Origin of the sequence: Nocardioides panacihumi, from assembly GCF_039530925.1 — a bacterium.
Taxonomy (GTDB): domain Bacteria; phylum Actinomycetota; class Actinomycetes; order Propionibacteriales; family Nocardioidaceae; genus Nocardioides; species Nocardioides panacihumi.
The window spans coordinates 181520-295822 of the sequence record NZ_BAAAPB010000003.1 but is presented as its reverse complement, the minus strand read 5'-3'; the positions used below and the strand labels follow the sequence as shown (position 1 = coordinate 295822).

General features: G+C 71.4%; 104 protein-coding genes, 2 tRNA genes and 1 pseudogene (1 of these 107 running past the window's edge). 39 read left to right on the top strand and 68 right to left on the bottom strand.

Annotation, left to right across the window (positions count from 1 at the left end):
* Both ABD205_RS16025 and ABD205_RS16020 read left to right on the top strand, forming a co-directional pair.
* Window positions 1–27, top strand: the 3' end of a protein-coding gene (locus tag ABD205_RS16025; protein ID WP_344046426.1) for a glycoside hydrolase family 15 protein. It extends 1860 nt beyond the left edge of the window; 27 of the gene's 1887 nt are visible here — the last part of the coding sequence; its start codon lies beyond the left edge, outside the window; its stop codon occupies window positions 25–27.
* On the top strand, window positions 24–539 hold the full coding sequence (locus tag ABD205_RS16020) for a hypothetical protein (RefSeq protein WP_344046424.1): 516 nt from the start codon (window positions 24–26) through the stop codon (window positions 537–539). The genes ABD205_RS16025 and ABD205_RS16020 overlap by 4 nt, the downstream gene beginning before the upstream one ends.
* A gap of 14 nt (window positions 540–553) precedes the next feature.
* Here the strand turns inward: ABD205_RS16020 and ABD205_RS16015 are convergent, their stop codons facing one another.
* Entirely contained in the window at window positions 554–2149 is a 1596-nt protein-coding gene (locus ABD205_RS16015) for an MFS transporter (protein WP_344046422.1), read from the bottom strand.
* 255 nt (window positions 2150–2404) lie between these two features.
* On the opposite strand from ABD205_RS16015, the gene ABD205_RS16010 reads away from it, so the two are divergent.
* Entirely contained in the window at window positions 2405–4015 is a 1611-nt protein-coding gene (locus tag ABD205_RS16010) for a M28 family peptidase (RefSeq protein WP_344046420.1), read from the top strand.
* A gap of 164 nt (window positions 4016–4179) precedes the next feature.
* Here ABD205_RS16010 and ABD205_RS16005 read toward each other — a convergent pair.
* From ABD205_RS16005 to ABD205_RS15960, 10 genes are all read right to left on the bottom strand, one after another.
* Window positions 4180–4253, bottom strand: a tRNA-Ile gene (locus ABD205_RS16005).
* Window positions 4254–4406: 153 nt separating this feature from the next.
* Window positions 4407–4479 (bottom strand) — tRNA-Asn (locus ABD205_RS16000).
* An 82-nt stretch (window positions 4480–4561) separates the two neighbouring features.
* Window positions 4562–5008, bottom strand: a complete 447-nt coding sequence (locus ABD205_RS15995) for a hypothetical protein (RefSeq protein ID WP_344046418.1) — start codon at window positions 5006–5008, stop codon at window positions 4562–4564.
* Between the two features lie 20 nt (window positions 5009–5028).
* Entirely contained in the window at window positions 5029–6915 is a 1887-nt protein-coding gene (gene dnaG / locus ABD205_RS15990; protein ID WP_344046417.1) for a DNA primase, read from the bottom strand.
* A gap of 56 nt (window positions 6916–6971) precedes the next feature.
* Window positions 6972–7886: a 2-hydroxyacid dehydrogenase gene (locus tag ABD205_RS15985; protein WP_344046416.1), complete on the bottom strand. Its 915-nt coding sequence runs from the start codon at window positions 7884–7886 to the stop codon at window positions 6972–6974.
* Entirely contained in the window at window positions 7879–9123 is a 1245-nt protein-coding gene (locus ABD205_RS15980) for a deoxyguanosinetriphosphate triphosphohydrolase (protein WP_344046415.1), read from the bottom strand. Before ABD205_RS15980 ends, ABD205_RS15985 begins: the two co-directional genes overlap by 8 nt.
* A gap of 138 nt (window positions 9124–9261) precedes the next feature.
* Window positions 9262–10053: a VldE C-terminal domain-containing protein gene (locus ABD205_RS15975; RefSeq protein WP_344046414.1), complete on the bottom strand. Its 792-nt coding sequence runs from the start codon at window positions 10051–10053 to the stop codon at window positions 9262–9264.
* 271 nt (window positions 10054–10324) lie between these two features.
* Window positions 10325–11446, bottom strand: a complete 1122-nt coding sequence (dusB, locus tag ABD205_RS15970; RefSeq protein ID WP_344046413.1) for a tRNA dihydrouridine synthase DusB — start codon at window positions 11444–11446, stop codon at window positions 10325–10327.
* A 57-nt stretch (window positions 11447–11503) separates the two neighbouring features.
* Window positions 11504–12160: a hypothetical protein gene (locus ABD205_RS15965; protein ID WP_344046412.1), complete on the bottom strand. Its 657-nt coding sequence runs from the start codon at window positions 12158–12160 to the stop codon at window positions 11504–11506.
* Between the two features lies 1 nt (window position 12161).
* Entirely contained in the window at window positions 12162–13559 is a 1398-nt protein-coding gene (locus tag ABD205_RS15960; protein ID WP_344046411.1) for a glycine--tRNA ligase, read from the bottom strand.
* A gap of 129 nt (window positions 13560–13688) precedes the next feature.
* On the opposite strand from ABD205_RS15960, the gene ABD205_RS15955 reads away from it, so the two are divergent.
* The 5 genes from ABD205_RS15955 to ABD205_RS15935 all read left to right on the top strand — a co-directional run bounded on the left by ABD205_RS15955 (window position 13689) and on the right by ABD205_RS15935 (window position 17128).
* A complete protein-coding gene (locus ABD205_RS15955; protein WP_344046410.1) occupies window positions 13689–14639 on the top strand; it encodes a metal ABC transporter substrate-binding protein in 951 nt (316 codons plus the stop codon).
* Window positions 14630–15445 carry a metal ABC transporter ATP-binding protein gene (locus tag ABD205_RS15950; protein WP_344046409.1) on the top strand — a complete coding sequence of 272 codons (816 nt, stop codon included), beginning with the start codon at window positions 14630–14632 and terminating at the stop codon, window positions 15443–15445. The genes ABD205_RS15955 and ABD205_RS15950 overlap by 10 nt, the downstream gene beginning before the upstream one ends.
* The gene (locus ABD205_RS15945; protein WP_344046408.1) at window positions 15442–16470 is read left to right on the top strand and encodes a metal ABC transporter permease; all 1029 of its coding nucleotides are present in this window, start codon (window positions 15442–15444) and stop codon (window positions 16468–16470) included. Before ABD205_RS15950 ends, ABD205_RS15945 begins: the two co-directional genes overlap by 4 nt.
* Window positions 16457–16855 carry a Fur family transcriptional regulator gene (locus tag ABD205_RS15940; protein ID WP_344046407.1) on the top strand — a complete coding sequence of 133 codons (399 nt, stop codon included), beginning with the start codon at window positions 16457–16459 and terminating at the stop codon, window positions 16853–16855. Before ABD205_RS15945 ends, ABD205_RS15940 begins: the two co-directional genes overlap by 14 nt.
* A gap of 111 nt (window positions 16856–16966) precedes the next feature.
* Window positions 16967–17128, top strand: coding sequence for a hypothetical protein (locus ABD205_RS15935; RefSeq protein WP_344046406.1), 162 nt, complete (start codon window positions 16967–16969; stop codon window positions 17126–17128).
* A 145-nt stretch (window positions 17129–17273) separates the two neighbouring features.
* On the opposite strand, the gene ABD205_RS15930 is transcribed toward ABD205_RS15935, so the two are convergent.
* From ABD205_RS15930 to recO, 3 genes are read right to left on the bottom strand one after another with little or no spacing between them, the layout of a single operon-like run.
* Window positions 17274–18077 carry an isoprenyl transferase gene (locus tag ABD205_RS15930; protein WP_344046405.1) on the bottom strand — a complete coding sequence of 268 codons (804 nt, stop codon included), beginning with the start codon at window positions 18075–18077 and terminating at the stop codon, window positions 17274–17276.
* A 26-nt stretch (window positions 18078–18103) separates the two neighbouring features.
* A complete protein-coding gene (locus tag ABD205_RS15925) occupies window positions 18104–19390 on the bottom strand; it encodes a YibE/F family protein (RefSeq protein ID WP_344046404.1) in 1287 nt (428 codons plus the stop codon).
* 2 nt (window positions 19391–19392) lie between these two features.
* Entirely contained in the window at window positions 19393–20148 is a 756-nt protein-coding gene (gene recO / locus ABD205_RS15920) for a DNA repair protein RecO (RefSeq protein WP_344046403.1), read from the bottom strand.
* A 17-nt stretch (window positions 20149–20165) separates the two neighbouring features.
* Between recO and ABD205_RS15915 the strand changes: the two genes are divergently transcribed.
* Complete coding sequence (locus tag ABD205_RS15915; RefSeq protein ID WP_344046402.1) at window positions 20166–20981, top strand: hypothetical protein; 816 nt, start codon at window positions 20166–20168, stop codon at window positions 20979–20981.
* A 4-nt stretch (window positions 20982–20985) separates the two neighbouring features.
* On the opposite strand, the gene ABD205_RS15910 is transcribed toward ABD205_RS15915, so the two are convergent.
* The 3 genes from ABD205_RS15910 to leuA all read right to left on the bottom strand — a co-directional run bounded on the left by ABD205_RS15910 (window position 20986) and on the right by leuA (window position 24830).
* A complete protein-coding gene (locus ABD205_RS15910; RefSeq protein ID WP_344046401.1) occupies window positions 20986–21630 on the bottom strand; it encodes a LuxR C-terminal-related transcriptional regulator in 645 nt (214 codons plus the stop codon).
* Entirely contained in the window at window positions 21627–22997 is a 1371-nt protein-coding gene (locus ABD205_RS15905) for a sensor histidine kinase (protein WP_344046400.1), read from the bottom strand. The genes ABD205_RS15910 and ABD205_RS15905 overlap by 4 nt, the downstream gene beginning before the upstream one ends.
* A gap of 84 nt (window positions 22998–23081) precedes the next feature.
* Window positions 23082–24830, bottom strand: a complete 1749-nt coding sequence (gene leuA, locus ABD205_RS15900; protein WP_344046399.1) for a 2-isopropylmalate synthase — start codon at window positions 24828–24830, stop codon at window positions 23082–23084.
* A gap of 226 nt (window positions 24831–25056) precedes the next feature.
* Between leuA and ABD205_RS15895 the strand changes: the two genes are divergently transcribed.
* The 5 genes from ABD205_RS15895 to ABD205_RS15875 all read left to right on the top strand — a co-directional run bounded on the left by ABD205_RS15895 (window position 25057) and on the right by ABD205_RS15875 (window position 29321).
* A complete protein-coding gene (locus tag ABD205_RS15895; RefSeq protein WP_344046398.1) occupies window positions 25057–25455 on the top strand; it encodes a pyridoxamine 5'-phosphate oxidase family protein in 399 nt (132 codons plus the stop codon).
* Window positions 25456–25552: 97 nt separating this feature from the next.
* Window positions 25553–26425 carry a sigma-70 family RNA polymerase sigma factor gene (locus tag ABD205_RS15890; RefSeq protein WP_344046397.1) on the top strand — a complete coding sequence of 291 codons (873 nt, stop codon included), beginning with the start codon at window positions 25553–25555 and terminating at the stop codon, window positions 26423–26425.
* A 56-nt stretch (window positions 26426–26481) separates the two neighbouring features.
* Window positions 26482–27282, top strand: coding sequence for a septum formation family protein (locus tag ABD205_RS15885; RefSeq protein WP_344046396.1), 801 nt, complete (start codon window positions 26482–26484; stop codon window positions 27280–27282).
* Entirely contained in the window at window positions 27282–28154 is an 873-nt protein-coding gene (locus tag ABD205_RS15880) for a septum formation family protein (protein WP_344046394.1), read from the top strand. Before ABD205_RS15885 ends, ABD205_RS15880 begins: the two co-directional genes overlap by 1 nt.
* 9 nt (window positions 28155–28163) lie before the next feature.
* Window positions 28164–29321: an acyl-CoA dehydrogenase family protein gene (locus ABD205_RS15875; protein ID WP_344046392.1), complete on the top strand. Its 1158-nt coding sequence runs from the start codon at window positions 28164–28166 to the stop codon at window positions 29319–29321.
* Here ABD205_RS15875 and era read toward each other — a convergent pair whose 3' ends face one another.
* Genes era through ABD205_RS15855 form a run of 4 tightly spaced genes read right to left on the bottom strand, consistent with a single transcriptional unit; the run spans window position 29322 to window position 33729 of the window.
* Complete coding sequence (gene era / locus ABD205_RS15870) at window positions 29322–30254, bottom strand: GTPase Era (protein WP_344046390.1); 933 nt, start codon at window positions 30252–30254, stop codon at window positions 29322–29324.
* A complete protein-coding gene (locus tag ABD205_RS15865; protein ID WP_344046388.1) occupies window positions 30251–31024 on the bottom strand; it encodes a siderophore-interacting protein in 774 nt (257 codons plus the stop codon). The genes era and ABD205_RS15865 overlap by 4 nt, the downstream gene beginning before the upstream one ends.
* Before the next feature lie 24 nt (window positions 31025–31048).
* On the bottom strand, window positions 31049–32356 hold the full coding sequence (locus ABD205_RS15860; protein WP_344046386.1) for a class I SAM-dependent methyltransferase: 1308 nt from the start codon (window positions 32354–32356) through the stop codon (window positions 31049–31051).
* On the bottom strand, window positions 32353–33729 hold the full coding sequence (locus ABD205_RS15855; protein WP_344046384.1) for an FAD-binding oxidoreductase: 1377 nt from the start codon (window positions 33727–33729) through the stop codon (window positions 32353–32355). The genes ABD205_RS15860 and ABD205_RS15855 overlap by 4 nt, the downstream gene beginning before the upstream one ends.
* Before the next feature lie 125 nt (window positions 33730–33854).
* Here ABD205_RS15855 and ABD205_RS15850 point away from each other — a divergent pair, with 125 nt between their 5' ends.
* Window positions 33855–34106, top strand: coding sequence for a hypothetical protein (locus ABD205_RS15850; protein WP_344046382.1), 252 nt, complete (start codon window positions 33855–33857; stop codon window positions 34104–34106).
* 16 nt (window positions 34107–34122) lie between these two features.
* Here ABD205_RS15850 and ABD205_RS15845 read toward each other — a convergent pair whose 3' ends face one another.
* From ABD205_RS15845 to ABD205_RS15820, 6 genes are all read right to left on the bottom strand, one after another.
* On the bottom strand, window positions 34123–34422 hold the full coding sequence (locus tag ABD205_RS15845) for a chorismate mutase (RefSeq protein WP_425573059.1): 300 nt from the start codon (window positions 34420–34422) through the stop codon (window positions 34123–34125).
* 62 nt (window positions 34423–34484) lie between these two features.
* Entirely contained in the window at window positions 34485–34835 is a 351-nt protein-coding gene (locus ABD205_RS15840; RefSeq protein ID WP_344046378.1) for a cytidine deaminase, read from the bottom strand.
* Between the two features lie 18 nt (window positions 34836–34853).
* Window positions 34854–36137, bottom strand: a complete 1284-nt coding sequence (locus ABD205_RS15835; protein WP_344046376.1) for a hemolysin family protein — start codon at window positions 36135–36137, stop codon at window positions 34854–34856.
* Between the two features lie 17 nt (window positions 36138–36154).
* Window positions 36155–36619, bottom strand: coding sequence for an rRNA maturation RNase YbeY (ybeY, locus tag ABD205_RS15830; RefSeq protein ID WP_344046374.1), 465 nt, complete (start codon window positions 36617–36619; stop codon window positions 36155–36157).
* A complete protein-coding gene (locus ABD205_RS15825) occupies window positions 36616–37551 on the bottom strand; it encodes a PhoH family protein (protein WP_344046454.1) in 936 nt (311 codons plus the stop codon). The genes ybeY and ABD205_RS15825 overlap by 4 nt, the downstream gene beginning before the upstream one ends.
* Window positions 37552–37709: 158 nt before the next feature.
* The gene (locus ABD205_RS15820; RefSeq protein WP_344046372.1) at window positions 37710–38054 is read right to left on the bottom strand and encodes an HIT domain-containing protein; all 345 of its coding nucleotides are present in this window, start codon (window positions 38052–38054) and stop codon (window positions 37710–37712) included.
* 26 nt (window positions 38055–38080) lie between these two features.
* Between ABD205_RS15820 and ABD205_RS15815 the strand changes: the two genes are divergently transcribed.
* The 5 genes from ABD205_RS15815 to ABD205_RS15795 all read left to right on the top strand — a co-directional run bounded on the left by ABD205_RS15815 (window position 38081) and on the right by ABD205_RS15795 (window position 42314).
* On the top strand, window positions 38081–38638 hold the full coding sequence (locus ABD205_RS15815) for a Gmad2 immunoglobulin-like domain-containing protein (RefSeq protein ID WP_344046370.1): 558 nt from the start codon (window positions 38081–38083) through the stop codon (window positions 38636–38638).
* The gene (locus ABD205_RS15810; RefSeq protein ID WP_344046368.1) at window positions 38635–39681 is read left to right on the top strand and encodes a winged helix DNA-binding domain-containing protein; all 1047 of its coding nucleotides are present in this window, start codon (window positions 38635–38637) and stop codon (window positions 39679–39681) included. The genes ABD205_RS15815 and ABD205_RS15810 overlap by 4 nt, the downstream gene beginning before the upstream one ends.
* A 193-nt stretch (window positions 39682–39874) precedes the next feature.
* Window positions 39875–40645, top strand: a complete 771-nt coding sequence (locus tag ABD205_RS15805) for a thioesterase family protein (RefSeq protein WP_344046366.1) — start codon at window positions 39875–39877, stop codon at window positions 40643–40645.
* Window positions 40646–40749: 104 nt separating this feature from the next.
* Window positions 40750–41160, top strand: coding sequence for a YciI family protein (locus ABD205_RS15800; RefSeq protein WP_344046364.1), 411 nt, complete (start codon window positions 40750–40752; stop codon window positions 41158–41160).
* Window positions 41161–41168: 8 nt separating this feature from the next.
* Window positions 41169–42314: an RNA polymerase sigma factor gene (locus tag ABD205_RS15795; protein WP_344046452.1), complete on the top strand. Its 1146-nt coding sequence runs from the start codon at window positions 41169–41171 to the stop codon at window positions 42312–42314.
* A 231-nt stretch (window positions 42315–42545) separates the two neighbouring features.
* On the opposite strand, the gene ABD205_RS15790 is transcribed toward ABD205_RS15795, so the two are convergent.
* The 3 genes from ABD205_RS15790 to hrcA are packed head-to-tail and all read right to left on the bottom strand — an operon-like array spanning window position 42546 to window position 45506.
* Complete coding sequence (locus tag ABD205_RS15790; RefSeq protein ID WP_344046362.1) at window positions 42546–43286, bottom strand: 16S rRNA (uracil(1498)-N(3))-methyltransferase; 741 nt, start codon at window positions 43284–43286, stop codon at window positions 42546–42548.
* Between the two features lie 10 nt (window positions 43287–43296).
* Window positions 43297–44454 (bottom strand): molecular chaperone DnaJ, encoded by a 1158-nt coding sequence (gene dnaJ / locus ABD205_RS15785; RefSeq protein ID WP_344046360.1) that lies wholly within the window; start codon window positions 44452–44454, stop codon window positions 43297–43299.
* 32 nt (window positions 44455–44486) lie between these two features.
* On the bottom strand, window positions 44487–45506 hold the full coding sequence (gene hrcA / locus ABD205_RS15780; RefSeq protein WP_344046358.1) for a heat-inducible transcriptional repressor HrcA: 1020 nt from the start codon (window positions 45504–45506) through the stop codon (window positions 44487–44489).
* Between the two features lie 122 nt (window positions 45507–45628).
* Here hrcA and ABD205_RS15775 point away from each other — a divergent pair, with 122 nt between their 5' ends.
* Together ABD205_RS15775 and ABD205_RS15770 are read left to right on the top strand one after the other, a co-directional pair.
* Complete coding sequence (locus tag ABD205_RS15775; protein WP_344046356.1) at window positions 45629–46492, top strand: MBL fold metallo-hydrolase; 864 nt, start codon at window positions 45629–45631, stop codon at window positions 46490–46492.
* A 61-nt stretch (window positions 46493–46553) separates the two neighbouring features.
* Window positions 46554–47429 (top strand): DUF3097 domain-containing protein, encoded by an 876-nt coding sequence (locus ABD205_RS15770; RefSeq protein ID WP_344046354.1) that lies wholly within the window; start codon window positions 46554–46556, stop codon window positions 47427–47429.
* On the opposite strand, the gene ABD205_RS15765 is transcribed toward ABD205_RS15770, so the two are convergent.
* The 9 genes from ABD205_RS15765 to ABD205_RS15725 all read right to left on the bottom strand — a co-directional run bounded on the left by ABD205_RS15765 (window position 47426) and on the right by ABD205_RS15725 (window position 60046).
* Entirely contained in the window at window positions 47426–47626 is a 201-nt protein-coding gene (locus ABD205_RS15765) for a PspC domain-containing protein (RefSeq protein ID WP_344046352.1), read from the bottom strand. The genes ABD205_RS15770 and ABD205_RS15765 overlap by 4 nt on opposite strands.
* Window positions 47627–47717: 91 nt before the next feature.
* Window positions 47718–48944, bottom strand: coding sequence for a radical SAM family heme chaperone HemW (hemW, locus tag ABD205_RS15760; protein ID WP_344046350.1), 1227 nt, complete (start codon window positions 48942–48944; stop codon window positions 47718–47720).
* 24 nt (window positions 48945–48968) lie between these two features.
* Window positions 48969–50663 carry a serine hydrolase domain-containing protein gene (locus ABD205_RS15755; protein ID WP_344046348.1) on the bottom strand — a complete coding sequence of 565 codons (1695 nt, stop codon included), beginning with the start codon at window positions 50661–50663 and terminating at the stop codon, window positions 48969–48971.
* 20 nt (window positions 50664–50683) lie between these two features.
* On the bottom strand, window positions 50684–54166 hold the full coding sequence (locus tag ABD205_RS15750; RefSeq protein WP_344046346.1) for an error-prone DNA polymerase: 3483 nt from the start codon (window positions 54164–54166) through the stop codon (window positions 50684–50686).
* Window positions 54167–54178: 12 nt separating this feature from the next.
* Window positions 54179–55729 carry a DNA polymerase Y family protein gene (locus ABD205_RS15745; protein WP_344046344.1) on the bottom strand — a complete coding sequence of 517 codons (1551 nt, stop codon included), beginning with the start codon at window positions 55727–55729 and terminating at the stop codon, window positions 54179–54181.
* Window positions 55726–56427 carry a hypothetical protein gene (locus tag ABD205_RS15740; protein ID WP_344046343.1) on the bottom strand — a complete coding sequence of 234 codons (702 nt, stop codon included), beginning with the start codon at window positions 56425–56427 and terminating at the stop codon, window positions 55726–55728. The genes ABD205_RS15745 and ABD205_RS15740 overlap by 4 nt, the downstream gene beginning before the upstream one ends.
* 161 nt (window positions 56428–56588) lie before the next feature.
* Window positions 56589–58433: an AMP-dependent synthetase/ligase gene (locus ABD205_RS15735; RefSeq protein ID WP_344046341.1), complete on the bottom strand. Its 1845-nt coding sequence runs from the start codon at window positions 58431–58433 to the stop codon at window positions 56589–56591.
* Between the two features lie 40 nt (window positions 58434–58473).
* Window positions 58474–59139 carry an MOSC domain-containing protein gene (locus tag ABD205_RS15730; RefSeq protein WP_344046339.1) on the bottom strand — a complete coding sequence of 222 codons (666 nt, stop codon included), beginning with the start codon at window positions 59137–59139 and terminating at the stop codon, window positions 58474–58476.
* A gap of 19 nt (window positions 59140–59158) precedes the next feature.
* Window positions 59159–60046 (bottom strand): aminoglycoside phosphotransferase family protein, encoded by an 888-nt coding sequence (locus ABD205_RS15725; RefSeq protein WP_344046337.1) that lies wholly within the window; start codon window positions 60044–60046, stop codon window positions 59159–59161.
* Window positions 60047–60132: 86 nt separating this feature from the next.
* Between ABD205_RS15725 and ABD205_RS15720 the strand changes: the two genes are divergently transcribed.
* Complete coding sequence (locus ABD205_RS15720) at window positions 60133–60639, top strand: cupin domain-containing protein (RefSeq protein ID WP_344046335.1); 507 nt, start codon at window positions 60133–60135, stop codon at window positions 60637–60639.
* A gap of 12 nt (window positions 60640–60651) precedes the next feature.
* Here the strand turns inward: ABD205_RS15720 and ABD205_RS15715 are convergent, their stop codons facing one another.
* From ABD205_RS15715 to ABD205_RS15705, 3 genes are read right to left on the bottom strand one after another with little or no spacing between them, the layout of a single operon-like run.
* Window positions 60652–61152 carry a GNAT family N-acetyltransferase gene (locus ABD205_RS15715; RefSeq protein ID WP_344046333.1) on the bottom strand — a complete coding sequence of 167 codons (501 nt, stop codon included), beginning with the start codon at window positions 61150–61152 and terminating at the stop codon, window positions 60652–60654.
* On the bottom strand, window positions 61149–63008 hold the full coding sequence (lepA, locus tag ABD205_RS15710) for a translation elongation factor 4 (RefSeq protein ID WP_344046331.1): 1860 nt from the start codon (window positions 63006–63008) through the stop codon (window positions 61149–61151). The genes ABD205_RS15715 and lepA overlap by 4 nt, the downstream gene beginning before the upstream one ends.
* Before the next feature lie 20 nt (window positions 63009–63028).
* Complete coding sequence (locus ABD205_RS15705) at window positions 63029–64018, bottom strand: glycoside hydrolase family 25 domain-containing protein (RefSeq protein ID WP_344046329.1); 990 nt, start codon at window positions 64016–64018, stop codon at window positions 63029–63031.
* Window positions 64019–64121: 103 nt separating this feature from the next.
* Between ABD205_RS15705 and ABD205_RS15700 the strand changes: the two genes are divergently transcribed.
* Window positions 64122–65075 carry a phosphotransferase family protein gene (locus ABD205_RS15700; protein ID WP_344046327.1) on the top strand — a complete coding sequence of 318 codons (954 nt, stop codon included), beginning with the start codon at window positions 64122–64124 and terminating at the stop codon, window positions 65073–65075.
* A 153-nt stretch (window positions 65076–65228) separates the two neighbouring features.
* On the top strand, window positions 65229–65489 hold the full coding sequence (gene rpsT, locus ABD205_RS15695; protein ID WP_344046325.1) for a 30S ribosomal protein S20: 261 nt from the start codon (window positions 65229–65231) through the stop codon (window positions 65487–65489).
* Between the two features lie 116 nt (window positions 65490–65605).
* Here rpsT and holA read toward each other — a convergent pair whose 3' ends face one another.
* From holA to ABD205_RS15675, 4 genes are all read right to left on the bottom strand, one after another.
* Complete coding sequence (gene holA / locus ABD205_RS15690) at window positions 65606–66571, bottom strand: DNA polymerase III subunit delta (RefSeq protein ID WP_344046323.1); 966 nt, start codon at window positions 66569–66571, stop codon at window positions 65606–65608.
* Between the two features lie 36 nt (window positions 66572–66607).
* Window positions 66608–68905, bottom strand: coding sequence for a ComEC/Rec2 family competence protein (locus tag ABD205_RS15685; RefSeq protein WP_344046321.1), 2298 nt, complete (start codon window positions 68903–68905; stop codon window positions 66608–66610).
* Complete coding sequence (locus ABD205_RS15680; RefSeq protein WP_344046319.1) at window positions 68905–69840, bottom strand: ComEA family DNA-binding protein; 936 nt, start codon at window positions 69838–69840, stop codon at window positions 68905–68907. Before ABD205_RS15680 ends, ABD205_RS15685 begins: the two co-directional genes overlap by 1 nt.
* A gap of 101 nt (window positions 69841–69941) precedes the next feature.
* A complete protein-coding gene (locus ABD205_RS15675) occupies window positions 69942–70802 on the bottom strand; it encodes a DegV family protein (protein ID WP_344046317.1) in 861 nt (286 codons plus the stop codon).
* Window positions 70803–70866: 64 nt separating this feature from the next.
* Here ABD205_RS15675 and ABD205_RS15670 point away from each other — a divergent pair.
* Window positions 70867–71997 (top strand): annotated as a pseudogene (locus tag ABD205_RS15670) (AAA family ATPase); the annotation flags it as partial.
* A 330-nt stretch (window positions 71998–72327) separates the two neighbouring features.
* Here ABD205_RS15670 and leuS read toward each other — a convergent pair.
* Window positions 72328–74820 (bottom strand): leucine--tRNA ligase, encoded by a 2493-nt coding sequence (leuS, locus tag ABD205_RS15665; RefSeq protein ID WP_344046315.1) that lies wholly within the window; start codon window positions 74818–74820, stop codon window positions 72328–72330.
* Between the two features lie 437 nt (window positions 74821–75257).
* Here leuS and trxA point away from each other — a divergent pair, with 437 nt between their 5' ends.
* Both trxA and ABD205_RS15655 read left to right on the top strand, forming a co-directional pair.
* Window positions 75258–75620: a thioredoxin gene (gene trxA / locus ABD205_RS15660; protein WP_344046313.1), complete on the top strand. Its 363-nt coding sequence runs from the start codon at window positions 75258–75260 to the stop codon at window positions 75618–75620.
* A gap of 41 nt (window positions 75621–75661) precedes the next feature.
* The gene (locus ABD205_RS15655; RefSeq protein WP_344046311.1) at window positions 75662–77197 is read left to right on the top strand and encodes an SDR family NAD(P)-dependent oxidoreductase; all 1536 of its coding nucleotides are present in this window, start codon (window positions 75662–75664) and stop codon (window positions 77195–77197) included.
* Between the two features lie 102 nt (window positions 77198–77299).
* Here the strand turns inward: ABD205_RS15655 and katG are convergent, their stop codons facing one another.
* The 5 genes from katG to ABD205_RS15630 all read right to left on the bottom strand — a co-directional run bounded on the left by katG (window position 77300) and on the right by ABD205_RS15630 (window position 83175).
* A complete protein-coding gene (katG, locus tag ABD205_RS15650; RefSeq protein WP_344046309.1) occupies window positions 77300–79546 on the bottom strand; it encodes a catalase/peroxidase HPI in 2247 nt (748 codons plus the stop codon).
* Window positions 79543–79971 (bottom strand): Fur family transcriptional regulator, encoded by a 429-nt coding sequence (locus tag ABD205_RS15645; protein ID WP_425573062.1) that lies wholly within the window; start codon window positions 79969–79971, stop codon window positions 79543–79545. The genes katG and ABD205_RS15645 overlap by 4 nt, the downstream gene beginning before the upstream one ends.
* A gap of 78 nt (window positions 79972–80049) precedes the next feature.
* Entirely contained in the window at window positions 80050–81531 is a 1482-nt protein-coding gene (locus ABD205_RS15640) for a lytic murein transglycosylase (protein ID WP_344046305.1), read from the bottom strand.
* A 128-nt stretch (window positions 81532–81659) separates the two neighbouring features.
* Entirely contained in the window at window positions 81660–82700 is a 1041-nt protein-coding gene (locus tag ABD205_RS15635) for a succinylglutamate desuccinylase/aspartoacylase family protein (RefSeq protein ID WP_344046303.1), read from the bottom strand.
* Entirely contained in the window at window positions 82690–83175 is a 486-nt protein-coding gene (locus ABD205_RS15630; protein WP_344046301.1) for an ATP-dependent zinc protease family protein, read from the bottom strand. Before ABD205_RS15630 ends, ABD205_RS15635 begins: the two co-directional genes overlap by 11 nt.
* A 26-nt stretch (window positions 83176–83201) precedes the next feature.
* Between ABD205_RS15630 and rimK the strand changes: the two genes are divergently transcribed.
* Both rimK and ABD205_RS15615 read left to right on the top strand, forming a co-directional pair.
* Window positions 83202–84392, top strand: a complete 1191-nt coding sequence (gene rimK / locus ABD205_RS15625; protein ID WP_425573058.1) for a 30S ribosomal protein S6--L-glutamate ligase — start codon at window positions 83202–83204, stop codon at window positions 84390–84392.
* A 14-nt stretch (window positions 84393–84406) separates the two neighbouring features.
* A complete protein-coding gene (locus ABD205_RS15615) occupies window positions 84407–85081 on the top strand; it encodes a CPBP family glutamic-type intramembrane protease (protein ID WP_344046299.1) in 675 nt (224 codons plus the stop codon).
* On the opposite strand, the gene ABD205_RS15610 is transcribed toward ABD205_RS15615, so the two are convergent.
* The 5 genes from ABD205_RS15610 to ABD205_RS15590 all read right to left on the bottom strand — a co-directional run bounded on the left by ABD205_RS15610 (window position 85082) and on the right by ABD205_RS15590 (window position 88787).
* The gene (locus ABD205_RS15610) at window positions 85082–85978 is read right to left on the bottom strand and encodes an NAD(P)H-binding protein (protein ID WP_344046297.1); all 897 of its coding nucleotides are present in this window, start codon (window positions 85976–85978) and stop codon (window positions 85082–85084) included.
* Entirely contained in the window at window positions 85975–87261 is a 1287-nt protein-coding gene (locus ABD205_RS15605) for an NAD(P)/FAD-dependent oxidoreductase (RefSeq protein WP_344046295.1), read from the bottom strand. Before ABD205_RS15605 ends, ABD205_RS15610 begins: the two co-directional genes overlap by 4 nt.
* A gap of 29 nt (window positions 87262–87290) precedes the next feature.
* Window positions 87291–87689 (bottom strand): thioesterase family protein, encoded by a 399-nt coding sequence (locus tag ABD205_RS15600; protein WP_344046294.1) that lies wholly within the window; start codon window positions 87687–87689, stop codon window positions 87291–87293.
* Window positions 87690–87740: 51 nt separating this feature from the next.
* Window positions 87741–88115, bottom strand: a complete 375-nt coding sequence (locus ABD205_RS15595; protein WP_344046293.1) for a PLDc N-terminal domain-containing protein — start codon at window positions 88113–88115, stop codon at window positions 87741–87743.
* Between the two features lie 93 nt (window positions 88116–88208).
* On the bottom strand, window positions 88209–88787 hold the full coding sequence (locus tag ABD205_RS15590; RefSeq protein ID WP_344046292.1) for a hypothetical protein: 579 nt from the start codon (window positions 88785–88787) through the stop codon (window positions 88209–88211).
* A gap of 236 nt (window positions 88788–89023) precedes the next feature.
* Between ABD205_RS15590 and ABD205_RS15585 the strand changes: the two genes are divergently transcribed.
* On the top strand, window positions 89024–89440 hold the full coding sequence (locus tag ABD205_RS15585; protein ID WP_425573057.1) for an HU family DNA-binding protein: 417 nt from the start codon (window positions 89024–89026) through the stop codon (window positions 89438–89440).
* A 45-nt stretch (window positions 89441–89485) separates the two neighbouring features.
* Here the strand turns inward: ABD205_RS15585 and ABD205_RS15580 are convergent, their stop codons facing one another.
* Window positions 89486–89866: a VOC family protein gene (locus ABD205_RS15580; RefSeq protein ID WP_344046288.1), complete on the bottom strand. Its 381-nt coding sequence runs from the start codon at window positions 89864–89866 to the stop codon at window positions 89486–89488.
* 103 nt (window positions 89867–89969) lie between these two features.
* Here ABD205_RS15580 and ABD205_RS15575 point away from each other — a divergent pair, with 103 nt between their 5' ends.
* Entirely contained in the window at window positions 89970–91973 is a 2004-nt protein-coding gene (locus tag ABD205_RS15575; RefSeq protein WP_344046286.1) for an Ig-like domain-containing protein, read from the top strand.
* Window positions 91974–92147: 174 nt separating this feature from the next.
* Here ABD205_RS15575 and ABD205_RS15570 read toward each other — a convergent pair whose 3' ends face one another.
* From ABD205_RS15570 to ABD205_RS15545, 6 genes are all read right to left on the bottom strand, one after another.
* The gene (locus ABD205_RS15570; RefSeq protein ID WP_344046284.1) at window positions 92148–92420 is read right to left on the bottom strand and encodes a hypothetical protein; all 273 of its coding nucleotides are present in this window, start codon (window positions 92418–92420) and stop codon (window positions 92148–92150) included.
* A gap of 94 nt (window positions 92421–92514) precedes the next feature.
* On the bottom strand, window positions 92515–92967 hold the full coding sequence (locus ABD205_RS15565) for a hypothetical protein (protein WP_344046282.1): 453 nt from the start codon (window positions 92965–92967) through the stop codon (window positions 92515–92517).
* A gap of 136 nt (window positions 92968–93103) precedes the next feature.
* Entirely contained in the window at window positions 93104–93484 is a 381-nt protein-coding gene (locus ABD205_RS15560) for a hypothetical protein (RefSeq protein ID WP_344046280.1), read from the bottom strand.
* A gap of 72 nt (window positions 93485–93556) precedes the next feature.
* On the bottom strand, window positions 93557–100435 hold the full coding sequence (locus tag ABD205_RS15555) for a N,N-dimethylformamidase beta subunit family domain-containing protein (protein ID WP_344046279.1): 6879 nt from the start codon (window positions 100433–100435) through the stop codon (window positions 93557–93559).
* 212 nt (window positions 100436–100647) lie between these two features.
* Window positions 100648–101196 carry a GNAT family N-acetyltransferase gene (locus tag ABD205_RS15550; RefSeq protein WP_344046277.1) on the bottom strand — a complete coding sequence of 183 codons (549 nt, stop codon included), beginning with the start codon at window positions 101194–101196 and terminating at the stop codon, window positions 100648–100650.
* Window positions 101197–101233: 37 nt separating this feature from the next.
* The gene (locus tag ABD205_RS15545) at window positions 101234–103126 is read right to left on the bottom strand and encodes a sialidase family protein (RefSeq protein WP_344046274.1); all 1893 of its coding nucleotides are present in this window, start codon (window positions 103124–103126) and stop codon (window positions 101234–101236) included.
* Between the two features lie 184 nt (window positions 103127–103310).
* On the opposite strand from ABD205_RS15545, the gene ABD205_RS15540 reads away from it, so the two are divergent.
* From ABD205_RS15540 to ABD205_RS15530, 3 genes are read left to right on the top strand one after another with little or no spacing between them, the layout of a single operon-like run.
* Window positions 103311–103973, top strand: a complete 663-nt coding sequence (locus ABD205_RS15540; protein ID WP_344046272.1) for a TetR/AcrR family transcriptional regulator — start codon at window positions 103311–103313, stop codon at window positions 103971–103973.
* Window positions 103970–105550, top strand: coding sequence for an MDR family MFS transporter (locus tag ABD205_RS15535; RefSeq protein WP_344046270.1), 1581 nt, complete (start codon window positions 103970–103972; stop codon window positions 105548–105550). Before ABD205_RS15540 ends, ABD205_RS15535 begins: the two co-directional genes overlap by 4 nt.
* Window positions 105551–105564: 14 nt before the next feature.
* A complete protein-coding gene (locus ABD205_RS15530) occupies window positions 105565–106377 on the top strand; it encodes a phosphatase PAP2 family protein (protein ID WP_344046268.1) in 813 nt (270 codons plus the stop codon).
* Here ABD205_RS15530 and gad read toward each other — a convergent pair.
* The 4 genes from gad to ABD205_RS15510 all read right to left on the bottom strand — a co-directional run bounded on the left by gad (window position 106355) and on the right by ABD205_RS15510 (window position 111428).
* Entirely contained in the window at window positions 106355–107725 is a 1371-nt protein-coding gene (gad, locus tag ABD205_RS15525; RefSeq protein ID WP_344046266.1) for a glutamate decarboxylase, read from the bottom strand. The two genes, ABD205_RS15530 and gad, sit on opposite strands and share 23 nt — an antisense overlap.
* A gap of 62 nt (window positions 107726–107787) precedes the next feature.
* On the bottom strand, window positions 107788–109176 hold the full coding sequence (locus tag ABD205_RS15520; RefSeq protein ID WP_344046264.1) for a sensor histidine kinase: 1389 nt from the start codon (window positions 109174–109176) through the stop codon (window positions 107788–107790).
* Window positions 109177–110829 (bottom strand): FAD-dependent oxidoreductase, encoded by a 1653-nt coding sequence (locus tag ABD205_RS15515; RefSeq protein WP_344046262.1) that lies wholly within the window; start codon window positions 110827–110829, stop codon window positions 109177–109179.
* A gap of 95 nt (window positions 110830–110924) precedes the next feature.
* Window positions 110925–111428, bottom strand: a complete 504-nt coding sequence (locus tag ABD205_RS15510; protein WP_344046260.1) for a MarR family winged helix-turn-helix transcriptional regulator — start codon at window positions 111426–111428, stop codon at window positions 110925–110927.
* A gap of 121 nt (window positions 111429–111549) precedes the next feature.
* Between ABD205_RS15510 and ABD205_RS15505 the strand changes: the two genes are divergently transcribed.
* The 4 genes from ABD205_RS15505 (at window position 111550) to ABD205_RS15490 (ending at window position 114230) form a co-directional block, all read left to right on the top strand.
* Window positions 111550–112059 carry a VOC family protein gene (locus ABD205_RS15505; protein ID WP_344046258.1) on the top strand — a complete coding sequence of 170 codons (510 nt, stop codon included), beginning with the start codon at window positions 111550–111552 and terminating at the stop codon, window positions 112057–112059.
* Window positions 112056–112715, top strand: coding sequence for an alpha/beta hydrolase (locus ABD205_RS15500; protein WP_344046257.1), 660 nt, complete (start codon window positions 112056–112058; stop codon window positions 112713–112715). Before ABD205_RS15505 ends, ABD205_RS15500 begins: the two co-directional genes overlap by 4 nt.
* Complete coding sequence (locus ABD205_RS15495; RefSeq protein ID WP_344046256.1) at window positions 112712–113515, top strand: 2-keto-4-pentenoate hydratase; 804 nt, start codon at window positions 112712–112714, stop codon at window positions 113513–113515. The genes ABD205_RS15500 and ABD205_RS15495 overlap by 4 nt, the downstream gene beginning before the upstream one ends.
* Before the next feature lie 76 nt (window positions 113516–113591).
* Window positions 113592–114230: a YceI family protein gene (locus ABD205_RS15490; protein WP_344046254.1), complete on the top strand. Its 639-nt coding sequence runs from the start codon at window positions 113592–113594 to the stop codon at window positions 114228–114230.
* The last annotated feature ends 73 nt before the right edge of the window (window positions 114231–114303 follow it).

Below are 114303 nucleotides of genomic sequence, written 5' to 3'. Positions count from 1 at the left end.
GTCACCAGCGTCGCGGCGATCAGATGACGACGCACGATGGATCCGCGCAGTCCGAGCCGCGCCGCGACCCCCTCGGTCTGGTGACGGGCGGCGAAGGGGCGATCACGGGCACCGTCGTGTGCGCGGCCGCCATCGCGTACGGCGCCGGGCACGTCAAGTCGACCGCCGAGCTCTGCTTCGCGATCGTCGGCACCGTCGCCGTGTACTGGCTGGCACACGTGCACGCAGTGACGCTGGGCAGCTCCCTGACCCACCGGCATCATCCGATCGCCGCGTTCCGGCACGCCCTCGTCGAGACAGTGCCGATCCTGGGCGCGTCGATCGTGCCGCTGCTGGTCCTGATCGTCGGCAGGCTCGCGGGCGCCGAGATGCGCACCGCCGCGTGGATCGCGCTCGGCGCGACGATCGCGCTGCTGACGATCTACAGCTACCTGGCGGGTGTGCGAGGCGGGCTGGACACCAGCGGCCGGATCGCCAGCGCGGCCGCCGGGGCCGCCCTCGGGATCCTCGTCGCGCTGCTCAAGGTCGCCCTGCACTGACCGGCCCCGTGGCCTCAGCCGAGGACGTCCTCGACCCCCGACCGGCGTTCGAGCTCGGGCAGACGCACCATGCGGAAGGAGAGACCCAGCCCGATCAGTGCGCTGACGATGGGGACCCCGAGCCCGATCTGCAGGGCGAGAGGCCGGACGTCGGTGTTGATCCGGATGATCTCGTCGCGGACGTCCGCCGGCTGACCGGCCAGCTGCTCGTTGAGCTGCGTGTTGCTCATGACCTCGGCGTCGTCCTCCAGCGCTTGGGCGACCTGGTCCTTGCTGCCGGACGGGAGGACGTCGCTCGCCTGTGCCTGCGCGGTGAAGGCGGCCGACAGGGACGCCAGCATCACGGCACCCGCGAACGCGAGCCCGAACGACAGGCCGAAGGAGCCCGCGGCCGAGTTGACGGCCGACGCCTCACTGACGCGCTCCTCGGAGATCGGGGCCAGCGTGTAGTTGTTCAGCTGGGACACCAGCAGCCCGAGGCCGGCGCCGGTCACGGCCAGTGGCAGGGCGAGCGCCCAGCCGGAGTCGGCATGCGGCACGACGAGCACGACGGCGAGCAGGCCGAGGGCCAGGAGCAGGAAGCCGATGCGGATGATGCCGCTCGCCCGGCGATGGGCGGCCCGCTTCCCCGCCAGCGCGGACAGCGCGAACATGCTCAGCGAGAGCGGCGCCAGCGAGATGCCGGCCTCGAGGGCGTTGTACTCGAGGACCATCTGGAAGTAGATGGGCAGCACGATCATGGCGCCGCCGAGGGCGATCTGCTGCAGCATCTGGCTGGAGATGCCGAGCCGGAAGTAGAGCGACCGGAAGAGTGTGGGGTCGACGAGCGTGGGGCGCCCGGCGCGGTGCCGTCGTACCAACCAGTAGACGAGGGAGCCGAGGCCGACGACTCCCACGGCGATCAACGCGCCGACCGCGGTGCCGCCCTCCTGCCACACCAGGACGCCGAGGACGAGCCCGCCCATGCCGAGGACCGACAGCACCGCTCCGACGACGTCCACCTGCCGTGGCCCGCTGTAGGGGACGTCCTTGACGAGGCCGGCGCCGCTGAGGACCACGGCGATGATGACGGCCTCCCCTAGGAAGGCGACCCGCCAGGACAACAGCGTGGTCAGGAAGCCGCCCACCAGCGGACCGACGGCGGCGGCGATCGCCGCCGACGCGCCGACCAACGCGTAGACGCGCTTCTGGTCGGCGCCCTCGAAGTTGCCGTGGATGAGCGACTGCATGCCCGGCAGCAGGAGCGAGGCGCCGATGCCGCCGACGATCGCCCAGAAGATGATGATGGCCAGCAGGTCCTGCGCGAGCGTCATGGCGATGGCGCCGATCCCGTAGCCGCACAGTCCCAGGATGTAGGCGCGCTTGCGCCCGATCAGGTCCGCGACCTTGCCACCGATGAGGATGAACGACGCGGAGACCAGGGCCTCCAGCGCGATCGCCGACTGCACGCCGCTGACGGTGGCGTCGAGGTCTCGTACGACCGCCGAGATCGACACGTTCATCAGCGAGGTGTCGACGACGAGCACGAACATCGCCATCGACAGCAGCAGCGCCAGCCGACGGTTGAAGTCTTCGCTCGGTACGGGCTCGCCGGCCGTCGCATCGGACATGCGCGCTTCCTCCCCGTACGCCGCCTGTTGGCTTCCAGACTAGGAATCGGAGCCCTGCCCGACACCACCCGCGAACGGGTGGCTCGCGCAACCGGGCCGGCTGCGATCGTCTGGTCAGGAATCCGCCGCCAGCAGTAACGTCGGAAGGCTCGTCGACGACGACGCCGGCGGGTCCTCCGTCAGAAGGGAACGTCACGAATGAACCCACAACACGGACGACGTCGAGGTTGGACGATCGCGGTCGCCAGTGCGGCAGTGCTGGCAACGGCTGCTGCCCTTCCCGCGGTCGCATCGAGCGCGACACCCACCGCTCCGACCCCCGACGCCAACCCGGCGGCCTGTGCCCACCGGGTCAACAACACGCCCCAGAAGCTCGTCGACTGCGTCACCAAGGCCGATCTCTGGGCCCACATGGTCAAGTTCCAGCAGATCGCGGACGCCAACCCCGGCGCCGACGGCCACCCGTCGCGCAACTCGGGTGAGCCCGGCTACAAGGCCTCGGCCGACTACGTCGCCAACGTCATGCGAGCTGCGGGCTACGACGTCACGTTGCAGGAGTACAAGTTCCACTACTTCAGCTTCATCGGTGACCCCGTGCTCCGAGAGACCCTGCCGACACCGCACTCCTTCGGGCTCGGCACCGACTTCAACCCCGGTCCGGTCGCAGGGACGACGACGGCCAAGCTGCAGCCGGCCGGCGGGATCGTGGTGCCCGCGACGCCTGCGCCGAGCTCGGCCAGCGGGTGCGCAGCGTCCGACTTCGCCGGGTTCGGAGTCGGCAACATCGCCCTGATCCAGCGCGGGACGTGCACCTTCGCGCAGAAGGTGGCCAACGCACAGGCCGCCGGCGCCTCGGCGGCGATCATCTTCAACGAGGGCAACCCCGGCCGCACCAGCCTGTTCAGCGGCTCGCTCGCCGGGACCGAGCACATCCCGGTCATCTTCACGTCGTACGCCGTGGGCACCCAGCTGCTCGGACAGTACGTCCCCGGGACCGGTCCGACCCTGAACATCGACGTCAAGGCCATCGACGACCCGAACCGCTCCGACTGGAACGTCATCGCCGACTCCAAGGGTGGCGACCCGAACAACATCCTGGTCGTCGACGCCCACCTGGACGCCATCTACGGCGCTGGGATGCTCGACAACGCGTCGGGCTCGGCGACGATCCTCGACATCGCCCAGCAGCTGAAGAACACCAACACCCGCAACAAGCTGCGCTTCATCTGGTTCGGCGGTGAGGAGCTGGGGCTGCTCGGCTCGGAGTACTACGTCGAGACCCTGCCGGCGGACGAGCTCGCGAAGATCAAGTTCGACCTGGATGCTGACGTGACGGCCACGCCGAACTACGTGGCGGGCGTCCTCGACCCGAAGGACGGGGTCAACCTGTTCAGCCGCGACCCCGGCACGCCGATGCCGCCCAGCATCTGGGCTCCGTCCGCGATCGGGCGCGACCACGGGATCGACTACCTGAACTCGATCGGGCAGAACCACATCTTGTTCTCGGCGGATGGAACCGACGCATTCATGTTCCAGCAGGCCGGGATCCCTGCGAGTGGGGTGCTCACCGGTCAGGACTGCTGCAAGCTGGCCTCGGACGTCGCACTCTTCGGCGGCTACGAGGGCAACTTCGAGGGCACGGTGCCTGGGGACGACGGAGGCTGCGTGGACAACCCCTTCCGTTGGTGCGACAACCTCAGCAACAACGACCCTGAGGTGCTGACCTGGATGTCGAAGACCTTCGCCAACATGGTCGGCCACATGGCCTACGACACCCAGGTGTTCGACTCCTCGAAGAAGAACGGGGGTCATCTCAAGAACGGGGCACGGCCGAAGGTCGCAACTCCGCGCGGCCCGGTCAGCTGACCACGCCCGTCGGCGGGCGCCTCTTCCGGGTGCGGAAGGGGCGCTCTGCCGCCGCGTCGGCCACCGCTGCTCAGCCACGCTCATCTCCCGCATCACTCGGGAGTGCCACCCATCAGCCGAAGCCCGGATGTCACCCCTCAGGCGGAGCAACACAACGCACTGTGTAGGGCGGGTGGGGCTCGAACCCACGACCCAAGGATTATGAGTCCTCTGCTCTGACCGACTGAGCTACCGCCCCTCGCGCGGTGACCTTACCGGCCGACACACCCAGTCCCCGCGCACCCCACCCGAGACGTCATACGCATTGGCTACCCAGGCAGCCAGCTCGTATGACGTCCGGCGATGCAGAAGGGCCGCCGACCTGTTCAGACAGGTCAACGGCCCTTGATTGCTCCCCCGGTTGGACTCGAACCAACAACCCTGCGATTAACAGTCGCATGCTCTGCCAGTTGAGCTACAGGGGATCGCTTGGCAGCGGGCGAAACCTTAGCAAGTCGCGCCCGAGCCGACGAAATCGGCCTCGCGATCAGTGGCGTTCACGGCCGTTCACGCGTCGCCAAGATCGTCGCGGGCCGAGGCGAGCGCCGCCCGGACCAGCGCGACGACCGCGGGGTCGTCGGGGTCGGCCAGAGCGTCGTACTCGACGAACCACGTCACGTCCCGGTTGCCCCCACCCGCCCGGCGGGCGACGACCCGCGCGCTTCCGAGCGGCAGCGGCACGGCTCGCTGCAGCACGACGCTCGCGGTCACGCGCTCGCGGACGAGCTGGAGCAGCCGGACGGGACTGTCGACCGCGAGCCGGTGCACGGCGCCCGCGCCGACCTCGCTCACGGTCAGGACGCTCGAGTCCTGATCCCACGACGCGGCCTCGACCTGCTCCCACGGCAGCCGGCGGTCGGCGACGTACAGCGCCTCGCGGGTGCCGGCGACGACGCCCTCGCCGCCGATCAGCGGGGCGCTGGCGAGGACGCGCTCGCCGGTCGCGACCGACACGCTCGATCTCCTGAAGATGCTCACGACGAGACGATCCGGTCACGCAGCGCGCGGCGCTGCTGCTCGAGACGGTTGAGCTCGTTGAAGGCGGAGAGGTAGCCCTCGGGATCGGCCGCCGGGTCGCTGCGCTGCAGCCGGCTGTGGACGTCGGCGATCTGCCGGATGATGGTCGCCTCGCGCAGCCGCACGATGTGCTCGAGGACGTAGGCCGGGTCGGCCTCCTTCGCCCGGATCGGCTCCACCGCCAGGGCGCTGACCACCTGCCCGAGCCGCGGGTCCGTCGCCCGGGCCCGGACTGTCGACACCCACTGCGGGTCGGACGCCCCGTCGACAGGGCCGCCGGCAGCGGCGACGAGCTCCCACACGGCGCGGTAGACCGGGTGCGTGAAGTCGGCCGGACCGACCTCGGCCGTGGTGCGGCCGATCGCGATCGGGTGCTGCAGGACGAGCTTGAGCGTCTCGCGCTCGACCGCGAAGCGCGGGTCGCGCAGGTCGGGCAGTCGCTGCGCCGGTACGGCGGGCTGCTCCTGGGTCTGCTGGCGTCGATCCGTCGGCGGCGCCTGGCCACGGGCCCCTCGCCCCTGGTCCCTGCTCTGCGCCCTCCGCACCTCTGCGAGCGCATGCTCCATGTCGACGCCGACCATGCCGGCGAGCTCGCGCGCGAACGCGTCGGCCTTCGACCGGTCCCGGATCGACGAGACCAGCGCCGAGCCCTCGCGCAGCGCGTCGATGCGTCCGTCGGCGCGGTCGAGGTCGTAGCGGGCGAGCACGTTGCCGAGCACGAACCGATAGAGCGGCTGCCGTCCGGCGACGAGCTCGCGCACAGCCTCGTCACCCTGCTTGATCCGCAGGTCGCAGGGGTCGAGACCGTCGGGCGCCACCGCGACGTAGGTCTGTGAGACGAACTCCTGGTCGCCCTCGAACACCTTCATCGCCGCGGCCTGGCCGGCCTTGTCGCCGTCGAAGGTGAAGACCACCTCGCCCGAGGATCCCTTGAAGTCGGCCATGAACCGCCGCACGACCTTGCCGTGGTCGGTCGTGAAGGCGGTGCCACAGGTGGCGACCGCTGTCGTGATGCCGGCCAGGTGACAGGCCATCACGTCCGTGTAGCCCTCGACGACGACCGCCTGCCCGGTCTGCCGCATGCCGACCCGGGCGAGGTCGATGCCGTAGAGCACCTGGTTCTTCTTGTAGATCGGCGTCTCGGACGTGTTGACGTACTTCCCCGACATCCGGTCGTCCTCGAACAGCTTGCGCGCCCCGAACCCGATGGCATCGCCCCCGGGCTCGCGGATCGGCCACACCAGCCGGCCCTGGAACACGTCCCAGCGGTTCTGCCGCGACAGGCCGGCGACGACGATCTCCTCCTCGGTGAAGCCGCGGCCGCGCAGGTGCTGGAACAGCGCGTTCCCGGAGCGCGGCGCGAAGCCGAGACCGAAGGTCTCCGCGGCCGCCTGGTCGAAGCTGCGCTCGGCGAGGAACTGGCGGGCCGGCAGGGCGTCGGGCGTGAGGAGCTGCTCGGCGAAGAACTCCTGGGCGACCTTGTGCGCCTCGACCAGCTTGCCACGGGACGGTCCGCGCCGCTCCGGCGTGGCGTCGCCGTCCTCGCGCAGCAGCTGGACGCCGAACTTCTCGGCCAGGCGCTCGACGGTCTCGCCGAAGCTGAGCGCGTCGATCTTCATCATGAAGTCGATGACGTCGCCACCCTCGCCGCAGCCGAAGCAGTGGTAGTAGCCCCGGGCGGGCGTGACGTTGAACGACGGCGACTTCTCGTCGTGGAACGGGCACAGGCCCTTCAGCGAGCCGCTCCCGGCGTTGCGGAGCGTGACGAACTGGCTGACGACGTCCTCGATCCGGGCCTTCTCGCGCACCTCGGTGATGCTCTTCTCGAGGATGCGTCCGGCCACGGCCCGATCCTACGGTCAGGAGGTACGCCGGCGGGCGGGTCCTCCACACACGGGGGTCAGTACTCGCCCGTCATCACGTTCGCGAGCGCCTCCCCCGCGGCGAAACGCTCCAGCTGCTCCCGCACCAGCCGGTGCGCACGCGGCCACATCGCGCTGCTCGCGCCGCCGACGTGCGGGCTGACGAGCACGTTCGGCGCCGTCCACAGCGGATGCTCGGCCGGCAGCGGCTCGGGGTCGGTGACGTCGAGCGCGGCCCGGATCCGGCCGGTCCCCAGCGCCGCCACCAGGTCGTCGGTGACGACGACCGCGCCGCGGGCGACGTTGACCAGCAGCGCGCCATCCCTCATCCGGTCGAGGAAGGTCGTGTCGACGAGCCCCCGGGTCTCGGCGGTCAGCGGCACGATGAGGACGACCACCTCGGCCGTCGGGAGCAGCTCGGGCAGCTCCGCGATCGCGTGCACCCCGTCCCGGGCGTGGCGGGCGACCGGCACGACCTCGCACTCGAAGGGGCGCAGCCGCGCTGCGATGGCCGAGCCGACGGAGCCGTACCCGACGAGGAGGACGCGCTTGTCCGCCAGCGACTGCTCGAAGCCCCCGCGCCACTCGTGGTCGCCCTGCTGGCGCACGAAGCGCGGCAGCCCGCGCAGGCTGGCGAGGATCAGCGCCAGGGTCAGCTCGGCGGTCGAGGTGTCGTGGATGCCGCGTCCGTTGCACAGCGTGACGCCGGACGGCACGTGACCGCGCACGTTGTCGACACCGGCGGACAGGGTCTGGATCACCTGCAGCGACGTCATCTGCGGCAAGGCGTCCGCGATGCGGGGGCCCATGTCGTAGGGCGGCACGTAGAACGCGACGTCGGAGACGCTGTCGGGCACGTGCCTCATCGGGTTGACGACCTCGTACCGCAGCCCGGACGGCACCTCCGCCAGCTCCGAGGGGTCGAAGGGCAACCACACAAGAGGCTCAGACACCGGACTCCCCCGTCAGTCGTGCGTGCCACGCCACCGCCGTGACATCGGTGAGCGAGGCGACCTGGTCAATCACGACGCGCAGCCGCCCGGCGTCGTCGGGGGCTGCCCTCCAGTCGTCGGCGAACAGCCGGTCGAGCGCGTCCGCCCCGCGGTCGACGAGGACGGCGACCAGCTCGGCCAGCAGCTCCCGCTGGCGCTCGAGCAGCAGCCGCCGGTCGTCGGACCGCATGACGTAGTGGACGGCGATCGCCTTGAGGACGGCGATCTCCCGCAGCGTCTGCTCCGGCACGACGAGGTCGGCCCGGTAGCGGGCGAACGCGCCGGGCGCACCCGAAGCCGCCTGCACATCGCCGCAGAAGCGCCCGATCAGGTCGCTCGTGAGGTTCTTGAGTGCCGCCAGGCTCCGCCTGCTGCCGTCGTACGACGCCTCAGGCCAGCTGCCGACGGCCCGCAGCCCGCTCAGCGTGGCGGAGAGCTCGTCGTCCGATGCGCCCGGGAGGTACCACTCACGGACGATCTCCCACACCGGCTCGGCGTCGAGCCGGGTCAGGTCGACGCGACCGGCGACGACGCCGTCCTCGACGTCGTGCACCGAGTAGGCGACGTCGTCGGCGAGGTCCATGATCTGCGCCTCGACGCACTTGCGATGGCCCGTCTCCGGCGAGCGCAGCCAGGTGAAGACGGGCAGGTCGTCCTCGTAGACGCCGAACTTCGCACTCCCCCCGAGGGTCGAGGGTGCCTCCGAGCGCCGCCAGGGGTACTTCGTGCAGGCGTCGAGGGTGGCGCGGGTGAGGTTCAGGCCCACGGACTCGCCGGCGGCGTCGAACGTCTTCGCCTCGAGGCGGGTGAGCAGGCGCAGCGTCTGCGCGTTGCCCTCGAAGCCGCCGCACGGCTCGGCGAGGGTGGCCAGGACGGCCTCGCCGTTGTGCCCGAACGGCGGGTGTCCCAGGTCGTGGGCCAGCGCCGCCGTCTCAGCGATGTCGGGCTGGCTGCCCAGCGCCCGGGAGAGGTCGCGGGCGACCTGGGCGACCTCGAGGCTGTGGGTCAGCCGGTTGCGGACGAAGTCGTCCGACTGCGGACCGACCACCTGCGTCTTGGCCGCCAGCCGGCGGCTCGACGCCGCGTGGACCACGCGCGCACGGTCGCGCTCGAACGGGGTCCGCTCCGGTGCGTCGACACGCTTGGGCAGCTCGGCGACGATGCGCTCACGGTCGGCGTCGTCGTACAGGCTGTCCACACCGGAACCCTAGCGAGCCGGAGGGGCGCTGAGCGTCGCGCAGGGTGTGCGGCCGCAAGGCGGAGGGCCGAAGGCGGCCTTGGCAGCGAAGCGGCCGGCGAGGCCCGACAACGCAGCGGACGCTCCGCTGCGCGACGCTCAGTTCGTGCCGATGTGGACGTGGTCCATGTGATTCGCGGTCGCCGACCCGTGGTCGCCGTAGTCACGCCAGCCCTCGGAGGAACGGACCGGCGTCCAGATGCGGTCGTACCAGATGAGGTCGTAGAGATCGAGCTCGCCGGCGTGGCTCTGCGCCCAGGCAGCGATCTCGTCGCCGAGCGCCTTGTCGCCGTACACCATGACGTCGATCGCGTTGCCGGTGTTGTGCTCGGAGCGCGCCGCCCAGCCGCCGTACTCGGTGACCTGCGGGAACGCGTGGCACACCGACCGGTAGACCTTGATGGTCTGCGGCTTGAGACCGCTCTCGACGCTCATGTCCGGGCACGGCTCGTTGGAGAGGCCCGCGGGCTCCGGGGGCTTCGGCGCCGGCTTCGTGGCGGCGAGGTAGCCCTGGGTCACCCAGGCGACGGCGCCGTCGACGACGACCTCGACGCGACCGTCGAGCTCACGCCCGGTGGCGAGCACCTTGGTGCCCGGCTTGGCCTCGCCCGACTTGCCGGCGTGCTTGCCGGGGACCTTCCACAGGTCCAGGGCCGTGGTCGTGTAGCGCGTCTTCCCGGTGCGTGCCTGGACGGCCTGGCGGCGGCTCAGCGAGCGCGACACCGTGGTGCTGCGGTCGTCGAGTCGCACCGCGGCGCTCGGGACGGGCGCGGCCACCACATTGCTCACGTCGGCGGCCGCGGCAGCCTGGTCGTTGGTCGCGCCGCCCCCGGAGGTCAGTCCGGCGGTGACGACCGCCGCGGTGGCCATCACGGCCACCGGCGCAGCCACCAGAGCGGCACGAGACGGCTTGAATATGGGTTTGATGAGTGGTTTGCGAGAGGGCTTCGGTGCGAAACCGCGGGCATCGGTGTCCCGCTTGTGGCGGCCTTGAGCCACAGCGCTGATCCTTAGCTTCGACGACAGGTCACACGGCTCGTCCAGTCCCCACGACAGACGAAACGCGGCCTCCACTGAAGCACACCGGTGGTGGCCGCCCCGCATCGGGGACAGTAGAGCACCTCGTGGCGCTCGTCACCCCGGGCGGCGAAATCTGGGGAGATCAGCCGCCGGAGACGGTGTCCTCGGCGATGACGCAGCCGATGCCGTCGGTGTCGTCGAGCCACCCCTCGGGCAGCACGACCTTGTCGCGCGGCGACCCCTGTCGGCCGCGAGGAGCGCCGAGCTCGGAGACCGGGAAGGCCTCGTCGGGGTCGAGGTCCGCGAGCAGCTCGTCGAGGTCGGCGAGCGTCTTGACCAGCCCGAGGTCGCGCCGCATGGCGCCGCCCGCGGAGAAGCCCTTGAGATACCAGCTGACGTGCTTGCGGAACTCCTTGCAGCCGCGCTCCTCGCCCATGTGCTGGCAGAGCAGCTCGGCGTGGCGCCGCATCATCGTGGCGACCTCGCCGAGCGTCGGCAGCGTTGCGACGGTCTCACCGGCGAACGCCGCGGCCAGGTCCCGGAACAGCCACGGGCGGCCGAGGCAGCCCCGACCGACGACGACGCCGTCGACGCCGGTCTGCTCCACCATGCGCAGGGCGTCGGCGGCCTCCCAGATGTCGCCGTTGCCGAGCACCGGGATGCTCGTGACGCTCGCCTTGAGCTCGGCGATGGCGTCCCAGTCGGCCACACCGGAGTAGGCCTGCGACACCGTGCGGCCGTGCAGCGCGATCGCGGCGGCGCCGCTCTCCTCGGCGATCCGCCCGGCGTCGAGGTAGGTCAGGTGGTCGGCGTCGATGCCCTTGCGGGTCTTCATGGTCACCGGGATGCCGTACGGCTCGGCGGCCGCGACCGCGTGCCGCAGGATCTCACCGAGCAGGTTGCGCTTCCAGGGCAGCGCTCCCCCGCCGCCCTTGCGGGTGACCTTGGGGACCGGACAGCCGAAGTTGAGGTCGATGTGGGCGACGCCGTACTCCGCGCACAGGATCTCGGTCGCCTTGCCGACGTACACGGGGTCGGTGCCGTACAGCTGCACCGACCGCACCGTCTCGAGCTCGTCGAAGACCAGCATGTCCTTGGTGTGCTGGTCGCCCTCGACGAGGCCGCGCGACGTGATCATCTCGCAGACGTAGAGGCCGGCGCCCTGCTCGGCGCAGAGGCGGCGGTACGCCGCGTTGGTGATGCCCGCCATCGGCGCGAGCACCACGGGCGTGGCGATCTCGAGGGTGCCGAGCCGGAGCGTCATGTCACCCATTGTCCGACGCGCCCCGGCACCGGACCCAATCCTTGCCCGGCGCCGCCCTCAGGAGGCCGACTTCCACACGATGGGCGCGAAGTCCTGGGTCGGCCGGAAGGCCGCGCCGACCAGCTGGCCGCGGCCGGGCACCAGGTAGACCACGCAGACCGGCACGCTCCTGCCTGCGGGGAACGGCTTCGGCAGCACACTGGGATGGCACGGCTTGAAGGTCTCCTTGAAGACCGCCGGCTCGACCAGCGCGTTCGCCGCGCTCTCGCCGTAGAGCGGGACCGCGGCGCCGCCGAGGTCGCTCGTGCCGAGGTTGGTGACGTGGGCGTGCACGAAGTACGGGGCGTAGGTCTTCGTCGTCGCGTCGACCCGCCAGTCGCGGAAGCTCTTCACGAACGTCGTGCGCTCGATCCTGTCGACCTTGATCCGCACGGTGCCGACCTGACCCTGCCTCGGCTCCCAGGACACGGTCGCGTCCGACCCGAGGGCGACGGTGGTGCCCGGCTCGGTGAGCACGGTGCCGGTCGGCGCGCCGGAGGGGTACGCCGTGGTGGCCGACGTACTCGGCGTCCGGCCGGCTGCCGACGCCGACGGGCCGCCGGAGCCACCCGAGGCGTCGGAGCCACCCGAGCCGCCCGAGCAGCCCGACAGCACCGCCACGGCGAGCAACGCCGACACGACGAGCGTCGGGCCCGTCCCCCCGCGGCGCGTCACGTCAGCAGCCCAGAAGCCGTTCGGCGAGGTACGCCGGCACGCGGTCGAGCGAGACGCGCTCCTGCGACATCGTGTCCCGCTCGCGGATCGTGACCGCCTGGTCGTCCAGGGTCTCGAAGTCGACCGTGACGCAGAACGGCGTGCCGATCTCGTCCTGACGGCGATAGCGGCGGCCGATCGCGCCGGCGTCGTCGAAGTCGACGTTCCAGCTCTTGCGCAGCTCCGCCGCGAGACCGCGCGCCTTCGGCGAGAGGGCCTCGTTGCGGCTCAGCGGCAGGACGGCGACCTTGACCGGGGCGAGCCGCGGGTCGAGCTTGAGCACGACGCGCTTGTCGACACCGCCCTTGGTGTTGGGCGCCTCGTCCTCGGTGTAGGCGTCGACCAGGAACGTCATGAGGCTGCGGGAGAGGCCCGCGGCCGGCTCGATGACGTACGGCGTGTAGCGCTCGTTCGCCGCCTGGTCGAAGTAGCTCAGGTCGGTGCCGGAGTGCTTCGAGTGCGTGGTGAGGTCGAAGTCGGTGCGGTTGGCGACGCCCTCGAGCTCGCCCCACTCCGAGCCCGGGAAGTTGAACCGGTACTCGATGTCGACCGTGCGGGTGGAGTAGTGCGACAGCTTCTCCTGCGCGTGCTCGTAGAGGCGCAGGTTGTCCGGGTCGATGCCGAGGTCGGTGTACCAGGCCATCCGGGTGTCGATCCAGTACTGGTGCCACTCCTTGTCCTCGCCCGGCTTGACGAAGAACTCCATCTCCATCTGCTCGAACTCGCGGGTGCGGAAGATGAAGTTGCCCGGCGTGATCTCGTTGCGGAACGACTTGCCGATCTGGGCGATGCCGAACGGGGGCTTCATCCGCTGGCTGGTGACGACGTTGTTGAAGTTGATGAAGATGCCCTGCGCCGTCTCGGGGCGCAGGTAGTGCAGGCCGGACTCGTCCTCGATGACGCCGAGGTAGGTCTTGAGCAGGCCGGAGAAGTTGCGCGGCTCGGTCCACTGGCCGCGCGTGCCGCAGTTGCTGCAGGCGATGTCCGACATGGGGACGTCGTCGGGGTCGGCGATGGACTTCTTCTCGGCGTACGCCTCCTGCAGGTGGTCGGCGCGGAAGCGGTGGTGGCAGCTCAAGCACTCCACCAGCGGGTCGGTGAACGTCGCGACGTGGCCCGACGCCTCCCAGGTCTGACGGGGCAGGATCACACTCGAGTCGAGGCCGACGACGTCGTCGCGGCTGATGACCATCGAGCGCCACCACTGGCGCTTGATGTTCTCCTTGAGCTCGACACCCAGCGGGCCGTAGTCCCACGCGCTCCTGGTGCCTCCGTAGATCTCACCGCACGGGTAGACGAATCCCCGACGCTTCGCGAGGGAGACGACGTTGTCGACGGTCGATGCGGGCGGCTTGGCCACGTGGTCCTGCTTCCTGGTACGGCGGCTCGGTGAGCGATCAGCCTATCGAGTGGCACGGGCACGGTGTGCTTCGCGTGGCCACAGCCGGAAGATTGACAACCGTTCTCAATGCGAGTGAGAATCATTGTCATGTTCCGGATCGTCGCCGTCGTCGCCGCGACGCTCGCGCTGACCGGCTGCGCTGCGTTCTCCGAGACGGCGCCGACGCCCGACGACGGACACATCGACGTCGTGACAGCGTTCTACCCGTTGCAGTTCGTCGCCGAGCGAGTCGGCGGCGACCTCGTCAGGATCAGCGACCTGACCCGCCCCGGTCAGGAGCCGCACGACCTCGAGCTCTCGCCCAAGCAGACGGGGGAGGCCGCGTTGGCCGACCTCGTCGTCTACGAGAAGGGCCTGCAGGCCTCGGTCGACGCCGCCGTGAAGCAGTCCGCCGCTCGCAAGGTCGACGCGGCGGCTGTCGCCGGTCTCGAGCCGATGAGCCACGCGGGCCACGACGACACCGCTCACCACAGCGGCGAGACCGCCGACGAGGAGGCCGGGCAGGCGCACGACCACGGAGACCTCGACCCGCACTTCTGGCAGGACCCGCTCAAGCTCGCGAAGGTAGCGGACGCAGTGGCTGCTCAGCTGTCGACGATCGACCCCGCCCACGCGTCGACGTACCGCTCCAACGCGGCGGCGCTCGACGCCGAGCTGACGGCCCTCGACCACGAGTACGCCGCCGGCCTGGCGCACTGCGAACGCGACACGATCGTCGTCTCGCACGACGCGTTCGGCTACCTGGCCCGCTACGGGCTGTACGTCGAGCCGATCGCCGGCCTCTCCCCCGGCGCCGAGCCCACGCCGGCCGACCTGGGGCGGCTGCACGACCTCATCGAGTCCGACGGCATCACCACGGTCTTCGGGGAGAGGCTCGCGCCGGCGGAGCTCTCCCGGACGCTGGCCACCGACATGGGCGTGCGGACCGCGGTGCTCGACCCCATCGAGGGCCTGACCGACCAGACCTCGAACGATGACTACCTGTCCTTGATGCGCGCCAACCTGAAGGCGCTGGAAGAGGCGAACGCATGTCACTGAGCCCGCTCCCGGCCGCCCCGCCCACCGCGCCGCCCATCACGCTCACCGGCGGCGTCGTCGCCATCGGCGGGCGACCCGTCCTGCGCGGCATCAACCTGAACGTCGAGTCGGGCGAGTTCGTCGCCCTGATGGGTGCGAACGGGTCGGGCAAGTCGACCCTGGTGCGCGCACTGACGGGCCTGCGGCCGCTGGCCGGCGGCCACCTGGAGCTGTTCGGCACGCCGTTCGACGCGTTCGACGCGTGGCACCGGATCGGCTTCGTCCCGCAGCGCGTCGGCGCCACCTCCGGCGTCCCTGCGAACGTGTGGGAGGTCGTCGCATCCGGCCGGCTGACGCACCGGCGGCTGTTCCGTCCGCTGAGCCGGGCCGACCGTGCCGCGATCGACGACGCGCTGGAGGTCGTGGGGCTCGCGCACAAGGGCCATGAGGGTGTCGCGACGCTGTCCGGCGGCCAGCAGCAACGTGTTCTGATCGCGCGTGCCCTCGCCGCGGAGCCGGAGCTCTTCTTCCTCGACGAGCCGACCGCCGGCGTCGACCTGCCGAACCAGCACGCGCTGGCCGACGCGCTCGCGCAGCTCAAGGCCCGAGGGGCGACGATCGTGCTGGTCGCGCACGAGCTCGGCCCCCTCGAGTCGCTCGTCGACCGCGCCGTGGTGATGGGCGACGGTCGCGTCGCGTACGACGGGCCCCCGCTCGCGCACGCCGACGTGCATGCGCCGCACCACCGGTCGGCGTACGACCTCCACGCCGACCACGCACCGCACGTCGCCTCCCCCCTCGAGGCCGACGAGGAGACCCATCGATGACCCCCGCGGACCTCTTCGGCCTGCCGTTCATGCAGCGGGCTCTCATCGCCGCCGTCTTCACGGGCCTCGCCGCCCCCGCGGTCGGCACCTACCTCGTGCAGCGCCGGCTCGCCCTCATGGGCGACGGCCTCGGCCACGTGGCCGTCACCGGCGTCGCGCTCGGCCTGCTCACCGGCGCCTCACCGACCTGGACGGCGGTCGTCGTCGCGGTCCTGGGCGCGACCCTGATCGAGATCATCCGCGAGCGCGGCCACGCGAACGGCGACGTCGCGCTCGCGCTGCTCTTCTACGGCGGTCTCGCCGGCGGCGTCCTGCTGACCGGCATCAGCGGCGAGTCGGCGACACACCTGCAGGAGTATCTGTTCGGCTCGATCACGACGATCGGCATCAGCGACGTCGTGGTGACCATGGTGCTCGCGGCAGTCGTGATCACCGTCGGGGTCGGGCTCTCCCCGCAGCTCTTCGCGGTCGCCCAGGACCAGGAGTTCGCGAAGGTCTCCGGTCTCAACGTGCGCGCCTACAACCTGCTCGTCGCCGTCCTGGCGGCGGTGAGCGTGACCGTCGCGATGCGCACCGTCGGGCTCCTGCTCGTCAGCGCGCTGATGGTGGTGCCGGTCGCGACCAGCCAGCAGGTCTCCCGCTCGTTCCGCACGACGCTGCTGGGCGCGATGGCGCTCGGCACGTTCGCATCGCTCGGCGGGCTGGTGATCTCGGCGTTCGCCTCCTTCAAGGCGACCGTCGCGCCGGGTCCCACGATCGTGCTGCTGGCTCTCGCCTGCTTCGCGGTCACCTGGCCGATCGGGTCCCTGCTCCGCCACCGGCGCCGCCTCGCGGCCCCCTTCCCCGTCGAGGCGGAGGCGCCGGCCGAGCACGAGACGTGCGAGATGACGCACGACCACGAGCACGGGCCGCACTGCGGCCACCTGGCCGTCGAGCACGGCGACCATGTCGACTACGTCCACGACGGCCACCGGCACGCGGTGCACGTCGACCAGACGGGAGCGCCCCACTATGACGAGCACTGACGCCTCCGGGCTCCGCCCCACCAAGCAGCGACTGGCCGTCGCCTCCGCGCTGGGCGCCACGGAAGGCTTCCACTCGGCCCAGGAGATCCACGAGATCCTGGCGCGGCGCGGCGACTCGGTCGGTCTGGCCACCGTGTACCGCACCCTGCAGAAGCTCGCCGACTCCGGCGAGGTCGACATGATGCGCACCGAGGACGGCGAGGCGATCTACCGGCGCTGCTCCGACAGCCACCACCACCACCTGGTGTGCCGCTCGTGCGGTCGCACCGTGGAGGTCGAGGGGCCTGCTGTCGAACGCTGGACCAACGCGATCGCGGCGGAGCACGGCTACGCCGACGTCTCCCACACGCTGGAGATCTTCGGCACCTGCCCTTCGTGCCGCTGACCCTCATCCGCCGAGACGTCAATCCCCACGGCCCGAGACGTCGATCGGCGCTGACGGACCGACGTGCCTTCCACCCTGGATCGACGTCTCGACGGCACCTATGCTCGGACCATGGTGTCCGCCGTCAGCAGTGATCACGAGCCGGAGCGCTTCAAGCACCTCCCGCCGCCGATCCCGCGCGAGCGGCTCGTGGCCGATCGAGGCACCGACGCCCACGAGGAGTGGGACGACGCCTTCCGCGAGATGACCTGGTTCGTGACGTTCGTCGGCTGAAGCGGTCCCGCGCCGTGGGGATCGACCCCTCGAGCCGTGGGGATCGACCCCTCGAGCCGTGGGGATTGACCTCTCGGGCCGTGGGGATCGACCCCTCGGGCCGTGGGGATTGACCTCTCGGGCCGTGGGGATTGACCTCTCGCGGTCAGGGGCGGTTGGGGAGGGCGCCGCCGTAGCGCCGGTCACGGCGGGCGTACGTCTCGCAGGCGGCCCACAGGTGGCGGCGGTCGACGTCGGGCCAGAGCACGTCGGTGAACACGAACTCGGAGTACGCCGCCTGCCACAGCATGAAGTTCGAGAGGCGCTGCTCCCCCGACGTACGCCAGATGAGGTCCGCGTCGGGCAGCTCGGGCACGTAGAGGTAGCGCGCGAAGACCTTCTCGTCGACCTTGTCCGGGTTGAGCCGCCCGGCGGCGACGTCCTGTGCGATACGTCGGCTCGCGTCGGCCAGCTCGGAGCGGCCGCCGTAGTTGACGCACATGGTGAGCGTGCAGACGTCGTTGTCCTTCGTCAGCTCCTCGGCGATCTGCAGCTCCTTGATCACCGACCGCCACAGCCGCGGCGCGCGACCGGCCCAGCGGACCCGCACGCCGAGCTCGTGCATCTCGTCGCGGCGCCGCCGGATGACGTCGCGGTTGAAGCCCATGAGGAACCGGACCTCGTCGGCCGAGCGGGTCCAGTTCTCGGTCGAGAAGGCGTAGGCGCTGATCGCCTTCACCCCGATCTCGATCGCGCCCTCGACGACGTCGAAGAGCGAGGACTCCCCCGCCTCGTGGCCCTTGGTCCGCGGCAGGCCGCGATCCTTCGCCCAACGCCCGTTGCCGTCCATGATCACCGCGACGTGCTCGGGGACGAGCTCTGCGGGGATCGGCGGCGGAGTCGCACCGGACGGGTGCGGGGTGGGTCGGCGGATCTCCCTCGTCGAGGCCTGGCGGGCGGCACGCTTCACGAGAGGAGCCTAGGCCGCCCGGGGCGTCAGACGATCCAGGAGTCCTCTCCATGCCCGTCGTACGCCGTCCGCGGGCCGCTCACCATCAGCGCGGCCAGCGCCGTCGTGATGGGCATGGCGAGCACCAGGCCGATCCCTCCGGTGAGCGAGCGGACCACCTCCTCGGCGATCTCCTCCGTGCCGAGCAGGTCGAGCAGGGGCCGGTCGTAGAGCTGGACGGCCAGCAGCAGCGCGAGCGACGTGCCGACGTAGGCGAACGCCAGCGTGTAGATGGTCGATGCGACATGGTCGCGACCGATCCGCATCGCGCTGCGGACGAGCTCGGCACGTCCCATGTCCGGCGCGGCCGCCCGCAGCTCCCAGACGGCCGAGGCCTGGGTGATCGTGACGTCGTTGAGCGCGCCGAGGCCGGCGATGACGACCGACGCGACGAGCACCCGCTGCAGGCTGAGCCCGGGCACCTGCGCGATGAGCACACCGCCGCCCTCGTCGACGACACCGGTCAGATGGGTGTCGCCCACGGCGTACCAGGCCACGAGCGCCGTCAGCGCGATGCCGGCGAGGGTGCCGCCGAGGGCCACGCTGGTCCGCAGCGAGACGCCGTGGGTGGTGTACAGGACGACGTACATGATCGCCACTGCGGCGACCACCGCCACCGCGACGACCGGATGGCCGCTGAGCATCGCGGGCAGCAGGAACCAGCCGACGACCGCAGCGGCGACACCGAGCCCGATCAGCGCCATCAACCCGCGCAGCCGCGCCACGAGCAGCACCGCGATCGCGAAGACGGCGCCGAGCAGCCAGAGAGGTGTGTTGCGCTCGATGCTGAAGTAGCTGTAGGTGGCGGGCTGCCCGTTCGCCCCGGGGATGCGGAGCAGCTCGAGGGAGTCGCCGGGCGACAGACCCGCCTCCGAGACCTCCGGCGGCACCTCGACGGTGACCGCCTTGCCCCGATCAGGGCCGTCCGCCACCTTCGCGGCGACGTGACCACACCCGGCGGAGCCGCTGGCGCCGACCTGCGCGCATCGCCCCTCGACCTTCGTGGCGGTCGCGGGGACGTACGTCGCCCCCTGGGCCGTGAACGCCATCGAGCCCTGGAGCTTGTCCACCCGGCCGGAGTCCGGCCACCAGTGCACGATGCCGACGAGCGTGGCCGCCGCAACGGCGACCAGGAGCGCCGTCAGCGCGATCCGCGGACCGCGCCCGACAGCGACGTCCGGCGCCGGCCCGTGGCCGTGGCCGTGCCCGTGCCCGTGCGCCGGTGCGTGCTCGTCCCGTCCGCGGGCGTGCCCGCCCGCATGCTTGCCCGCCACCGTCAGCGCTCGACGTATTCCAGCGACCGGAGCCCGCGCTCCAGATGCCACGCGAGATACGCCGCCACCAGGCCGCTCGCCTCGCGCAGGTGACGCGGCTCCGCGGCCTCGACGACCGGCCAGTCGCCCGCCAGCAGTGCGCCGAGCACGGTCAGCGTCTCAGCCGCCGGCGATGCTGAGCCGGGCACTCGGCACGTCGCGCAGAGCACGCCGCCGAGCGAAGGGTTGAACCACCGGTGCGAGGCGCCCGGAGAGGGCCCCGCAGAGGTCGGCAGAGTGCCGCAGCGGGCGCACGCGTCGAAGCTCGGCGCATAGCCGGCGACCGACATCGAGCGGAGCAGGTAGGAGTCGAGCACCTGCGACGGGCTGCGATCCCCCGACGCGAGCACGCGCAGCCCACCCACCAGCAGCAGGAACTGCTGCAGCGACGGCTCACGCTCCTCGGCGACGAGCCGGTCGGCCGTCTCCAGCATCACCGTGCCGGCCGTGTAGCGCTCGTAGTCCCCGCCGATGCCGGCGTGGAACGGCGTCAGCGTCTCCGCCTGGGTGATGTGGTCGAGCGAGCGTCCGTCTGACAGCTGGAGGTCCACGTGCATGAACGGCTCGAGCCGGGATCCGAACCTCGACGTCGTGCGACGCACCCCCCGAGCGACCGCGCGCACGCGCCCGTGCTGACGTGTCAGCAGGGTGATGATGCGATCGGCCTCGCCCAACTTGTGGGTACGCAACACGATCGCCTCGTCGCGGTAGAGAGGCACTCCCCTATTCTGCGTCAATGACCCCAGGTGCGTGGGAAGGCTCGCAGCCGATCCGCCCGACCCGTGAACGAGCGGCGCGGGAGGAGCTGCGACGGATCGAAGGCCGGCGCGGCACGATCGTCGACTGGTTCCTGCTCGTGCTCGCCGCGGTCGCCGTCGGCCTCCCGCTGTGGTTCCTCTACGGTCCGCAGCCGCCGTACTCGGGCTCCGGAGCCGATTGGCACGAGGCGCTGCTGATCGTCGACCTCGTCGTGTGCGTCGTCTTCTTCGCCGGGATCTGCTTCCGATGGCTCCGGTTCCGGACCGGGCGCATCTACCTGCGCCGACACTGGTGGGAGATCCCTGCGCTCATCCCGTTCATCATCCCGGAGATCGACGGCCGGACCTGGCTGATGTGGGCGCTGCTGGCCGCGCGCGCCGCGCGGCTGGCCGACCGCACCGACAACATCTTCGGCGACCGCTTCACCGTCGCTCTCATCCAGCACTTCTCCGACCCGATCATCGACGCGATCAAGCGCCCGCTCACGGTCGCGGTGCTCGCCGAGGTCAACGACGTGCTCAAGAAGGGCACGTACGCCGCCAACATCCGGCGCGCGGTCGCGGAGAACCGGCCCCAGCTCGAGGCGATGATCCTCGAGCTCGTGAAGGAGGACCGAGCTACCGGCCGGCTGAGGTTCGTGCCGTTCCACGACGACCTCGTCCGGTCCACCACCGACACCGTCCTGCGCATCGTCGAGCGCGCGCTCGACGACCCACGCACCGACGAGCTCGTCAGCGACATCATCGCCACCTCGGTCAGCCAGATCCAGCTGGAGGTGCGCGAGCGCCGCTGACCGCTCAACCGGCGCGCAGGAAGCGCAGCACCGCCGCGACCCGGCGATGCGACTCGGTGTCGTCGGGATAGAGGCCGAGCTTGGCGAAGATCCGCTGGGTGTGCTTCTCCACAGCCGCGGACGTGACGGTCAGGGCCTCGGCGATGGCGGCGTTGGACCGGCCCTCGGCCATCAGTGCGAGCACCTCCCGCTCACGCGGGCTGAGCGCCGCGACCGGGTCGCGCCGGCGCGCGAGCATCTGCTTGACGACCAGCGGGTCGAGGACGGTCCCGCCGTCGGCCACGGTGTCCAGTCCCGCGAGGAACTCGGCGACGTCGCCGACGCGGTCCTTGAGCAGGTAGCCGACGCCGCCCTCGCCGTCGCCGAGCAGCTCCTCGGCGTAGGACAGCTCGACGTACTGCGAGAGCACCATCAGGCGGGCCGCGGGCATCCGGCGACGTACGTCGACCGCCGCGCGCAGCCCCTCGTCGGTGTGGCTCGGCGGCATCCGTACGTCGACGACGCCGAGCTCGGGCCGATGCGCGAGCATGGCCTCGACGAACCCCGGACCGTCCCCGACGGCCGCGACGACCTCGTGACCCGCCTCGGCCAGGAGCAGCTGCAGGCCCTCGCGCAGAAGCACGGAGTCGTCCGCGACGACCACCCTCACGGCCGGTCCAGCGTGGAGGCGACGAGTGGCAGTGTGGCGACGACGAGCGTCGGGCCGCCCTCGGGCGAGTCGAGGCTGAAGGTGCCGTCGGCCGCGTCGAGACGTTGGCGCAGACCGGCGAGCCCGAGCCCCTTGGCCAGGTGCGCGCCGCCCGTGCCGTCGTCGGCGACCGCCACATGGAGCCGGTCGCCGACCGGGACGACGGTCACCGTCGCCGTGCGGGCGCCGCTGTGCTTGGCCACGTTGGTGAGCGCCTCGGCGACGACGAAGTAGGCGGCGGTCTCGACGTGCGGAGGAAGCCCGTCGGGGATGTCGAGGTTGGCGTGCACCGGCACGGGCGACTGCACGAGCATCTCCTCGATCGCCGCCCGCAGACCGCGGTCGACGAGCAGCGGAGGGGCGACGCCGCGGGAGAGTGCCCGTAGCTCGGACACCGTCGCCCGGGCCTGCTCGAGCGCGCCGTCGATCAGCACGGCCGCTGCCTCGGGGTCCTCGCCGATGCGGTGCCGGGCGCGCCCGAGGTCCATGGTCAGCCGCACCAGCCGTTGCTGAGGACCGTCGTGGATGTCGCGCTCGAGACGGCGCATCGAGGTCGCCTCCGCAGCCCGGGCGGCGGCGCGACCGCTCTCGACGCGCACGACCTGCTGCTGCAGCTCGGCGCGCGAGCAGAGCAGCGCGCCTGCCAGCCGGCCGTGCAGGAGGGCGACCCCGCGGAGCGCGAGCGGCAGGGTCAGCGCGAGGACGGCCCCTGCGGCCAGGTTGACCCAGCTCTCGGCCGTCCTGGTGTCGCCGATCCCGAGCACCCACGCCAGGCCGTGCTCGTCGGGGCTCTCGGGGATGAACCGCTGCCAGAACCAGTAGGTCAGCCCGCCGACCGCCCCCGCCCACCAGGCGACGGCGACCGAGAACGCGAGCGTCCCGGTCACGAGCCCGACCAACGACCAGAGCACGTCGAGCCACGACTGCGGGTCGCGCAGCGGAGTCAGGGAGCGCCGCCAGAAGCCGCTGCCCGCCGGCGGCCGCACGTAGGCCGGCGTCGGCGCAGCCCACCGCATCATGCCCCGCAGCCGCAGGCGCTCGAAGAACGCGTGCCCGCGGGCGACGTACACCGTCAACGGGAGGATCAGGACGCCTCCGACGACCACGGCCAGACCGACGGAGAGCGCGAGACCCGTCACCACGAGGACGAAGAACGTCAGCGTGATCGGGAACGCGCTCACCGCGTACACGGTGTCCAGCCCGACCCGGGTCGGCCAGGCCACCCGGCAGGGATCGGCAGGACGCGCTTCGGCCACCGGGACATCTTCGCGCAGTCCTGGCCCGTCGGTGTCCAGGCCGGCCGCATCCCAGATCGTCGTCTCGTTCATGGGCACAACGCTAGGAAGCGGAAGGCCCGACCACGATCCTGCCCGCTGGCGGGTTCGTGGTCGGGCCAGCCCGACATGTGCGTGTCAGTCGACGATCGCCTGGCCGCGGTTGACCGCGGAGATGACGGCCTTGAGCGATGCCGTGACGATGTTCGCGTCGATGCCGACGCCCCAGAAGATCTCCGACCCGACCGAGCACTCGACGTACGCCGCCGCGACGGCGTCGCCGCCCGCCGACAGCGCGTGCTCGGCGTAGTCGAGCACGCGGACGTCCCAGTCGTGGCCGAGCCCGTTGATCGCGTCGACGAAGGCCGCGATGGGGCCGTTGCCGGTGCCCTCGAGGGTGCGCAGCTCGCCGTCGACGTACACGTTGACGGTGAGGGCGTCCTTCTCCCCGGCCGCCGACGAGGTGTGCACCGAGTTCAGCTTCAGCGGCGACTCCTGGTCGAGGAACTCGGCGCGGAAGATCTTCCAGATCGTCTCCGGGCTGACCTCGCCCCCCTCGGCGTCGGTGTGCTGCTGGATCACGCGGCTGAACTCGATCTGCGCGCGCCGCGGCAGGTCCAGCTTGTGCTCGGACTTGAGGACGTACGCCACGCCGCCCTTGCCGGACTGGCTGTTGACGCGGATGACCGCCTCGTAGGTGCGCCCGACGTCCTTCGGGTCGATCGGCAGGTACGGCGCCTCCCACGGGAGCTCGCCGACCGGCACACCCCGGTCCGCCGCGATCCGGTCGAGGTCCTCCAGACCCTTCTTGATGGCGTCCTGGTGGGAGCCGGAGAAGGCGGTGTAGACCAGGTCGCCGGCGTAGGGGTGACGCGGGTGGACCGGCAGGTTGGTGGCGTACTCGACCGTGCGCCGGATCTCGTCGATGTCGCTGAAGTCGATCATCGGGTCGATGCCCTGGCTGAAGAGGTTCATGCCCAGCGTGACCAGGTCGACGTTGCCGGTGCGCTCGCCATGGCCGAACAGGCACCCCTCGACGCGGTCCGCGCCGGCCATCAGGGCCAGCTCGGTCGCCGCCACGGCCGTGCCCCGGTCGTTGTGCGGGTGCAGGCTGATCGCGCTGACGTCGCGCCGGGTCAGGTGGCGGCCGAAGTACTCGATCTGGTCGGCGTAGGTGTTCGGCGTCGACATCTCGACGGTCGCCGGCAGGTTGAGGATGATCTCGCGCCCGGGCTCGGGCTGCCAGACGTCGGACACGCGCTCGCAGACCTCGAGTGCGAAGTCGGTGTCGGTCTGGGTGAAGATCTCGGGGCTGTACTGGTAGCCGAAGTCGCCGGTGCCGACGATGTCGCCGAGGTACTGCTCGGCGTACTTCATCACCATCTCGGTGCCGCGCGTCGCGATCCCGATGCACTCACCGGGCGTCACGTTGAAGACCACACGGCGGAACAGCTCCGCCGTCGCGTTGTACAGGTGGATGTTCGCGCGCGGCGCGCCGACCAGCGATTCGGCCGTCCGGGCGATCAGGTCGTCGCGTGCCTGCGTCAGGACCGAGATCTGTACGTCGTCCGGGATCCGGTCCTCCACGATCAGCTGCCGGACGAAGTCGAAGTCGGTCTGGCTCGCGCTGGGGAAGCCGACCTCGATCTCCTTGTAGCCCATCCGCACGAGCAGCTCGAACATCTGCAGCTTGCGACCGGGCGTCATCGGGTCGATCAGCGCCTGGTTGCCGTCGCGCAGGTCGGTGGAGAGCCAGCGGGGGGCGTGGGCGATCTTCTTCGTCGGCCAGGTGCGGTCGGGGACGTCGACGGGCACGAACGCGCGGTAGCGCTCGAACGGCATGCCGGACGGCTTCTGCTGGTTGCTGGTGTTGCTCAGGCTGGTCATGGCTTCGCTCGGATCCTTCTGCTGCGGGTGGGCGCCGGGCGCGCTGAGAACTCCGCAGCGAGGGGGTCCGGCGTCAGGCCCCGCTGCGGCAGCTAAGGAGGAGGCTGCGCATCATGATGCGACTCACGATACCTCACCTGGTGACGGCGGTGAGGCCGTGCTGGTTGACTTGAGACGGGCCGGCACCGCCGGACCGTTGCAGGGGTCGCTGGCGGAAGGGACTGTGATGGCGGAGCTGGTTGAGCTCGGACAGGACGAGAGCTGGGAGCTGGTGGGCCGGCAGCCGATCTGCCGGATCGCCTGGGCCTCGGGACACGGGCCCTTCGTGCTGCCGGTGAACCACGTCGTGCACGGTCGCTCGATGTGGATCCGCACGTCGGCCTACTCGACGCTGGTGCGCGAGGTCGACGACACGCGCGTCGCGATCCTCGTCGACGACATCGACCTCGACACCCGCCTGGGGTGGAGCGTGCAGCTGCGCGGTGTCGCGCACGTCCACTGGCACATCGCCGAGGTGCCCGAGGACGTTCGCACGCTGCACACGTGGGCGTCCGGCCCGCGGCCGCTGTGGATCGAGCTGACCCCCGACGAGGTCAACGGACGCCGCCTGGTCTCCGGCGACTGACGGGACGCGCCGCCCGGGTGAGGGCTCGGCGCGACCCGACGACGCTGCTAGGTTCGTGAAGGACCTGCACCACCACCACTCGGGATGGAGGCTGGAGATGGCAGCTACCGCACGCGCCACGGTGCCCACGACGACAGCACCTGTCGGACACCGGTTCGCGCCCCGGCCTCGCAGCGTCGGACCGGACGGCGACCTCGCGATGTCGCGGGAGGAGCGGGCCGAGACCACGGAGGGGCTGCTCGCCATGGCCGAGCACGCCGACGACGAGGCACACCGCCAGCGGCTGCTCGAGGAGGTCATCCTGCTCAACCGCGGCGTCGCTGACGCGGTGGCCTCGCGCTACCGCCGGCGGGGTGTCCCGATCGAGGACCTGCAGCAGGCGGCGTACGAGGGACTGGTCAAGGCCGTCAACCGCTGGGACTCCTCCCACGGCCGGTCGCTGCTCACCTACGCCGTGCCGACGATCCGCGGGGAGCTGCAGCGGCACTTCCGCGACCACGGCTGGACCGTCCGCCCGCCGCGCCGCGTCCAGGAGCTGCAGTGGCAGGTGGCCACCTGCATCGCGGAGCTGACGCAGGAGCTCGGCCACGAGCCGAGCGAGACCGAGGTGCAGGACCGGCTCGGCATCACGAACGCGGAGTACGCCGACGCGATGACCGCGTTCGGCTGCTACCAGCCCACCTCCTTGGACCAGCCGGTCGGTCACGAGGCGGCCGCGACGCTCGGCGAGCTGCTCCCCGCCCCGGCCGGCGGTGAGGCCGGCGTGGACGAGCTCGCCGCCGCGGACGCCCGCGCCACGCTGGGTCCGGCGGTCAGGTCCCTTCCTTTCCGCGACCGCCGGATCCTCTACCTCCGCTTCTTCGAGGAGCAGACCCAGGAGCAGATCGGCGAGGAGCTGGGCGTCACCCAGATGCAGGTGTCGCGGCTCCTCGCCCGCATCCTGCGCGACCTGCGCTGCGCCATCATGTGACCTTCCCGCGCCGCTGAGGCGGCCCTCGCTGGGGTGGACGGCTAGCATCGATCGCCGTGCGCCCCGCCCTGTTTCTCCTCTCCCTGCTGCTCCCGCTGACGCTCGTCGCGGCCTGCGGCGGGAAGAACGTCCCGGCAGGCGCCGATCCCGCCCAGGTGGACTCGGCCAAGGTGCCCGCGGTCGGCGCCTGCCGGAACCTGCGCCGGACCGACATGGCGGACCCGACCAACGCCGGCAAGCTGGTGCCGTGCACCGAGCCGCACAACGCCGAGACGTTCGCGGCCGGCAAGCTGCCGGCTCGGTTCCAGCACGCCGACTACCACGACGCCGGACTCGACCAGTGGGCGTACAGCACGTGCGGCCAGGCCCTGACCCAGCACCTCGGCGCCACCGACAGCGTCGTCATGCGCGCCATCCTGAGCTGGGTGTGGTTCCGACCCTCGGAGAAGGCCTGGAGCAAGGGCGCCCGTTGGTATCGCTGCGACGTGCTCGGCGGCGGAGCGGGGTCGCGGCGCTACCTGGACCTGCCCACCACGACCCAGGGGCTGATGGCCGAGAAGCCCGACGACCACTGGATGACCTGCGCGCGCGGCACCGACCCCGACCACGGCGCCAAGCTGCCCTGCTCGAAGCAGCACAACTGGCGCGCCGTCACGGTCATCAAGGTCGGCGAGCCCGGTGACACCTATCCCGGGGACGCCGCCGTGGCCAAGAAGAGCAAGGACTTCTGCTCGTCCTCGGTGGCTGCCTGGCTCGGCTACCCGGCGGACTACGACTACGCGTACACCTGGTTCCACGAGGCCGAGTGGAAAGCCGGCAACCGTCGGTCCGTGTGCTGGGCGAAGACGACCCAGTGATGAGCCCCGAGCTCCGTCCGACGATGCGCCCGACGATCCGCCCCGTGATGCTCCTCCTCGGCGCCCTCGCGTCCGTCGTCCTGCTGGCCGCCGGCTGCACCTCCGGCGGCGACCAGCCACGCGCCGGCTCGACGTCGACGCCCGCAGCGGCCGCGACCGCGACGCCCCCGCCGCGTGCGACCGCCGCTCCGGCACCCCAGGACCGGACGTGCCACCGGCTCACCTACGCCCAGGCGCTCGCCCCCACCACCACCGACGCGCCGGTCACCTGCCGGTCCTCGCACACCTCCCAGACGTACGCCGTCGGCCGGCTCGCCACCGAGGTCGGTGGCCACCTGGTGGCCGTGGACTCGCCCCGGCTGCAGCGTCAGGTCAGCACCACCTGCCCGCAGCGGCTCGCGGGCTTCCTCGGCGCCTCGCCCGAGCGGCTCCGCCTCTCCATGCTGCGCGCCGTGTGGTTCACGCCCACCGTCGACGCCTCCGACCAGGGCGCCGACTGGTTCCGCTGCGACGTCATCGCGGTCGCCGCCGCCAAGCAGCTCGCGCCACTGGCCGGCAACCTCAAGGGCGCGCTCCGCGGGACCGGCGACACGTACGCCATGTGCGGCACCGCCGAGCCCGGCACGAAGGGCTTCCGGCGTGTGCTGTGCCGTGAGAAGCACTCCTGGCGGGCGCTGCGCACGGTCGCCCTGGCCGGGAGGTCGTACCCCGGGGAGACTGCCGCCAAGGCCGCCGGGCAGAAGGTGTGCCAGGAGGCGGGACGCAACGTCGCCGCGGACGCGCTCGACTACAAGTGGGGCTACGAGTGGCCCACCGCCCAGCAGTGGGCAGCGGGCCAGAACTACGGGATCTGCTGGGCACCTGCCTCGTAGTGTGGCGCCATGCGCCGTACCGTCTTCAACGAGGACCACGAGTCGTTCCGCACGACCCTGCGTGCCTTCATCGCTGCCGAGGTCGTGCCCCACTACCCGGAGTGGTTCGAGGCAGGCCTGGTGCCGCGCGAGTTCTACTTCAAGCTCGCCGAGCTGGGCCTCTTCGGCATCGAGGTCCCCGAGGAGTACGGCGGGGCAGGCATCGACTCCTTCAAGTACGCCGCCGTCCAGTACGAGGAGACCGCCCGCGCCGGGGTGAGCTTCGGCGGGTCGGGCGTGCACGTCGCGCTCTGCCTGCCCTACCTGCTCAAGCTCGGCACCCCGCAGCAGCTCGAGCGCTGGATGCCCGGCTTCGTGTCGGGCGAGACCATGTTCGCCATCGCCATGACCGAGCCCGGCACCGGCTCCGACCTCGCGGGCATGCGGACGACGGCACGGCGCTCCGAGGACGGCAGCCACTACGTGCTCAACGGCGCCAAGACGTTCATCACCGGCGGCTACCTCGCCGACCGGGTGATCGTCTGCGCGCGCACCTCACCGCCCCTGGAGAGCGACCGGCGCCACGGCATCTCGCTCTTCGTCGTCGACACCGGGTTGCCGGGCTATGCCGTCGGCCGCAAGCTCGACAAGCTCGGCCTGGGCACCTCCGACACCGCCGAGCTGTCGTTCACCGATGTGGTCGTGCCCGCCGAGGAGCTGCTCGGCGAGGAGGACGAGGGGTTCTCCTACCTCGGCCAGAACCTCCCGCAGGAGCGGCTCGGCATCGCCTACGGCGCCTACGCGCAGGCCGCGGCGGCCGTGCGCTTCGCGCAGGACTACACCGAGCAGCGCGTCGTGTTCGGCAAGGAGGTCGCGTCTTTCCAAAACACCAAGTTCGAGCTGGCAGCGTGCAAGGCCAAGGTTGACGCGGCCCAGGCCGTCGCCGACCGCGCGCTCGAGGCGCTCGACGCCGGCGAGCTGACGGCCGCCGAGGCGGCGTCGGCGAAGCTGTTCTGCACCGAGATCGCCTCCGAGGTGATCGACCGGTGCCTGCAGCTGCACGGCGGCTACGGCTACATGAACGAGTACCCGATCGCCCGGCTGTACGCCGACAGTCGGGTGAACCGCATCTACGGCGGGACCAGCGAGGTGATGAAGACGATCATCGCCAAGGCGATGGGGCTCTGATCAGAAGCCCAGCTTGCGCAGCTGCCGCGGGTCGCGCTGCCAGTCCTTCGCGATCTTGACGTGCAGGTCGAGGTAGACCGGCACGCCGAGCAGCTCGGTGATCTGGAGCCGGGCGCGCTTGCCGACGTCCTTGAGCCGCGAGCCCTTGTGACCGATGACGATGCCCTTCTGAGAGTCGCGCTCGACGTACAGGTTGGCGTGGATGTCCATCAGGGGCCTGTCCTCGGTGCGACCCTCGCGCAGACCCATCTCCTCCACGACCACCGCGATGGAGTGCGGGAGCTCGTCGCGTACGCCGTCCAGGGCCGCCTCGCGGATCAGCTCGGCCACCAGGATCTCGTCGGGGCTGTCCGTCAGGTCACCCTCCGGGTAGAGCGGCGGCCCTTCCGGGAGCAGCCTGAGCAGCAGGTCGGCGAGCAGGTCGATCTGGTCGCCGGCCTTGCTGGAGACCGGGACGACCTCGGCCCACTCGATGCCGAGGTCGGCGCCGAGCGCGGTGATGTCGAGCAGGTGCTCGGCGATCCGCTCCGGGCTGGCGAGGTCGGTCTTGGTGGCGACGGCGACCCGCTTGATGCCCTTCTTGAGCTTCGCGAGGTTGCCGGCGATGTGGCGGTCGCCGGGCCCGATCTTCTCGTTGGCGGGGAAGCAGATCGCGACGACGTCCACCTCGGTCCAGGTCGCCTCGACCAGGTCGTTCAGGCGCTCGCCGAGCAGGGTGCGGGGCCGGTGCAGACCGGGAGTGTCGACGAGGATCAGCTGACCGTCGGAGCGGTGCACGATGCCCCTGACGACGGTGCGCGTGGTCTGCGGCTTGTCGGAGGTGATCGCCACCTTGGTGCCGACCAGCGCGTTGGTCAGGGTCGACTTCCCGGCGTTCGGCCTGCCGACGAACGAGACGAACCCGCTCCTGAACGTGTCTGCTTCCGGGCTCATCGCTCCGCCGCCTCGTCGTAGTTCTGCCAGATCTGCTCGTCGCTGAGCCCTGCGGCCTTGCCGGCACGGTAGACCGGACCAGGATCGACCGCCCGCGGCTGGCGGCCGGTGCTCGCCCGCCAGTACCCCATCACGTCGTAGGCGTGACTCGACAGCTGCCGCTCGCGCATCAGGTGCTTGCGGATCGCCCGCATCTGCGACGACTCGCCCGCCATCCAGAAGTAGCCCTCACCCTCCGGCCACTCGAGCGCCTCCACGGTGGCCGCCAGCCCCTCGCCGCTGCCGGCGATCCAGGTGACGTCGGCCGAGTCGGGCAGGTAGCCGGTGAGCTCGTCCAGGTCGGGCACCTCGGCCCAGATGCGGGTGGGCAGGCGTGTCTCCGAGGCGATCCGCGCCATCGCCGGCAGCGCCGTGAGGTCTCCGACGAGCATCAGCCACTGCGCGTCCGGCGGCTGCTCGAAGGAGCCCTTCGGCTCGGTGATCGTGACGGTCTCCCCCACGATCTCCTCGCGCGCGGCCCACTCGGTCACCAGCCCGGTCTCGTGGACCACGATGTCGAGGGTCAGCCGGACGGCCTCCTCGCGTGGCACCACGGACCGGACGGTGTAGTAGCGCGACTGGAACTGACCGGGCACCACCAGACCGACCCACTCGTCCGGGATCCCGGTCGAGGCGAACGCCACGACGTCGAGCACGACCCTCACCAGGTGCGGGGAGAGCTGTTCGCGGCTGATCACCTCCGCGGCGTACTGCTCGGCCCTGACACTCACCCCGCCAGGCTATCGACCGGCGCGTCAGACCCCGAAGTCGTGGCGCAGCGGGTAGTCGGAGACGCCCTTCAGGGTCTTGGTGGCCAGTACGTGGTGCAGCTGGATCATGTTCCGCTCGAAGCCGAGCCGCGAGCCCGCCATGTAGAGCCCCCACACCTTGGCGGTGCCGATGCCGACCTCCGCCACGCACTCGTCCCAGTGCTCGACCAGGTTCTTGTTCCAGCCGGTGAGCGTCTTGGCGTAGTGCAGCCGGAAGTTCTCGTGGTGCTGCACCTCGAGACCCTGGTTCTCGACCGCGGTCACGATGGTGCCCGAGCCGATGAGCTCGCCGTCGGGGAAGACGTAGCGGTCGATGAACGCGCCGGCCTTGGCGTTGTGGAGGTTGTCGTTGCGGGTGATGCAGTGGTTGAGCATCCGGCCCTGCGGCTTGAGCCTGTCGCGGATGAAGCCGAAGTACGCCGGGTAGTTCTTCACCCCGATGTGCTCGGTGAGACCGATCGAGCTGATGGCGTCGAACTCGGACTCGGGGACGTCGCGGTAGTCGGAGAAGCGCACCTCGGCGAGGTCGTCGAGGCCCTGGCGCTTGATCTCCTCGCCCGCCCAGTTGGCCTGCTCGCGCGAGAGCGTCACACCCAGCGCCTTGACGCCGTAGTGCTTCGCCGCGTGGCGCACCATGCCGCCCCAGCCGCAGCCGAGGTCCAGCAGGCGCTGGCCCGGCTTGAGGTCGAGCTTGCGGCAGATGAGGTCGTACTTGTTCGCCTGTGCCTCCTCGAGGGTGGCGTCCTCGGTCGGGAAGACCGCGCAGGTGTAGGTCATCGACGGACCGAGGACGTGCTCGTAGAACGCGTTGGACACGTCGTAGTGGTGGTGGATCGCGTCGGCGTCGCGCTCCTGCGAGTGGCGTGCCCACCTCAACGCGCTGCCCACGTTGGTGCGCAGTCCCTCGATCGTGTGCCTCCAGGCCGGCAGGTGCTCCTGGGGCGGCGGCTTCGGGGGGTTGAAGTTCGAGATGCCGAGGTTGCGGACCAGCCCGACGATGTCGGCGATCGACGGGCGCGCGAAGTCGGTCTTGTCCAGGATCAGCGAGAGCAGCGGATAGGGGTCGCCCTCGTGGGTGCCGTGCATCGCGAGGTCACCGCTGACGTAGGCACGGGCGAGGCCGAGGTCGCCGGGCGCGGTCAGGATGTACTGCAGGCCGCGCTGGTTGAGGACCTCGAGGCCGTACGGCGAGTCCAGGTCGCCCGCCTCGCTGCCGTCGAAGGCGGTGAGCCGGACGGGCAGCCCACCCTCGAAGAATCCACTGATCGTTCCTGCGATGTTCTGTTGGGTCACCGCTTCTTCACCGCCTTGTCGTAGAGGCTCGTGAGCCTGTCATCGGGGTCGTACTTCGCCTTCACGGCCGCGAGGTGCGGCCCGTCGTACAGCTCGTCGAAGGTCTCCGGGTCGTAGAAGGCCTCCGAGTAGAGGGACTTGTGGCCGCCGAGCTCGTGCACCTTGGCCTCGATGGCACGGTTCTTGGGGCCGTTCACGGCGTCGGGCCCGACGTGGACCGTGCCCCAGAACCCGGCGTTGACGTAGACCTGGTCGGGCTCGAGGGGGTACGTCGGCCACTTCTGCCGCGCCGCCAGCGGGCACAGCCACACCGGGCGCATGCCGACCTCGTCGTCGAACCAGTCGAGGAACGCCGGCAGCGCCTCGACCGGCACCTCGATGTCCTGCACCACCCGCTCGCGCAGCGGCCGCCCGGCACGCCGGTCGAGCCGGTCCGCGATGTCGAAGCGGCGGTCCAGGCCGAGCAGCTTCATGTACACGTCGCTGCGCCGGAGCCGACGCGGCCACAGCCGGCGGACGAGGGGGTGCTGGGCCCCGAAGGCGCCCGAGCACCAGAACCAGTCGGTGTCCCAGCGCCACAGGTAGTCGTAGATCGTCAGGAGGTCGGTCGTCCGCTGCTGGACCGACCGGTAGTAGACCTGCTGGCCCGTGTAGTCGCTCGGGGTCTCGCCGGCCGTCGCATCCGTCCAGGTCGCCAGTGTCAGGTAGTACTCCCCCGGCGCGAACGCGACCCCGTCGAGGCCGTCGACACGGGTGCCGTCGTGCTCCCGCGCCGTCGCGATCTCCGCGATCGCCTTCGCGAGCTCCGCGGGGTCGTCGAAGCGGAGGTGGCGCAGCTGGACGAAGCTCGGCACCTTCTCGAGCCTGATCCTGAGCCGGGTCGCATAGCCGAGGCTGCCGTAGGAGTTGGGGAAGGTCTCGAACAGATCGTCGCCCGGCTTGGTCGTGACCACCTCGCCGGCGCCGGTGAAGACGTCCATCTCGACGACGGACTCGTGCGGAAGCCCGTTACGGAAGCTGGTCGACTCGATGCCGAGTCCCGTGACGGCCCCGCCGAGGGTGATCGTGCGCAGCTGCGGGACGACGTACGGCATGAGGCCGTGCGGCAGCGTCGCGTCGACGAGGTCCTCGTAGGTGCACATGCCCTGCACGTCGGCCGTCTGCGCGGCGGCGTCGACCTCGATGACGCCGTCGAGCCCGCTGACGTCCAGGCCGGGCGCCGTCGACGCGGCGCGGGCGCGGAACAGGTTCGTGGTCCGCTTGGCGAGCCGCACGGGGGCTCCCGGGGGGATCGCGGCGTACGACGCGCGCAGCCTCGCCACTGCCTCCTCGTGCTGCCGCCAGGCAGTGGACTGGGTGGGGCCGGTCGTCACGTCGGTCAACTTACTCCCATTTGATTTCGTCCGAGTCCCGGGTGGGCCGTCGGTTCTGTGCGCGTGGGTCGTCTCATCTATCCTCGTGCGCGCCCCCCACCACCCCCGCGGAGCGAGGAGAACCCGTGTCGAGCGCTGCCGAGCGTGACGCGATCGCGACCCTGGCCGAGAAGGCCTGGCCCTACTTCGAGAACAACCAGGTCAAGTGGCGCAGCAAGCCTGTGACCCAGGCACGCCTCGCCCTGGCCATCGAGGCCCTGGTGCAGCACATGCGCGCCAAGAAGTCGGACATCGCGACGATGACCGGACTGACGGCCTACCGCGAGGAGGACGGCATCCACATCACTGTGGAGCTGGGGCACCTCCCGCTGGAGTAGCGCGCCCACCCCTGGTTCACGCCTCCCGGGCGAAGGTCTCGTGGTTGCGGATCACCTCAGCGATGATCACGGCGAGGAACTTCTCGGCGAACACCGGGTCGAGGCCGCTCTCCTCGGAGAGCCGGCGCAACCGCTCGATCTGGACCGCCTCGCGCTCCGGGTCGGCGGGCGCGAAGCCGGCCCGGGCCTTGAGCCGGCCGACCTCCTCGGTGCACTTGAAGCGCTCGGCGAGCAGGTGGACCAGGGCAGCGTCCAGGTTGTCGATGCTGGACCGTAGCCGCAGCAGCTCCTCCTGAGGGTCTTCGACCGCACTCACGCCTGCCATCCAAGCACGCCGGCGCGGGGCGTCCGCACGTCGCTCAGGACCCGGACAGCGCCTCAGCTGAGCGTGGTCGTGGCGATGGTCCCGCGGGCGTCCCCGGCGTGCACGGGCACCCCCGGGCCCCCGAAGTCGCGGACCACGGCCAGGTCGGCGTCGCTGACCGACCCGTCGCCCAGCACGACGACGGCGTCCAGGCCTGTCGAGCCCGAGGAGACGGCCATCGCGACACACACGCCGACGGCCGAGACGGCGAGGCTCGGCAGGGTGACGGTCGCCGCGGCGTACGTGCGGCCGTCCCGGTCACGCACTGCGGCGCCCTGCGCGGCACCCGTGCGGGCGCGGGTCGCGCGGGCCAGCGTGACGAGCTTGCTGTCCTCGGCACTCAGCTCGGCGGCGGGCTCACTCATCGGGCTCACTCATCGGGCTCACTCATCGGTCTGGGGCTCCTTCTCGAGTCGTTCGATCAGCACGGTTCCGATCCGGTTGCGACGCCCGGCGGTCTCCTCCGCGGTGAAGCGCAGCCCGTAGGCCTCGACGACCGACCCCGGGATCGGCACGAGGCCCAGGTGCTTGGCCATCAGGCCGCGGACCGAGTCGACGTCCTCCTCGTCGACGTCGACGCCGACGAGCTCGTCGAGGTCGTCCACCTGGAAGCGCGCGGGCACCCGGACGACGCCCGCGTCGAGGATCTGCGGCGAGTCGTCGCCGGAGTCGTACTCGTCGGTGATCTCACCGACGATCTCCTCGAGGATGTCCTCGATGGTGATGAGGCCGGCGGTGCCGCCGTACTCGTCGACGACGATGGCGAGGTGCTGCCGGCGCGCCTGCATCTCCTTGAGGAGCTCGTCGACGGGCTTCGACTCCGGCACCCAGAACGGCGGCCGCATCATCTCGTCGACGCGCTGGGTGAACTCGACGTCCGGCGCCTCGAAGTCGCGGCGCACGATGTCCTTGAGGTAGGCGATGCCGACCACCACGTCGAGGTTGTCGTCGACCACGGGCATCCGCGAGAAGCCGCTGCGCAGGAACAACGACATGGTCTGGCGCAGGTTCTTGTGGCGCTCGATGTAGATCACGTCGCCTCGCGGCACCATCACCGCACGGGCGGTGGTGTCGCCGAGCTCGAAGACGGAGTGGATCATCCGGCGCTCGTCGCCCTCGATCACCGACGACGCCTCGGCCAGGTCGACCAGCTCGCGCAGCTCGGTCTCGGTGTTGAACGGGCCCTCGCGGAAGCCCTTGCCGGGGGTGAGCGCGTTGCCGACGAGGATGAGGAGCCGCGGCAGCGGGCCGAGCACGCTCGTGATCGCGGTGACGGGGCCGGCCGCGAGCAGGGCGACCCGCTCGTTGTGCTGGCGGCCGAGCGTGCGCGGCGCGACGCCGATCGCGACGAAGGACACCACGAGCATGACGGCCAGCGCGGTGAGCACGGTGGGCCACCAGGCGCCGCCGTACAGGTCGGACAGCTCGAGCGTGACGATCACCGTCGCCGCGACCTCGCACAGCAGGCGGATCAGCAGGACGGTGTTGAGGTAGCGCGGCGGGTCGGCGAGCAGCGTCACCAGTCGCTTGGCGCCGGCCTTGCGCTCCTCGGCGAGCTCCTCGGCGCGAGCCGGCGAGAACGCGCCGAGCGCCGCATCTGCGGCCGAGAACAGGCCGGCGAGGGCGACCAGGAGGGCGGCCGCGACGAGCAGCCAGAAACCGGACATGTCGGGAGGGCGGCCGGCTACCGAGGAGCCTGGGCCTGCGAGCCCCACTCGCGGAGGATCTCCGCCTGGAGATCGAACATCTCCTTGTGCTCCTCCGGCTCCGCGTGGTCGTAGCCGAGCAGGTGCAGGATGCCGTGGGTGGTGAGCAGCTCGACCTCGGCGAGGGTGCCGTGGCCGGCCGTGGCGCCCTGCTTCTCGGCGATCGCCGGCGCGACCATCAGGTCGCCGAGGACGCCCTCCTCGGGCTCCTCGTCGAGCAGACCGGGACGCAGCTCGTCCATCGGGAAGGCGAGCACGTCGGTCGGCCCCTCCTTGCCCATCCACTGCTCGTTGAGCTCGGCGATGGTCGCCTCGTCGACGAGCTTGATGCACAGCTCTGCCTGCGGGTGGACGCGCATCCTGTCCATCACGAACCGTGCGAGCTTCGCCAGATGGTCGACGTCCAGGTCGGCGTCGGACTCGTTGAGGATCTCGATGCTCACTGATGCCTCTCCGGGCCGGGCTGCTGGGCGTCGAACTCGTCGTACGCCGCGACGATCTTGCCGACCAGTCGGTGCCGTACGACGTCGTGGCTGGTCAGCCGGTTGAAGCTGATGTCCTCGACCTCGTCCAGGATGCCCTCGACGACCCGCAGGCCGGACCGCGTGCCCCCGGGCAGGTCGACCTGGGTGATGTCGCCGGTGACGACGATCCGGGAGCCGAACCCGAGCCGGGTGAGGAACATCTTCATCTGCTCGGGCGTGGTGTTCTGCGCCTCGTCGAGGATGATGAAGGAGTCGTTGAGCGTGCGACCGCGCATGTAGGCCAGCGGCGCGATCTCGATCGTGCCCGACGCCATCAGCTTCGGGATCAGGTCGGGGTCGAGCATGTCGTGCAGCGCGTCGTAGAGCGGCCGCATGTAGGGGTCGATCTTCTCCGTGAGCGTGCCCGGCAGGAAGCCGAGCCGCTCGCCGGACTCGACCGCGGGGCGGGTCAGGATGATCCGGTTGACCTGCTTGGACTGCAGCGACTGGACGGCCTTCGCCACGGCCAGGTAGGTCTTGCCGGTGCCCGCAGGGCCGATGCCGAACGTGATGGTGTGCTTGTCGATCGCATCCACGTACCGCTTCTGGTTGAGCGTCTTGGGCCGGATCGAGCGGCCGCGCGTGCTCAGGATGTTCAGCGAGAGGACGTCGGCCGGCCGCTCCTCGGTCTCGGCGCGGAGCATGCCGATGATCCGCTCGACGGCCTCGGGCGAGAGGCCCTGACCGGTGCGGATAAGGGTGACCATCTCCTCGAGCAGTCGCTCGATGAGGGCGATCTCACCCGGCTCGCCGTGCAGGGTGATCCGGTTGCCGCGCACGTGCACGTCGGCGTCGAAGTGGGACTCGATCACCCCCAGGTGCTCATCGGCAGGTCCGAGGACACTCACCATGTCCACGCTGTTGGGGACCACAACGGTGTGCTTGGTGGTCAGCTGCTGCTGCGGAGTCTCAGTCACGTGAGCTTTCTGGTCGACGGCTGGGGGCCATGTAGGGCCTCCATGCTACGCGTGAAGAACGCCTGGGCACACCGCACTTGTTCCGGCGTCTCTCAGACCGGCAGGGCGGTGATGCCGCCCGCCAGCAGGTGCAGGTGGGTGTGGAAGATCGTCTGGCCGGCCTCGGCGCCGGTGTTGAAGAGCAGGTTGTAGGCGCCGTACCCCTCGCGCTCGGCGATGACGGCCGCCGACGCGACCAGCTCGCCGACGATGGTCGGGTCGGCGGTGGCCGACGCGGCGGCGTTCGGCTGGTGGTCGCGCGGGGCGATCAGGACGTGCAGCGGCGCCTTCGGCGAGATGTCGCGGAAGGCGACGAGACGGTCGTCCCGATGGACGACGTCACCGGGGACCTCGCCCGCGATGATCTTGCAAAACAGGCAGTTCGCGTCCGTACCCACGCGCACGATGGTGTCACACTGGTCCCATGCGAAACAGCCCCGTGCTCGGGAACAGCACCCTGCTCCGCCGTACGTCCGTCCTCGCCGCGGCCGCGCTGACGACGCTCGCCCTCGCGGGCTGCGCGAGCAGCAGCGGGAACGACTCCGTCGCCCAGGACCCGGCCACGGAGACGACGACCAGCTCGGCGCCGACCACGACCGCGCCGGTGGAGCCCACCGAGACCCCCAGCACGTCGAGCTCGACGCCGACGCAGACGGCCACGCCCGTGTCGGCGGACACCCTGATCACGCTGGACACGCCGACGGACGGCACCACCGTCTCGGGCTCGTTCGACGCCAAGGGCACGGCCAACTCCCCCGAGGCCAACGTGCCGTGGCGGATCCTCGACGCCGGCGGCCAGAAGGTGCTCCACGGGCACTTCACCGCCGAGGGCTGGATGGACAAGCTCTACCCGTACGCCGGGACGGTCGACGTCTCGAAGCTCGCGCCCGGCTCCTACACGTTCGAGGTCAGCGTCGACGACCCCTCCGGCGGCGAGGGCAAGGCGCCCCAGAAGGTCGATCGCTCGATCACGGTGCAGTGAGGCTGACCCGGCGCCGCCTCAACCGGACGCTGCTGCTCCGCCAGCAGCTCCTCGAGCGCGGCACCGGATCGCCGTCGGCGCTCGTCAGGCACCTCGTCGGGCTGCAGGCGCAGGAGCCGTTGCCGCCGTACCTCTCGCTCGCGGCTCGGCTCGAGGACCTCGACCCGCGCGAGGTCTCGCGTGCGCTCGAGGAACGCACCCTCGTGCGGATCGTGTGCCTGCGCGGCACGATCCACCTCGTCGAGCCCGCCGACGCCGTCACGCTCCGGCCGTGGACGGACCCCGTCCGCGAGCGCGAGCTGAAGGCGTCGCAGGTCGTGCGGCCGGCCGCGGGGCTCGACCGCGAGAGGTTCCTCGCGGCGCTGGCGGACGTGCTCGCCGACGGCCCACTCCCCCAGCCGGCGATCTCGGCCCGGCTCGCGGAGCGCTACCCCGACGTCACGCCGGCGGCGCTCGGTCAGCTCGCGCGGATCCTGGCGCCGCTCGCCCAGCTGCCGCCGCGCGGCTGCTGGAACGCCTCGGGCGGCGTCGTCTACGACTACGTCGACCGCTGGACCGGCCTGCCGCTCGCGGAGCCGGACGTGCCGGCGATCGTCCGCCGCTACCTCGCGGCGTTCGGACCGGCCACAGCCGCCGACGTGACGGCGTGGTCGGGTGTGACCCGGCTCGGTCCGGTGCTGACCGGGATGGCCGACCTCGTGCGGCACGAGGACGCGGACGGCCGGGTGCTCTTCGACGTGCCGGACGGGTCGTTCGCCGACGAGGACACGCCGGCGCCGGTGCGGCTGCTCGGCACGTATGACAACGTCTGGCTCTCCCACGCGACCCGCGACCGGGTGACCGACCCTGAGAAGCGGCGCGCGTGGATGGGGGCGAACGGCGGCGTGGGCAACGTGCTCCTCGTCGACGGCTGGCTCGAGGGGATCTGGCGGGTCGAGGACGGCCGGGTCCGGGTCGTGGACCTGCTGCGCCCCTTGAGTCCGAGCGAGCAGGCCGGGCTCGACGAGGAGATCGCCCGCGTCGAGGCGCTGCTCGGTCGGTGATGCGACGGGCGACCTGGTGCGGCGCCTGGTTGCCCTGAGTCACCCCGAGCCGCCCCGAGCCGCCCCGAGCCGCCCCGAGCCGCCCCGAACTATCACCGTGACAGTTCGAGCGGTCGGTGACAGTTCCGATGTGTCACCCGTGCCCCCAAGTGTCACGGTGACACTTTGCGGGGCGCGCCGGTTAGCCTCTCGCGTGCCCTACTTCATTCGCACCGGCGCGACCGCGTTCACTCCGACGGAGCACGTCGAAGGTGCCTGGACGACCGAGGAACAGCACGTCGCGCCCGCTCTCGGGCTGATGACCCACCTCGTCGAGGCAGACCACCGGCGCCGCCGTACCGGGGACGAGCTGGCGATCTCGCGGCTGTCGTTCGACATCCTCGGGGTGCTCCCGATGGACGAGGTGCAGGTCGAGGTCAGGCTGGTCCGCCCAGGTCGCACGATCGAGCTCGTCGAGGCGGTGCTCACCCACGGCGGTCGTCCCGCGGTCGTGCTCCGCGCCTGGCTGCTCGCGAGCCTCGACACGAGCGGCCTCGCCGGCACTGACCTGCCGCCGCTGCCCGGGCCGGACGCGATGCCGGAGTGGGACCCCACGCAGGTCTGGCCGGGCGGCTTCATCGCGTCCGCGCACGTACGCCGCGACGAGGCCACCCCGGGTCGCGCTCGTTACTGGGTCCGCACCGACGTACCGCTGCTCGACGAACCCACCGGTCCGCTCGCGAGCGCGGCCGGGCTCTTCGACATCGCGAACGGGATGACCGTCCGCGCCGACCCGGCCGAGGTCGCCTTCCCCAACGTCGATCTCACCGCACATCTCGTCCGAGCGCCGCGTCCCGGTTGGCTCGGTTTCGACACGAACGTCACGTTCGGACCGGACGGGCACGGGCTGACCAGCAGCACGATCCACGACGAGCACGGCCCCGTCGGGACCGTCGCGCAGACGCTCACCGTCAGGCCCTCGTGATCCACGCAGGGCTTCGGCCGCGATGATGTCGAGAACGAGCGATCCGCTCCGTCCCGGGGTTGAGCGCGACCAGAATGGGTCGCACCAGCGCGAGGAGTAACACCATGGCCAAGTACCTGCTGCTCAAGCACTACAGCGGCGCACCGGCTCCGCTCAACAACGTGCCGATGAGCCGGTGGACGCCGGAGGAGATCTCCGACCACGTGAAGTTCATGCAGGACCTCGCCGCCCGGCTCGAGGGCACCGGCGAGTTCGTCGACGCCCAGGCGCTCGCCCCGGAGGGCTCGTGGGTCAGGTACGACGGCGAGGGCCGTCCGCCGGTCACCGACGGGCCCTTCGCCGAGACCAAGGACCTGATCGCCGGCTGGATGGTCGTCGACGTCGACGCCCACGAGCGTGCGCTCGAGGTTGCCGCCGAGCTCTCGGCCGCTCCGGGCGCCGGTGGGGAGCCGATCCACGAGTGGATCGAGGTCCGCCCCTTCATGACCGAGCTCCCGCCGACCATCACGGAGTGATCCCCGCGATGGACGAGGCCCTGCTCCGCAGCCTCGCTCCCGGCGTGCTCGGGATCCTCGTCCGCCGCGGAGCAGACTTCGCGGCGGCCGAGGACGCCGTGCAGGACGCGCTGGTCGAAGCGGTCCGCGTGTGGCAGGCCGATCCGCCGCGCGACCCGAAGGGCTGGCTCGTCACGGTGGCGTGGCGCCGGTTCCTGGACGCGACCCGGGCGGACACGGCACGCCGCCGGCGGGAGGGCCTCGTCGACGAGGAGCCCGCAGCCGGGCCCGTGCCCGACACGGACGACTCGCTCCAGCTCTACTTCCTCTGCGCCCACCCGTCGCTGACCCCGTCGTCCGCGGTCGCCCTCACCTTGCGAGCCGTCGGCGGGCTGACCACGCGACAGATCGCGCAGGCCTACCTCGTGCCCGAGGCGACCATGGCGCAACGCATCAGCCGCGCCAAGCGCACCGTGTCCGACGTACGGTTCGACCAGCCCGGCGACGTCGCGACGGTGCTGCGGGTCCTCTACCTGGTCTTCAACGAGGGTTACTCCGGCGACGTCGACCTCGCCGCGGAGGCGATCCGGCTCACGCGGCAGCTGGCGACCTCGATCACGCATCCGGAGGTGGCCGGGCTGCTTGCCCTCATGCTGCTCACGGATGCGCGGCGCGCCGCCCGGACCGCGCCCGACGGCAGCCTGGTCCCGCTCGCTGAGCAGGACCGCAGCCGGTGGGACACCCGGCAGATCGCCGAAGGCGTCCACCTGCTGCAGACCGCTCTGGCCCGCGACCGGGTGGGCGAGTTCCAGGCGCAGGCCGCCATCGCGGCCCTGCACGCCGACGCGGCCCGGGCCGAGGAGACGGACTGGGTGCAGATCGTCGAGTGGTACGACGAGCTCGTCCGTCTGACCGACAACCCGGTCGTCCGGCTCAACCGGGCGGTCGCGGTAGGCGAGGCCGAGGGTGCGCGCGCCGGGCTGGCGGCCCTCGCCGAGCTCGAGGACTCGCTGCCCCGCCACACGGCGGTGGCGGCGTACCTCCACGAGCGCGACGGCGACCTGGGGACCGCCGCGCGCCTGTACGCCGACGCCGCGCACCAGGCGCCGAACCTGGCCGAGCGCGACCATCTGACGCGCCAGGCCGCGCGGCTCAACGCCGAACTGTCACGGTGACAGTTGGAGCTGTCGGTCACACGTACGAACTGTCACCCACGCCGCAAAGTGTCACGGTGACAGTTGGAGCTGTCGGTGACACGTACGAACTGTCACCCACGCCGCAAAGTGTCACGGTGACAGTTGGAGCTGTCGGTGACACGTACGAACTGTCACCCACGCCGCAAAGTGTCACGGTGACAGTTTGGAAGTGTCACGGTGACAGTTCGGGGAGGGAAGGCGTGCGGGCGGTCAGACCCAGCGCGACGTGCGCGCCAGCAGCGCGGACACGGCCGCCAGCCCGGCGGTGGAGGTCCGCAGCACCTCGGTGCCCAGCCGCACCGTCACGGCCCCGGCGGACTCGAACGCGGCCACCTCCTCGGCTGACAGGCCACCCTCGGGGCCCACGACGACCACGATCTCGCCCTCGGCCGGCAGGGCGACAGCCGAGAGCGGGGCGCCGGCCTCCTCGTGGAGCACGACGGCCACGGGTGCGGCCACGATGCGCGTCAGCACGTCGGCGGTCGACGCCAGCGGGGCCACCTCGGGGAACCAGGAGCGGCGCGCCTGCTTGGCGGCCTCACGAGCGGTGGCACGCCACTTGGCGAGGGACTTCTCCGCGCGCTCGCCCTTCCAGACGGCGACGGAGCGCGACGCGGCCCAAGGCACGACCGTGGAGACGCCGATCTCGGTGAGCACCTCGACCGCGAGCTCGCCCCGGTCGCCCTTCGGGAGGGCCTGCACGACCGTGAATGCCGGCGCTGGTTCGGGGGCCGAGGACACCGACACGACCGTCACCGTGAAGACGCGCTTGCCCGTCGACGCGACCGAGCCCACGACCGACAGCCCGGCCCCGTCGGTGAGCACGACCGACTCGCCGACGCGCAGGCGGCGTACGGCGACCGCATGGTGCGCCTCGTCCCCCTCCACCGTCACCGACGAGCCCGCGACGATGTCGGCGAGGGTCGGCACCAGATGGACCGGGAGGGACATCAGCGTGCTCTCAGTGGCCGTTGAACGCGTTGCGCAGGCGGCCGAAGACGCCCTTCGACGCGGCGCGCAGCTGACCCGACGGATGCGTCTCGCCGCGCAGGCCGGCCAGCTGCTCGAGCAGCTCCTGCTGTGCCGGGTCGAGCGAGGTGGGCGTCTCGACGATCACCGTGACGATGAGGTCGCCGCGGCCGCCGCGCAGGCCCGGGACGCCGTACGCACGGATGGTCTGGTCGGTGCCCGACTGCGTGCCCGGCTTGACCTCCAGCTCGAACGACGTGACCAGGTCGGACGACGACGTCTCGGAGACGAGGTCGGCCTCGAGGGTCGGCAGGGTGAGCGTGGTGCCGAGCGCGGCGGCGGTCATCGGGACCGTCACGGTGCAGTGCAGGTCGTTGCCCTGCCGGTTGAAGACCGGGTGGCGGGCGACCTGGATCTCGACGTACAGGTCGCCGGCGGGGCCGCCGCCGGGGCCGACCTCGCCCTGGCCGGCGAGCTGCACGCGGGTGCCGTCGTCGACGCCCGCCGGGATCTTGACGGTCAACGTACGACGGGTGCGGACCCGACCGTCGCCGCTGCACTCGCGGCAGGGCTCGGGGATGATCGTGCCGAAGCCGCGGCAGGCCGCGCAGGGGCGCAGCGTGCGGATCTCGCCGAGGAACGAGCGCTGCACGTGCGCGACCTCGCCGGCACCGCCGCAGGTCTCGCACGTGATCGGCTTCGACCCGGGGGCCGCGCCGTCGCCGTGACACGTCTCGCAGGTGACGGCGGTGTCGACCTTCAGCTCGCGGGTGACGCCGAACGCCGCCTCGGCCAGGTCGACCTCGAGCCGGATCAGGGCGTCCTGCCCGCGGCGCACCCGCGGGCGCGGCCCGCGACCGGCCGCGGCACCGCCCTGGCCGCCGAAGAAGGCGTCCATGATGTCGGTGAAGGAGAAGCCGGCTCCGGCGCCGAACCCTCCGCTGAACGGGTCCCCACCCCGGTCGTAGGCCGCCCGCTTCTGCGGGTCCGAGAGGATCTCGTAAGCGTGCGAGACCTCCTTGAACCTGTCCTGGGCGACCGGGTCCGGGTTGACGTCGGGGTGGTACTCCCGAGCCAGCTTCCGGTAGGCCTTCTTGATGGTCGCGTCGTCGGCGTCGCGGTCGACGCCGAGGAGCTCATAGGGATCCAACGTGTTTCTCTTCCTTGCTGTCCGGGCGGCGCTCAGGCCTCGTCGAGGATGCGCGAGACATACCGCGCCACCGCTCGCACGGCCGCCATCGTGCCGGGGTAGTCCATCCGGGTCGGGCCCACGACGCCGAGCGTCGCCAGAGCCGAGTCGCCCGGGCCGTAGCCGGTCGTCACGACGCTGGTCGACGAGAGCTGCTCGTAGGGTCCCTCGGCGCCGATCCGCACCGTCACCAGGCCGCCGGCGGTGGCCTCGCCGATCAGCTTGAGCAGCACGACGTGCTCCTCCAGCGCCTCGAGAAGCGGCCTCACCGAGGTCTCGAAGCTGTCGCCGTACCGCGCCAGGTTGGAGGCGCCGGCGACCGCGATCCGCTCGTCCGAGCGGTGGTCCGACATCGCCTCGACGAGGGTGTCGACCACCACCGCCGCCGCGCCCTCGTGCGGGGCGACCTGGGCCGGCAGCGCCCGGAGGGCCGTCGCGGCGTCCGCGATCACCTCGCCGGTGGCCGCGCGGTTGACCCTCGCGCGCAGGTCGCCGAGGGAGTCCTCGTCGACCGCCGCGGGCAGCTCCACCAGACGCTGCTCGACCCGGCCCGTCGAGAGGATGAGGACGACGAGGAGCCGCCTGGGGGTGAGGGCGACCAGCTCGACGTGGCGCACCGTCGAGCGGGCGAGCGTCGGATACTGCACGACCGCCACCTGGCGGGTCAGCTGCGAGAGCAGGCGTACGGAGCGCTGCACGACGTCGTCGAGGTCGACCGCGCCGTCCAGGAAGCTGGCGATCGCGCGCCGCTCCGCCTGGCTCATCGGCTTGACCGTGCTGAGCTTGTCGACGAAGAGCCGGTAGCCCTTGTCGGTCGGCACCCGGCCCGCACTCGTGTGCGGCTGGGCGATGTAGCCCTCCTCCTCGAGGACGGCCATGTCGTTGCGCACGGTCGCGGGCGAGACACCCAGCCCGTGCCGCTCCACCAGCGCCTTGGAGCCGACGGGCTCCTCGGTGGACACGTAGTCCTCGACGATCGCTCGGAGCACCGCCAGCCTGCGGTCGTTCTGCATGCGGCACCTCCTGCCGACGTACGGTGCCGATGCCTTGGCACTCACCCGTTTGGAGTGCCAATCGTACAAGGGCGGTCGAGGATCGCCGGCCTCGCGACACTCCTTGCCCCTACGCTGCTGCGGTGACCGACACCGGCTTCCAGGAGATCGCGGACCGCGTCTGGCTCGCACGCTACGAGTGGTGGGACGTCAACGTGACGCTCATCGGCGGCTCGGCAGGGCTGGTCGTGGTCGACACCCACGCCTCCGCAGCAGCCGCCCGCCAGGTCGTCGAGGACGTACGCCGCCTCGGCGTCGGCGGCGTGACACGGATCGTCAACACCCACGAGCACTTCGACCACACCTTCGGCAACGCCGAGCTGCGGGCGGCGTACGGCGTCGTGCCGATCCACGCCACGGAGGTGGCCGCGGTCAACACGATCGCCTCGGGCGAGCGAGCGAAGGCGCGCTACGGCGCAGACCCGTCCGACCCGAGGGCCGCGGAGATCATCGCCACCGAGATCGTGCCCGCCGACACGACGTTCGCGAGCGTCGCGGCCATCGACCTCGGCGACCGGCTCGTCGAGCTCGCCCACCCGGGCCGCGGGCACACCGCCGGCGACCTCGTCGTGCGGGTGCCGGACGCCGACGTGGTGCTCGCGGGCGACCTGCTGGAGGAGTCGGGGCCACCGGTCTACGGCGAGGACTCCTATCCCCTGGAGTGGGCGCTCACGATCGACGTCGTGCTCGGCATGCTCACCACGTCCTCCGTCGTGGTGCCCGGTCACGGGCTGCCGGTCGACCGGTCGTGGGTGGAGCAGCAGCGCAACGACCTGGCCTGGGTGACCTCGAACATCCGCGAGCTCGCGGGCCGCGGCGTGCCCGTCCAGGAGGCGGCCGGAGCCACCGAGTGGCCGTGGCCGACGGACGACTGGCGCTTCGACGGAGCGATCGCCCGCGGATACTCCCAGCTCCCGCGAGCCGCCCGGGGCCTCCCGCTGGCGTAGCCCCGGCCCGGCCCCGCGTGTTGCTGCTGGGACGGGGGTGGCTCCTGGGACAATTCGTAGCATGGCTGACCGCTACGGCTCCGACGTCCTCTCCACCGACTGGCGCGCCCCCAAGCGCGGCCGCGCCGTGGAGGCGCCGGCGGAGATCGGCGCCGTCGTGGAGGCCGTCGCGATCGACGGGGCGGGCACCGACTGGGTCGGCGAGATCGTCGCGGTCGAGCGAGACCTCGGCACGGTGACCCTGGAGGACCGGCGCAACCGCCGCCGGACCTTCCCGCTCGGGGCCGGCTTCCTGCTCGACGGGCGCCCGGTGATCCTGACCGCACCGGTGCGCGCGGCCGCGCCGACCGGCCCGCAGCGCACGGCGTCGGGGTCGATCGCGGTGCCGAACGCCCCGGCCCGCGTCGCCCGGGCGAGCCGCATCTTCGTCGAGGGGCGCCACGACGCGGAGCTGGTCGAGAAGGTGTGGGGCGACGACCTGCGCATCGAGGGCGTGGTCGTGGAGTTCCTCGGCGGCGTCGACGACCTCGCCGACCACCTCGTCGACTTCAAGCCCGGGCCGCAGCGCCGGGTCGGCGTGCTCGTCGACCACCTGGTGAAGGGATCGAAGGAGTCGCGGATCGCCGACGCGATCGTGCGCTCCCCCGCCGGGAAGCACGTGCGGATCGTCGGCCACCCGTTCATCGACGTCTGGCAGGCGGTCAAGCCCGACCGGCTCGGGCTGAGCACGTGGCCGACCATCCCGCGCAGCATCGAGTGGAAGAAGGGCGTCTGCCAGCACCTCGGCTGGCCGCACCGCGACCAGGCGGACATCGCCCGCGCGTGGCAGCACATCCTGTCGAAGGTCAGGTCCTACGACGACCTCGAGCCCGAGCTGCTCGGTCGGGTCGAGGAGCTCATCGACTGGGTCACGGCCGAGGCGCCCGTCGCGGGCTAGTACGTGCGCCGATCCTCGTTCGGCATGATGATCCAGAGCAGGATGTAGGCCAGCACCTGCGGGCCGGGCAGGAGGATCGACAGCACGGCGATCACCCGGACCAGTGTCGGGTCCCAGCCGAAGCGGTAGGCGATGCCGGCGCAGACTCCGGCGATCACGCGGCCGTTGCGGGGGCGGTAGAGGGTCGTTGCGCTCATGCCTACGACGGTAGGCCCGTCGGCCGCCCAGCTCCATCGGGATCCACCCCGGTCCGCCCCTGGGTCGGAACCCGGGGAGGACCCCACAGCCTCAGGGCAGCAGCTCCCGCACGACCCCGTCGGCGAGCAGCCGACCCTGCGGTGTGAGGACGAGCCGGTCACCGCTCACGGTGACCAGACCCCTCTGCGCCAGGTCGGGTACGGCGGCGCGACCCGCGTCGTCGATCACCTCGAGCGGCAGCCCCGTGTCGAGCCGCAGCTCGAGGAGGACCCTCTCCACGTGGCGGTCCTCGTCGCTCAGCACCTCACGGGCGTGTGCGGGGCTCACTCCGGCGGCGATCCGGTCGGCGTACGCGACCGGGTGCTTGACGTTCCACCAGCGCACGCCGCCGACGTGGCTGTGCGCGCCCGGCCCGACGCCCCACCAGTCGGCGCCGGTCCAGTAGAGCAGGTTGTGGCGGCACCGGCTGGCCTCGTCGCGGGCCCAGTTCGAGACCTCGTACCACTCCAGCCCCGCCTTGCGGACCCGCTCGTCGACGAGGACGTACTTGTCCGCCAGGTCGTCCTCGTCCGGCATCGGCAGCTCGCCGCGCCGGACCCGGCGGGCCAGCGCGGTGCCCTCCTCGACGATGAGCGAGTACGCCGACAGGTGGTCGGGCTCGCAGGCGAGCGCCGCCTCGACACTGGTCTCCCAGTCGGCGATCGACTCCCCCGGCGTGCCGTAGATCAGGTCGAGGCTGACCTGCTCGAACCCGGCCTCCCGGGCCCAGCGCACGACGTCCGGCACCCGGCGCGGGTCGTGGGTGCGGTCCAGCGTCGCCAGCACGTGCGGCACCGCGCTCTGCATGCCGAACGAGAGCCGGTTGACGCCACCCTCCCGCAGCACGCGCAGCGAGTCCGGGGTGACGCTGTCGGGGTTCGCCTCGGTCGTCACCTCGACGTCGGCGGTCAGCCCGAACTCGTCACTGATCGCCGCCACGATCCGGGTGAGGTCGCCCGCGTCGAGCAGCGTCGGCGTGCCGCCGCCGAAGAAGACCGTCTCGACGGGGACGTCGCGCGTCCCCAGCACGCGACGCGCCTGCCTGATCTCGGCGATCGCGGCGTCGGCGTACGTCTGGCGGCTCGCGCCGGGATGTCCGCCGACCGGTCCCAGCTCCAGGGCCGTGTAGGTGTTGAAGTCGCAGTAGCCGCAGCGGACCGTGCAGAACGGCACGTGCACGTAGAAGCCGAGCGGCCGCGCGCCGAGTCCGTCGAGCGCCGACCCCGGCAGGCGCCCGTCGGTCGGGACGGGGTCACCGTCGGGCAGCGCGGAAGGCATGTCTCCAGTATCCGGCGCGCTCGGTCAGCGGCTGAATCGGTGCGCGAGCCGGGCGTGCTCGGCGGTCGGGCAGGCGGTGAGGGCGAGCGCCGGTGCCGGGTCTGCACGGGTGACCTCGAGCCGCCACCACATCGTCCCCGCACGTACGACGAACGTCGCGGTGCTCTCCCCGTCGCCGGCGAGCACGCCGGCGATCCGTGCCGGGCCACCCAGGGCCTGTGCGGCGGCGAGCGCCCGCCCGAACGTGCCGCCGGCGCCGCCGGTCGGAGCCTGACCCGACACCGCACGCGCCGCGACCGATGCCAGCGCCTCGGGCGGGTCCGGGACGGCAGTGAGCTTGAGCGACTGCACTGCCGGCTCGGGCGTGGGCGCGACCTTGATCTCGACGTCGTAGCGACCTCGCTCGGCCGGCACCGACCACGACGCCTGACCCAGGCCCTCGGCGTACGGCTCCTCCGCGGGACCGCTCGGCGCCCCCACCAGGGCGCGCGCGGCCGACAGCTGCTCGAGCCGCTCGGCCTCGGGCACGTCGAGCTCGACGTTGAAGGTGAACAGGTCGTCGTTGAACGGGTCGCCGCTCGTGCGGAGCTTCGCGGACACCGCCTCGACGACCTCCCGGCTGGCGGTGGGCGAGGCGGCAGCCGTGCGCTCACCCGCCACCAGCGCCCGGAGCGCGTCGCGGCAGACGTCGACAGGAGCGGCGTAGGTGCCGTTCGCGAGGGCGATGACGCCGAGGCCGGTCTCGGGGTGCCAGCGCATGTGCGACCCGTAGCCGGGATAGCCGCCGGAGTGCTGCACGACGTCGCCGTGGTCGCTGTGGTGTTCCACGAACAGCCCGAAGCCATAGCCCGCGGCACTCGCGGCGAGGGCGGCGCCGCCCACCGGCACGTCGACGGAGAGGGCGCCGGAGACGCCGATCAGGCGCTGCAGCTGCTGCATCTCGCGACGGCTGGCGGAGGACAGCGGGTGCATGAGGTCGGGTCGCCGGAACGCGTCGGTGAAGCCGCCGACCCACCGCGCCAGGTCGGTCAGTGAGCTGTGCAGGCCGCCCATCGCCGAGAACGTCCCGGGCAGCACGGCCGGCTCCACGGCCCAGTCCTCGCCGCGCCGGTGGTGGCCGACGACGAGGGCGGGGCCGACGTCGCGGACGTCGTACCGCGTGGCGGTCATGGCGAGCGGGCCGGTGAGCTCGTCCAGCACGAACCGGCGGTAGCCGCCCTCGCCACCGGTCAGCGCGTCGATGGCCCGGCCGAGGAGGGCGTAGCCGAGGTTGCTGTACTCGAACCGGGTCCCGGGCACCGCGCCGACGGTGAAGCCACCCGAGAGGAACTCGCCGAGCTCCGCGTAGGTCTGGGGCTCGTTGCGGTCGCCCCACGGGTCGTCGGTGAGGAGCCCGCCGCTCATGGTGAGCAGGTGGCGGATCGTGAGGTCCGGCAGGTCGACCTCGGGAACGTACGCCGCCACGGGGTCGTCGAGCCGGAGCGCGCCCCGGTCCCGGAGCAGGAGGACGGCGCTAGCGGTGAACGACTTCGTCATCGACGCGATCCGGTGCACGCTGTCGGCGGTCGGCAGGGTCTGCTCCCCCGTGCCGATGGAGCCGATCCCGCGCGAGTGCAGGATCTCGCCGTCCCGGACGACGGCGTAGACCAACCCCGGCGACCGTTCCTTCGCCAGCTCGGCGGCGAACAGGTCATCGACGGTGCTGGGGTCGAGGGTCACGGGCACATCCTGCCGCGCGCTCAGCGGAAGTCGCGCGACCGGTGCCGCGACTGCAGCGCCTGCTCGGCGCTCGGAGCGACGTCACCGAGAGGCGCGAGCCGGTCGGCGGCGAGGTTCGTGACACCGTCGCTGCGCTCGAGGATGCCGCGGATGAGCATCGCCGAGGACGAGACGGCGATCTTGCGATGCCGGCGCCACAACCCCTCGGTGCAGATGACGTTGAGCATCCCGGTCTCGTCCTCGAGGTTGAGGAACGTGACGCCACCGGCCGTGCCGGGGCGCTGACGGTGGGTGACCAGGCCGGCGACGGTGACCCGGCGACCGCTCTCGACACCGGCCAGGTCGGCGATGGATCGCACCCCGCTGCCCGACAGCTGGGAACGCAGGTGGGCGAACGGGTGGCCGTCGGGCGTCATCCCGGTCGCCCACAGGTCGGCAAGGGTCAGCTCGACCTCGTCCAGCTCCGGCAGGGTCGGCGCCTCGACCACCGGCGCCGTGCCGCGCAGCTGGTCGGCCGACTCGGTCCAGCCGGCCGACCAGAGCGCCTCGCGCCGGCTCAGTCCCTGGGAGATGTCCTGGGCAGCGCCGGCGGTGGCCAGCGCCTCCAGCTGCTCGCTGGTCAGCCCGGCCCGCCGGGACAGGTCGGCGAGGTCGACGAACGGCCGCTCACTCCGAGCGGCGACGATCCGCTCGGCGGTCTCGGTCCCGATGCCGCGGACCGAGTCGAGCCCCAGGCGAACGGCGAAGGCCCCGTCACGCCGGTGCTGGGGAGTCGGGTCGGGTGTGCCCGGCACCCAGCGCGTCGGCTCGGGGTGGTCACGGAGGCAGTCGTCGCGAGTCTCGCCGAGTCTGCGCTGGTGCACCCGGTCCCTGGGACCGTCATCCCCAACGCTCGGGTGCACAAGCGCCGACTCGGCGAGAGCCTCGAGGTCGGCGGTCGCGCCGGAGCGGAGCAGGTCCGGACGGCGTACCTCCACCCCATGGCGGCGGGCGTCCTGCACCAGCGACTGCGGCGAGTAGAAGCCCATCGGCTGCGCCCTCAGCAGCCCGGCGAGGAACGCGCCGGGATAGTGCAGCTTGAACCACGAGCTGGCGTAGACGAGCTTCGCGAAGGACAGCGCGTGGGACTCGGCGAAGCCGAAGCTGGCGAACGAGAGGATCTGGACGTACGTCGCGTGCGCGACGTCGTCGCTCATCCCCTTCTCGCGCATGCCGTCGAGCAGCTGCGCCTTGAGCGACTCGATCCGCTCGACACCCCGCTTGGAGCCCATCGCCCGGCGCAGCAGGTCGGCGTCGTCGGCGGAGAAGTCGCCGAGCACACGACCCATCTCCATCAGCTGCTCCTGGAAGAGCGGGACGCCCTTGGTCCGCTCGAGGACGGGGATCAGCAGCGGATGTGCGTACTCGACCGGCTCGCGACCGGTGGCGCGTCGCACGTAGGGATGCACCGCGCCGCCCTGGATCGGGCCCGGCCTGATGAGCGCGATCTCGATGGCGAGGTCGTAGAAGCTGCGCGGCTGCAGCCGCGGCAGAGTGCCGATCTGGGCACGGCTCTCCACCTGGAAGACGCCGATCGAGTCGGCGCGACAGAGCATGTCGTAGACGGCCGGCTCCTCCTTGGGGATCGTCGCCAGCTCCCAGCGCTCGCCCAGGTGCTCGGCGGCGATCCGCATCAGGTGGTCGAGGGCGGCGAGCATCCCGAGCCCGAGCAGGTCGAACTTCACCAGCCCCATGAACTCGCAGGAGTCCTTGTCCCACTGCAGCACCGTCCGACGGTCCATCCGACCACGTTCGATGGGGCACACCTCGCCGATCGGGCGCTCGGTCAGGATCATCCCGCCGGAGTGGATGCCGAGGTGGCGCGGTGCCCCGTGGAACTGCTGCGCCAGGGCGAGGACCGGCTCGGGGATGCCGGCGTCCTCAGGAGCCTCGACGCTCGTCCAGCTCGACACGTGCTTGGACCAGGCGTCCTGCTGCCCCGGCGAGTGGCCGAGCGCCTTGGCGGCGTCGCGGATCGCCATCTTCGGCCGGTAGCCGATCACGTTGGCGACCTGGGCGGCGTTGTGCCGGCCGTAGGTCTCGTAGACCCACTGGATCACCTCCTCGCGCCTGTCCGAGTCGAAGTCGACGTCGATGTCGGGCTCCTCCTCACGGTGCTCGGAGATGAACCGCTCGAACGGCAGCCGGTAGAAGACCGGGTCGATCGCGGTGATCCCCAGCGCGTAGCAGATGGCGCTGGCGGCCGCGCTCCCACGGCCCTGGCAGAGGATCCCCTGGCTGCGCGCGAACGCCACGATGTCGTGGACGATCGCGAAGTAGCCGGGGAAGTTCTTGCGGATCACCACCTCCAGCTCGTGGTCCACCCGGTCACGGGCGCGCGCGACGAACGCCGGGTCGGCGGCGTACGCCGCGGCGTACCGCTCGGCGAAGCCCTCCTCGACCAGGTGCCGCAGCCAGCTCGCCGCGTCGTGACCTGCGGGGATCCCGCGACTGGGCAGCTCCGGCTTGGCGGTGCGCAGGTCGAACGCGCACTCGTCGGCGAGCGTGACCGACCGTGCGACCGCGCCGGGGTAGCGGGCGAACCTGGCCGCCATCTCGTCCCCGGCGCACAGGTGGGCGGCCCCGGCGGGCAGCCAGCCGGCCATCTCCGACAGCGACCGCCGGGCGCGGACCGCGGCCATCGCATCGGCCAGCCGGTGCCGCTCGGGCGTGGCGTAGTGGACGTTGTTGGTGGCCACCGTCGGGAGACCGGCGTCTGCGGCGAGCCGGGCGAGCAGGTCGTTGTGGCGCGAGTCGAGCGGCAGCCCGTGGTCGGTGAGCTCGACGGCGACGTTGTCCCTCCCGAAGCGGCCGACGAGACCCGCCAGGGCGTCGGCGGCCGCACGCGGGCTCTCGGCCGTTCCTCGGGCCAGCGCTTGGCGAACGGCACCCTTGCGGCAGCCGGTGAGCACCAGCCAGTCGCTGTCCCCCGGTCCGCCGGACCGCTCCGCGAGCTCGTCGAGGTCGTAGACGGGGCGCCCCTTCTCGTCGCCTCGCAGCTGGGCATCGGTGATCGCCGCGGCCAGCCGGTGGTAGCCGGCCACCCCGCGGGCCAGCACCAGCAGGTGGCTGCCCTCCGGGTCGGCGACGCCGAGCTGTGGGCCGCTGAGGCCGAGGGAGAGCTCGGCACCGTAGATCGTCCGCGGTGCGGACGGCTGCAGCCGCGCGGCCTCGGCGAACAGGGGCGCCCCGTAGAATCCGTCGTGGTCGGTGATCGCGAGCCCGTGCAGGCCGAGCCGGATCGCCTCGACGACCAGCTCGGCCGGCCCGCTCGCTCCGTCGAGGAAGCTGAAGCTCGAGTGGCAGTGCAGCTCGGCGTACGGCGTCCCCGGCTCCGCCGGCGGCGCGACGTCACTCGCCGTGAGTCGACGCTTGCGCGAGACGGGCGCCTCGTCGCGGCCGCCCTTGCCCGACAGCCGTCGCTCGAGGTCCTTCCAGGGGATGGCGGGGTTGTTCCAGCCCATCAGTCGGCCCTGCTAGTCATACGCCGCCTCCGTGACCCATCCGGCGAGCGCGTCGTCGAAGGTGACCAGCCAGGCCCTGCCGTCGGCGGCGACGAGCTGGAACCGCGCCACCCGACGACCGCCACCGGGCTCCCACCACAGCTCCTCGACCGGCCAGGGGCCGGCCCAGGCGGCGACCGGCAGCCAGCCCTCCTCGCCACCCGGGCGGAACCGCGCCGGCGGGGAGCTCACCGTGCCGCGCCGGCCGACCACCACCGGACGTCCGGCCGGGTCGACGACGGCGGCGGGGCACGGCTTCGCCAGCACCCGGGCCGGGTACGGCGGCGGGATGCTGCCCGGCCACGGCAGCTCGCGCGGCCGCAACGACGTGGCGCGCGTCCCCCACGGCACCATCGCCTGCCGCTCGGCGGGCGATCGGCCACCCTGCAGGACCGGTGCGACGACCGCCTCCGGTCCGAGCATCCCCTGCACCCGGGCGATGCCGCGCTCCACCCGACCGTCGGTGCCACCCCAGAGCCCGTCGGCGTGCACCGACTCGGCGACGACGCCTTCGGGCACCAGCCGGACCCGGGTCACCGGCGATCCGATCCGGCCGGCCTTGAGGGACCCGACGAGCTGCCAGTGGAGCCGGTCGACGAGGTCGGCGGAGGTGAACCAGCGCGGATGCAGCCACCGCCGCTCGGACGCGACCACGTGATCGGCGGAGACCTGGATGAGCACGTCGGTGCAGACCAGCTGCCGCTGCCCCAGCTGCTCGACGAACCGCTCGGCGGTGCGCCGGGTGCTGAAGCAGACCGCCTCGGCGTCGGCCAGCGGCGGCTCGAAGTCGACGTGGACCGCCAGCTCCGGCGGCGGCGTACGTGTGTCGAGCGGCCTCGCGCCGCCGCCGTGCAGCACCCGGTGCACCCAGGCGGCCCGCTGCCCGAGCCGGGAGGCGACGCTCGCCGACGGGAGCCCGGCCAGGTCACCGAGGCTGGTGAGCCCGAGCCGCCGCAGGAGGCTGACCGTCTCCGGCTCGTCGAGCGCCTCGACCGGCAGCGGACGCAGGAACGACCCTGACTCCCCCTCCGGCACGACGACGCTCTCCTGCACCGGCGCGCTGCGAGCCGCCTGCTCGGCGGTGAACAGCTCGTCGGCGATCCCGACCCGCACGTCGCGGATCCCGAGCCCGACCACGCACTCGGCGAGCACGGCGCCGGCCTCGGTCTCGCCGCCGTAGAACCGGCCGGGCGACCGCAGCGCGACCAGGCCCGGTCGCAGCGGCGCCACCCCGGGCCGCAGCGCTTCCAGCGCCTCCAGCACCTCCTCGAAGGCGCGCGCGTCGCGATCGGGCTCGGCGTCGAGCACGAGCAGCTCCGGACAGCGGGCCTGCGCGTCGCGGCGTCGCATCCCCCGGCGCACCCCGAACTCCCGCGCCGCCGCGTTGACCGCCTCGGCCCTGTTGGCGGCGAAGACCGCCGACGGGAGACGGCTCGGCAGGTCGCGGCTGCGCAGCGCCGCCACGACCGGCCAGTCGGGACACCAGACGACCAGGACGCGGCCCGTGCTCCTGGGCGTCGTCATCCGACGTCCCTGATCTCGGCGACCCGCTCGCTCCCGACGGCTCGCAGCGCGAGGTCGGCGTCGGGGAACCACAGGTCGGTACGCCGCGGCGGGGCCGTGCCGCGCTGGACGGCGACCGTCACGTGCCGGGCACGCAGGTGCCCATCGCCGCGGCCGGCGCCCGACCAGCGGGGCGTCTCCACGGCGAGCCGTACGTCGGCCCGCGGCCACGGCCCCAACGAGACGAGCGCCGCCTCACGGGTGCGCAGACGTGCCGCCAGCTTGCCGGCGTGGGCCTCGCCGACGCGTCCGGGCGGCCGCACCACGACGATCGTGACCACGTCGACCAGCGCGGCGACCGCCTCGAGCCAGAGCTCTCCGGGGTCGGGGACCAGCACCGTCCTGTCGAGCCGGACGCCCAGCGAGGCGGCCGCCTCCGCCCCGAAGTCGGACATCCCGACCACGGCGCCCCATCCGCCGACCGCCGAGGGGCCGGCCAACAGCGCGAGGGCGAGCCCCGCTCCGCCGTACTCAGGCGCGACCTCGTAGGTGCCGCCCGCCCGCAGCTGCACGATCCCCGCCAGCGCGGGGTGCGTGTCGAGCGCCCGAGCTGCCTCTCCGGGGCGCCCCTGCAGTCGGCTGATCCGCTCCCGCAGCCGGTCTATCTCGGCGTGCTTGTCGGGTCGGTCAGCCGATCTCAGCAGGGTTGGTGATGCCACACCCCATCGTCGAACATTTGTTCGAACAACGCAAGGTCGGAGTACCCGGTTAACCGGGTACTCGTGACCTCACCCAGGGAACTCCGGAACTTCCGGGGTGTCATGAACCCCCGGAAGTTCCGGAGTACCCGGTTAACCGGTGACTCCGCCCGCCGGTCAGATCACTCGTAGAACGCCTTGAGGCGCTCCTGCTCGTTGGTCTCGACCACGTTGCGCTTCACCTTCATGGACGGGGTCAGCTCGCCCGACTCGATGGTGAGGTCGCGCTCGAGGATCTCCCACTTCTTGATGCTCTCCCACCGGTTGAGCTTGGTGTTGAGCTCGTCGACGTAGCCCTTGACCATCTCATGGGCGGCCTCGGACGTGACGATGTCGACGTACGACCGACCCTCGAGACCGTGTTCGTCGGCCCAGGCGACGATCGCCTCGGGATCCAATGCGACCAGCGCGACGGCGAAGTTCCGCTCCGCGCCGAAGACCAGGAACTGGCTCGCGTAGGGGCAGATCGCCTTGAACTTCGCCTCGATCTGGGCGGGCGAGACGTACTTGCCGCCCGAGGTCTTGAAGACGTCCTTGATCCGTCCGGTGATCGTGAGGTAGCCGTCACCGTCGATCGAGCCCTTGTCGCCCGTGTGCAGCCAACCGTCCTCGGTCAGCACCTGCTCGGTGGCCTCCGGGTTGTTGTGGTAGCCGGCCATGACGTGCGGGCCGCGGATGAGGACCTCGTCGTTCTCGCCGATCCTGACCTCGCTGCCGGGGAGCGCGGGGCCGACGGTGCCGATCTTGTTCAGCTCGGGGTGGTTGACCGTGGCGCCCGCGGAGTTCTCGGTCATGCCGTAGCCCTCGAGGATGAGGATGCCGGCGGCGTTGAACCACGACGCGATGTCGGGGTTGAGCGCAGCGGAGCCCGAGATGAAGAAGCGCACCCGGCCGCCGAAGCGGGTCCTGATCTTGCGGAAGACCAGGATGTCGAAGAGCGTGTGCTGCAGCTGGAGGCCGATCGGGATCTCCTGCCCGGCCGCCACCAGTGCGTCGTACCTCTTGCCGACGGCGAAGGCGCGGTCGAAGAGCTTCTTCCGCGCGCCACCCTCGGACTCGACCATGGTGACGATCCGCGAGTGGGCCTTCTCGAAGATGCGCGGCGCGGCGCCCATGAAGGTCGGCCGCACGATGCCCAGGTTGTCGACGATCTTGTCGACCCGGCCGTCGATGGCCGTCGGGAAGCCGATCGCGAGCTGCGTCGAGAGCAGCACCTTGCCGAAGACGTGGCTCATCGGCAGCCAGAGGAACTGCAGGTCGTCCTCGTGCAGGATGTCCTGCGCCTTGATCGCGGAGCCCTCGTAGACCCACGAGCGGTGCAGCAGCCGCACGCCCTTGGGACGGCCGGTGGTCCCAGACGTGTAGACGAGCGTCGCCAGCTGGTCCGGCGCGATCCCCTTGGCCACCTGCTCGATCAGCCCGTTGTGCTCGGCGAGGAAGACCTCGCCGATCTCCTCGAGGTGCGCGAGCGTGATGACGTGGTCGTCTCCGAACTTGTGCGATACGGGTGAGCCGTCGAACGTGACGATCTTCACCAGGTCCGGCAGGTCCGCGTCGGCGAGCTTGGCGAGCTGGGTGTCGTCCTCGGCGAAGACGACGCGGCACTGCGAGTCGTTCAGGATGTACGCCGTGTCCTCGGCGTTCGTCGACGGGTAGACGGTCGTCGTGGCGCCGCCCGCGCACATCACCGCGAGGTCGGCCAGGATCCACTCGTAGCGCGTGCTCGAGGCGATGCCGACCCTCTGCTCGGGCTCGATCCCGAGACTGATCAGGCCGGCGGCCAGCTTGGTGACGCGCTCACCGACCTCTCGCCAGTCCACGGAGTGCCAGTGGTCCTCGCCGTCCTCGGTGTGCGGGAAGAGGAAGGCCTCACCCTCCGGCGTCGCGGCGACCCGCTCGAGGAACTGCACCGCCACGTTCGGCGGCATGTGGTCCAGGAACGAGATGTCGGTCGTGGGCGCTGTCATGTCGGAAACGATCCCCTTCGGATTGTGGGTCGCACGAACCCTAGACCGCCGTCCTACCCGGCGGTAGCCCTTCCGTGATCCGGGCCGCCTTCACCCGCACCTGCTCGACCAGGCCGTCGATGCACAGCAGCTGCGGCAGCAGGGAGTGGTCGAGGTTGATCGCGCGGAACATCGTGGACACCGTCACACCGTGGCCCTGCCGGTGGACCGTCTCGATCTCGTCACCCGCGGCGATCTCGCCCTGCCGCAGGACGCGGAGGTAGGGCCCGGGCCGGCACTCGGCCATGAACCGCTTCACCCACTGCCGGTCGTCGAAGCCCGACTCCCCCATCCAGCCCTTGAAGTCGTTGCACGGGGTGCGCACGTACGCGATCTCGAAGATGGCGGTGCCGATGCGCCAGTGGTCGCCGATCTCGGCCTCGTTGACGTCGATGCCCTCGGTGGTGAGGTTCTCGCCGAACTGGCCGTCGCGGATCTCACGGCCCAGCTCGCGCTCCCAGCGGTCGAGGTCCTCGCGAGCGAACGCGTAGACCGCCTGGTCGGCGCCGCCGTGGTGCAACGTGTCGGACACGACGTCGCCGACCAGCCCCATCCGGTGCGCCCGGACCGGCCCGGTCACGGGCCGCTTGTCGATGGAGGTGTAGCCGAGCCCGGCCCACTCCTTGTCCTTCGGGCGGCCGACGTTGACGGAGCGCAGCACGGGCATGGCCGACATCCTCGCATCGTCAGCCCTGGACCGCCTTGGCAATCGTCAGCATCGTCGTGACCCAGTCCCGATCCGGTGCCCCGTTCTCCACGAGCTCGTCCTTGACGTTGACCAGCATCCGCACCACGACCCAGTCACGCGCCCGGTCCTCGTCGAGCCCGGCCGCGTCGACCAGCGCGAAGAAGCGGTCGCGGATCCCCTGGCGCACCCGCCCCGCGAGCTCGTCGAAGCGGTTCCACAACATCGGCGCGAGCTCGAAGTGCGGATCGCCGGACAGCGGCTTCGGGTCGATGGCCAGCCAGTCCTCGCGCCCGGCGGCGAGGACGTTCTCGAAGTGCAGGTCCGTGTGGACCAGGGTGCCGTCGGTCGCCGGGTCCGCCGCGAAGGAGCGCGCGAGCGCGCGGGCCTGATCGACGAGGCGGTGCGGCACCGGCGCGCTCCTTCCGAGCGCAGCGAGCTCGTCGGCCCACCTGGACGCCTGCGCGGACAAGGTCAGCATCTGCGGAGGAGCCGGCACGTGGAGCCTCCCGTAGAGGCCGCCGACGATCTCGCAGGCCCGCAGGTCCCACACGTCGGTCAGGTCCTCGGGCTGCAGCCGCTCCAGCAGCATCGCCCACCGGTGTGGATCGGCGCGGAGCAGCCGTACGGCGCCGCGGCCGCCCCACCGTTGCAGGGCGAGCGCCTCGTGCTCAGCCTCCGGGTGTGGCCAGCCGACCTTGAGCACGGCCGCGTCGCCCGTGGCGGTGCGCACCGGCACCACCAGGGCCGTGTTGCCGTGCGTCGCCTCGCCGTCGGCGCTGAGCTCCCACTCCTCCAACAGGTCGCGTACGACAGCCGGCAGGCCGTCGATCCAGGCGGCCCAGTCGGCCCCGCGGTCGGCGTACGCCTGCAGGCCGGGCGGGATCACGCCCAGAAGACTAGGTCGTGGGAGGTGACTCCCGTCGCGGCGCGTCGGTCGTTGACGCCGCCGCAGCCCCGGTCGAGGCTGGCCGCATGTCGTTCCCGCCGTTCCTGCCCTACCCAGCTGACCGCTACGACGGCACCGAAGGTGAAGCGTCCGCGACGCTGCGCCGGGCCGACGCCGAGCCCGACCTCGTCTACCCCAACGGCGTCCGGGTCGACTACCTCGCGACCGGGGCGTCGACCGACGGCGACTACGGCCTCTATCGGTGGACGTTCGGGCCCGAGGAGACCGGCCCTGGGCCACACTTCCATCGCGCGGTCGCGGAGTCGTTCTACGTCCTCACCGGACAGGTCAGGATCTACGACGGCCGGGAGTGGGTCATCGCCGGCTCAGGCGACTTCGTGCACGTCCCGCCCGGCGGGCTGCACGGCTTCCGCAACGTGCCCGGCGAGCCGGCGTCGATGCTGCTGCACTTCACCCCCGGCGCCCCGCGCGAGGGCTACTTCGAGGGTCTGCTGGCGTTGCGGGACGGGTTCGAGCCGAGCGAGGAGGAGCTCGACGAGTTCTACCGTCAGCACGACAACTACTGGCGCTGACGGCCACAGGCGCTAGGTCGTCCTGATCCAGTGGTCCGGTGGCACGTGCGGCTTGCCGGGGACCGGCTCGGTCGTCTCCGTCCAGGCCTCGCCCCACGCCGCCGAGGCCACGGCGCGCCAGAAGGTCGTCGCGGCCGCGTTGTCGTGCTGGAACGGGATCTCCCACGGACCTCGGTGCCGCCCGATCACGTCGCGCGCGAACCGGCGTCCGAGCCCGTCGCGCCGGGCCGCCGGCACCACGAAGAAGGCCTGCATGGTGCGGGACGTGGTGTCGAGACCACGCACGAGGGCGAAGCCGACAGGCGCGTCCTCCCCGGTGTTGGGGTGGGGTGCCCAGGCGAGGTAGCCGCAGCGGTCGGGGGACGGGTACTCGTCGAGCCACTCGTGGCGGTAGCGCCCGTCGGCGTACGGGAAGCCGTGGACGACGGACGCGAGGTCGTGGCGGAAGTCCTGCCACAGCCAGGCCACGACCGGCCACTGGTCGTCCGCGACCGGGCGGACGCTGAAGGTCACTTCTTGGCGGCCTTGTCGCCGGCCGGCTGCGAGGTGGACAGGGCGGCGACGAACGCCTCCTGGGGGACCTCGACGCGGCCGACCATCTTCATCCGCTTCTTGCCCTCCTTCTGCTTCTCCAGCAGCTTGCGCTTACGGGTGATGTCACCGCCGTAGCACTTGGCGAGCACGTCCTTGCGGATCGCACGGATGGTCTCCCGGGCGATCACCCGGGCGCCGATGGCGGCCTGGATCGGCACCTCGAACTGCTGGCGCGGGATGAGGTCCTTGAGCTTGCCGGCCATCATCACGCCGTAGCTGTAGGCCGCGTCGCGGTGGATGATCGCCGAGAACGCGTCGACCGGCTCACCCTGCAGCAGGATGTCGACCTTGACCAGGTCGGCGGCCTGCTCGCCGGAGCGCTCGTAGTTGAGGGACGCATAGCCCTTGGTCTTGGACTTGAGCTGGTCGAAGAAGTCGAAGGCGATCTCGCCCATCGGCAGCGTGTAGCGCATCTCGACACGGTCCTCGGAGAGGTAGTCCATGCCGAGCAGCGTGCCGCGCTTGGTCTGGCACAGCTCCATGATCGTCCCGATGTAGTCGCTCGGGCTGAGGATCGTCGCGTTGACGACAGGCTCCCTGACCTCTGCGATCTTGCCCTCGGGATACTCGCTCGGGTTGGTCACGGTGAGCTCGGAGCCGTCGTCCATGACGACCTCGTAGACCACGTTCGGCGCGGTCGAGATCAGGTCGAGGTTGAACTCCCGCTCCAGCCGGTCGCGAGTGATCTCCATGTGGAGCAGGCCGAGGAAGCCGCAGCGGAACCCGAAGCCCAGGGCACCGGAGGTCTCGGGCTCGAACGTGAGCGAGGCGTCGTTGAGCTGCAGTCGCTCGAGGGCGTCGCGCAGATCGGGGTACTGGTCGCCGTCGATCGGGTAGAGACCCGCGTAGACCATGGGGTTGGGATGCTTGTAGCGACCGAGCGGCTCGACAGCGCCACGGTGCTGACTGGTCACGGTGTCACCGACGCGGGACTGACGCACGTCCTTCACGCCCGTGATCAGGTAGCCGACCTCGCCGACGCCCAGGTCGCCGGCCTTGACCGGCTCGGGGCTGATCACGCCGACCTCGAGCATCTCGTGCACGACCCCGGTCGACATCATCTTGATCCTGTCGCGGTGGCTGAGCTTGCCGTCGACCACCCGGACGTAGGTGACCACGCCGCGGTAGGTGTCGTAGACCGAGTCGAAGATCAGGGCGCGGGCCGGCGCGTCCGGGTCACCCACCGGCGGCGGGGTCTGCTTGACGATCTCGTTGAGCAGGGCCTCGACGCCGAGGCCGGTCTTGGCGCTGACGAGCAGCACGTCCTCCGGCTCGCACCCGACGAGGTTGGCCAGCTCGAGGGCGTACTTCTCGGGGTTGGCGCTGGGCAGGTCGATCTTGTTGAGCACCGGGATGATGTGCAGGTCGGCGCCCATCGCCAGGTAGAGGTTGGCGAGCGTCTGCGCCTCGATGCCCTGGGCGGCGTCGACCAGCAGGATCGCCGCCTCGCAGGCCTCCAGCGAGCGCGAGACCTCGTAGGTGAAGTCGACGTGCCCGGGGGTGTCGATCATGTTGAGGACGAACGTGCGGCCCTCGTCCTCCCCCGCACTCGCGGTCCAGGGCATCCGGACCGCCTGGCTCTTGATCGTGATGCCGCGCTCGCGCTCGATGTCCATCCGGTCGAGGTACTGGGCGCGTGCCGCCCGCTCGTCGACGACCCCGGTGAGCTGGAGCATGCGGTCAGCGAGGGTCGACTTGCCATGGTCGATGTGCGCGATGATGCAGAAGTTGCGGATGATCGCGGGATCGGTGGCGCCGGGCGTGGGAGCGGTCATGATGGGCTCATTGTCGCGTGTCAGTACTGGTGGAACCAAAGGGACAGGTACGTCGACCCGCCGGGGCAGGTCACGTCACGGTCGCGGGAGCCGTCGCGGCGAGCGTCGACCCACTGCGTGAGCACGGCGGTGCCGCCCTGGAACATCTGGTCCGGCCCACACCTGCGCAGCGCCTCGGCCCGTGACGTCTCGCCGGCCGCACGCCACTCCGGCAGGCTGAGCCGGAGGTCGCCGACGACGCGCTGCCAGAGCGTGGCGGTCGAGTAGACACCGACGGTCAGGCCCTGGTCGGCGTACGCCGTGACCGCGCCGCGCACGACCGCGGCGTTCGCCTCGACGTCCGGTGGCCAGTCGAAGCCGGTGACCGGCTCGACATCGAGCCAGACGGCGGGCACCGAGAGCCCGGCCGACTGCATCGTCCGGATGTTGAAGAGCGCCTGCTGGTAGCCGATGTTGGCAAGCCGGCCGAGCCTGCTGCGCGGTTCGAACGGTCCCTGGTCGCCGAACTCGGCGAACTGACGCTTCTCCGGGTAGCTGACGACCGAGTAGGCGCCGGCCATCAGGTGCCGCTGCCGGATCCAGGCGACCTGGTCGGCCAGGCAGGGGTTCGGGTAGAAGCCGGGCCCGTTCGTCAGCCCGAGCACGACGAAGCGGGCCGAGCCGAGCGGCATCGGCGCACCCTCCGAACGCTTCTTCGGGATGCCCATCCCCTTCGGGCACTGCGGCCAGCTGACGTCGGCACCCTCGACCGGACCCAGGGCGTCCGGCGTCGGCAGGTCCGGGATCGTGATGGTGGGGGCGACCGCTGTCGACGGGGCAGTCGACGGGGCTGTCGACGGGGTGCTCGGCGGGGTCGTCGCGGAGGTGGGCGACGGTGCGACGGGACTCGCCGCGGGCGTTCGAGGGGAGACGGTCGGTCCCGGGTCCGGGTCAGCGGTCGTCGTACGACTCCCGCACGCGCCGAGCGAGACCGCTGCGCAGACGGCCAGCGCCGCGACCACCGCCCTCACAACGCCCCCTGCCGTGTCTGTGCCGTTAACCGCCGGGATCGCTCGATCCTCCCAGATGCCGCCCGACGACGCCGGTCCCGTCGTTTGCACCGAGGTCGCCCACGTGTCCGAAGATGTCGGGGTGACCCAGGCGCATCCCACGACCATCCCGCACGGCCGCACCGCGCGGCGCCTCGACTGGGTGCACCTGCCGCCCATGGTGCGCCGCGTGGTCGAGACGCGGCTCGGCTCGCGGGTCGTGGAGGCGGAGTCGCAGGACTCCGGCTTCACGCCGGGATTCGCGTCCGTGCTGACCTGCGCCGACGGCTCGCGCCACTTCGTCAAGGCGGCCTCGGTGAAGGCGCAGAGGATGTTCGCCGACTCCTACCGGCTGGAGGCACGCAAGCTGAGGTCGCTGCCGCCGTCGGTGAGGGCCCCCCGGCTGCAGTGGGTCCTCGACGAGGACGACTGGGTCGTGATCGGCATCGAGTTCGTCGCCGGCCGGGCACCGCACCGGCCGTGGACGCCCGACGACCTGGCCGCCGCGAGCGCGATGCTCGTCGACACGGCGCACGCGCTGACGCCGCCTCCCGGCATGGGGCTGGACAGCTTCGCCGACGAGTTCGCCGGCTTCCCGGCGTACTGGGAGGACCTGGGGAACGTCGCCCACGCCGAGGATGCCGCCGCGCTGGCCGCGCGCTACGACGAGGTGACCCGTGGCAACACACTCGTGCACACCGACGTGCGCGACGACAACCTGCTGATCACCGACGACGGCCACGTCTATCTGTGCGACTGGAACTGGCCGGTCGTCGGAGCCGCCTGGATCGACTCGCTGCTGCTCCTCATCGGACCCCGAGGTGACGGACTCGACGTCGACGCGCACATCGCCGCGCACCCGCTGCTGTCGGCCGTGGACCCCGAGGCGATCGACATCGTGCTGGCCCTGGTCACCGGCTACTTCCTGAGGTCGGCCCGCGAACCCTCGCCGACGACCTCGCCGTGGATGCGCGAGGGGCAGCGGTGGCAGGGTGAGGTCTGCTGGACGTGGCTCGCCGAGCGCCGGGGCTGGATCTAGCGTCGGCCCTGCACGGCTCGGATTTGAGGCGTCTCCTCCGCCGCTGGTAACCTTCATAGCTGCGTGTTCGAGGCCCCTCCCCTCTCATCCCACGAGTGGCCGGGAGAGCGCGCCCGAACCGAATTCACTGACGCGAAGGACAGCTAGCCCGATATGGCGAACATCAAGTCGCAGATCAAGCGCAACAAGCAGAACGAGAAGGCGCACGAGCGCAACAAGGCCGTCAAGACCGGTCTGAAGAGCGCGGTCCGCAAGTTCCGCGAGGCCGCCGAGGCCGGTGACAAGGAGGCCGCGACCGTGGCCGGCCGCGACGCCGCCCGCAAGCTCGACAAGGCTGTCTCGAAGGGTGTCATCCACAAGAACCAGGCCGCCAACCGCAAGTCGGCGATGGCCAAGAAGGCTGCCACGCTCTGACGCTTCGTCGAGTTGGCGCCTGCACCGAGTCGGCGTTAAGTCGCACGAAATCCACAGCACCCCGCGGCGTCGGCTGCGGGGTGCTGTGGATTTCGTGCGACTTAACGCCGACTCGGCTACGACCGTAGGCCCGTGATCGTCAGCACCAGCCGCTCCAGCGTGTACGCCGGGTCGCTGGCCGCTCCCTTGAGGTCGGCGTCGGCCCGCGCGACCGCGCGGATGGCCTCGCCGAGGGACTCCCCGTCCCATCCCCTGGCCACGGCCGGCAGCTTCTTGAGCTGGTAGGGGTTGATGTTCTTCCGGTTGCCGCCGACGTAGTTGGCCAGCGTGCGCAGCTGACCGGCCACACTGCTGAGCAGGTAGACCGGGCTCGTGCCCGAGTCGAGCGCCCAGCGCACGCCCTCCATCGCCTGGAGTCGGCGACCGGCGAGCATCGCATCGGCGATCTCGAAGTTCTTCACCTCGGCGCGGCCGCCGAAGTACTGCGCCACCTCGGCCTCACCGATGGTGGCGCCCGGGAAGTCGCTGACCAGCTGGTCGACGGCGGACGCCAGCATCCGCAGGTCCTCGCCGACCGCCTGCACGAGGGCCCCGGCGGCCTCGCCGTCGATCCTGGCGCCGCGCGCCCCGCCCTCGGCGACGACGAACTTCGGCAGGTCCCACGGCTTGACCGGCTCCGACTTCACCTCGGTGACAGCCGGCAGCTTGCGCAACTTGGCGAGCAGCCCGCTGCCCTTCGGTCCGCCGCCGTGCACGAGCACCAGGGCGACGTCCTCGACGGGCGCCTGTGCGTAGCCGACCAGTCCGTCGACGGACCCGTCCGGCAGGTTCTCCAAGGCACGGACGACGACACACCGCACGCTGGAGAACAGCGACGGCGCTGCCATCTCGCCGAGCGTCGCGAGGCTCAGGTCGGCCGCAAGGGCGTCGCCGAGCTCGGCGTCCGCGTCGTGGGCCTTCACGGCCGCCTTGACCGCCGTCACGGTGCGCTCGCCGAGGAACTCCTCCTTGCCCGTCACCAGGATGACCCTGCCGAGCACATCCGCCGCTGTCGGGCCCCGCCCGCCTCGCTGTCCGCTCATCGAGGGCAACCTTGTCACACGCCGGGGACAGTCGGCTCAATGCGTGACCACCTGGGGCTCACCCCCGCGCGCGACGACCGCGACCGAGCCGTCCTGGTCGGTGCGGTAGAGGTCGACGCCCGCCTTCGCCAGCGGGTCGAGGGTCCGGCGGGAGGGGTGGCCGTAGTCGTTGTCCGCTCCGACCGACGCGATCGCGACGGCCGCCTCGAGCGACACCAGCCAGCCCTCGTCCTGGTAGCGGCTGCCGTGGTGCGGGATCTTGAGCACGTCCACGTGCAACCCGCGCAGCTGCCGGGCCAGCACCACCTGGCCCTCGGGCTCGACGTCGCCGGTGAGCAGCAGCCGCAGCCCGTGCGTCTCGACGAGCAGCACCACGCTCGCCTCGTTGGCCGTCGACCCGTCGCCGGGCCCCTTCACCGGCGAGTCGGGCAGGGGCCAGAGCACCTGCACGGTCACGTCTCCGAGCCGCCGGGTCGAGCCGTACGCCGCTCGGCTCACCGTGACGCCCGCCCCGGCGGCAGCCTCCGTCACCTCCCTCACCCCGAACGGCGGGTCCGCCAGTCGCGTCGTCTCGATCGCTCCGATCCGTCGGCCGGCGATCACGCCCGCGATCCCATCGACATGGTCGGCGTGGTAGTGGGTCAACACCAGGAGCGGCACGGACCTGATGCCCAGCCCGTCCAGGCACCGGCGCGAGGCTTCGGGGTCCGGACCGGCGTCGACGACGATCGCCGACCCCGGCCCCGCGCGGACGGCCAGCGCGTCGCCCTGACCGACGTCGCAGACCACCAGCACCCAGCCGGGCGGCGGCCACCCCGGCGACGGGAGCCGCACGGTCACGACGACGACGAGCACCAGCGCCGACCCGAGAGCGAGCCAACGGTGCCTCACCAGACGCGGGCCGAGCAGGGCCACCACGATCGTCCCGACGGTCAGCGCGAGGAGGGCCAGAGCACCGGTGCCCCACGCGATCCCTGCGACGGGCAGGGCCGCACCTCGGTGAGCGACGAGGACGATCCAGGCCACACACCACGAGGCCATCAAGCCGGCGCCGCGGCCGAGCGGGTCCCACACCAGGCCGAGAAGCCCGCCGGCGAGCCCGAGCACCGTCGCGGGGCCGACGGCCGGTTCGGCGAGCACGTTCGCCCCGACGGCCGCCAGGCTCACCTGCCCGGAGATCGCGGCCACGAGCGGCGTGCAGGCGAGCTGGGCGGCCATGGGCACGGCGAACGCCTCGGCGAGCCGGCGTGGCAGCCAGCGCGCCAACGCGTCGCGCCACGGCGGCCCGAGCAGCAGGATGCCTGCGGTCGCGAGCACGGAGAGCGCGAAGCCCGTCGAGGTCGCCAGCGCCGGGTCGAGAAGCATCAGGCCGAGCACTGCGGCGCCGAGACCGCGCAGCGCGCGTTGCCGCCCGTTCGAACCCATCGCGACCAGGCCGATCGTGCCCATCGCAGCCGCCCTGACGACGCTCGGCTCGGTCCTGGCGAGCAGCACGAAGCCGACGATGCCGAACGCTCCGGCGGCGTACAGCCAGCGACCGCGGACCCCGCACCACCTCGCCAGCACCAGCAGGAATCCGACGACCAGGGTCAGGTTGGTGCCCGAGACGGCGAGCAGATGGGTGAGTCCGGTGGTCCGGAACTCCTGCGCGAGTGCGTCGGGCACCTCGGCGTCGTCGCCGTCGACCAGTGCCGGCACCAAGGATCTCTGCTCCAGCGGGCGGCCGGCCACCGCGTGGCGGATCGACGCGCGGACGGCGGCAGCGCCCCGCCACCAGATGCTGGGCCGCCTCTCCACGTGCACCGGGCCACGAGGCGTCATCACGGCCGACTCCCCCGGGTCGTCCGCAGGCCCCAACCTGCCTGCGACGCGCACCGAGGCCCCGAGCGGGAGACGCCGCCACTCCTGGCCCCCGAGCACGAGCACCGGCGCGCGGAGGCTGACGACCGTCCCTCCCACATCGACCGACCGGACATCGAGCCGCACCATCACCGTGACCCCGAACCTGCCCGGCACGATCTGCGGGTCGGACGCGACGGTCCCCGCCGCCTCTACGGCGGCCCGCCGGCCGGCCAGCGCCGCCAGCGGGCCGTCCGACACCTGATGTTGGCGGAGGAGGCCGAGGAGCGCGACCGTGGCGAGCACGACCGCTGCCGCAACCACGGTCAGGCGCCGGCCGCGGCGGAGCCGGACGACCAGGACAGCCAGCACCGCCGCCGCGGCCGTTGCGCATCCGGCACCCGCCCACGGGTCGTGGGTGGCCAACGGGGCCAGCAGGCCGCCCGCCCACGCCGCGGCGCCGATGACGGGAAGCCGGAGGTCGGGCCGCTGCACTAGACCGTCACGTGTGGGGCGATCCTGCTGAGCGTCGCCTCGCCGATGCGGTCCACGTCGAGAAGCTCGTCGACCGACCCGAAGCCGCCGTGCTGGGTGCGGTAGTCGAGGATCGCCTGCGCCGTCACGGGCCCGACGCCGGGCAGGGTGTCGAGCTCGTCGAGGGTGGCCGTGTTGAGGTCGACCAGGACGTCGGGTCCCCCTGGCGTGGCCCCCGCCGCTTCCGACGGCGCTCCGGCCGCCGCCCCCGAGGCAGCGCGTCCCCCCGGAGCACCGACGAGGATCTGCTCCCCGTCAACGAGCACCCGAGCGCGGTTGAGGCTGCTCAGGTCTGCGCCGGGGCGCGCGCCGCCGGCCGCCGCGATGGCATCCACGACCCGTGAGCCCGTGGGAAGGTCGAGCACGCCGGGGTGCCGCACCTTTCCGGCGATGTCCACCGTCACGGTCGCGGAGCCGCCCGTGGCGCTGGCCGCACCCGCCCCCGCGGTGGCGGTCGGCCCGGCGGGGGTCGACGGAGCGCTGCTCACCGCGACCAGGGGCGCGGCGGACGCTGCGGCCACCGATGTCACCTTCGGGTCGCCTCGGAGCACCCACCAGCACGTCACGGCGAGCGCCGCTGCGACCAGCAGCGCGACCACGGTCAGGTGCCAGGGCCCGACTCCGCCCCCGCCGTGCAGCGCCTCGGGCACCGCCGCGGCCACGCGCTGACGCAACAGGCTCTGCGGCGAGGCACGGCGGCGCGCCGCGTGCCGACCCGGCACCGGCACCAGCGGAGGACCCGGATCGCCGACCACGGGCGGCGGCACCTCGAGGAGGGGTGCCGTCTCCCACCACTGCTCGTCCTCGACGGCCGACGCGACGTCGGGGTCGAGCTCGGCGCGAAGCAGATCGAGTCGTCGGGCGACGGCCTCACGGTGGTCCGGTCGGTTACGCATGCCGCGACGCTAGGGACGGGAGCCGACGCCGCCGATCCAGGTGCGGATGGCCTGTGGACGACGCGGTCGCGCTGCTGATCTGGGGACGCTGAGCGGCCCGCTCAGAGCGCCGGCGAGACGCAGACGGCGATCATCCCCGGCCCCACGTGGGCACCGAGAGCCGCACCGAGCTCGCCGACTCGCACCGCGCCAGCGAGGCGTTCGGCGAGACGCTCGGCCACGCGCTCGGCGAGACGCTCGGCCCGCTCTGCGTTGCGCAGGTGCGCGACCACCACCTCCACGCGGGGCACGTCGGCGACCGCTTCGAGGGCGAGCTCCTCGAGACGCGCGAGCGCTCGGGCCGACGTACGGACCCGCTCGTGCGCGACCACGCGGCCACCCTCGATCGTCAGCAACGGCTTGACGGCGAGAGCCGAGCCGAGGACGGCGGCGGCCGCTCCGATGCGGCCTCCGCGGCGCAGGTACTCGAGCGTGTCCACGTAGAAGTACGACGTCGTCGCCGCCGCCCGCGCCCGCGCGCGTTCGCCAGCCTCAGCGGCGGAGGCCCCGCCGGCGATCGCGTCGGCGGCCGCCAGCGCGGCGAACCCCAGGCAGGGCCCCACGGCGCGCGTGTCCACCACGACGACGGGCACAGGCGCGTGCCGTGCAGCGAGCTGCGCGGACTCGAGGGTCCCGCTCATCTCGCCGGACAGGTGGACGGCGAGGATCTCATCGGCGCCCTCGTCGGCGAGCCGCTGGTACAGCGAGGCGAGCGCCGCCGGAGCCGGCCTCGACGTGCTCACGGCTGTCCTCGAGGCCAGTGCGGTGGCGATCTCCTCCGGGCTGGTGCCCGGCTCGCCCTCCTCCATCTCGTCGTCGCCGATCACGACCCTCAACGGCACCACGACGATGCCGTGGGCCTCGGCGACGTCGACAGGAAGCATCGCGCTGGAGTCGGTGACGACCACGACGCGCTGCCCCATGGCGGCGACACTACCGGCCGCCAACCCCGGGCGGGGACCCTGCGCTTCGCCCTAGGGTGTCGCCATGCCGCGCCCAGCCTCTGCCAGCTTCACGGCCTACACGCCTGCGGTCGCGCCGGACGTCGACGGCGAGGACCGCTTCGAGATCGCGGACGTCGGGCGCTACGGCCGCTCGCTCGTCCGGCGGTTCGTCACCCAGGCCCGCGCGGCCGACCGGCCCACCCTCCGCTCGATCATCGGGGACCATCTCGGCGTGCCGGCAGACCAGCTGCCGGTCGTCGAGGAGTCGTGGGCGCCGTACGAGCATGTCAACGTGCAGGCGGCGCTCGACAGCTGGCTCGCGGAACCGGCCCGCAGCCACGAGCTCGTCGGCCTGACCGCCTACCGACACCGCGGGCCGTTCGGACTCTCCGACCTGCTCAACGCCGACCCGTTCGACTTTCACGGCGTTCGGCCCGGGAACGTCACCAGGGTCAGCCTGCCGAGCGGACCCGGGGGCGCGACCCGCGAGTGTCTGCGAGCGGCCGTCGTCCTGGTCACCGAGGGCGAGGAGCGACTCGTGCTGCTCGTGCGCGGTGCCGACCCGGAGAGCGGCCAGGAGGGCGTCGGACTCGAGGTCGTCGCGACCGGGGAGCGGACAGCTCGCGAGGCGGCCGACCGGCTGCGTGAGCTCGCGATCGAGCTCAACGTCTACCGGGGCCAGGTGGTGTCCTTCGGGCGCAGCATGTTCGGCGAGCGAAACTCGCTGCTCCGGTTCCACGAGCGCCCTCACCTGTCGGACGCGGACCTCATCCTGCCCGAGACCACGTTCGCCGACCTGCGCCGCCAGGTCGTCGGCGTCGCCCGCAACAGCGAGCGGTTGCGGGCGGCCGGCCAGCATCTCAAGCGCGGTCTGCTGCTCTACGGGCCTCCTGGCGTCGGCAAGACCCACACGGTCCGCTACCTGATGGGCGAGCTGACCGACACCACCATCGTCCAGCTCACCGGTGAGACGCTCATGGGCATCCGGGACGCATGCTCGATCGCCCGCACGCTGCAACCCGCGATGATCGTCGTCGAGGACGTCGACCTCATCGCGCAGGAGCGGGATCACTACGCGGGTGAGGGCTCGCTGCTGTTCACCCTCCTCAACGAGATGGACGGCCTTGACGACGACGCCGACGTCGTCTTCCTCCTGACGACGAACAGAGCCGACCTGCTCGAGCCGGCTCTCGCGTCACGGCCGGGCAGGGTGGATCAGGCCGTTCACATCGACCTTCCCGACCGAGAGTCGCGTCGCCGTCTCGTCGAGCTCTACCGAGGGCGCCTCGACATCGACCTGACTCGGCTCGACGAGGTCCTCGACGCCACCGACGGGGTCACAGCCTCGTTCCTCAAGGAGCTGCTGCGCCGCGCAGCGGTCATCGCCGCCGATCGGACCGAGACCGACCTCCGTGTCACCGCCGACGACCTCGACGCCGCCGTCGCCGACCTGCTCGACACCCGCAACCAGATGACGCGCGTGGTGCTCGGGTTCCGCGGGGGTTCAGACGACGATGTTGACCAGCTTGGGCGCCCGCACGATGACCTTGCGCACCTGCCGTCCGTCGATGGCGCGTACGACGGCCTCGTCAGCCAGCGCCAGTGCCTCGAGGTCGGTCTCGCTGATCGACGGCGGGACCTCCAGTCGGCCCTTCACCTTGCCGGCGATCTGGACGACGGCGGTGACGGTGTCCTCGACCAGCAGCGCCTGGTCGACGGCGGGCCAGCCGGCGCGCGCCACGGTGGGCTCGTGGCCCAGCCGCTCCCACATCTCCTCCGCGGTGTAGGGCGCGACCAGGGACAGCAGGATGGCGACGGCCTCGGCGGCCTCGCGCACCGCAGGGTCCTCGGCGCCGCAGCCCGAGTCGATCGCCTTGCGGGTCGCGTTGACGAGCTCCATGGTCCGGGCCACCACGACGTTGAACCGGTAGCTCTCCATCAGGTGCTCGACCTCGTGCAGCGTCTTGTGCGTCACCCGCCGCAGCGCGACGTCTCCGTCTTCGACGGGCACGCCCGGCGCCGACCTCACGTCACCGGAGAGGCGCCACGCACGCTGCAGGAACCGCACCGAGCCGCTGGGCGACACGTCGGCCCAGTCGATGTTGTCCTCCGGCGGGGAGGCGAAGACCAGCGTCAGGCGTACCGCGTCGACGCCGAAGCGGTCGATCTGCTCGCCCAGGTTCACGCCGTTGCCGAGGGACTTCGACATCTTCTTGCCCTGGTTGATGACGACGCCCTGGCCCATGAGCCTGGTGAAGGGCTCCTCGAAGTCCACCATGCCCATGTCGTGCAGGACGTAGGTGAAGAACCGTGCGTACAGCAGGTGCAGCACGGCGTGCTCCATGCCGCCGACGTACTGGTCGACCGGGCCCCACTCGCGCACGGCCTCGACGTCGAACGGACCGCCCTCGTAGCTCGGCGAGCAGTAGCGCAGGAAGTACCACGAGGAGTCGACGAACGTGTCCATCGTGTCGCTGTCACGCTTCGCCGGACCGCCGCACTGCGGGCAGTCGACGTTGACCCACTCCTCCACCGCGGCCAGCGGCGAGACGCCCTTCGGCTTCAGGTCCGCGCCCCGGATGTTGTCGGGCAGGCGCACCGGCAGCTGGTCCTCGGGGACCGGCACCTCGCCGCACGCCGCGCAGTGGATGATCGGGATCGGCGCGCCCCAGAACCGCTGCCGCGAGAGCAGCCAGTCACGCAACCTGAAGTTCACCGTGCCGGTGCCGCGGCCGTCCGCCTCGAGCCGGGCGATGATCGCCGCGATGCCCGACGACTTGTCGGCCAGACCCTCCAGCGCCGGACTGTTCACGTACGCGCCGTCACCGGTCGTGGCGACGTAGGTCTCCTCGGGGTTGTCGGCGCTGGGCACGTCGATGACCCGCCGCACCGGCAGCCCGAACTCCCGGGCGAAGTCGATGTCGCGCTGGTCGTGGGCAGGCACGGCCATGATCGCGCCGGTGCCGTAGTCGGCCAGCACGTAGTCGGCCGCCCAGACCGGCACCTGCTCGCCGGTGACCGGGTTGGTCGCCGTGACGCCCAGGTCCACGCCGGTCTTGGGCCGGTCGGTGGCGAGACGGTCGATGTCGGAGGCCTTGCGCACGTCCTCGACGTACGCAGCCAGGGCGTCCGCCTGCCCGGGCGCGACGATCTCGGACGCCAGCGCGGCATCGGCCGCGACGACCATGAAGGTGGCGCCGTACAGCGTGTCCGGCCGGGTCGTGAAGACGGTGACCGTCCGGACCTCACCGGACGCCAGCGTGATGTCGAAGTCGACGTGGGCGCCCTCGGAGCGACCGATCCAGTTGCGCTGTGAGTGGATGACACGCTCGGGCCAGCTGCCCTCGAGGGTGTCCAGGCCGTCCAGCAGGCGCTGCGCGAAGTCGGTGATCTTGAAGTACCACTGGGTCAGCTCCTTCTTGGTCACCACCGCACCGCAGCGCTCGCAGGTGCCGTCGGCCAGCACCTGCTCGTTGGCCAGCACCGTCTGGTCGTTGGGGCACCAGTTGACCGGGGAGTTCTTGCGGTAGGCCAGGCCGCGCTCGCGGAACTTCAGGAAGAGCCACTGCGTCCAGCGGTAGTACTCCGGGTCGGAGGTGTGCAGGCGGCGCGACCAGTCGAAGGAGACGGCGTACTTCTTGAACGAGTGGAACTGCGTCTCGATGTTGGCGTAGGTGTAGGTCGCCGGGTGCTCGTCGTTGCGGATCGCCGCGTTCTCGGCGGGCAGGCCGAACGAGTCCCAGCCCATCGGGTTGAGCACGTCGTAGCCGCGGTGCCACCAGTAGCGCGCGATGACGTCGTGCAGCGCCATGACCTCGGCGTGGCCCATGTGCAGGTCGCCGGACGGGTAGGGGAACATCGTCAGCGCGTAACGCTTGTCGGCTCCCTCACGTACGCCGGCCCGGAACTGGTCGAGCTGCTCCCACACCGGCTGCCACTTGCCCTGCAGCGCGTCGGCGTCGTAGACGATCTCGTCCTGGGTCTGTTCCTGCGTCATCTTCGTTTCTCTCGCTCGTCAGATCCGGCTGGGTCGAATCCCACTGTCTTGAACCCTTTTCGGCATGAAAAAACCCCTCACACAGGGAGGGGTTGCCGCGCTGCGCGGGGCCCCGGTCGGGGCCCGGCTCGGTCAGCGCGGCTGACCAAGAAGCAGGATCGTGGTCCGCACGGTCACAGGGTACTCCACCGGCCTGCCCGGCAGCGGGTCGCGATGCCGGATGGGATCGCTCCCGTCGGGGCCGGTCCTCGACGCGCCGACCCCGTGACCCCTGTTTGATCGGCACCCCGCGCCATGTCAGACTGTCCCCGCCCGCCGGCCCGGGTGGCATCACGGCGGAGCGAAGACCCCCCCATTTCGCTCCGCTGCGCTCCCAGGTCGGCGGTGCCTTCTTCGTGCACGGGAATGTGGCGCGGCGCGTCGCCGTTGGGACCGACATGGCCACCACGGAACTCAATGCCGCCACGTTCGAGCAGACCATCGTCGACAACGACATCGTCCTGGTCGACTTCTGGGCGTCCTGGTGCGGCCCGTGCCGCCAGTTCGCGCCCGTCTACGACGCCGCCTCTGAGACCTACCCCGACATCGTGTTCGGCAAGGTCGACACCGAGGCCGAGCAGGCCCTGGCCGGCGCCGCGCGGATCACGTCGATCCCGACCCTGATGGCCTTCAAGAAGGGCCACCTGGTGTTCTCCCAGCCGGGCGCCCTCCCGAAGGAGGCGCTCGCCCAGGTGATCGACGCCGTTGTCGAGCTCGACGTCGACGCCGCGCTCGCGGCAGCGGAGCAGCAGGACGCCTGACGCTTACGGTTCCGGGGCGGTTCACGCTTAGGGTGACCGCCGTGGAACCGACCGCAGCACCCCTGGCGACAGCGCCTCCCGCGGGCATCGACCCCGACAAGCTCGCGATCACCCTCGAGGTCCTCGGCCAGCTCCACGAGCTCCCGCCCGACCACGCCGACATCCAGACGGTCAAGCGTGCGACGTCGTACATGTGGAAGCTGCTGAAGAAGTCCCGCCGGGCCGAGATCCGCCTCGAGAAGCAGGCGCACGACCAGGCGATCATCGAGCTCACGGCGACCGGCTCGCCGGTGCGGATCGATGACGAGACCGCCGGCATCCCCCTGGTGTCCAACGCGCCGGGCGCGTTCGCCGGGGAGCTCGTGACGGCGCGGGGCTGCTACATCTGCAAGCAGGACTTCACGCTCGTGGACGCGTTCTACCACTGGCTGTGCCCCGCCTGCGCGGCACTCAGCCACGTCAAGCGCGACCAGCGCACCGACCTCTCCGGGAAGCGCGCGCTGCTCACCGGAGGCCGCGCGAAGATCGGGATGTACATCGCGCTGCGCCTCCTGCGCGACGGCGCCCACCTGACCATCACGACGCGGTTCCCCAAGGACGCCGTGCGCCGTTTCGCGGCGATGGAGGACAGCGTCGACTGGCTGCACCGGCTCAAGGTCGTGGGCATCGACCTGCGTGACCCCACGCAGGTCATCGCACTGACCGACGACGTCGCCGCCGATGGCCCGCTCGACATCATCGTCAACAACGCCTGCCAGACCGTACGCCGCCTGCCGGGCGCCTACTCGCACCTCATCGAGGGCGAGAGCGCCCCGCTCCCCGAGCCCGGTTTCTACGGGCACCGCGAGCTGCCGGAGATGGTCACGTTCGACCGGATCTCCGAGGCGCACCCGGCCGCGATCGCCGGCGCGCTCACCGCGCATCCGGTCGCACACCACGACGGCGAGTCGAACGCCTCAGCTCTCGCGGCCCACAACGCGGCGACGATGACAGCGCTCGCCCTCAAGGCCGGAGGCGCCTCGCTGCAGGCGCACCTCGCCGGGACCGCGGTGGACGCCGGTGGCCTGATCCCCGACGTGCAGACCAACAACTCCTGGACCCAGGTCGTCGACGAGGTCGACCCACTGGAGCTGCTCGAGGTGCAGTTCTGCAACTCGATCGCACCCTTCCTGATCGTCTCCCGGCTCCGGCCGGCCATGCGGGCCGCCGTCGCGCGCGGCGCCCGCCGGGCGTACGTGGTCAACGTCTCCGCGATGGAGGGCCAGTTCAGCCGTCGGTACAAGGGTGCCGGCCACCCGCACACGAACATGGCGAAGGCGGCGCTCAACATGCTCACGCGCACGTCGGCCGGTGAGATGTTCGAGACCGACAACATCTTGATGACGGCCGTCGACACGGGATGGATCACCGACGAGCGACCCCACCACGAGAAGCTGCGCATCGCCGCCGAGGGCTGGCACGCGCCGCTGGACCTGGTCGACGGCGCGGCGCGCGTCTACGACCCGATCGTGCGCGGCGAGGCCGGCGAGGACCTGTTCGGCTGCTTCCTCAAGGACTACGCCCCGTCCCCCTGGTGAGGCCGAGTCGGCGCATCCTCGCACCAAAATCCACAGCACCCCGCGGCGTCGCCGCGGGGTGCTGTGGATTTTGGTGCGAGGATGCGCCGACTCGGTCTCAGGTCAGACCAGGTCGAAGCGATCGTTGTCCATGACCTTCGTCCATGCGGCGACGAAGTCGTTGACGAACTTGGTGGTCGCATCGTCGCTCGCATAGACCTCGGCGAGCGCCCGCAGCTGCGAGTTCGAGCCGAAGACCAGGTCGTTCGCGGTCGCCGTCCACTTGAGCTCGCCGCTGCTCGCGTCACGGATCTCGTAGACGTGCTCGGCGTCCGACGCCTTCCACTCCGTGCCAGCTGCGAGCAGGTTCACGAAGAAGTCGTTCGTGAGCACACCGGAACGGTCGGTGAGGACACCGTGATCGGCGACCGTGGTGCCGAGCGCCCGCAGGCCACCGACGAGGACGGTCATCTCGGGGGCGGACAGGTCGAGCATGTAGGCGCGCTCGACGAGCAGCGTCTCGGGCGGCAGCTTCTCGCCGGGCCGGACGTAGTTGCGGAAGCCGTCGGCCCGAGGCTCGAGCACCCGGAACGAGTCGGTGTCGGTCTGCTCCTCGGTCGCGTCGGTGCGGCCCGGGTGGAACGGCACGGTCACCTCGACGCCCGCGTCCTTCGCCGCCTTCTCGACCGCGGCGGCGCCGCCGAGGACGATGAGGTCGGCCAGCGAGATCTTCTTGGCCCCGGCGTTGAACCCGGCCCGGATCTCCTCCAGCTTCTCGAGCACCGTGGCGAGCTCGGCCGGCTGGTTGACCTCCCAGCTGCGCTGCGGCTCGAGCCGGATCCGTGCGCCGTTCGCACCGCCGCGCTTGTCGGTGGAGCGGAAGGTGGCGGCCGACGCCCACGCGGTCGTCACGAGCTGCGGGACGCTGAGGCCCGAGTCGAGCAACGTCGCCTTCAGACCGGCGACGTCCTCGTCGGACACCAGCTCGTGGTCGACGGCGGGCACCGGGTCCTGCCACAGCTGGGCCTCGGGGACCCACGGGCCGAGGTAGCGGGTCACCGGTCCCATGTCACGGTGGAGCAGCTTGTACCAGGCCTTGGCGAACGCCTCGGCGAACTGCTCGGGGTGCTCCAGGAAGCGGCGCGAGATCTTCTCGTACGTCGGGTCGAACCGCAGCGCGAGGTCCGACGTCAGCATCGTCGGCTTGCGCTTCGGCGAGTCCGCCGCCGGGCCGGGGATCAGGTCCTCGGCATCCTTGGCGACCCACTGGTGTGCACCGGCCGGGCTCTTGCTCAGCTCCCACTCGTAGCCGAACAGGATCTCGAAGAACTCGTTGTCCCACCGGGTCGGGTGGTAGGTCCAGGTGACCTCCAGCCCCGAGGTGATCGCGTCGGCGCCCTTGCCCGTGCCGTACGTCGACTTCCAACCGAGACCCTGAGCCTCGAGCGGTGCGGCCTCCGGCTCGGGTCCGACGTTGTCCGCCGGGCCGGCGCCGTGGGTCTTGCCGAACGTGTGACCGCCGGCGATCAGCGCGACGGTCTCCTCGTCGTCCATCGCCATCCGCTTGAACGTGTCGCGGATGTCGCGTGCCGACGCGAGCGGGTCGGGGTTGCCGTTCGGGCCCTCGGGGTTGACGTAGATCAGACCCATCTGGACCGCGCCGAGCGGGTCCGCGAGCTCGCGCTCGCCGCTGTAGCGCTCGTCGCCGAGCCAGGTGTCCTCGGAACCCCAGAAGATCTCCTCCGGCTCCCAGATGTCCTCGCGGCCGAAGGCGAAGCCGAAGGTCTGGAAGCCCATGTCCTCGAGCGCGACGTTGCCGGCGAGGACGAGCAGGTCGGCCCAGGAGATCTTCTGGCCGTACTTCTTCTTCACGGGCCACAGCAGACGGCGCGCCTTGTCGAGGCTGACGTTGTCCGGCCAGCTGTTGAGCGGGGCGAAGCGCTGGGCGCCGTCACCGGCGCCGCCACGACCGTCGTGGATGCGGTAGGTGCCCGCGGCGTGCCAGCTCAGCCGGATCATCAGGCCGCCGTAGTGGCCGAAGTCCGCCGGCCACCAGTCCTGCGAGTTGTTCAGCACCTCGACGACGTCGCGCTTGACCGACTCGACGTCGAGCTTCGCGAACTCCGCCGCGTAGTCGAAGTCGGCGCCGAGCGGGCTGCGTGCCGGGTTGTTGGCGTGGAGGACGGAGAGGTCGAGCTGGTTCGGCCACCAGTCCTTGTTCGTGTGGGGACGACCGCCGGTCTTGGGGGTCGGCGAGTCGATGACCGGGTTCTCGCTCTCGCCGCCCTGGCTCGTCGCGCCGTCATGCATGACGGGGCAGCCGCCCTCGGCCTTGCGGTCGGCGCCCTGCGGGCTCTCGTTCTCAGTCATGTGCTTCCTTCCAGGGGCGATAACTCAGGAACTCGTGTGGAGCAGTCGGGGCACAGGCCCCAATAGATGACCTCGGCCTCGTCGATCACGAACCCGTGGTCGTTCGAGGCGGTCAGACAGGGTGCCGCGCCATGGGCGCAGTCGACGTCGGCGATCGCGCCGCAGGAGCGGCAGACCACGTGGTGGTGGTTGTCGCCCACGCGGGACTCGTAGCGCGCGACGGAACCCGACGGCTGGATGCGACGCACCAGCCCCTTCGCGGTGAGCGTGTGCAACGAGTCGTAGACGGCCTGGTGGGACACATCGGGCAGGTCGGCGCGCACCTTGCCGATGATCGAGTCGGTATCCGCATGCGCCAGTGTGTTGACGGCACCGAGCACGGCGATCCGCGGACGGGTCACCCGGAGCCCGACGCCCCTCAGCATCTGCTCGAGGTCGGTCAGTGGCACCTCGCCACTCTTGTCCGTTTTCTTGAACAAGTCAAGAATATTGCCCGGCGCGTGTCAGGGTGTCGACGAGGCAGCGGCGCTCGGCGTGGCATCGCTCGACGGCGCCTCAGTCGACGGCGCCTCGCTCGGAGTGGCTGCGGCGGTCGCCAGCGGCCCGAGACCGTCGATCGTCTGCGGGAGCGCGGTCACCAGGTCGTCGACGGCCGCGTCGGCCTCGGTCGCGGTCTTCCCGTCCAGCGCCTTCGCGCAGGTCGCGATCGCCTGGTCGTGGGCTGCCGTGGTGGCCTGCGGATAGGCCTTCTCGATCTTGTCGGTGCACAGCTTGGTGAGCTCGTCGGCCGTGGCGGCCGCGGCCGGCGTCGGCGTGCCGTCCCCAGGGCTCGGCGGATCGGTGGCGGGCGGGTCGGTGGCGGGCGGGTCGGTGGCGGGCGGGTCGGTGGCCGGCGGATCGGACGCGGGCGGTTCGGTGGCCGGCGGCTGGGCCGGCAGCTCCGGCTGACCGGTCGCGGAGTCGGTCGGGTCGCCGGCGCCGTGATGACCGGCCGGGTTGCCCGGGTCCTTGGTCTGCGCCGGCTGCGTGCCGGCGCCGGGGACCGCGGCGGCGCCGTGTCCACGGCCCTTCGTGCCACCGGTGGCGGCGGGCTCGGTGACCAGCACGTCGCCGGTCGCTGTCCCGACCGAGAACGCGCGAGTGGCGAGGAACCCTGAGGTGGCGAAGCCGGCGGCTCCGAAACCCACGCCGGTGCGGTACTGCGCCGCGACGCGCATCACCGTCGCGACGTACGACGGCGAGTGGTTGTAGCGCAGCAGCGCGGCCTGCTGCCCGGCGCCCGTCGCGAGGTCCTCCGGACCGGAGCAGAGGTACACCCCGGCCGCGAGTGCGGCGTCGTTGATGTCCTGCGGGTCGCGCTGGCCGTCGCCGTCCGCGTCCACGCCGACGGTCGCCCAGGTGGAGGGCAGGAACTGCATGGGCCCGACCGCGTGGTCGAAGCGGGTGTCGCCGTCGAGGCGACCGCCGTCGGTGTCGGTCACGAGCATCGTCCCGGCGAGCCCGGTGAGCGAGGGGCCGACGATCGCGGGCGTCGCCCGTCCGTCCGCGGAGAGCTGGCTGCCGCCGTGGGTGCCGTGGCCCGACTCGACCAGGCCGATGCCCGCGATCAGGCTCCAGTCGAGGTGGCACGCGGGATCGGCGGTGTTCATGACGGTCGCCGCTCGCTGGTAGGCAGCCAGGGCGACCGGCGGGATGGCGGTCGTCGAGACCGCCGGTGCGGCGACCACGGCGGTCCCGGGGGTCGCCGGGGCGACGCCCCAGACGCTCGCCGGGGCCTGCGTCCCGGGCGGCACGACGAGGGCCGCGTCAGGCAGTGTCGGGGTCGTCGGCGTCTGGCTCGGGGCGGTGGTGCTGCTGGTCGCGCCGACGATGGTGGCCAGGTCGGGCTGCGGCGTACGGACGACATCCACGGTCCACACCACGGACAGTGCCGCAAGCGGCACGAGCGTGATGGCCTTCGGCAGATTGCCGAGCCGCGGCGTCATCCTGAGACCACTCCCCTGTTCTGGCGCCGCCCAGGGAGTAAAGGGCGACACCGCATCATCCCTCCTTGGGAGGGTGCCCGGAACCTCTTGTCATGAATCCTTCACCAATCCTGGGTGAAGGTAAAGGGTCAGTGTGCGCGGAGACGCTGTCGGCGGGACGTGAGGAGCCGGTCGTCGGCCACCTGCCCCGGCTGGTCCTCGTCCACGGCCGCGATGTGGATGACGGCGTCGCCGGTGTTGACCAGCGGCGCCCGGTTCACGCCGATGACGATCCCGGGCCGGTCGGCGTGCACGAGCCGCACCCGGCGGCCCAGGGTGTCGCTGATCCCGCCGAGGCGCCGACCCTCCTCGACGAGGTCGCCGAGCTGGACGTCGGTCTGGAGGATGCCGCTCCCCCGGGCGCGGACCCAGCCGCTCGCCCGCGAGACCAGGGTCGCGGCCGCGCCGCCGGCCTCCTCCTCGTCGGCGTCCTCCTCCTCGGGCAGCATGCCGAGCGCGTTGAGCACCCGCAGGACCCCTGCGACGCCGGTGCCGATCGACTCGTCGTCGAACCGGAGCGCCTCGCCTGCCTCGTAGACGAGCACCCGCGCACCGGCAGACCGCGCGGCCTGGCGCAGCGACCCGTCGCGCAGCGAGGCGTGCAGGGCGACCGGGGCGCCGAAGGCGAGGGCCATCCGGCGGGTCTCGGGGTCATCGAGGTCGGCCCTGACCTGGGGCAGGTTGGCGCGCCGGTCGGCGGCCGTGTGCAGGTCGATGCCGAGCTCGCACTTGGCGACCACCTCGGTCATGAACAGGTGGGCGATCCGGGACGCCAGCGAGCCGCGCGTCGAGCCCGGGAAGGAGCGGTTCAGGTCACGCCTGTCGGGCAGGTAGCGATCCCCGGTCATGAAGCCGAGCACGTTCACGACCGGTACGGCGACGACGGTGCCGCGCAGCGTCTTCGCCGACACCTGCCCGAGGACGCGCCGGATCACCTCGACACCGACCACCTCGTCGCCGTGGATGGCCGCGTTCACCCAGACGACCGGGCCGGGCTCGCGCCCGTGCACCACCTGCACCGGGATGCTGACGTCACCGCCGGTGACCAGGCGGGTCAGCGGCAGCTCCACCGACCTGCTGGCTCCGGCACGCACCCGTACGCCGCCGATGGCGAACGACTCACGCGCCATCGGCGCGCCTCCGGTTCGACCGTCGCACGGCCCGCCCCGGGCGACCGCCGCAGTAGGAGGTCGAGACGTCGACGACGTAGCCCTGCTCGAGGACCTCGCGTCCGATCAGCAGGCGGAAGCCCATCTCGTCGCGGCGCGTGAGGGTCACCTCGGCGGGCACCACGCGGTCCAGCAGCCGTAGGTCGAGCCTCACGACGACGCGGTGCTGGGAGTGCCCCGACGAGCTCCGGACCGTACGCCGGTCGAGCACCGGCACCTCGACCACGACCGCGTCCTCGGCGCTGCGCTGCCACGGGTGCACCTCGAAGCGGGCCCACCACTCGCCGTCTCGCTCGAACTCCTCGAGGGCGAAGGCGTGCAGCGACGACGTACGCGCGCCGGTGTCGATCTTGGCCTTCATCCACTCGACGCCGACACCCGGAAGGCCGACCCACTCACGCCAGCCGACCACACTGGTTAGATGAGTGCCGGACACGTCCCCTATCCAAGCAGGGTCCCACCTTGAAGCTGGCCATCCTCTCGCGCGCGCCGCGTGCGTACAGCACCCAACGGCTCCGCCAGGCCGCCACGGAGAGGGGGCACGACGTCAAGGTGCTCGACACGCTCCGCTTCGCGATCGACCTGTCCGACCACGAGCCGGACCTGCAGTTCCGCGGCAGGCGGCTCTCCCTCTACGACGCCGTGGTGCCGCGGATCGGGAACTCGATCACCTACTACGGCACCGCCGTGGTGCGGCAGTTCGAGCAGATGGACGTCTACACGCCCAACACCGCCAGCGGCATCTCCAACTCCCGCGACAAGCTGCGCGCCATGCAGATCCTGTCGCGGCACGGGATCCCCATGCCGCCGACGACGTTCGTGCGCGACCGAGCCGACGTCATCCCGGCGATCGAGCGCGTCGGAGGTGCGCCGGTCGTCATCAAGCTGCTCGAGGGCACGCAGGGGATCGGAGTGATCCTGGCGCCCCAGATCAAGGTCGCGGAGGCGATCATCGAGACGTTGCAGTCGACCCGCCAGAACGTGTTGATCCAGCGGTTCGTCAAGGAGTCGAAGGGTCGCGACATCCGCGCCCTGGTCGTCGGTGACCGGGTGGTCGCCGCGATGCGGCGCACGGCCAGGGGCGACGAGTTCCGCTCCAACGTGCACCGCGGCGGGTCGGTCGAGAGGGTCGAGCTCGACGCCGACTTCGAGCGCATCGCCGTACGAGCCGCCCAGATCATGGGACTGAAGGTCGCCGGCGTCGACCTGCTCGAGGGGGACGAGGGTCCGCTGGTGATGGAGGTCAACTCCTCCCCCGGACTCGAAGGGATCGAGACCGCCACCAAGCTCGACGTGGCCGGCGCGATCGTCGACTACATCGACAACCAGGTCGCGTTCCCGCAGATCGACGTGCGCGAGCGGCTCGCGGTCTCGACCGGGTACGGCGTCGCGGAGCTCGTCGTCCACGGCGATGCCGACCTCGTCGGCCGCAGCCTGGGCGACTCGGGCCTGCGCGAGCGGGACGTCGCCGTGCTGACACTGCACCGCGGCTCCGTGGTCATCCCCAACCCGTCGTTCCGCCAGGTGCTCGAGGCCGAGGACCGGCTGCTCTGCTGGGGACGACTCGAGGAGATGCGCTCGATGATCCCCGAGCGGCCGAAGCGCCGGCCGCGGGTGAAGAAGCTGCCCAAGCACCCCCTGCCGGAGGAGTGAGCAGCATCCTGTCGTTGCTGAGGCGGTCACTGCTCGACGTCGTGCCCCGGGACCATCGGGAGGCGCCGGCCGTCCTGCGACGGCGGCAGCTCGTCACCGCAGGGTTCGCAGTCCTCGGCGCGCTCGTGCTCGGCGTCTCGTTGCGGATCGAGCCCGGGAACGGCTGGTTCTACCCCGCGACGGTCGCGCTGGCCGCGGTGTGGGTGATCGGCTCGTTCGCCTCGGGCCGGCTGCACCTCGGCTGGATCGGCGGCGGGAGCGGCGTCGTACGCCCCGTGCTGGCGCCGGTGCTCGTGGGGCTCCTCCTCGCCGGGCTGTTCGTCGTGGGCGCGCTCGTCGTGCGGCAGGTGCCGTACCTCGGCGACCGCGTCGCCGGCGTCCTCGGCTACACCGACGAGGGCTCGCGGACCGTCCTCCTGCTCATCGCCGGACTCAACGGCGTCGCCGAGGAGCTCTTCTTCCGCGGGGCCGTGTACGCAGCCGTCACGCGCCGCCCCGTGCTGTGGACCACGCTCGGCTACACGGCCGTGACGCTGGCGACAGGCAACGTCATGCTGGCGCTGGCCGCCGCCGTTCTCGGCCTGGTGGTCGGCCTGGAGCGACGCGCCTCCGGCGGGATCCTCGCGCCGGTGCTCACGCACGTGACCTGGTCGGCGGTCATGCTGCTGGTCCTGCCGCCGCTGTTCTGACTAAGGACGCCGGTCGTCCTCCAGCGCGCGGGCGACCGCCTCGCGATAGGTGAGCGGCCGGCCCGGCACCACCTCGCGGATGGCGAGGTCACGCTGGACCACCTCGTTCGACATCGAGTCGATCAGGTTGCGCCCCGTCGTCGGGTCGACGCTGGTGACCAGCGAGATCCAGTACGACGAGAGCCGAGGTGTCAGCACGGGCACCTGGAAGATCGGCAGGTGCCGGCCGTTCATCGCCTCCGCGGCCTGCTGCAGCATCGCGAGGTAGGTGAGCCGGTCCGCTCCCCCGACGTCGAAGGTGCGACCCATGGCGGCGTCGTTGCCGACGACGCCGGCGAGATACCGCACGACGTCGTCGAGCGCGATGGGCTGGGTGAGCGTGCCTGTCCACTTCGGCACCACCATCGCCGGCAGGTTCTTCACGAGCTGCCGGGTGATCTCCCACGAGACGCCGCCGGCGCCGACGACGATCGCAGCCCGCAGGACCGTCACGGGCACTCCGGACTCCCCGAGCAGGTGCTCGACCTGGCGCCGCGAGCGCAGGTGCGCGGAGAGTCGGTCGTCGTCGCTGCCGAGACCACCGAGGTACACGATCTGGCGCACCCCTGCCGCGGCGGCCGCCGCCCCGAAGCCCCGCGCGGCCGCGGCGTCGCGACGCTCGAAGTCGGGGTCGCCGAGGGAGTGGACCAGGTAGACGGCCACGTCGACGTCCGCGACGGCCTCGGCCAGGCTGCCCGGGTCGTGGACGTCGCCGCCGACGGCCTCACCCGGACCCGTGTAGGCATCAGGACGGCGCGTCATCGCCTTGACGTGGTGTCCGGCCTCCTGGAGCGCCGGCACGAGGCGGCTGCCGACGAAGCCGGTGGCTCCGGTCACCAGCACGGTCAGGCCGGTCATCGCGAGCCGCCCTGCTGGACGGAGCGCAGGACGGAGTGAGCAGCACGGGCGCCGCTCACGAGCGCGCCCTGCTGCGACGCCGTGTCCCGGTGGTCGCCGCAGACCCAGGTCACCTCGTCGACCCGCTGCTCGCGACGGTGGTGCAGTGGAGCCGCCTGCGCAGGCAACGCGTCGGGCACCTCGTGACGACGCACCAGCATCCAGCCCCGCGACGACGTGCCGAGCATCTCCGCGGCATGGCGCCGGGTCTCCGTCTCGGGCACCGCCTCACCGCCGGCCGGAAGCAGGCTGGTGACCTGGATGAGATGACGTCCGGGCGGGGCGTACGTCGGGGCGGCGGCGGAGACGACGCAGGCGTTCACGGCCGGGCCGCCACGCTCGCGGACGTCCAGGTGGAGGATGCCGCTCGACGTGGGCGGCCGGTCGACGGCGTACCAGTCCGTCACGACGCCCTTCGGCGCCGGCGCGCTCACACTTCCGGCGCCCAGCAGCGACTGTGCGGACCATGCATCGGTGGCGACGACGACCCGACGCGCGCGGAACATCCGCTCGGTGGTGGCCAGCCGTACGCCGTCGTCACGCCGCTCGAGCTGGGTGACCGTCTCACCGAGCCGGATCCGCTCCCGGACCGGAGCGGCCAGGGCACGCGGCAGCGCGTCGGCGCCTTCGCGTGGCAGGCCCGGCGTCCCGCGCACGAAGCTGCGCACGAGGAGCATCGCGAAGGCCGCCGACGTCTCACCCTCGTCCTCGAGCACGACGCCGGCCAGGTAGCGCTGCAGCACGCTGCGCAGCAGACCGTGCGCGCATGCTGCGTCCAGGGACTCGCGCAGCGAGGTGTCGGGCCGCGCGTCGAGCAGGTGACGCACGAGGCCGTGGTCGCGGCGCAGGCCGGTGATCAGGGGCGACGCCCAGCGGGCCAGCGCCAGGGCTTCCTTCGGCCGCGTCAGGCTCGCCCGGGCCGTGGCCGGGATGCTCGTGGGCACGCGCCAGGGGTCGGCAAGCGTGCGCGGGCCGTCATCGGTGAGGACCTGCACCCCGGCGGGGAACCGCTGCAGGCCGAGCTCCTCGACGTCCACGGCCGCCCGCAGTGCTGGATACCAGGGGTTGACGACCTGGAACCCGCGATCGAGCAGGAAGCCGTCGACGCGGTCGGTGCGGACACGCCCACCGATCCCGTCGGCCGCCTCGAGCACCGTGACATCGACGCCGGCGCCGTGCAGGATCGCGGCGCACCGCAGTCCGGCCAGGCCCGCGCCCACGACCAGCACCTCGGTCTCCTCCATGGCTTCGGGGTGCCCGCGTACGGCGTTCCCTACACGCCCGGCGCGTGCCGGGTGGCGAGTCGGGCCATGAAGGTCTCGCTGTCCACGACGGCACGGCTGATGACGCCGCCACCGAGGAGCTCGCCGCTCTCGCGGTCCTTCGCCTCGACGTCGAAGGCCAGACGGTGTCCCTCCGACCGGGACAGCACCGCGCTCACGATCACACACGCGCCGACGGGTGACGCTGCGACGTGGTCGACCACGATGCCCGTCCCCACCGTCGTCTGGCCGTGGGCCAGGGTGTCGTGGGTCGCCGCACACGTCGCCGCCTCCAGCCAGGCCACCAGCCGCGGCGTCGCGAGGACCTCCAGCTCACCGGAGAGCAGCGCCCGCGCGGTGTCGTCGGTGGTCACCTGGAACTCGATGCTCGCACTCGGCCGGTCCTCCATGTGACCCATCGTCGCGGATCTGCGCCGAGCCCGTGGTTCCGAGCCCGTGGGTCAGGCCAGCGCCTTCGCCTTCAGAGCAGCGAACTCCGCCTGGTCGATGCTGCCGGACGACAGCAGTGCCTGCGCCTTCGCGATCTCCTCCGCCGGCGAGGCCGTGGCCACCGAGCGGATGTGCTCGTCCTGCGCCTTCCGGAGCTCGGCGTACGCCTCCTCGTGCCTGCGTGCCATCCCGCCGCCCCGCGCGATCAGGTAGACGAGCGCGGTGAGGAAGGGCAGGAAGATGAGGCACACGATCCAGACGGCCTTCAACCACCCTGAGACGGAGTCGTCCCGGAACAGGTCGCCGAGGATGTTGAACATGATCATCAGGTACGCGATGAAGGCGAACGAGACGATGATGAACCAGATGATGTCCCAGAAGCTCATGGCTTGCCTTTCCTCGCGTCCGTTTACCGCACTATGGGCTGATCGTGCGGGAGACGGTGGGCCAGGGTGCTCACCCGCAACGGGTGATCGTGACTAGCGGATCCCCGCGGTCTGACAGGCGCTGCTGGACTCGAAGGACTGCTTGAGCTCGTCCGCGCCGTCGAGCCCGGACAGGCTCTGCGCCGTCGCCGCGAACGCCGTCCCCATCGTCGTGATGGCCTTCTGCAGCGCCGGGAGTGCTGCCGCGAGCTGGCGAGCCGTGGTGACCCCCGCGAGCGTGTCTGCGATCACCTGCTGCTGCTCGTCGAGGGTGTCACCGAGGTCGGAGAGGTCCTGCTGCGCCTGGTCGCCGGCCTGGGTGTCGGGCATGCCCAGATCCCGCAGGTCGGAGGCGAAGGACGAGGTCGCTGTCACCATCGTCGAGAGCGACGACCTCAGTCCGTTCGCGCTGAGGTTCGCCGTATCACGCAGCTGGGCGGTCGCGCTGTCCAGCTGTCCCTTCCAGGTGGCCGCGGCCGTGCAGAGGTTGTTCGCCCATGCCTCGGTCCCCGCCGACCCGCTGGTGGACGACGAAGGGGACGATGCCGAGCTGGCGGCGCCGTTGTCGTCCGAGCCGCATCCCGCGGACAGGAGCAGCACGGCGGTGGCAAGCGCAGCACACGCGCGACGCATGGCGTCGATGCTAGTCCCCGACCTGCCGATGCCGTCGAGCCCGCCGCGGTCTGAGGACGCCGAGTCGGCGCATCTTCGCAGTCTGAGGACGCCGAGTCGGCGCATCTTCGCAGGATCCAGCTCGCACCTCGGCGCAGAAGGGCCGACTCGGCGCTCTCAGAACGTGCAGTAGCGCCGACTCGCGGTTCGGGCTGGCGAGTCGCGGCTGCCGCCCGACCGCGTGCCGACCATCTCGGATGGGTACCCGTGCCGCGATCGAGAACGTTTCCATCCAGGTGGGCGGGGTGCGGCAATGCACACGCTTCCGTCGCCCACTAGCCTGCACCATGACCAGCCCCGTTCAGGGGCACACGAGCAGCCGAGAAGGGGCAGCCATGAACAAGACCGAGCTTCGGGACGCGGTAGCGGAGGCGACCGGCCTCAACGGCGCACAGGCCGACAAGGCCCTCAACGCCGTCCTCGACTCCATCTCCTCCGCGCTGGCCTCCGGCGACAAGGTGACGCTGCCGGGCTTCGGCACCTTCGAGACCCGAGAGCGCGCCGCCCGCCAGGGCCGCAACCCGCAGACCGGCGAGGCGATCGACATCGCCGCGTCCACCACCCCGGCCTTCAAGGCCGGTGCGCAGCTGAAGCAGGCTGTCAACAAGAGCTAGGCCACACGCCGCCGGCCCGCCGCTGACCTCGCCGCCCGGCGCAGGTCAGTTCGGCGGGCCGAGCTCCTGCTGTGTTCGAGACAGCAGGCAGAACTCGTTGCCCTCGACGTCGGCGAGGACGACCCACGAGGCGTCCGCGGACTGCCCGACATCGACCGGACGGGCACCCAGCGCCTGCAGGCGCTCGAGCTCCGTCCGCGTACTGACGCCGTCGGCACGCAGGTCGAAGTGCAACCGGTTCTTCACCTGCTTCGGCTCCGGCACCGTCACGACGTCGATGGTCGGACCCGTTGCGTCCTCCAGTCCGATGCTGACCACCTCACCGTCCCGCTCGAGGACCTGCCAGCCCAGGGCGTCGCACCAGAAACGAGCCACCCGCTCCGGAGCGACGGCATGGATCGTGATCACGCTCAGACGACTCACCATGATCTCGCCGTTTCCGCATGACGCGACCGGCAATCGCGGTTCCTCCCCCACGTCCCGTCGATGAGCCTTACTGTGGGCTGACACTCGCCGCTCGGGAGTCGCCATGCCGCAGATCCGAACTCGCCCCCGTCGCGCGTTGCTGGGCGCCCTGGTCGCGGGGCTCCTCGCGGTCGGACTCCTCGCGGTCGTCGGCACAGGCACGCCCGGTGCACAAGCCGCGCCGGCCGGTACGCCGCACCTGCCGGACCTCCGGACGATCCTGCCGACCGACTCGTTCTCGATCGTCAACGGCACGGAGGGTCGAGAGTTCCGCTACACCCACCGGATCTACAACGCCGGTGAGGGGCCGCTCGACATCGCGCCGTTCTACAGCACCAGCGCCGGCACCTACCTCGGCCGCCAGCAGGTGATGACCCACGACGCCGGCGGCAACTGGTCGGCCCTCAGCACTCGCCGGGTCGCGGACGAGTTCAAGTACCACGCCGAACACGGGCACTTCCACTTCCCGCTCGCGTCCTTCGGCCTCTACACGGTCACCGCCGCCGGCGGGTTCGGTGCGCCGGTCACGATGTCGCCGAAGGTGGGGTTCTGCATCAGCGACTCGGGGATCCTGCCGGACCCTGCCGAGCACAACGGAGTCGGCAACAGCTGGTGGGGTGGCTGCAACGACCCGACCAGCCTGCGCGGCATCTCGGTGGGCGGCTACGACGAGTACGACTACCGCGATCCCGGTCAGTCGGTGCCGCTGGCCGGTGTGCCGAACGGGCGTTACTGGTTCCGCGCGATCTCCGACCCGAACAACGACTTCGTCGAGAGCAACGAGGCCAACAACGAGGAAGATGTGCTGGTCACGATCTCCGGCAACAGCGTCACCGTCGGCGAGGTCAGGTACCCCGACACGACCCCGTGCACGGCATCCCTGGTCACGCCCGTCGAGGGCAGCACGCGTGCCGGGCGGGTGCTGCTCACCGCCCGCACCAACGCGGGCTCGGGCGCCGTCGTGAGCTACCTGGTCGACGGCCGAACGGTCGGCCGGTCCCGCGTGGCGAGCAGCCGGTTCGCCGTCGCGTGGAGGTCGGCGTCGGTCGTGGACGGCACTCACTGGGTCGCCGCGCAGGTGACCCGTGCGAACGGCCGGCGCTGCACGTCACCGGTCGCCAGCGTCAGGGTGCGACAGGGCGCCGGCCATGGCTCCGCTGCGCCGCTGCTGCGGTTCACCGACCCCCGGCGGGGCAGCACCGTCCGCGGCCGGGTGGCGATCGCCGTGAGCGCCGCGGACCCGGACGGAGTCGCGCGGGTGAGCTTCAAGGTGGACGGCCATCGGATCGGGAAGGTCGACAGGCACCCGCCGTTCTCCATGATCTGGAACAGCCGCCGCGTCGCTCCCGGCAGGCACCGGATCAGCGCGACCGCGGTGGACCGGCTGGGGCACGCCGCCACGCGCGCGATCCGGGTGACGGTGCGCCGAGCGCCGAGGCCGCTGCGCATCCACATCGACGGCTCCGCCGTCGGGCGTGGCCGGGACACGGTCACCACACCGGGGCTCTCCACCAGCGTGCGGGGCGCGGTCCTGCTGGCGTTGGTGTCGTACGACGGCCCGGCCGGCGCCGCCGGGCAGGCCGCACGAGTCGCGGGCGGCGGGCTGCGCTGGCGTCTGGTCAAGCGCAGCAACAGCCAGGCGGGGGTGTCCGAGATCTGGGCCGCGAAGGCGGCACGCCGGCTACGCGGCGTACGGGTGACGGCCACGCCCCGCGCCGGCGGCTACGACGGCATGCTCAGCGTCTTCGCCTTCCGCAACGCATCCTCGGTCGGGGTCGCCGCGGCGGCGGGCAGTCCGTCGGGGGCGCCGAACTTCTACGTGCCTGCCGTGCAGGAAGGATCGTGGGTCTTCGCCGCCGGGAACGACTGGGACGGCGCCAGCGCCCGCCGGGCCGTCCGGGGTCAGACCGTGCGATCCCAGTGGCTCGACACCGCCGCCGGGGATACGTTCTGGGTCCAGGCGCTGAACCGCCCGACCACGAGCGGACGGCTGGTGACCATCCGCGACACCTCGCCGACCGGTCACCAGTGGAACTACGTCGGCGCCGAGGTCACGGCGAGGCACTGACCAGGCCCGGTCCACTCCGCGGCGAATGGTGGATTCGCCTGGCGGCGTCGGGCCCGAGAGGCGACGACGGCCGGGCTGCCGAACGGCGTGGTCACCGGTTCGCGACGCCGCTGACGCTCGGCTGCTGGATCGAGCCGGATCTCCCCGTGGGATCCCGGCTCGCCGGCCGTCGGCTCAGGTGGCGTCGTCGGTGCGCGACGCCGAGGCGGCCTGCTTCTCCCGCCGCTCGTGCAGACGCTGCTGGGCCGCGGGCAGGAAGGCCAGGCACGGCGCATCGGCCCCGGGGTGCTTCTCCTTGAGGTGGAAGATCCACCGGTCCATCGCGGCCATGAACCCGTTGTCACCGCCCGGGCGGTACGCCGACCAGCTGCGCGTGCCACCGGCGACGCACTCGGTGCAGCTGATCTTGTAGACGAACTGACCGTCGACGCCGAGGTCGATCTTCACCTTCGCCAGAGGACCGGCCTCGGAGGCCGCCTTCCTCTCACGAGCCGATCGGCTCGCCACCATGTCGTACCTCTGTTCGTCTCGTGGGCGGGGTTCAGGCGTCCGCCGGGACGGCCGGTCTCTCCGCAGTGGCTGCGTAGGTCATCTCGAGGAGCGTCTCCGCGACGTGCACGTGTCCGGCCCGGGCCTCGGCCTCGGTCGCATAGCGAAGTGTGTCAGGCGTGAGGCCGAAGACGCGCGGATCGGGAACGCCGTCCTCCAGCCGCTCGATCAGCGTCCGGAAGACCGCCGGCGCCCGCCGGTTGCCGGGCGGGCGGGGCCCGGGCACCGGCACAGCGCCGGTGTCGATGCCGAACCACAGGGTGGAGACGAAGTACGGGCCGATCCGCTCGCTGGTGACGTGCTCACACCCGGGGTTGTCGAGGTGCAGCTGCACGTACGTCGCGAAGTCGATCCGCTGTCCGCCACGGTCGTACAACGGCGGCATCAGACCGGGCGTCCGGCTCGCCTGCGCGGCTGGGGTGCCCGAGTTCTCCCATTGGCTCATGCGGCCCAGGGTCCCCCGTGGATTCGCTCGGTACAACATCGCGTCCGCGCCGGCACGTCACAACGTGTCGTTCTCGTCCGTTTGCACCGGGAATCGACCGCTCGCCGAAATCACGCGACCAGGCCGGGTCGACCCGTCACGAAGCTCGGATGATGCGCAGCAGCTCGTCGCCGCCGGCGACGAGGACGACCTCGCCCGCCACGTCCTCGGGCAGGTGCGCACGCTGTCTCTCGTCGGTGATGCAGGTGGGTCCGTCCGCCGGCATGATCACCCAGTCGGCGGCCCGCGCGCCGTCGACCAGGAGCTGCCACGGCGCCTGCCCGACCACGTGGTTGACCATCATGTCGTCGTCGCGCAGGTAGACGTCGGCCGAGCCGTCGCCGTACTCCAGGAAGGCGAAGGAGCGCTCCGGGTCCTCGTTGGTCAGGAACGGCTGCAGGACCAGGCGCATCGACTCGCCGCCGCCCGGCACCGCACTCCCGTCCTGGAACCGCTGGAAGTAGACGTCGAAGGACACGGGGACACTGTGGCACGGGAGACCGGCCCACGGGGCGGTACCGCGCGGTCGGGGGCGCTCAGGGCCTTTCGGTCAGCGCCCGCCCAGCTCCCCCACCGTGGTCGGCATGGTCCCGTCGTGCGTGAACCCGACCGCGGCGACCGAGGTGCGGACGCCGGCCGGTGAGGACAGGCGCAACCGGAACTGCAGGTAGCGACCCGCGCCACCGAGCTCCAGCCGCCGCACCCGGTGCCAGCCCGACCACGAGCTGCCCGGCTCGGGCCCACTGCCGGTGCGCACGCTGAGGATCCAGCGCAGTCCCGGCGTACGGGCGTGGTCGACGACGGCGCCGGTCCAGTGCACCTTCTGCCGGGCGTCCAGGACCCCGGAGACGAAGGTCCCGGAGCCGCCGCGTGGCAGCACCAGCGCGCCGAGGCCGCGGTCGCTGACCCGAAGGTCGCCACGGGTGAGGCCGGTCCGCAGGTCCGGTGCCGTCTGCAACGCGACCCCGGCGCCACCCGTGCGGATCGTGACGGGCGTGCCTCGGCCGCGGTTGCCGGCCGCGTCGGTGGCGCTCGCGACGACGCGGTACGTCGTCAGGGGCCGCAGCCCGGTGAGCACGACCTCGTGCCGCGTCACCAGGCGGTCGTCACGCCTGCTGTGGACGGGCCGGAGCCCGGGGCGGCGGTACCGCACGACGGACGTCGAGGGCTCGGTGGTGCGCCACGTCACCCGGGCCGTGCCGTCGGGCAGCGGGACCACCCGGACGCGCACCGGGGCGGGCGCCAGCCGATCGGCCGCCGCTGTGCGGAACCGGGCCGGGGGTCGGCCGACGGCGGGCCAGACGCGTGTCGCGCCGTCCGCGGTGCGGGTCACGATGCGATAGCGGTACGTCGTCCCGGCGGCGAGGCCCTTGAGGGTGACCTGGTGGCGGGTCGTGCTGTCGGCGGTCGTCGTCACCCGGCCCAGGGACCCGGCCGTCCTGCCGAACTTGACCGTGGACGTCGACGGCTCGCTGGTCGTCCAGCTCACGGTCGCGGCGCCCGGGGCGTCGGCGACGCGCGCCGTTGTCACGGCCGCGCTCCCGCCGCCGCCGTACGTCGCCGTCCATGCTCCAGCCGACGCCGGGAAGACGGCGTACTCCTGGCCCTTGACCGTCATCAGGGTGAACGGCACGGCCGTCGCGCCGCGGGCGACAGCGGTCAGCGACGTCGCCCCGGGTCCGGTCGTCGGCAGCATGGCCGTCATCCGGGAGGCGCCGGTGCCGACCGCGATCGAGAAGGACAGGGTCGATCCCGTCCAGCTCAGGTTGGCGAACGACGAGCCGTTGCGGCCGTCCACCCAGGTCAGCATCTGCCGGGCGCTCACGAGCGGGACGCCGTGGGCCTGGGCCGAGGCGAGCAGCTGGCTGCTCTCGAAGGTCGTCGCGTTGTCGGTGTGCTCGTTGGCCGTGAACGCTCCGTAGTAGCCGAGCGGACCGAGCGCCCGGTCGAGCAGGGTGTCCGGGGTGAAGGGGTAGCTCTGCTCGGACTCGTCGGTCATGACGGTCTGGGTCTGGTAGACGTCGATCATCGACCCGTCGGTGTCGGTGAAGCGCATCGGGATGCCGGAGCCGTTCATGAAGCCGGGGCGGTCCCCCACCCACGAGCCGGGCCAGAAGTAGTAGTTGGTGTCGAACCTGATGCCGTTCGCGAGCTCGGCCTTCGGCTGCGAGCTCCAGTCGCTGAAGACGATGCAGTGGGTCCGGTTCGTGACGGGCGCGGGCAGGCTCGAGTACTTGGCCCGCCACGCCGCGAGCTGGCTGCTGTAGCTGGTCTGCAACGAGCTCAGCGAAGTGAAGTCGGCGCAGTCGGTTGTGTGGTGCAGGCCGACCTCGAAGCCCTGGCCGTTGTACGTCGACGCCTGGGCGTTGCTCAGCGGCGTCGACGTGTAGACGTACGACGTGAACCGCGGGCAGGTCCAGGCGGCCACCGAGCACCCCGCCGGGCTGGCGGCGACGTACGCGTTGAAGCGGCCCGCCGTGCCGCCGGTGCCGTGGTCGTCCCCGGTCGCGACCACGACGGCCTTGTAGGTGTCCGGGAAGTACCAGAAACGGGGCATCGGCATCCGGTCGCGCCGCATCACCGTGATCAGGTTGGCCAGCAGCCGCTGCTGCTCGTCGGCCTGCGGGATCTGGACCTTGGCGAGGTTGACCCAGTCCGTCGACGACCCGCCGAAGTACAGGTCGTCGGACCGGATGGGCGTCTGGGCGTCGCGCTCCTGCCCGGTCCAGGCCTGGTTGCCCTGGTGGGTCTGCACGACCGAGCGGGCCAGATCGTAGGAGAAGGTCGCGACCTGACCGCCGCTCGTACCGACGCTGCGCCAGCTCACTGCGGGCTGGCCGGTGGACGCGGTGGCGTTCGTGTAGAGGGTTGCCACCGTCGAGGCGCCGTTCAGCGCGTAGCGGTCCGCCGTGCCGTGGAACTGCATCGTCTCGGTCGTGATCCCGGCGCCCGGGGCCGTCGTGCCGTCGACCGCGAGGTAGCCCTCGCTCACCGTGCCGGTCTGGGCGGTCAGCCCGGCCAGCGGGAGGAACCGACTGTCGGGGCGCATCAGCACCAGGTCACCACCGGCGTTCACCCAGTCGGTGACCGCGGCGACCTGGGCATCGGTCACCGGCACCTGGCCGATCACGAGAGCGCCGTACGACGCCAGGTTGGCTGAGGTGAGGCCCGCCGGGCCCATCGTGGAGAACTCGTTGAGACCCTCGGCCCGCAGGATCTCGGCGAGGTACGTCGACACCGGGTTGCCGGCGCTCGTCACGACCGCGATCGGACCGCCCGGGCCCTGGTCCGGTGGTGGCGGGGCCGGCGCGGCGGTCTGGAACGACCAGCTGGTCGTGGCCGCCGTGTTGCCCGCGGCGTCCTTCGCGCCGCTGATCTGGACCGTGTACGTCGACGAGGCCTGCAGCGCCGACGCCGGCTGGAACACCACGCGGGTGCCGTTCGTGTCGAGGGTGATCGTCCCGGGCAGCAGCGTCCCGGCCCCGTTGCGCAGCTCCACGGTCGTGCTGCCCGGCTGGATCGCCTCGTTGTACGTCGCCGTGACCGTGGTGTTCGTCGCCACCCCGGTGGCGTTGGATGCGGGGGTCCGATCCTGCAGTGTCGGGGCGGTGGTGTCGGTCGCGGACTCCTGGAAGACCACGTCGACCCAGTAGTTCTCGCTGTTGAAGCTGCTGTTGGGGAACGCGCCCGCTGTGCTGGTGTAGCGGTAGAGCCCGTTGCCGCCGTCGGTGCCGTCGCGCAGCGCGGTCAGCGGGCCACGGGTCGTCGCGGCCGAGGCGAAGTAGGCCGAGGACACGACGTAGCGCGACGGCGTGAAGTAGGACGCGACGTACGTGGTGTTCGCGGTGACCGGCACCGGGCTGGCGAAGCTCGCCTGCTGCCAGCCGCTCGCGCTCTCGCCGGTGAAGGTCACCGCGGCGAGTCGCGTGCCGGTCGACGTCCATAGGGAGCCTACGTGCGTGCCCGACGTCACGGTCGGCTTGTAGTAGCGGATGCCCGTGATGAAGCCGTCCTGCGTGCTGCGGAAACGCACGCCCAGCTCGACCGGGCTCGTGTCCGGGTCCGTGCCGGCAGGGGTCGCCGTCGGCGCCCAGATCGTGCACGGGCAGTTGCTCGTGGAGGCGGCCGTGGTGAAGGTCCAGCTCACCGGGTCCATCACGTTGCCGGCGGCGTCGGCCGCGCCGGACAGGGAGACCGTGTAGGTGGTGGACGGTTGCAGCGCGGCCGTCGGGGTGAGCGTGGCGGTCCGCGTGCCCGCGTTGTACGCCGTGGTGCCGCTGATCAGCGTGCCGCCCGCGTTGCGCAGCTGGAACGTCACCGAGGCGGCCGTCACCGCCTCGCTGAAGGTGGCCGTCGGGGCGACGCTCGTCGCGACCCCCGTGGCCCCCGCCGCGGGGCTCTGCGCGGTCACGGTCGGCTTCGTCGTGTCCGGCGGGGTCGTGGTGAACGTCCAGGAGACCGGGTCCATCACGTTGCCGGCCGCGTCCGCCGCCCCCGAGACCGTGGCCGTGTACGTCGTCCCCGGCGTCAGCGCGGACGTGGGCGTCAACGTCGCGGTCTGGCTCGCCGCGCTGTACGCCGTGGTCGCACCCACCTGGGCGCCCGCACCGTCACGCAGCACGAAGCTCACCGAAGCCGCCGTCACCGGCTCGCTGAAGGTCGCCGTCGGCGCCACCGACACCGCGACGCCCGTCGCCCCGGCCGTCGGGGTCCGCGCGGTGAGCGTCGGCTTCGTGGTGTCCGGAGCGGTCGTCGTGAACGACCAGGACGCCGGGTTCATGACGTTGCCGGCCGCGTCCGCCGCCCCCGAGACCGTGGCCGTGTACGTCGTCCCCGGCGTCAGCGCCGCCGCGGGGGTCAGCGTGGCGGTCTGGCTCGCCGCGCTGTACGCCGTGGTCGCACCCACCTGGGCGCCCCCACCGTCGCGCAGCACGAAGCTCACCGACGCCGCGGTCACCGGCTCGCTGAAGGTGGCCGTCGGAGCCACCGACGTGGCCACCCCGGTGGCGCCGTTGGCCGGCGTCGTGGCGCTCAGCGTCGGCTTCGTCGTGTCCGGCCCGTTGTCGTAGACGACATCGACCCAGTAGTTCTCGCTGTTGAACGTGCCGGTGGGGAACGATCCGGCGGTACTGCCGTACCGGTAGACCCCGTTGCCGCCGTCGGTACCGTCGCGCAGCGCTGTCAGCGGCCCGTTGGCGACGGCGGCGGTGAAGTACGCCGAGCTCACGGCGTACCGCGACGGGGCGAAGTACGACGCGACGTACGTCGTGTTCGCGGTGACGGGGATCGGACTCGAGAAGGTTGCCTGCTGCCAGCCGCTCGCAGTCTCGCTGGTGAACGTCGCCGTCCCGAGCTTGGTGCCGGTGCCGGTCCACAGCGTCCCCACGTGGGTGCCGGTCGCCTGGGCCGGCTTGTAGTAGCGGATGCCAGTGATCGAGCCGTTCTGGGACGCCCGGAACTTCACCCCCAGCTCGACGGACGCGGTGTCCGGGTCGGTCTTCTGGGGCGTAGCGGTGCTTGGCCAGATCGTGCACGGGCAGGTGCCCGTGCCGCCGCCGGACCCGGCGCCGACCGTCACGACGATGGCGGGTTTCGGCGTCTCGATGTTGCCGGAGTCGTCCGCCGCCCGGCTGCGGACCTTCAGGGTCGCGTCGGCGTTCGGCGTGAACGTGTAGGTCCAGGTCTCCCGGCCGGTGGCCCGATGCCAGGTCGCGCCGTCGTCGATGGAGACCTCGACGCCGCCGACCCGGCCACCGCCGGTGTCGGCCGCGGTGCCGCTGATTGTGACGGGGTTGCCGGGCGGGACGGTCGCGTTGTTGGCCGGGGCCGTGATCGTCGAGGACGGCGCCGTGGTGTCGGTGGACGCGGTCGCCGCGGTCAGCCCGCTCTGCAGGGTCGTCGGCTGCACGCCCATGTCGGCGAGCAGGTTCACCGTCGCCTGCCGGGCGGCCGTGTCGGCCGCGGCCGAGCCGCGGTCGTGGTTGGCGTCGAGCGCCCAGGGCCACTGGATGGTGCCGGCGCCGAAGACGAGGGCGCCGCTCGGTGCGCGATACATGGTCATCGAGTGGGTCGCGGTCCCGTTGGCGTACGTCGAGCCCCAGTCCTGCAGGACCTCGGCGCTGCCCGTCGTCTGGGAGAGCCGGAACAGCCCCGCCGGCCGTGCGCCGTTGTCGGCGTCCTCGTCCCACTCGTAGCCGATGACGCTGTTGCCGATCGTGGTGGTCTGGTTGGTGCCGAGCGTGGCGACGCGGGTGTTGCGCCAGAACCGCATCTTGCCATCGGCGGAGGCGACGACCATGTTGATCGCGCAGCAGTTCGACGTGAAGATCGTCCCGCTCATCGCGTTCTCCGGACGGCCTCCGTCCGAGGGCGGGCTGAACCGCGGGTCGCGCCAGGTGCCCGTCCAGGTCGGCGGGTCCTGCGGGTCGATCCGGGCGTCGGCGTGCGTCTCCTTGTACGTCACCAAGGTCCGGTACGGCGTGCCGGAGCCGTCGATGCTGTTCTCCCACCGGGTCTTCCAGAAGCTCTCGTTGCCGCTGAAGAACGCCAGGTTGACCCCCGCCGCACGGGCCGCCTCGACGTTCGCCCGCTGCTGGCCCGACCAGTACTCGTCGTGACCGACCGACATGAAGACGCGGTGCTCCAACAGCTCCGCGCCGCGACGGTCGGTGTCGACACCCGAGGTGTAGCTGACGTCGTACCCGTTCGACTCCATCCAGCGCACCATGGGGTACTCGGAGTTGAAGACGAAGTCCTCCGGCGCGTTGTCACGGGTGGTGAAGGGCCGGTTGTAGCTGACCTTGTACGCACGGCCGGCGGGCGCGCCCGTGTAGAGGCTGTTGCCGCCGTACGCGTTGTAGGCCTGCCACGTCGTGTCGGAGGTCTGGACGAGGATCTGGGAGCGGGCGTTGTCGTTGCGGACGACGAAGAAGACATGGCTCGCCCCGGCCGGGCCGTCGGTGCGGACCAGCCGGGCGAAGTAGATGCCGGAGACCGCATCGGCCGGCACCGTCCAGGAGGCGTTCTGCGACCAGTTGCCGCAGTCGACGAGGCCGGTCGTGTCGTTGGTGAGGCAGTTCGGCTGGTTGGGGTCGATGTTGTTGGGAGCGACGGTGGCGACCTTCCGGGCGCCCATGCCGCCGTAGTAGCCCATCCGGTAGATGTCGAGGCGGTACGCCGTCGCGGGCGTGTCGATCTTGAAGCCCTCGGTCTCACCCACGTTGACGCTCATCTGTGTGGCGAAGCCCTGGATCGAGGAGCTGCCGGCACCCGTGATGCCCCACTCGCTCTGCGGGTTGCCGGTCTTGGTGTTCTCACACGCGACCGGGCTGGCGATCGGGGCGTCGCAGGGCGCCGCGACCGCCGGCGCGGAGAAGACCATCGCCAGGCCTGTCGCCACGAGTGCGCCGACCAGCGAGCCCAGCAGCACGCGCGCACGCGTCCTGGATCCTGCACGTGTTCCGCCAACGTCCATGGTCCGCCCCGATCCTCCAGGCTCTCGGGCAGGCAGCCCGAGGGCGTCCGGACTCGTCGCACGCTAGGGAGGACCGAGGGCGACCTCGTCGGCTCCGCCGGCATATACCGAGCATCGGGGAGGTCGGGGCCCCGAGGGTGCGCCTCGCACGGGCGACGTCCGTGCGGTCAGACGACCGGCATCTCGTAGATCGTCTCGAGGCCGTCCTCGTCGTCCCACTGCTCGCCGACCTCGACGAACGGGAACTGCCGGGCGAGCGCCAGCGACGGCCCGTTGTCGGGCGAGATCGTCAACCGGAAGACCCGCGCGGCCGGCTCCGACCGAGCCCGGGCGATCAGTGTCCGCAGCGTCGCTCGCGCGTAGCCGCGGCGCTGGAAGTCGGGGTCGACGCCGTACCCCGCCTCCACCATGCCGTGCTCGTCCGGCGCCGCGTGGAAGCCGCCCGCCCCCACGGCCTGCCCGATCTCGTCGGCGACGATCAGCCCGGTGACCCACGCGAGGTCGGCGGGTGTCTCGACGACCTGGGCCGCCCGGCGCCGCCAGACGCTTCGCGGGTGCTCGGAGACGAGCCACGGCGACAGCGGCACCGGCGCGAGACGCTGGGCGGCGTCGAGGTCGCCGCCGGCCGGCGCGAGACGCTGGGCGGCGTCGAGGTCGCCGCCGGCCAGCGCCCGGATCGCTTCGAGGTCCAGCTGCACGATGCGTACGGACGTCACCGCGCCAGTATCCCGGTCGGCGCGGGGCCGCCGCCGACTACGGGGCCTTGTCGCCGTAGATGTTCTGGTCGAGGCCTCCGGCGCGCGGGCACGTGTCGCCCGTGATCGAGCCGTCGGCGAGCGTGGTACGGCACTGCAGGACGTCGGCCCCGGCGTCACCGTCGTCGTCGCCGACCTCACGCTGGTCCGTCCCGGCGACCGTGTTGCGGTAGTCGGTCCAGGTGGCGAACGCCGTGTCCCCGAGCGAGCTCACCCAGATGTAGTCGCCCAGGAACGGAACGAGCCGTCCGCTGAACTGCTCGTAGTTCGGGTTCGAGCTCACGTCGGTGAGCCGCGTCGACGGTGCGATCGTCGTGCCTTTGTCGGTCGACCGCGAGGCGTAGACGTCGAGGGACGGTACGACGCTGCGGTCGGCGCAGTTGCCGACCGGCCTCGTCGGCGAGTAGCAGGGATCGTTGCGGCTGTCGTACCAGATGAAGTGCTGGACGCCGCCGTCCGCCGAGACGTCGGCCCAGAACTGATGGCCCTTGTTGGCGGTCCGGTCCGTGGGGTCGATGAGCCGTGGCGTCGTGGTGGCGCCGGTGGCGCCGTTGAGCCGCATGAAGTAGACGCCACCCTGTCCGCCAGTGCCCGGCTCGACGGTGCCGAACGTCGTGCCGGTTGGCGTCTCCGTGCCCGGGATGGTCTGCTCGAAGACCACGTAGAGCGTCTCGTCGGTCGGCGCCGCGAGCTGGTCGGCCGCCGCGCGCGGAGCCGCGTCGACCCGGGGGTAGGTGTAGCCCGAGGCGCACGCCTCGGTAAAGTCGCCACAGTCGCGACGGGTGCCCGCGGGCGCGTCCGTCTCGTCCTCGCCGACGTTGTCCTCCGCGCCCGCTTGCGCCGGTCCGGTCGTGGCGGCCGGCTGGTCGACGTAGGAGAACTTGTTCACCGTCGTCAGCAGCCGTGACGGGGAGAACGTCGCGCCGCAGTCCGTCGACTTGTTGTAGAGGATCGCGTCCTGGGTCTTGTTCGCGTGGTGGATGGTCGCGCTGTAGGTCACGTAGACGTGGCCGTTCGACGTCACGACGATCTCGGGGTCCTGGACGTCGTTCACGTTCGTCGTCAGCAGGCTGCCGTGGCTGAAGGTCGCGCCGTGGTCGGTCGACCGGTGGAAGTAGATGTTGGACCGACCGGCGTTGCCGGTGAACTGCGAGTTGGCGAAGTAGACGTTGTTCCGGCAGGCGCTCGCCGAGTGGTCCGCCTCGATCGCCGTCTTGTCCTGGAACTTGCCGAGCAGGTTCGGTGCCGACGTCCCGCGCGCGACGATCACGCTGCGCTGGAACTCCTTGCCGTCGTTGACGGTCGCCCCCGCTGGCCCCTGCGGGTTCACGAAGGTCGCCACCCACACGTCTCCGAACGTCTTCTTGGTGCCGGCCGGGTCGTCCGAGGACTCCGATCCGGCGAAGAGGCGGCCCTCGGCGTCCCACGCGAGCACGGGGTCACCGGCGCTCGCGGTGCGCACCTGGGCGCGGGCGGCGTACGGCGAGCTGTCGCCGGGGTAGCCGGGCACCAGAGAGCTCGTGAACGACGTACCGCCGTTCTCCGACCGGTAGTAGCCGAGCCAGATCGGGCCCGAGGCGATCGGTGCTCCGAACTCGTCCACCCCGTCGTTGTAGACGCCGCAGTAGTCGTTGGAGCTGCCCACCATCACCTGGGGGTTGCGGGGGTTCACGGCCACCGAGGGCTCGTTCTCACGCCCCCGCGAGCGCGAGCACTCCTGCAGCGTCGCATCCGTGTACGGCGTCCCGGTCGCCAGCGTGTAGTCGCTGACGTAGCCGGGCGTGGTCGGGGCGTCGTTGGTGAGGCGTACGTCGCTGCCCGGCGTGGACCCCGCCGCCATCGACGCCATGGCGAGTACGACGCCGCCGGCGCCCGCCGCACACCCGATCAACCTGCCCCTACGCGTCCTGATCACCGTCATCGTCGCTCCCCGTCCCAGGCAATGAGGGCAACGACTTTACCTTCTCGTGTGACGCAGATCACTCCTCCAAGTCGGGGATAGGTGGCGCCCTTCTGCGCCAGAGTCTGCGCTCACGCAATTTTGCATGACTGCAATCTTGCGGTACCGTAGATACATGACCGATGAATCGCCGAAGCCCGGGTTGCGCGACCGCAAGCGCGCCGCCACGCGGGCGCGGATCGAAGCCGCGGCCATCGAGCTCGTCCTCCGCGACGGGATCGAGGCAGCGACGGTCGACGCGATCAGCGAGCGTGCCGACATCTCCGCGCGCACCTTCTTCAACTACTTCGAGAGCAAGGACGCCGCGATCCTCGGGCTCCAGCCGCAGGCGCTGGACGAGGACGACCTGGCCGAGCCCCTCGCCGCCGCCGACCACCTCGACCCGATCCAGGCTGTCGTCGGCCTCGTCGTGGCGACGATGGGTGTCGCGCACGACGGCAACACCGACCTCCACCAGCAGCGCATCGAGATCATGCGCCGGCACCCGGAGGTCGTGACGAGCCAGTTCGCCCAGCTCAACGCCCGGAAGAACCGGCTGGTCGACCACGTCCGTCAGATCCTGGCGCGCGGCGGTCGCTTCGCCGACGACGCCGAGCTCTCGGGCCGCGCCACGATCGTGCTCGCCCTCTGCGCGAGCGCGGTCCGCGCAGCGGTCGAGACGTGGGTCGAGACGGCGAACGCCTCCGCCCCCACCGACTCCGACGCGCCGGACGAGGTCGACCTCATCCAGCAGCGCGCCCTCTCACTCATCACCAGCACTCTGAAGGAACTTCTATGACTCACGCAGCGACTGCCACCGTCGAGGAGACGGTCGGCGCGCAGCCCCGCCGCAGCATCGCGCTGGTCTTCGCCGGCCTCATGGTCGCGATGCTCCTGGCATCACTGGACCAGACCATCTTCAGCACCGCGCTCCCCACGATCGTGGGCGAGCTCGACGGCGTCGACCACATGCTGTGGGTGACGACCGCCTACATCCTGGCCTCGACGATCATGATGCCGGTCTACGGCAAGGTCGGTGACCTCATCGGCCGCAAGAGCATCTTCATCGCGGCGATCAGCCTCTTCATGGTCGGCTCGCTCATCGGCGGCGTCGCCGACTCCATGACGGTCCTCATCATCGGTCGCGCGGTCCAGGGCCTGGGCGGCGGCGGACTGATGATCCTGTCCCAGGCGATCATCGCCGACATCGTCCCGGCCCGTGAGCGCGGGAAGTACATGGGCATCATGGGTGGCGTCTTCGCGCTCTCCTCCGTCGCCGGCCCGCTGCTGGGCGGGTTCTTCACCGAGGGCATCGGCTGGCGCTGGGCGTTCTGGATGAACCTGCCGCTCGGCGTCCTGGCCATCGCCGCCGCCGTGTTCTTCCTGCACCTGCCTCACCACGAGCGGACGCGTCCGCGTATCGACGTCGCCGGCATCGCGCTGCTCGCGCTCGCCTCCTCGGCGCTGGTCCTCACGTCGGTCTGGGGCGGCACGACGTACGCATGGGACTCCACCGTCATCCTCGGCCTCATCGCCCTGACCGTCATCGCGGTCGTCGGCTTCGTGCAGGTCGAGCGCCGCGCCGCCGAGCCGGTCATGCCGCTGCGGATGTTCCGCGAGCGCAACTTCAACCTGACGACCGCCGCCGGCCTGATCATCGGCATCGCGATGTTCGGCGCGCTCGCCTACATGCCGACGTACCTCCAGATGGTCACCGGCGCCAGCGCGACCAAGGCGGGACTGCTGATGATCCCGATGATGGGCGGCCTGCTCGTCACCTCGACGATCTCGGGCCGAGCCGTCAGCCGGACCGGCCGCTACAAGGTGTTCCCGATCGTCGGGACACTGGTCACCGGCGTCGGCCTGGCGCTGCTCTCGACGATGACCGCCGACACGGCCGTGGCGGTCACCTGCGCCTTCCTCGCGGTCATGGGCATCGGGCTCGGCCTGTCGATGCAGATCCTCATCCTCATCGTGCAGAACACCTTCCCCGCCCGCGAGGTCGGCACGGCGACGGCGGCGAACACCTACTTCCGCCAGATCGGCGCCTCCCTCGGCTCGGCTGTCGTCGGCACGATCTTCGCCTCGCGCCTCACCGACCTGCTGACCGCGTCCGCAGGCTCGGCGGGAGGTGGCGTCGGCGACACCAACTCGCTGACGCCGGAGGCCGTCCACCACCTGCCCGCCGCCGTCCAGCACATGATCGTGAACGCCTACAGCGACGCCCTCACCCCGGTGTTCCTCTACCTGGTGCCGCTGCTCGGGATCGCGGCCGTGCTGCTGGCGTTCGTCACCGAGAAGCCGCTGGCGACCACCATCGAGGACACCCCCGCCGAGACCGCCGGCCTGCCGGTCCCCGCGCTGGCGCTCGACTGACCCCACCCGTCGACATGTCCCTCCTGCACCCACCTCGTCCGCGGGACGCCGTCACCGACGTACGGCGGGCCTCGCGTGTCCCCCGGCTCCGACCGGGCGCACGCGAGCTCGTCGTGCTCGGGCTGCTCTACGTGGCCTACTCGTCGGTCCGCATGCTGGCCTCCGACGACCTCGCCGACGCCCTGGCGCACGCGTCGCGCATCCTCCGGCTCGAGCAGCTCCTGCACCTCGACGGCGAGCAGTGGCTGAACGGCGTCTTCTTCGCGCACCGCGCTCTCGAGGTCGGCGCCAGCTTCTACTACGCCGCCGCGCACTACCTCCTCACGCCGGCGGTGCTGTTCTGGCTGTGGCGCCGACACCCCGACCGTTACGTGACGGCGCGCCGCGCGCTGGTCGCGGCCAGCCTGGTCGCGCTCGCGATCTTCCTGCTCCTGCCCACCGCTCCCCCGCGACTGTTCGGCGGCTACGACGACCTGCTCGCACTGACCGCCGACGTCGGCTGGTGGAGCACCAGCGCCTCGGCACCCCAAGGACTCGGCGACCTCACCAACGAGCTCGCGGCGATGCCGTCGATGCATGTCGGGTGGGCGCTGTGGTGCGCGCTCGTCGTGGCGACCTACGCCCGCAGCAGGACGATGAGGATCGTCGGCTGGGCCCACCCCCTGGTGACTGTGCTCGTCGTGGTCGGCACCGGCAACCACTGGATCCTGGACGCCGTCGCGGGCGCGGCGATCTCCCTGTCCGCCTGGATCGCCTGCGTGGTCCGCGACGACTCCCGGATCGGATCCGTCCGCACCGAGGAGCTCAGTAGCCGCTGCCCTGCTTGACCTGCTGCCGCTCCGACTCGTGGGTGCCGCCCTTCTTGTCGAGCGTCTCGCAGGCGTCGTGCATGTCCCGGCTCAGGCGCTCCACCTGCTCGCGGCTCATGGTCTCCTTGACGAGCGCGCGGAGGATCTTCACGTGCTCGGCGTTCGGCGGAAGGGTGTACGCGGGCACCATCCACCCCCGCTCGGCCGCGAGCTGCCACGCGATGTCGGACTCGTCGTACGTGTGCTTGCCTGCCAGCTTGAACGCGACCAGCGGCAGCTGCTCGAGGTCGCTGCCGATCACCTCGAAACGCCCGCTCTCGGCCGCGTGGCGGGCCAGCGCCCGCGCGTTCGCCTGCATCTGCCGCATCACGTAGGTGTAGCCCTCGCGACCGAGCCGGACGAAGTTGTAGTACTGGGCCAGCACCATGGACGCACCGGTGGAGAAGTTCAGCGTGAAGGTGGCGTCGGTCTTGCCGAGGTAGTTCTCGTAGAACACCAGGTCCTGCGCGAGGTCGGACTCCTCACGGAAGACCAGCCAGCCGATGCCCGGGTAGACCAGGCCGTACTTGTGGCCCGACACGTTGATCGAGCGGACCTGCTCGAGCCGGAAGTCCCACTTCGACTCGGGGTAGAGGAACGGCCACACGAACCCTCCACTGGCTCCGTCGACGTGGATCGGGATGTCCAGCTCGTGCTCCTGCTTGAACCTCAGGAGCAGGTCGTTGATGCCGACGACGTCGTCCTTGTGGCCGGTGAAGGTGGTCCCGACGACCGCCACCACTCCGATCGTGTTCTCGTCGAGATGGGGTTCGACGTCGTCGGGGCCGATCGTGTACTTGTCCTCGGCCAGGGGCACGATCCGCGGCTCGACGTCGAAGTACCGGCAGAACTTCTCCCACACCACGTGGACGTCTCCGCCGAAGACGAGGTTCGGGCTCTCGGTCGACCGCCCGGCGGCCTTGCGGCGCTCCCGCCACTTCCACTTCAGCGAGAGCGCGCCGAGCATGATCGCCTCGGACGACCCCTGGGTCCGGCAGCCGGTCGTGGGCCCGGGCGCATGGAAGAGGTCCGCCAGCATGCGCACACAACGCTGCTCGATCTCGGCCGAGATCGGATACTCCGCGTGGTCGATGAAGTTGCGATGGAGGTTCTCGGCGATCAGCCGCTGCGCCTCCGGCTCCATCCAGGTGGTCACGAACGTGGCCAGGTTGCGCTGCGGGTCGCCCTCCATGGCGAGGTCCTCGTCGACCAGCCGCATGGCGTCGACAGGGCTCATCCCGGTGTCCGGGAAGTGGGTCGAGGGTGCCGGCTGGGTCAGGAAGCGGTTGCCGTACAAAGCGGCCGCGATGGCATCTCCAGTGGTCATGCCGCCCACTCAAACACCTTCCCGGCGCCGGGTGATCCGCCGAAAACGGTGAGCCGCCCCGCTCAGGCCTGGGGCTGGGTGAGCGGGAGGCGGACCTCCATGACGTTGTCGCCGGGCTCGGGGTGGATCAGGATCTGCCCGCGATGGCGGTCGACGACGATGCGTCTGGCGATGTCGAGACCGAGGCCGGTCCCCTGACCGACGTCCTTCGTGGTGAAGAAGGCCTCGAAGGCGCGAGCCTCCACGTCCGGCGCCATCCCGGGCCCGCTGTCACCGACCTCCACCACGACGTGGTCACCGTCCAGCCGGGTGCTGATCCGCAGCGTGCCGCTCCCCTCCATCGCGTCGAGCGCGTTGTCGATGAGGTTCGTCCAGACCTGGTTGAGCTCGCCCGGGAACGCGTCGACGGCCGGTACGTCGTCGCCGTAGTCGCGCACGACGGAGATGTCCTCGGACACCTTGTGGCCCAGCATGACCAGCGTGCTCTCCAGGCCCTCGGTGACGTCGGTGCTCTGGCGCGACCCGCGGTCCATCTGCGAGTAGGAGCGCACCGCGGAGACCAGCTCGGAGATCCGCCTGGTCGACTCCCGCACCTCGCCGAGCAACGCGGTCGACGAGAGCGTCGCGGCCACCCACTCCAGACCGGGTTGCAGGTCGGCTCCCAGGACGTCGCGGACCTGGTCGCACCAGGCGGGCTCCGCTCCGGCCGCGGCGAGGACCGGCGCCAGCTCCCACGCCATCGCGACGTCGTGCTCCTCGAGCCACTCCGTCAACGCGTCCTCGCGGTCGGCGACGGCCACGGGATCCCGCAGGCGGGGGCGCCCGCCCAGATCGAGTCGCAGCGCATCGAGGGCCGTGAACTGCCCCGCGGAGATCCCGTGCTCGGCGAGGCCGCGCAAGGAGGCGAGCAACGCCGCGCTCGTCTCCTCCAGCGCCGCCACGGCACGGACCGCCGCGGCGGCGGGGTTGTTGAGCTCGTGCGCCAGCCCGGCGGAGAGGCGGCCGAGAGTGACGAGCGAGTCGCGCTGCCGGACGGTCGCCTCGATCCGACGGGCGGTCCCGAAGATGCCGTTGATCAGGTGGACCCCGAGCGGCAGCCACGCCCGAAGCCGTCGGCCGAGCGCCTCGGCGGGCACCTGGAGCAAGCGCCCCGGCTCCTCGCCGCAGCCGGTGGCGAGGTAGACCCCCTGCTGGTCCCAGGCCCGGAAGCCCCCGGACCACACACCGGGCATCGCCATCCGGCCGACGACCGCGTCCTCGTCGCCGAGCCGCCGCGTGAGCGTCAGCGAGCCGTCGACCAGCACCCACCAGAAGTCGGCGTGCTCCCCTTCGCGGAAGATGACGTCCCCGCGCCCGAAACGCACCTCGGCACCGTCGTCGAGCAGCTCGGCGAGCTGGTCGTCGCTGACCCCGTCGAAGAGCGCGATGGGGCGCAGGTCCGCGACGTCCATTCAGACCGTCGCCAGGTAGCGGTGGACGTGATAGACGGACATGGCGCCCTCCCCCACGGCGGAGGCGACCCTCTTCATCGAGTCCAGCCTCACGTCACCGGCCGCGAAGACGCCGGGAACGCTCGTCTCCAGCGCGTACGGCGCCCGCGCCAGCGGCCAGCGCACACCCTCGCGGACGAGGTCCGTGCCCGTCACCACGAACCCCTTCGCGTCGCGCGTCACGTCGGGGCCGAGCCAGTCGGTGCGCGGCGAGGCGCCGATGAACACGAAGAGCCAGGACGCCGGCACCTCCTCCGTCACCTGCCTGGTCCGGTCGGACAGGACGAGCGCCTCCAGGTGACCGTCGCCGCGCGCGTGCACCACCTCGGTGCACGGTCGTACGTCGATGTTCGGGGTGGAGCGGATCCGGTCGACGAGGTAGCGCGACATCGTGGCGTCCAGCGCATCGCCGCGGATCAGCATGACCACGCGCTTGGCGTGCTTGGCCAGGTTGAGCGCCGCCTGCCCTGCCGAGTTGGCCGCGCCGACCAGGTAGACCTCCTCGTCGGCACACTGCCGGGCCTCGGCCGCGTCCGCGCCGTAGAAGATCCCGCGGCCGGTGAAGTCCTCGGCCCCTGCAGCCTCGAGCCTCCGGTAGGAGACGCCGGTCGCGACGATCATCGCGCGCGCCTCGATCTCGCCACCGCCGTCGAGAAGCACGACCCGAGCAGGGCCCCGCTCCTCGAATCCTGTGACGTCGCGCGCCAGCACCAGCTCGGCACCGAACCGGGAGGCCTGCGCCAGTGCCCGGTGCGTCAGGTCGGCGCCCGTCAGGCCGCGCGGGAAGCCGAGGTAGTTCTCGATCGAGGCGCTCTGCCCGGCCTGCCCGCCCGGCGCCTCCCGCTCCACGACGACGGTGCTGAGGCCCTCGGAGGCGGCGTACACGGCGGCGGCCAGCCCGGACGGACCGGCCCCCACGATGCAGAGGTCGTAGACCTTCTGCGTCGCCATCGTGCTCAGCCCGAGGGCGCCCGCGAGCTCCATCGCCGTCGGTGCCAGCAGCGGCTCCCGATCGGGGACCAGCACCAGCGGCAGCGCCCGGTCGTCGGCCCCCGACACGGTGACGAGCGGTGCTGCCTCCGCGTCGCGCTCGACGTCCAGCCATCGGTACGGCACATGGTTGCGGGTGAGGAACTGCCGGATCTCGTGCGCCCGGTCCGACCATCGGTGATCGACCACCCGCACTGAGACCGACGCCTCCGGGTTGGCACTGCGCCAGTCGTCCAGCAGGTCGTCCACCACGGGATAGAGCCGCTCCTCCGGTGGATCCCACGGCTTGAGCAGGTAGTAGTCGAGGCCGATGTCGTTGATCGCCCGGATCGCGACGTCGGTGTCGGCGTACGCCGTGAGGAGCAGGAGCTTCGCTGTCGGCGCGTGCTCCCGGGCCCGCCCGAGCAGCTCGATGCCGGTCATCCGCGGCATCCGCTGGTCAGAGGCGATGAGCGCCACCGGATGGCCGCGCATCGCCAACCGCACGAGCGCGTCGAGCGCCTCCGCACCGGATGCCGTCCGGACGATCCGGTAGTCCGCGCCGTACCGACGGCGGAGGTCCCGGCTGATCGCTGCGGACACCTCGGGGTCGTCGTCCACGGTCACGATGGCCGGCTTGGTCACGCGCGCCTCCCAGGTCGTGGCCGAGACACTTGCCACGGACCTTACGCCGACACAGGACCGTCGTCATCGCCCGGATCGAGACGCGCCGGAGGCACTCATCGACCGCTGTCGGGCTGACCGGGCCGGTAGAGCGCGGTCATCCTTCCCTCCGGGTCGAGCCGGGCCAGCACGGCGTCACCGATGTCGGCGAGCTGGCGGACCTGGTCCGGTGCCAGGGCGTCGAGCACCTTGTCGCGCACGTGTCCGACGTGATCCGGGGCCGCGGCGACCACCGTCTCCCAGCCCGACCCGGTGAGGCGCGCATTCGTCGCCCGTGCGTCCTCGGGGCACGGGAAGCGTTCGACGAGGTGCCTCTCCTCCAGTCGACGCACGACGTGGGAGAGGCGGGCCAGGGTGGCGTTCGTCCGCTGGGCGAGTGCGCTCATGCGCAGCGTCCGCTCGGGCGCCTCGGACAGCATCGCCAGCACGAAGTACTCGAAGTGGCTCAGGTCCGCATCACGTCGCAGCTGGGCGTCGAGTACGCCGGGCAGCAACTCGGTGATGGCCACCAGCCGCAGCCAGGCGGCCATCTCCTCCTGGTCGAGCCATCGGGTTCCCATGAGGCCATGCTAGCCGACTTACTTGACGCTACAACCTTCTGCGGTTACTGTCTTAGTTGAAGCCACAACTAACTCTCGAAGGACATCTCATGGCGCATCACTCCACCGCCGGCAGGCCGTCATGACCATCAACGCCGTCCGCCTCAACCATGCCGTCCTGTTCGTGGCCGACCTCGAGCGCAGTGTCGCGTTCTACGAGAAGGCCTTCGGCATGACGGTGATGGCGCGCGAGCCTCGCGCGAACGCCGCCTTCCTGCGGCTGCCCCGCTCGGGCAACCACCACGACCTCGGCCTGTTCGGGGTCGGCGCTCAGCCGCCGAGGCCCCGCGGGTCGATCGGGCTCTACCACCTGGCGTGGCAGGTCGACACGATCGACGAGCTGGAGCAGGCCCGGCTGACCCTCGCCGAGCTCGGCGCCTTCACCGGTGAGTCGAGCCACGGGGCGACGAAGAGCGTGTACGCAGCCGACCCCGACGGGAACGAGTTCGAGGTGATGTGGATGCTGCCCCGCGACACCTGGGGCGAGTTCGAGAACGCGGCACCCGTCGAGCGGCTCGACCTCGGCGCCGAGGTCGCCCGCTGGTCGGGCGTCGGCACCGCTGCCGACCTCAACCAGGACGTCACCCGGTGAGCGAGTTCGCGGCACCCGTCGTCGCCACGTACGGCAGCACGGACCCCGGAGCCCCCTTGGTCGTCCTGCTGCACGGACGCGGCTCGCACGAGCAGCAGATCATCACCCTCGCACCGCACCTCCCGGCCGGACCGGCGTACGCCGCCGTGCGCGCGCCGATCGCCGAGGGCGCCGGCTTCGCCTGGTTCGCCAACCGCGGCATCGGGCGTCCGGTCGCGGACTCGCTCGCCGCGACCATGGCCTGGTTCCGCGGCTGGCTCGACGAAGTCGCGCCGGCGCGACGTCCGGTCCTGCTGGTCGGGTTCAGCGGCGGCGCGGCGTTCGCGGGCGGCCTGACCCTCGCCGACCCGCGGCGCTACGCCGGCGCCGCGATCCTCTACGGGACGCTGCCGTTCGACGCGGGCGTCCCGGTCGACACCGGTCGCCTCGCGGATCTGCCCGTGCTGGTGGCGCAGGGCGACGCCGACCAGGTCATCCCCCGCGAGCTGCTCGACCGGACCTGGCACTACCTGCTGGAGGAGTCCGGTGCAGCCACCGAGGCCGTTCGCGACCCCGGCGGCCACGGCATCAGCGCGGCCGCACTCCATCGGCTGAGCGAGTGGATCGAGGCCCGGGTCCACGACGACGCCGACGCGGGTCGGGCAGACCAGCGATGAGCGAGCCGATCGCGCCGGCCGAGGCGGCGTCGCTGCTGCGGACGGCACGCCTGGAGCGTCGTACCCTCGACCCTCTCACCGACACCTGGACCGACCTCGACGAGGCCTGGGGATATGCCGTCCAGGCGATCGACCGGGACGAGCGAACGACGGCGGGCGACGCGCTCGTCGGCGCCAAGCTCGGGCTGACCAGCGCCGCGAAGCAGGAGCGGATGCACGTCGACCGGCCGATCGTCGGCTTCCTCACCGCCTCGATGCAGGTCCACCCTCGCGAGCTCGGCAAGACCCTGGCGGACTGGGCGCAACCGCGCATCGAGCCGGAGATCGCCTTCGTGACGGCCTGTGACATCGCTCGGGCGCTCGACGACGACGAGGTGGCCGGCGCGGTCGCGTCGGTCGGCGTCGCCGCCGAGATCATCGACTCCCGCTGGACCGGATACCGGTTCCGCCTGCCCGACGTGGTCGCCGACAACACCAGCGCCGCCGGCTTCCTCCTCGGCACCGACCCGGTCTCGTTGCAGGAGGCGGGCGACCTGGCCGACCTGCGCTGCACGGTGACCGTCGACGGCGCGCTGGTCCACGAGGCGACCGGCGCCGCGATCCTCGGGCATCCCTTGCGTGCCCTGCGCCTGCTGAGCGAGCACCTCGAGCGGCACGGCCGGACGCTGCCGGCCGGCTCGCTCGTGCTGGCCGGCGCGCTCACCGACGCTGTCCCGCTCACCGCGGGGCACGACTACCGCTTCGCGATCGACGGGCTCGGCACGATCATGGTCCCCACCCATCCGGCGTCGAAGGCGTAGCCCCGCCTGGGAATACGTCAGGCACATGACCTGTTCAACTAATTGAATCTTCCACTTTCTCGTAGGAGCACTCCTGATGGGCATCTTCAGCCGCAAGCGCAACACCCCGACGTCGCACGTGGCCCCGAGCCGCGTGGCCGTGCCGGCCGGCACGACGTTCGACACCCCGACCGCCGTCGTCGACGACATCACGGGTGACTACACGCTCGACGCCAGCCACACCCGCATCGGGTTCTCCGCCCGCCACGCGATGGTGACGACCGTGCGCGGCGCGTTCACGGACTTCGAGGGCACGGCGCACATCGACACCGCCACGCCGGCGAGCTCCTGGGTGAAGGTCAGCATCAAGGCCGAGTCCATCAACACCGGCAACGCCGACCGCGACGGCCACCTCCGCTCCGGCGACTTCTTCGAGAACGAGACCCACCCGGAGATCACCTTCGCGTCCACGGCGGTCGACGTCGACGGCGGCACGTGGAACGTCACCGGCGACCTGACCATCAAGGGCGTCACCCACTCGATCACCGTCCCGTTCGAGCAGACCGGCTCCGCCCAGGACCCCTTCGGCAACACGCGCGTGGGCTTCGAGGGCGTCGCCACGCTCGACCGGAAGGACTGGGGCCTCGTCTGGAACGCCGCTCTCGAGACCGGCGGCGTGCTCGTCTCCGAGAAGATCAAGCTCGAGTTCGACATCTCCGCCATCAAGAACGCCTGACCCTTCGGGTCACCGCGGCCGGCCGCGTGCGTCCCAGGCGCCCGCGACAACGGTCACGAACGGCGGTCCACCC

What these genes read in the sequence shown, in the direction of transcription:
- leuA (WP_344046399.1), bottom strand. Translation starts at nt 24,830, where the DNA reads ATGACCAGCCTGAGCAACACCAGCAACCAGCAGAAGCCGTCCGGCATG.
- ABD205_RS15530 (WP_344046268.1), top strand. Translation starts at nt 105,565, where the DNA reads ATGTCCCTCCTGCACCCACCTCGTCCGCGGGACGCCGTCACCGACGTA.
- ABD205_RS16020 (WP_344046424.1), top strand. Translation starts at nt 24, where the DNA reads ATGACGACGCACGATGGATCCGCGCAGTCCGAGCCGCGCCGCGACCCC.
- ABD205_RS15510 (WP_344046260.1), bottom strand. Translation starts at nt 111,428, where the DNA reads ATGGGAACCCGATGGCTCGACCAGGAGGAGATGGCCGCCTGGCTGCGG.
- ABD205_RS15645 (WP_425573062.1), bottom strand. Translation starts at nt 79,971, where the DNA reads ATGCTGAGGGGCGTCGGGCTCCGGGTGACCCGTCCGCGGATCGCCGTG.
- ABD205_RS15940 (WP_344046407.1), top strand. Translation starts at nt 16,457, where the DNA reads ATGACGAGCACTGACGCCTCCGGGCTCCGCCCCACCAAGCAGCGACTG.
- katG (WP_344046309.1), bottom strand. Translation starts at nt 79,546, where the DNA reads ATGACTGAGAACGAGAGCCCGCAGGGCGCCGACCGCAAGGCCGAGGGC.
- ABD205_RS15490 (WP_344046254.1), top strand. Translation starts at nt 113,592, where the DNA reads ATGGGCATCTTCAGCCGCAAGCGCAACACCCCGACGTCGCACGTGGCC.
- ABD205_RS15720 (WP_344046335.1), top strand. Translation starts at nt 60,133, where the DNA reads ATGTCGTTCCCGCCGTTCCTGCCCTACCCAGCTGACCGCTACGACGGC.
- ABD205_RS15790 (WP_344046362.1), bottom strand. Translation starts at nt 43,286, where the DNA reads ATGTCCCTCCCGGTCCATCTGGTGCCGACCCTCGCCGACATCGTCGCG.
- ABD205_RS15640 (WP_344046305.1), bottom strand. Translation starts at nt 81,531, where the DNA reads ATGACGCCGCGGCTCGGCAATCTGCCGAAGGCCATCACGCTCGTGCCG.
- lepA (WP_344046331.1), bottom strand. Translation starts at nt 63,008, where the DNA reads ATGACCGCTCCCACGCCCGGCGCCACCGATCCCGCGATCATCCGCAAC.
- gad (WP_344046266.1), bottom strand. Translation starts at nt 107,725, where the DNA reads ATGACCACTGGAGATGCCATCGCGGCCGCTTTGTACGGCAACCGCTTC.
- holA (WP_344046323.1), bottom strand. Translation starts at nt 66,571, where the DNA reads ATGAGCGGACAGCGAGGCGGGCGGGGCCCGACAGCGGCGGATGTGCTC.
- hrcA (WP_344046358.1), bottom strand. Translation starts at nt 45,506, where the DNA reads ATGCAGAACGACCGCAGGCTGGCGGTGCTCCGAGCGATCGTCGAGGAC.
- trxA (WP_344046313.1), top strand. Translation starts at nt 75,258, where the DNA reads ATGGCCACCACGGAACTCAATGCCGCCACGTTCGAGCAGACCATCGTC.
- ABD205_RS15890 (WP_344046397.1), top strand. Translation starts at nt 25,553, where the DNA reads ATGGCAGCTACCGCACGCGCCACGGTGCCCACGACGACAGCACCTGTC.
- ABD205_RS15730 (WP_344046339.1), bottom strand. Translation starts at nt 59,139, where the DNA reads ATGCCCGTGCTGCGCTCCGTCAACGTCGGCCGCCCGAAGGACAAGGAG.
- ABD205_RS15590 (WP_344046292.1), bottom strand. Translation starts at nt 88,787, where the DNA reads ATGCGTCGCGCGTGTGCTGCGCTTGCCACCGCCGTGCTGCTCCTGTCC.
- ABD205_RS16015 (WP_344046422.1), bottom strand. Translation starts at nt 2,149, where the DNA reads ATGTCCGATGCGACGGCCGGCGAGCCCGTACCGAGCGAAGACTTCAAC.
- ABD205_RS15835 (WP_344046376.1), bottom strand. Translation starts at nt 36,137, where the DNA reads ATGTCCGGTTTCTGGCTGCTCGTCGCGGCCGCCCTCCTGGTCGCCCTC.
- ABD205_RS15795 (WP_344046452.1), top strand. Translation starts at nt 41,169, where the DNA reads ATGGACGAGGCCCTGCTCCGCAGCCTCGCTCCCGGCGTGCTCGGGATC.
- ABD205_RS15565 (WP_344046282.1), bottom strand. Translation starts at nt 92,967, where the DNA reads ATGAGCCAATGGGAGAACTCGGGCACCCCAGCCGCGCAGGCGAGCCGG.
- ABD205_RS15815 (WP_344046370.1), top strand. Translation starts at nt 38,081, where the DNA reads ATGCGAAACAGCCCCGTGCTCGGGAACAGCACCCTGCTCCGCCGTACG.
- hemW (WP_344046350.1), bottom strand. Translation starts at nt 48,944, where the DNA reads ATGCCTTCCGCGCTGCCCGACGGTGACCCCGTCCCGACCGACGGGCGC.
- ABD205_RS15580 (WP_344046288.1), bottom strand. Translation starts at nt 89,866, where the DNA reads ATGGTGAGTCGTCTGAGCGTGATCACGATCCATGCCGTCGCTCCGGAG.
- ABD205_RS15800 (WP_344046364.1), top strand. Translation starts at nt 40,750, where the DNA reads ATGGCCAAGTACCTGCTGCTCAAGCACTACAGCGGCGCACCGGCTCCG.
- ABD205_RS15895 (WP_344046398.1), top strand. Translation starts at nt 25,057, where the DNA reads ATGGCGGAGCTGGTTGAGCTCGGACAGGACGAGAGCTGGGAGCTGGTG.
- ABD205_RS15875 (WP_344046392.1), top strand. Translation starts at nt 28,164, where the DNA reads ATGCGCCGTACCGTCTTCAACGAGGACCACGAGTCGTTCCGCACGACC.
- ABD205_RS15840 (WP_344046378.1), bottom strand. Translation starts at nt 34,835, where the DNA reads ATGAGTGAGCCCGCCGCCGAGCTGAGTGCCGAGGACAGCAAGCTCGTC.
- ABD205_RS15770 (WP_344046354.1), top strand. Translation starts at nt 46,554, where the DNA reads ATGGCTGACCGCTACGGCTCCGACGTCCTCTCCACCGACTGGCGCGCC.
- ABD205_RS15610 (WP_344046297.1), bottom strand. Translation starts at nt 85,978, where the DNA reads ATGACCGGCCTGACCGTGCTGGTGACCGGAGCCACCGGCTTCGTCGGC.
- ABD205_RS15680 (WP_344046319.1), bottom strand. Translation starts at nt 69,840, where the DNA reads ATGCGTAACCGACCGGACCACCGTGAGGCCGTCGCCCGACGACTCGAT.
- ABD205_RS15585 (WP_425573057.1), top strand. Translation starts at nt 89,024, where the DNA reads ATGGGTACCCGTGCCGCGATCGAGAACGTTTCCATCCAGGTGGGCGGG.
- rpsT (WP_344046325.1), top strand. Translation starts at nt 65,229, where the DNA reads ATGGCGAACATCAAGTCGCAGATCAAGCGCAACAAGCAGAACGAGAAG.
- ABD205_RS15935 (WP_344046406.1), top strand. Translation starts at nt 16,967, where the DNA reads ATGGTGTCCGCCGTCAGCAGTGATCACGAGCCGGAGCGCTTCAAGCAC.
- ABD205_RS15540 (WP_344046272.1), top strand. Translation starts at nt 103,311, where the DNA reads ATGACCGATGAATCGCCGAAGCCCGGGTTGCGCGACCGCAAGCGCGCC.
- ABD205_RS15825 (WP_344046454.1), bottom strand. Translation starts at nt 37,551, where the DNA reads ATGGTGAGTGTCCTCGGACCTGCCGATGAGCACCTGGGGGTGATCGAG.
- era (WP_344046390.1), bottom strand. Translation starts at nt 30,254, where the DNA reads ATGAGCCCGGAAGCAGACACGTTCAGGAGCGGGTTCGTCTCGTTCGTC.
- ABD205_RS15880 (WP_344046394.1), top strand. Translation starts at nt 27,282, where the DNA reads ATGAGCCCCGAGCTCCGTCCGACGATGCGCCCGACGATCCGCCCCGTG.
- ABD205_RS15505 (WP_344046258.1), top strand. Translation starts at nt 111,550, where the DNA reads ATGACCATCAACGCCGTCCGCCTCAACCATGCCGTCCTGTTCGTGGCC.
- ABD205_RS15520 (WP_344046264.1), bottom strand. Translation starts at nt 109,176, where the DNA reads ATGGACGTCGCGGACCTGCGCCCCATCGCGCTCTTCGACGGGGTCAGC.
- dusB (WP_344046413.1), bottom strand. Translation starts at nt 11,446, where the DNA reads ATGACGCTCCGGCTCGGCACCCTCGAGATCGCCACGCCCGTGGTGCTC.
- ABD205_RS15945 (WP_344046408.1), top strand. Translation starts at nt 15,442, where the DNA reads ATGACCCCCGCGGACCTCTTCGGCCTGCCGTTCATGCAGCGGGCTCTC.
- ABD205_RS15535 (WP_344046270.1), top strand. Translation starts at nt 103,970, where the DNA reads ATGACTCACGCAGCGACTGCCACCGTCGAGGAGACGGTCGGCGCGCAG.
- ABD205_RS15750 (WP_344046346.1), bottom strand. Translation starts at nt 54,166, where the DNA reads ATGGGCTGGAACAACCCCGCCATCCCCTGGAAGGACCTCGAGCGACGG.
- ABD205_RS15575 (WP_344046286.1), top strand. Translation starts at nt 89,970, where the DNA reads ATGCCGCAGATCCGAACTCGCCCCCGTCGCGCGTTGCTGGGCGCCCTG.
- ABD205_RS15595 (WP_344046293.1), bottom strand. Translation starts at nt 88,115, where the DNA reads ATGAGCTTCTGGGACATCATCTGGTTCATCATCGTCTCGTTCGCCTTC.
- ABD205_RS15765 (WP_344046352.1), bottom strand. Translation starts at nt 47,626, where the DNA reads ATGAGCGCAACGACCCTCTACCGCCCCCGCAACGGCCGCGTGATCGCC.
- ABD205_RS15955 (WP_344046410.1), top strand. Translation starts at nt 13,689, where the DNA reads ATGTTCCGGATCGTCGCCGTCGTCGCCGCGACGCTCGCGCTGACCGGC.
- ABD205_RS15605 (WP_344046295.1), bottom strand. Translation starts at nt 87,261, where the DNA reads ATGGAGGAGACCGAGGTGCTGGTCGTGGGCGCGGGCCTGGCCGGACTG.
- leuS (WP_344046315.1), bottom strand. Translation starts at nt 74,820, where the DNA reads ATGACGCAGGAACAGACCCAGGACGAGATCGTCTACGACGCCGACGCG.
- ABD205_RS15600 (WP_344046294.1), bottom strand. Translation starts at nt 87,689, where the DNA reads ATGGAGGACCGGCCGAGTGCGAGCATCGAGTTCCAGGTGACCACCGAC.
- ABD205_RS15905 (WP_344046400.1), bottom strand. Translation starts at nt 22,997, where the DNA reads ATGAACGAGACGACGATCTGGGATGCGGCCGGCCTGGACACCGACGGG.
- ABD205_RS15915 (WP_344046402.1), top strand. Translation starts at nt 20,166, where the DNA reads ATGACCCCAGGTGCGTGGGAAGGCTCGCAGCCGATCCGCCCGACCCGT.
- ABD205_RS15675 (WP_344046317.1), bottom strand. Translation starts at nt 70,802, where the DNA reads ATGGGGCAGCGCGTCGTGGTCGTCACCGACTCCAGCGCGATGCTTCCT.
- ABD205_RS15495 (WP_344046256.1), top strand. Translation starts at nt 112,712, where the DNA reads ATGAGCGAGCCGATCGCGCCGGCCGAGGCGGCGTCGCTGCTGCGGACG.
- ABD205_RS15635 (WP_344046303.1), bottom strand. Translation starts at nt 82,700, where the DNA reads ATGGCGCGTGAGTCGTTCGCCATCGGCGGCGTACGGGTGCGTGCCGGA.
- ABD205_RS15950 (WP_344046409.1), top strand. Translation starts at nt 14,630, where the DNA reads ATGTCACTGAGCCCGCTCCCGGCCGCCCCGCCCACCGCGCCGCCCATC.
- ABD205_RS15735 (WP_344046341.1), bottom strand. Translation starts at nt 58,433, where the DNA reads ATGACAGCGCCCACGACCGACATCTCGTTCCTGGACCACATGCCGCCG.
- ABD205_RS15745 (WP_344046344.1), bottom strand. Translation starts at nt 55,729, where the DNA reads ATGACGACGCCCAGGAGCACGGGCCGCGTCCTGGTCGTCTGGTGTCCC.